Below are 114,533 nucleotides of genomic sequence, written 5' to 3' on the forward strand. Positions count from 1 at the left end.
TCCTTGGTGCTCACGATGGCGTCGCGCAGTGCCGTGCGGTATTGCGGTGTGCCCGGCTCGCCCTTGGTGCGCGAGGCGGCGTCGGCCAGCAGCAGGTAGGCGTCGTAGGTGTACGAGGAGAAGGCATCGGTGGGCACCGCGCCGTTCACCTTCTGGTACGCATTGCGAAAGCCCATCGACACCTTCTTGATGGGGTTGCTGTCAGGCAACTGGTCGGCCACGAGCACCGGGCCGCTCGGCACCTGCAGGCCCTCGATGGAGGCGCCGCCCACGCGCACGAAATCGGCGTTGATGAGCCCGTGCGTGCCGTAGATCTTGCCCTTGTAGCCGCGCTCGGCGAGCGCGATGTAGGGCAGCGCGCCGGGCGTTCCGGAGTTGCCCGCGAACACCGCATCGGGCCGGGCCGCGACGATCTTCAGGATCTGCCCCGCCACCGACGAATCGCTGCGCGCATAGCGCTCGTTCGCCACCACCTTGATGCCGGCCGTGGCCGCGCTCTTGACCAGCGAGTCGTAGGCCAGGTCGCCCAGCGCGTCGGAAAAACCGATGAAGGCCACCGTCTTCACGCCGGACTTCTGCATGCGGTCCACCACGCCCGCGACCATGAGCGGAAAGGGCTGCGACACCGTCACCGTCCACGCGCCCTCGGGGCCGGCGATGGTCACCGGCGTGGGCGAGATCAGCGGCGTGTTCAGCTCGCGCGCCACCGAGGCGATGGCCATCGCGCCCGGCACGCCCGAGGTGCCGATGAGCACATCGACCTTGTCTTCGGTCACCAGCTTGCGGGCGTTGCGGCCGGCGGTGGTCGGGTCGGAGGCGTCATCGAGCACGATCAGCTGGACCTTGCGCCCGCCGATTTCCGGATGCTCCGCGATGGCTGCGCGAATGCCCTTTTCGTAGGGCACACCCAGTGCGGCGACCGGGCCCGACAGCGAGCTGATGAAGCCGATCTTCAGGTCGGCCGCCATGGCCTGTGCAGTTGCCAGTGCGACGGCGGTGAGACCGAGGATGCGGGCCAGTTTCTTTTTCATTGAGGGTGCTCCAGCGTGTGGCTTGCGTTGTGGGCTCTGCATCAGGGGACCAGCTTCCACTGCCCCTTTTCCAGCTTCACGACCACGCGCGAGCGTTCGTCCGACCCGTAGCGGTCGGTCGGCTTGAAGTTGTAGACGCTGTGCGTGCCCACCAGCTCCTTGGTGCTCACGATGGCGTCGCGCAGCGCAAGCCGGAACTGCGGCGTGCCGGGTTCGGCCTTGGTGGCGAGCGCGCGCTGGGCGGCATCGAGGTACAGCAGCCAGGCATCGAAGGTGTAGGCCGAGAAGGCATCGGTCGGCGGCGCGCCGTTGGCCTTCTGGTAGGCCGCGCGGAAGTCCATCGACACCTTGCGGATCGGGTTGTCGTTGGGCAGCTGCTCGGCCACGATCACCGGGCCGGTGGGTGCGAGCAGGCCTTCGACGGCGGCACCGCCCACGCGCACGAAGTCGGGGTTGATGAGCGCGTGCATGCCGTAGATCTGGCCCTTGTAGCCGCGCTCCGCGAGCGCCAGGTACGGCAGCGCGCCGGGCGTGCCCGAGGTGCCGGTGATCACCGCGTCGGGGCGCAGCGCCACGATCTTGAGCACCTGCCCGGTCACCGACGAATCGGCGCGCGCATAGCGCTCGTTCGACACGATCTTGATGCCCGCGGGCTCCGCGCTCTTTTGCAGCGCGTCGTACACCAGGTCGCCCCAGGCGTCGGAGAAGCCGATGTAGCCCACCGTCTTCACGCCCGACTTCTTCATGCGCTCGACCACCGCGCTCACCATGAGCGGCGCGGGCTGCGGCAGCGTGACCATCCACGCGCCCTCTTCGCCCGGCAGGTTGGCGTTGGCAATCGAGATGAGCGGCGTCTTCGTCTCGCGCGCCACGCCGGCGATGGCCAGCGCGCCAGGCGATCCTGCCGTGCCGATGATGACGTCGACCTTGTCCTCGTCGATCATCTTGCGGGCGTTGCGCGCGGCCGTGGTCGGGTCCGAGGCGTCGTCCAGCTGCACCAGCTGGATCTTGCGGCCGCCCAGGTCCGCCTTGTAGGCCAGCGCGGCCTTCATGCCCTTCTCGTAGGGAATGCCCAGCGACGACACCGGCCCCGAGAGCGACGTGATGAAGCCGACCTTGAGGTCGGCGGCCCAGGCGCCAGCGACGGCGCTCAGGGCGCCCAGGCCCACGGCGATGCCCGCGAGGGCACGGAATCGGTTCAGGACTTTCATGGCGATGCTCCAGAGGTGATGTTTTTTGAACGTAACGGAACGGGACTGAAAACTAGAGGGCCAGGCTGCCGACGCTGGTGCCGCCGCACACGTAGAGCACCTGGCCGGTGACAAAGCTGTTGTCGGCGTCGGCGAAGAAACGCACGGCGCGTGCCACGTCGGCCGATTCGCCCAGGCGCTTGACGGGCACGGAGGCCGCGAGCGCGCGTTCCTTCTCGCTGCCGGCTTCGACGACGTCGTAGAACATGTCGGTGCGGATCGGCCCGGGCGCCACCACGTTCACCGTGATGCCGTCGGCGGCCAGTTCCAGCGCCCAGGTGCGCGCCATGCCCAGCATGCCGGCCTTGGTCGCGGAATAGCTGGTGCGGGTCGCCAGGCCGAGCGCCGCGCGCGACGACAGCAGCACCACGCGGCCGAAGCGCTGCGCGCGCATGGCGGGCAACGCGCCCTGCACGAGCTGGATCGCGCAACCCAGGTGCAGGTCGACCAGCGCATCGAGGTCGTCGAGCTTCACATCGGGCAACAAGGCGGCGCGGATCACGCCGGCGTTGTGGACGATGGTGGTCGGCGCAAAGCGCTCGACCAGCTCGCGCACCGCCTCGCCCGTGGCCGCGCGGTCGCTCAGGTCGACCTCCAGGCTGTGCAACTTCGGGTGATCGATCTCTGCTTTGCGGCGCGCGAGCGACACCACCTCGTAGCCCTGCGCGAGCAGGTCTTCGCAGATCGCCTTGCCGATGCCGGCGCTGCCGCCGGTGACGGCCGCGACCTTCGGCGTCATGCCTGCGCTCCCACGAGCGCGAGCACGCGCAGCGGGCTGCCGCTGCCCTTCTCGATCTTGAGCGGTGGGCAGATCAGCACCGCGCCCGCGGGCGGCAGCAGGTCGAGGTTGCTCAGGCACTGCAGCCCATAGCGCCCGGCGCCATGCATGTAGTAGTGGCACGGATACGGCGGGCGCAAGTGATAGCCCTGCCCCGCATCGGTACCGATCGCCTCCGAGCCGAAGCCCAGCACGTCGCGCTGCTCCACCAGGAAGCGCACGGCCTCGGTGCTCGGGCCGGGCGTGTGCTGGCCGGTCTCATCGAAGTTCTGGTAGGCCTCGGGGTCGCTGCGCTTGGACCAGTCGGTGCGCATCAGCACCCACGCGCCCTTGGGGATGTGGCCGTGCGCGGCTTCGTAGCGCTCGATGTCGGCCACGCTCAGCAGGTAGTCGTCGTTGCCCTGCACATCGGCCGAGCAGTCGATCACGCAGGCCGGTGCCACGAAGTTCTGCACGGGGATGGTGTCCACCGAGTTGTTCGGCAGGTCGCGTCCGGAGATCCAGTGGATCGGCGCGTCGAAGTGCGTGCCGGTGTGCTCGCCGCAGGAGAAGTTGTTCCAGTACCAGCCCGGACCGCGCTCGTCGTACTTGGACACTTCCTCGATGCGGAAGGGCCAGCACTGGCCCATCTCGGGCGGCAGCGCGATCTGCGGGAACTCGGGCGTGAGCGTCTGCGTGAGGTCGATCACGCGGATGCGGCCGCTCGCCATGGCGGTCACGAGGCCGCCGAGGATGTCGGCGGCGGACATGAGGTCTGTGGTTGTCGTCATCGTGTGGCTCCTGTTCTCAGCCGCCTGCGGCCAGCTCGCGTTCGAGCACCTTGGGGTTGTCGCGCCAGCGCTCCAGCCACTCCTGCGCGACGTCGCCCGGGTAGACGTCTTCGACGCCATCGCGCAGCGCCTTCACGATGGCGTTGGCCAGCGCAGTGGGCGCGAGCTTGGGCGGCGGCGTGTGCTGGTTCCATTCGTCGTCGATGGGTCCGGGGAACACATTGATCACGCGGATGCCGGCCGGCCGCATCTCCGCGCGCAAGCACTGCGCGAGCGAATGCGCCGCCGCCTTCGAGGCGCTGAAGGTGCCGTGCGGCGGGAAGTTGCTCAGCGCATAGATCGACAGCAGGTTGACCCACGCCGTCGCGCCCGTCGCGCCATCGGCCGAGCGGCCCTTGAGCGCGGGGCCGAACTCTTGCGCGAGACGCAGCAGGCCGAAGTAGTTGATGTCCATCTCGGCCTTGGCGACATCGGTGCCGCGCCGCGCGCCGATGCCGAAGGTGCGGTGCACCTCGGCGTTGTTGATCACGATGTCGACCTTGCCGCCGATGGAGCCCGCGAGCTCGGTCACCTGGCGGCCGTTGGTGAGGTCCAGTGGCACCAGCGTCACCTGCGGCAGCGCCGAGATGTCGTCCAGCCCGTCGCCCATCTTCTTCCAGGGCTCGGCATGGCCGACCCAGACGATGTCGGCGCCGGCCTTCACCAACGCGCGCACGATGGCCTGGCCCGTCTCGGTCTTGCCGTCGGTCACCAGCGCCTTGCGGAACTTGGGGTCGCTGGTCATTTCACGAAGCATCTTGTCGTCGGCCATGTGGGCACTCCCTTCATTCGGAAAACCAATGAGAACGGCCTGGCCCGCGCGGTCGAGCCGGGCGCCCACGCGCACACGCGCGGGCGCATCGCCCACTTCGCCGTGCAGGTGGACCATGAGCGTCGGGCCGGCATCCAGGTGCACCAGGCCCAGCCGCCACGGCAGCCGTTCGCGAAAGAACAGATCGTTGCTGTGGTGCAGCGTGGTGCTGCCGAGCAGCTCGCCCTCGCCGCTCTGCGTGCGCCAGCGCAGCGCGGCCGAGAGGCACTTGTGGCAGACCTCGCGCGGCGGGTACTGCACCGTGCCGCAGTCTTCGCAGGTCTGCAGCTCGAAGCGGCCCTCTGCGGCGGCGGCCGTGAGGCCGAGCGCCACGCGGCCGCGCGCGCCGGGCGGCAGGTTCATCTGCCGGGTACGCAGCACCGGGTTCTTGCGCGGGGGGCGCATCAGGGGCATGGTCATGCGGCTCTCCCGAGGATGACGGCGCCTGTGCAGAGACACCGGTCGTAGGTCACCATGCCGAAGCCGGCGACGAGACCGAGTTGCGCGCCGGGCACCGCGCGCGCGCCGGCTTCGTCTGTCAACTGGCGGATCGCCTCGACCATGCCGAGGAAGCCGCCCGCCGCGCCGGCCTGCCCGGCCGAGAGCTGGCCGCCGCTCGTGTTGTTCGGAAAGCTGCCGTCGAAGGTCATGGTGTGCGATTGCACGAAGGCCGAGCCCTCGCCCTTCTCGCAGAAGCCCAGGTCCTCGAACTGCATCATCACGATGACGGGGTAGTCGTCGTAGGTCTGCACGAAGTCGAGCGCGGCGGGCTGCACGCCGGCCTGCGCATAGAGGTCGTCGCGGTCCTTGCGCCAGCCGCCCTGCACCATCACCGGGTCTTCGGCGTAGGCGTTGTGGCGCTCGATGGCGCCGCGGATCACGGCGTGCGGCAAGCCCAGGTCGCGGGCGCGCGCCTCGCTCATCACGAGGAAGGCGTCGGCGCCCGCGCAGGGCATCACGCAGTCGAAGAGATGGATCGGGTCGGAGATGGGCCGCGCGGCCATGTACTCCTCGAGCGTCAAGCCCTTCTTGAACATTGCGTTCGGGTTGCCGAGCGCGTTGGTGCGCTGGTCCACGCAGATGCGGCCGAAGTCCTCGCGCTTCGCGCCGTAGGTGCGCATGTAGTTGGCGGTGATGAACGCGAAGATCGAGTTCGGCCCGCCCGAGCCGTAGGGGTAGCTCGCATCGCGCGCGAAGTTGCTGAAGCTGCCGAGCGTCTGGCGGAAGGAGTCGACGTGGTTGGTGTCGGCGCCCACGCAGGCGACGATGTCGGCATCGCCCGCCTGCACGGCGCGCGCGGCGCGGCGCAGGCACATCACGCCCGAGGCGCCGCCGGTGGGCACGTGGTCGAGCCAGCGCGGCGACATGCCCAGATGCTGGGTCACGCCCACGGCCGTGTCGGGCGCGAGCGAGAAGCTGCTCAGGCACAGGCCGTCGATCTCTTCCTTCGGCACGCCGCTGGCTTCGACCAGTGCCTGCACGGCCTGGCCGATGAACCAGTGCGCGGTGTGCGTGGAGTAGCGCACGTAGGGCACCGTGATGGGCACGGCGACCGCGACGCCTTCGTAGGAAAGCCGGTTGCGGCTCATGCTTGCCTCTTCTTCATCGACCGGGTGTCGATGCAATGGTCCTGCCCCGGCAGCGACTGCGCCATCTCGCGCAGCTGACCGCGCTGGATCTTCTGCGAGGGCGTGAGCGGCAGCGCATCGACGAAGGCGACGTAGCCCGGCGCCTTGTAGTAAGCGAGTTGATCGAGCGCGTGCTGCACGATGCTGGCCGCGACCTGCTCGCGCTGCGATGCATCGGCGTCCTCGCGCATCACGATGCAGGCCAGCACCTCGTCGCCGCGCACCGCATCGGGCGTCGCGGCCACAGCCGATGTCTTCACGGCCGGGTGCTGGTTGAGCACGCTCTCGACCTCGACGGCCGAGATGTTCTCGCCGCTGCGGCGGATCACGTTCTTCTTGCGATCGACGAAGAAGAAGTTGCCCTCGGCGTCGCGGCGCACGAGGTCGCCGGTGTGGAACCAGCCGTCGGCCCAGGCTTCGCGCGTGGCTTCCTCGTCCTTCAGGTAGCCGGAGAAGAAGTAGCGCTTCGGGTCGTTGCCGGCCGAACGCACGAGCAGTTCGCCCGGTGCATCGACCCCCACATCACCGCCGTCTTCGCCCACGAGGCGGATCTGCACGAAGTCTTCCTGCCGGCCGAAGCAGCTCGTGCCCACGAGGCGCGGCTCGCGGTTGGCCATGATGCAGGCGGCCGCGCCGGTCTCGGTCATGGCCCAGGCCTCGACCAGCGGGAAGCCGAAGCGTTCTTCGAAAGGTGTGTGGTTCTTGCGGTCCACGCCGGCGCCGAAGCCCCAGCGGATCGCGTGGTCGCGGTCGGCGGCCGACGCAGGTGCGGACAGCAGCATCGCGGGCATCACGCCGAGGTAGTGAACGATGGTCGCGCCGCTCTCGCGCGCGCTCGCCAGCCAGGTCTTCGGATGGAAGCGGTCGAGCTGCACGAGGCACCCGCCCGCCACCAGCACCACCATGGTGGAGAACGCCATCGCGTTCATGTGGTTGAGCGGCAGCGGCGTGATGACGCGCTCGGTGTCGGGGCGAATGCTGCACACGCCGTCGAGCGCGGCGTACCACTCGCCTGCGCGCAGGAAGTAGGCGTTGCTCAGGATGCAGCCCTTGGGCCGCCCGGTGGTGCCCGAGGTGTAGAGCAGGCCGCATTCGGTGTCGATGCCGACGGGCTCGTGGGCGCGCGGCGCTGCTGCCTTCGCGCTGGGCACCGCGTCGTCGGGCCCCATCGTCTCGAAGACCACGCCAGCCTGCGCAGCGGCTGCGCGCAGGTCGTTCGCGCGCTCTGGCAGCGTGACGGCGAGGCCGATCTCGCTGTGGCCGATCAGGTAGACCAGTTCGGCTGAGCGCATCTCGGCATTGATCGGCACCACGCTCACGCCCAGTGCGTTGAGCGCGAACCAGTGGAAGAGGAAGGCCGGCCGGTTCTCCAGCAGCAGCCCGACGCGGTGGCCGTGCCCGTAGCCGGCCTTTGCGTAGGCCGCGCGCAGCCGCTCGACCTCTGTAGCGGCCTCGCCCCAGCGAATGGCACCGGCCGCTATGCCGTAGGCCGCAGCGGTCACCGATTCGGTGAACAGAAACTCGGCCTCCGGCGTGCGCGCTGCAGTCGCCGAGAAAACCTGATGGACGGTGGCGTGTTGCATCGCGTCTTTTAGATGAAAAGCTGCACGGCCGGGAGCGCCGCGTCGCAGTTGAGCAGGTTCACGCGCTTGAGCGTCATGCGCAGCGCGCCGTCCTGCAGCGTGAGGTGATGGAAGAAGGTGCCGACGTAGAACTGCAACTCGTCGCCCTGCGATTCGGTGTAGTGGAAGCCGGTGCGCACCACGAAGCGGTTGCCCTCGGCATCGAAAGTCTCGACGACCGGCACCTGCAGCAGGTGATGGCAGCGGCTCGGCGGCTGCTGCGAAAACGCGCGCGGGCTCTTCATGCGCTCGATGCGCAGGTCGCGCAGCAGCTTGTCTTCGTAGAGGTGCGAGGTGTGGTTCAGGCCGTCTTCCTGGTCGGGCACGAGCGGTACCCAGTAGAAGGCGTCGTCGGTGAAGAGCGCGTTCCATTCTTCATAGCGGCGCGTGTCGAGCAGGTGCGCTTCGTTCACGACGAAGTCGATCAGGTCCTGGCGCGTGACTTGGGTGTCGGTGTCGGTGCCGGCCATCACATCGTCTCCGTCATGCGCTCGACCCAGCTGCGGTACTGGTTTCGCATCGGCAGCTCGTTGGTGCCGCCGGTGGTGATCTCGCCGCCCTTCAATTCCGACGCGTCGTAGTCGCGGTGCAGGCTCACCCACTCGTTGCCGCTCGCGTGCAGGCCCGCCTGCATGCCGCGGTACGCCTGCAGGTCGTCGTGCCCCACCACCGAGAACGGCGAGTTGATGAGCCGGTTGTACATGGTCGTGCGCTGCAGCAGCTCGGGCGGCGCGCCCTTCAGGCGAAAGGTCCAGCTCTCGATCAGCGTCTTGTCAGCCGAGATGGGCTTGACCACGCGGATCGCCTGGATCGCGCCCTTGATCGTGAGGTTCGGGTAGTACACGGTGTTGTGCCGCGCCATGCCCAGGATCTGCGCGGTCTTCTCTTCGCCGTAGCGCGCCTTCATGGCGTCGTCGTATTCGGGGATCGCCTTGTACTTGCTGTGGATGCTGAAGTGCACGCCCGTGAAGCTGTGGCCGTGGTCGTAGGTGCGGATGCCCATGTCCTCGAAGAACTTGTAGTCGGACATGAAAGGCACGAACTGCTCGACCGCCATCGGTTTGGGCGCGTCGGCCGGCTTGTCGGCCCACATGCGCTTGGCGGTGCCGGCCGAGGACTCGTGCGCCACCATCGGGTGCATGGTGTCGTTCAGGTTCTCCACGAACATCTTCCAGTTGCACTGGTGCACGAAGCGGAGGCACCCGCCGGCGATTTCGAGTTCGCCCTCGGGCGAGCGGTCGGCCATGTTGTCGATGGAGCTGAGCGAATCGCCGAAGTACGCCTCGAAGTCGGGGCCCGCGTCGTTGATCTTCACGAAGATGAAGCCGCGGTGGCTGCGCACGTGCTTGAGCGTCGTCAGGCCCTTGGCCGATTCGCACTCGTGCAGCGCGGTGTTCTCGTAGCCGGTCTTCAGCGGAATCGCCAGCAGCGAGCCATCGGTCTTGAAGGTCCACGCGTGGTAGGGGCAGCGGAAGAACTTGCCGGTGTTGCCGCAGGGCGCGCTCACCAGGCGCGAGCCCTTGTGGGCGCAGCGGTTCATCATCGCGCGCACGCTGCCGTCGGTGTGGCGCACCACGATCAGCGGGCGGCCGGCGATCTCGTTGCTGATCCAGTCGCCGGGCTTGGGCAGCTGGCTCTCGTGGCCGACGTAGTTCCAGGTGTTGGCGAAGAAGTGTTCCTGCTCCAGCTCGAACAGTTCCTGGCTGGTGTAGAGGTCGCGATGCACGCGGTCGTTCTGAACGAGCGCGCGGACGGCATCCGGGTTGTCTCTGTAGGAAGGCATGTTCTCGTGGCTCCTTGCTTCAGATGTCGAGCACCAGGCGCGCACCCTTGGCGCGCGAGATGCAGATCTGCATGACGTTGCCCTCGGCCTTCTCGCGGGCGGTGAGCACGTAGTCGCGGTGATCGATCTCGCCTTCGAGCACGGGCACGGCGCACACGCCGCATTCGCCGCGCTTGCAGTCGAACATCGGGTCGCAGCCGTTGTCGATTAGGCAGTCCAGGATGCTCTGGTCGGCTGCGACGGTGAAGCGCTGGCCCGATTGCGCGAGCTCCACCTCGAAAGGCTGGTCGCCCGCTTCGGCGACCGGTTCGGTGAAAAGCTCGAAGTGCACGCGGTCGTGCTCCCAGCCGCGGGCCTGGGTGCGGGCGAGCACCGCGTCGAGCATGACCTTGGGGCCGCAGACGTAGAGGCGGTCGCCGGAGGGCACATCGTCGAGCAGCGCGTCGATGTCGAGCGGCGCGCCGGCTTCGGCATCCGTGTGCACGCGCAGGTCGTCGCCCAGCAGCGCCTGCAGCTCGGGCAGGAAGGCCATCAGCTCGCGGCTGCGGCCGGCGTAGTGCATGCGCACGGGCGCCTCTTCGGCGCGGCGGCGCGCGGCCATGGAGGCGAGCGGCGTGACGCCGATGCCGCCCGCGACCAGCACAGAGCCGCCGGGGCCGGTGTGCAGCGGAAAGTCGTTCTTCGGCGCTTCGATGGCCAGCGTGTCGCCCTCCTTCAGTCCGTCGTGCATGAAGCGCGAGCCGCCGCGGCCTTCGGCCTCCTTGCGCACGGCGATCACGTACTCGGTCGGTGCGTTCGTCGCGTTGCGCGCGGTCGCGAAGTTGATCAGCGAGTAGTGGCGCCAGTCGGTCTTGCCGTCGGGCAGCGACACCTGCACGCGGATGTGCGCGCCGGCCGCGAAGCCCGGCAGCGGACGGCCGTCTTCGGCGCGCAGGCGCAGCATGCGGATCAGCGGATTGAGGTCGCGCGCCTCGGTGACGCGAAGTTGAAGCGTGGCGGTGGGAGCGGTCATCGTGCGTCCGTTGTCTCTTCAGGCCAGCGCGTGCTGCGCCAGCGCAGCCTGCAGCTTGTGGCCGTGTTCGTCGGCGAGCGCCGCATCGCGCAGCTCTCGCAAGGTGGCGGGCGCGAGTTGCGCGCCGGCGCGCTCGACCGCGCGCATCACCGTGTCGTAATTGCGGATGCCGCGCTCGTGCGTGTCGCTGTAGCCCTTGACCAGGCGCTGGCACTGCGCGAGCTCGACGGCCAACTCGGGGTTGCGCTGCGCGGTGGCGGCGATGCGCTGCAGCCATTCCTCGATGCGGCGGTTTTCTTCGGCGTAGCGCATGGTCGAGCGGCGCCAGCGCTTCATCGCGGCCACGGTGCGCAGCATGAGGTAGCCGCGCAGCGAGCTGGTCCGGATCACGCGGCCTTTCTGCGTGAAGCGCTCGACGATCTTCTTGGGCGCCGAGGAGTTCATGAGCCAGCGGCCGATGCCGCCCGGCAGCGTCTCGCAGATTTCCTGCAGGCGCGGGTGCATGTATTCGTTGATCGCGAGCACCTGGCCCGGCTGCACGCGGGTCTCGCCGCGCACGCGCTCGAAGCGGGTCGCGCGGGTCTTGAGGGCCGCCACGCGGGCGGTGTCTTCGTAGGACATCCAGAGGGCGAGATGGCGTGCGGTCTCGCGCAGCAGGCGGTGGTCGCCGGTGCCCGGCAGGGCGGCGATGGCGGCCATCCGGTCCAGGTACAGGCCGGCGTAGGCCAGGTCCTGGTAATCGATGAGGCGGCGCACGCCTTCGAGCAGGAAGTCTTGCGCGGCGAGGGGAAAGTCGTGCTGCACGCGTTCGACCAGCGCGCGCACGGCCGGGTGACGGGGCTGTGGCGTTGGCGTGGCCAGCGCGGCTTCCGGCGGTGTCTCGCCATCGTCGCCGGCTTGCGCGCGAGCGAACGCACCGCCGAAGGCCTTGAGGCTGGGCTTCACGCCCACGCCGCCGCGCTCGATGGTCGCTTCGAACTGCGCGCGGCTGAACGGCAGCACGCCCGAGCCCGCCAGCGCGCCGAAGAGCACGGCACTGATCACGCTGCCCGAAGCTTCGGCGGCCTGTGCCATGTCGAAGCGGATGAAGCGCTTGGCGGCCTTGGCCGTGTGCGCGAGAAGCTGCGCGCTGTCGACCCGGCCGTCACCGAGCGCGCTCTTCTCCGCGATGGAGAACACGCGGTGCGTGGAGGCGATGAGCGTGGTGCGGTCGTTGGTGACGAGGCCGCGCTGCACGGCACGGCCGGCTTCCATGAGTTCGGAGGCGAGCACCACATCGACGTCGCCGGGCAATGGCATCAGCGCCAGCACGGGCCGGCCGCCGTCCACGTCGGCTTGTGCCGTCGGATAGAGCTCGACGTAGTAGATCGTCGCGCCCGTGCGCTGCGCCACGCCAGGTACCGAGGTGGTCTGGGCCACATAGCCGTTGGCCTCGCCCATGTCCACGATCCAGTCGGCCAGCACGCCGCCGCCCTCCCCGCCCATGGCGAGGATCGCGATCTTGATCGGTTGGGCCTTGGTGTTCGTCATCGCTTCAGAAGGCATAGGTTTCGCGGCGGCGGGCTTCGCCGCGCTGCAGCCAGCCGATGACGGCGCTGCGCACGCGCTCGCGCAGCTTGTCCCAGCCTGTCGGGTTGCTCACGATCTGCGCCTTGTAGAACGAGGGGCACAGCACCGCGGCATGCGAGACCTCGCCGCACACGCCGCAGCCCACGCAGCTGTCGAGCACGGCCGCGACCGGGTCGGTGCGCAGCGGATCGGGGTTGGGCTTGATGGAGAGCGAGGGGCAGCCCGACAGGCGGATGCACGAGTGGTCGCCGGTGCAGGTGTCCGAATCGACGCCGAACTTCTCGCGCACCATGCGCTTGCCATCGGCGATGGCCTTGCGCACCAGCGGCTTCTCGCGGCGCTGCTTGTTGAGCATGCACTCCGACTGCGCGATCAGGACCTTGGGGCCCTTCTTCGTGGTGGTGAGCGCTTCTTTCAGCGCATCGCGCATGCCGGCCACGTCGTAGGTGCGGCGCAGCGTCTTCACCCATTCCACGCCGACGCCGCGCACGGCACGCTCGATTTCGTGTCCGGTGCTGCGCGTCTTGTTGACGGCGTTCGACGAGAGGATGTCCTGCCCGCCGGTGGCAGAGGTGTAGTTGTTGTCGACGACGATGGTGAGGTTGTCGCTCTTGTTGAAGACCGAGTTCGCCACGCCGCTGGTGAGGCCGTTGTGCCAGAAGCCGCCGTCGCCCATCATCGAGATCGCGCGCTTGCCGGCCGGCGCGTTGAGCGCCGAGGCGCCGGCGCCGCCGAGGCCGTAGCCCATGGTGGTGTTGCCGATGTTGAAGGGCGGCAGGATCGAGAACAGGTGGCAGCCGATGTCGGCGCTCACGTGGTGCGCGCCGAGTTCGCGCTCGACCAGCTTCATCGCGCTGAAGATCGGGCGTTCGGGGCAGCCGGTGCAAAAACCCGGCGGCCGCGCGTGCACGACATCGCCGAGTGCCGAGGATGGCATCGCCGGTTCGGGCGCGGCATCGACGCCGATGGCGGCCACTTCCTTCAGCGGAATCACCTTGCGCACCGGTACGGGCACTGGCAGCGGCGCGAGGCGTTCGTATCGCTCGCAGAAAGTGCGCGCACCTTTCAACAGTTCGGAAGATGTGTACTCGCCCGCGACCGGCAGCATGTCCTTGCCGTGCAGCGCGGTGGTGGAGCCGGCCTGGCGCAGGATGGTCGCGAGGTTCTGCTCGACGAAGTTGGGCTGGCCCTCTTCCACGATCAGCACCGCGCGCTTGCCTTCGCAGAAGCGGATGACTTCGCTCTCGATGACCGGATAGGCCACGTTCATCACATAGAGCGGCACCTTGGTGTTGCCGTACACGTCGGCGAGGTCCAGCCGCTCCAGTGCGCGCAGCAGCGTGTTGTAGCTGCCGCCCTGCACGATGATGCCGATGTCGTCGGCGTCTTCGGAGAAGAACTCGTTGAGCTGGCGCTCCTCGATGAAGCGCACCGCGGCGGGCCAGCGGTCCTTCACCTTTTCCTGTTCGTGCACGAAGCTCGCGGGCGGCAGCACGATGCGGCTGACGTCGCGCTGCGGGTTCTCCAGCGCCTCCTGCAGCGTGAACTTTGCGCGCTTGTTGTCGCCGGCGATGAAGTGCCCGTGCACGTGGCAGGCGCGGATGCGCAACTGCAGCATCACGGGCGTGTTGCTGGCCTCGGAGAGATCGAAGCCGGTCTTCACCGCATCGACGATGCTCGGGAGGTTCGGGCGCGGATCGAGCAGCCAGATCTGCGACTTCATCGCGAACGCGTGGCTGCGCTCCTGCATGATCGACGAGCCTTCGCCGTAGTCCTCGCCCACGATGATGAGCGCGCCGCCGGTCACGCCGCCCGAGGCGAGGTTGGCCAGCGCGTCGGAGGCGACGTTGGTGCCTACGGTGGCCTTGAAGGTGACGGCGCCGCGCAGCGGGTAGTTGACCGAGGCGGCGAGCGTGGCGGCGGCGGTGGCTTCGCTCGCGCTGTTCTCGAAGCGGATGCCCTGCTCGGCGAGGATGTCCTGCGCATCGGCCAGCACGTCCATCAGGTGCGAGATGGGCGCTCCCTGGTAGCCCGCGACGTAGGAAACGCCTGACTCCAGCAAGGCCTTGGTGACCGCCAGAATGCCTTCTCCGCGAAATACATCGCCACCCGAAAGCCGCAGCTTCTTGACTTCCTCGACGAACGAACGCTCAGCCATGTGGGTCCTTTTTCTTTCTCGTGGGAGGATGCGCTTCAGGTGCCACATCACGCTTTCTATAATGTTGACAAATGAATGTATCCACAATCATGAATTACCCTAGACATGCAAGCAGCGTGCCCGAAGCTGGTTTGGCGTGCCGGGCTGTGAGGTGCCTTCATGGCTGAGCAGGACCCGTCCGCCGAATCGCATCGCTTCGTCGACGACTACCTGCCGGCGCTGCTCGCGCAGGCGAGCCAGCTGATCTCTTCGGAGTTCCACGAGGTGGCGCGGCAGCAAGGCTTCTCGGTGTCGGAGTGGCGCGTGATGGCGTCGCTCGCGGGCAGCGAGCCGATCAGCATCGGCCAGCTCGCGCAGGTGACCGTGACCAAGCAGCCGACGGTGACGCGCCTGCTGGACCGCATGGAGTCGCGTGGACAGGTGGAGCGCCTGCCCCACGAGAGTGACCGCCGCATCACGCTGGTGCGCATCACGCGCAAGGGCCTGAAGGCCGTCGAGCACCTGATGGAACTGGCGCGCGAGCACGAGCGCCGCGTGCTCGAACCCTTCGGCCTGCGGCGGGCCGAAGAACTCAAGGAGACGCTGCGAAGAATGATCGAACTGCACGTGCATGTGCCGCTCGAGGAGCCGGAACCGGAAGAAGACTGAAGTCGGTCTACGGCACGAGCACCGCGCGGCCGCGATGGCCGCGTTGCGCAATCCAGTCGAGCGCCTTGGCGGCGTCGGCCAGCGCGAAGGCCTGCACGTCGAGATGCAGGCGGCCATCGGCCAATCGCGCGAGCAACTCGGGCGCGGCGGCGCGGCCCGCGGCCTCCCGCCTGAACATGTTGAGCGGCAGCAGCGCGACGTCGCGCTGCAGGAAGTGCGCGATGTCCAGTTGCAGCGTGGGACCGGCGGTGTAGCCGATCAGCACGGCGCGACCGCCAGGGCGCACGGCGGGCAGAGACGCTGCGAGGACGTTGCCGCCGACCGTGTCGATGAGCAGGTCGGCGCTGGCAGCGGCAGGTGCGACGCCCGGATCGACCGGCGTCACCGTGCACCCTGCATCGCGCGCGAGTTGCATCACGAGAGAACCCACCGCGCCGCTCGCCCCCGTCACCAGCACTTGCTCTCCGGCCTGCAGCTTCGCGACGTCATGCAGCGCCACCCATGCCGACGTGGTGGGCGAGAAGAACGCGGCGCCCAGCACCATCGGCAACGCATCGGGCAAGAGGCCGAGCGCTTCGTCGGGCGCATCGATCAGCTCGCACCAGGTGCCGTCGAACAGGGTACCCAGGCCGCTGCCGCGCAACCACACGCGTTGCCCGGCCTCGTAGCGTTCGCTCGCGACGACGATGCCGGCGGCTTCCACGCCCGGCGTGTAGGGCAACGGCGGATGCCGCAGAAAGCTGCCGCGCCACACGGTGCGGTCGATGTGGCCGACCGTGGCGGCCTGCATGCGGACGATGGTGCGGCCTGGGCGCGCGACGGGATCGGCCACCTCTTCCAGCGCGGGCACTGCATCGAAACCGTGGATGCGGACAGCTTTCATGGCAGCGTCGAAAGCAAGTCGAGCACCGTTCGCGCGAAGGCTTCGGGCATCTGGTCCGGCAGGGGCACCATGCCGCCTTCGATGTCGACGATGCGCGCGTGCGGCAGGTGGTGCTGCAGCTCGGCCGCATGCGGTGCGGCGAACGGATCGTCGGTGGCGCGGATGATGAGCGTCGGTTGCGTCACGCGGCCGATGCGGTCTTCCATGCGGTAGGACGCGACGGCGCGATGGCCCTCTTCCACGCGATGGCCGACCTTCAATGCATCGAGCACGAAGGCTTCGAGCAACTCCGGTCGTCCCACCGGATAGAAGCCCTGGCGCTTCTGCCACAGCGCGGCGAGATGGCTGCCGTCTTCGCTCGGCGCCACCTCATCGATGGGCGGCCGCTGGGCGCGCGCGATGCGGAAGGGTTCGTCGGTGTACGGCGTGGACGACAGCACGAGGCCGCGCACGCGGTCCGCAAATGCAGCCGCCAGCTCGATCGCGACAACGCCGCCCGTGTGATGGCCCACGACATCGGCCTGCCGGACGCCCAGCGCATCGAGCAGCTCGCACGCCACGCGCGCCCATTGCTCGATGCTCGCGGGCACACCGCCATCCGCGGAATCGCCGAAGCCTGCGGTGTCCATCGCGATGGCGCGATAGCGCACGCCGAGCAGCGGAAGCACCGCGCGGTATTCGGCCCAGCTGCGCGGCGACTGATGCAACAGCAGCACCGCGGGCGCACTCGCATCGCCGCACGTCGCGTAGTGCACCTGCCCTACCGACAGGTCGGCAAAAGCGCGGCGGATCGTCATGACAGCGTCTCGCCGGCGGGCGCGCGCCAGAGGCCGGCGTGCTTCAGCTCGCCGAGCGTGCGCGAGAGCACGTCGCGCCGGTACGCGGCGATGTCGCGGCCTTCGTAGTCGTAGAAGCCGCTGCCGCTCTTGAGGCCGAGGCGCCCCTCGGAGACCATGCGATCGACGATGGCGGGCGCGGTGTAGCGGCCCTTGTCGATCGAGGCGGACATCTCGCGGCTCGCGTGATGCAGGATGTCGCAGCCGCCGAAGTCGATGAACTCGACGACGCCGAGCGCGGCGAAGCGCAGGCCGAGGCCGTAGCGCGTGGCCTTGTCGATTTCCTCGGCGGTGGCGGCGCCCTCCTCGATCATGCGGGCCGCCTCGTTCATCACCAGCGCCTGCAGGCGCGGCACGATGTAGCCGGGCGATGCGCCGCAGACCACGGGGAGCTTGCCGATCGCCTCCATCAGCGCCTTGGTGCGTGCGAGCACGCCAGCGTCGGTGCCCGGGTGGCAGCTGAGTTCCACCACGGGAATCACATACGCCGGGTTGAGCCAGTGCATGTTGAGAAAGCGTTCGGGCAGCCGCACCAGCGCCGCGAGCTGCGTCACGAGGATGCTGCTGGTGGTCGAGGTGAGGATCGCGTCGTCGCGGCAATGGCGGTTCAGGTGCTCGAAGGCTTCGCGCTTGGCCTCCATGGTTTCGGGGACGCCTTCGAACACGAGCTCGGCCGCGGCGAGCGCCTGCGGAGCGGCCGCGGCATTCACGAAGTCCACGCGCGCGGCGATGGGCTGGATCTGCGCCGCATCGATCACGCCGAGTTGCGCGAGGCCTGCGAGGCTGGCCTCGATCTCCGCCTTCGCTTCGCCCTGCAGGCGCTGCCAGGCCTCGTCGTTGCGCGGACGCAGGTCGATCAGCGAGATGCGGTGGCCGGCGTATGCGAACGCGATCGCGATGCCGCGCCCCATGCGGCCGGCGCCGACGGCGGCGAAGCGGGGCAGCGCGCGCTCATTGGCCATCGTGCAGCCTCTCCTTGAGTTGTGCCGCGCTCAGGTCGGCGAGGCCCAGGCTCTCGAAAGTGCGCGGGCCGTGGCGCAGGTCGCGGCCGAGAAAACCGCCGACGATGGCCAGCAGGCCGTGCGCGATGGGCGCGTCCACGCCCGCATGGCGCGCGGCCGAGGCCAGGAAGGCCAGGCCCAGCTCGGTGTCTTCGGTGATGTAGCGGTGCGTGTGCAGGTCGATGTTCTCGCGCCAGTCGCCCGACTTGACGAGTTGCTTGTGCGCGTCGCCGTACATCCACTGGTCGTTGTTGTAGTGGTCGGCCAGCGGGTAGTGCGGCGCGCCCTGGCCGAAGGCTTCGCGCACGGCCATGCGTTCGCGGTCGAGCCGGTCGGTCACGTCGCGCACCGCGCGTTGCGTGCCTTCGTTGTGGATGTCCCAGCGCTCGAAGTGCTGCAGCGGCGCGGCGTTCATCACCATCAGCGGCGGGTGGATGACGGGGCCTGCGTTCATCAGCGCACCCGAGAGCGCGTCGCCGCAACCGTGCACGGCCGGGTAGGCCTTGCGGATCACCGCGATCGCCTCGGCCTCCTTGCGCGCGGGGTAGACGCCGGTCGGCAGGCGGATGGCGCGGATGGTGACGTTCACTTCGCGCTCGCCGTGCTTGCGCGCGAGGTACGGCAGGGTGCCGGTCTCGGCCCAGGCCACGTCGGCGCGGTTGCCGGCCTCTTTCACCGTGCGCGCCATCACGTAGCTGCCGAAGGTGCCGGGCGGCAGGAAAACGACCTGGCCGTCGACCAGGTGCGGGGCCATGGCGAGCGCGATGTCGTGCTGGGCGATGGCGGGGGTGGGGATGACGATCAGCTCCGCATCTTTCAGCGCCGCGGCGATGTCGGCGGTGGCGAGCGCGAGCGGCACCTCGCGCGCACCATCGGCATCCTTCAGCGTGATCGCGCCGGCTTGCACGACCGCCTCGAGCGCAGCGGCATCGCGACGCCACAGGCGCACCTCGTGGCCGGCTTCGGACAGGTCCGCGGCGGCTGCGTAGGCGCCGTGACCACCGCCAAGAATCGCAATTTTCATGTTCGGAATTTGAAAAGCAGATGTCGATGAACCGGCAGCCGCGGCGCGGACCGGGGAGCAATGCGCTATTACATTACTTTTCATCGATTCATAAGTCAATCAAATATCGCTTCCAAAGCCCCCTCGGAAACCCGCAATGAAAAAGCCCGCGCTTCTTGCGAAGCGCGGGCTTTCTTTTTGGGCAAAGCGGTGGGTCGGCCGCTCTGGAATGGATCAGCGCGAGGGCTTGAACGCACGCTTTTGTGCGTCGCGGGGCACGAACACCTTGCCCGGGCCGCCATGGCCTGCGCCATTGCCGCGCGGTGCGAAACCTTCGCGGGGAGCGAAGCCTTCACGGGGCGCGAAGCCGCCGTCGCCGCGGCCACCGCCGTGGTGACCTTGGCCGTGGCCGCCGCGGGGGGCGCTGTCGCCCCAGCCGGGCTTGCGGCCGTAGCCTGCGCCACCGCCGTTGTTGCCGCCGTCGTCACGACCGCCGCCGAAGCCGGCGTTGTTGCCGCCCTGGAAGCCGCGCGGCCCCTGGTGACCCTGGCTCGGCGCCGGGCCGCGTGCATTGCGGTCGTTGAAGCCGCTGGCGCCGGCATAGCCGCCGCCGTTGTTGCCGCGGTAGCCACCGCCGCCGCCTGCACCGCCATTGCCGAACTTGCGGTCGCGCGACTGGTTGTCGCCGCGGCCACCGCGGTACTCGCCCATCGGGGGGCGCGACTGCGGCATGCGCTGTTGCGGCTCGAGGCCGGCAACCACTTCAGCCTTGAACTGCTGGCGGCTGTATTGCTCGATGTCCATGATCTTGCGGCGATCGCGGAACTCGGCAAACGTGATGGCCAGGCCATCGCGGCCGGCACGGCCGGTGCGGCCGATGCGGTGGGTGTAGTCCTCGGCCTTCATCGGCAGGCCGAAGTTGAAGACGTGGGTGATGGTCGGCACGTCGATGCCGCGGGCGGCAACGTCGGTGGCCACCAGGATCTGCACCTGGCCCTGGCGCAGCGCCATCAGGCGGCGGTTGCGCAGGCCCTGGCTCAGGGCGCCGTGCAGCGCCACGGCGCTGAAGCCTTCTTGCTGCAGGTCGTTGGCGAGGCCGTCGCACTCGACTTGCGTGCTGGCGAACACGATCGCCTGGTTGATGCTGGTGTCGCGCAGCCAGTGGTCCAGGAGCTTGCGCTTGTGCTGGCTGTTGTCGGCCCAGTACAGCGATTGCTTGATGTTGGCGTGCTTTTCCTGCGGGCTGTCGATGGTCACGCGCTGCGGCTCGCGCATCACGCGCTGGGCCAGCTGCTGGATGCGCGGCGCGAAGGTGGCGCTGAACATCATCGTTTGCTGGCGCTCGATGGTGAGCTGGTTGACTTCGGCCAGGTCGTCGGAGAAGCCCAGGTCGAGCATGCGGTCGGCTTCGTCGACCACCAGGAACTTGACCTGGTCGAGCTTGAGTTGCTGCGAGCGTTGCAGGTCGAGCAGACGGCCGGGCGTGGCAACCACGAGGTCGGCGTTCTGCAGCTTGGCGATCTGCAGCTGGTAAGGCATGCCGCCCACCACGTTGGCGATGCGAAGACCGCGGCAATGGCGAACCAGTTCGATGGCGTCGTGCGCGACTTGCTGCGCGAGTTCGCGCGTCGGGCACAGGATCAGGGCGCCGGGGGTGGCGGCCTTGAAGTGGCGGGCGTTGGTCGGGTCCTTGCGCTTGGGCTTCTTCGGCGCGACTTCACCGCGGGCAACGGCTTCGGCGGCCAGGCGCTGGAACTCGGCCTTGGCTTCGGCTTCGGCTTCGGCCTGGCGCTTGAGCAGCGTGTGCAGCACGGGCAGCAGGAAGGCTGCGGTCTTGCCCGAACCGGTCTGGCTGGAGACCATCAGGTCGACGAAACGGGCCTTGCCGTCCTGGCCGACTTCGCCGCCCATGGCGAGCGGGATCACCTTGTCTTGCACGGTGGTCGGCTGGGTGAAGCCCAGGTCGGCCACGGCGGCGATCAGTTCGGGTGCGAGGCCCAGGCGGATGAAGCCGTTGGGCAGGCTCGGTTCCTGTTCGACCGCGGCGGCCTCGGGGGCGGCTGCATCGAGCGCCTCGAGGATCGGCGCTTCGGACACAGTGTCCACAGCGGCGGTGAATTCGTTGTTGGTAGAGGATTGCACAGGCGCGAACTCGCCCTGCGCTTCAAAAGCGTCGGTCATGTAGATATCAATCTCAAACGCGAGCGCTGCCGTAGGCGGCGCCCCGTTGGTGGTTAAAAACATCAACCATCCAACGACATTCAGCTTCCGGCTAACGCCTGAGGCTGTGGCCCTTTTTGATCAGCGAATGCGATCGGGCGCGGTGTGCAAGATAGGGAGATGCAAGAGACGCTGATCTGTGTCCTTTGACAATTGCAAATCAGCGAAGCCTGCGATTATGGCACGGCTTCGGGTTTTTACCTAATCTCTTGTCGATGAACCTCAATCGGTCAGACGCAGGAAGGTTTCCCGGTAATGGGCCAACTCCTCGATGGACTCGTGCACGTCGGCCAGGGCAGTGTGCGCCTGCTGTTTCTTGAAAGCGCTGTAGGCCGAGGGCTTCCAGCGCTTGGCCAGCTCCTTCAAGGTGCTGACGTCCAGGTTGCGGTAGTGGAAGTACGCCTCCAGCTTGGGCATGAACTTGACCAGGAACCGCCGGTCCTGCCCGATGGTGTTGCCGCACATCGGCGAGCCGCTGCGGGGGATGTACCTGGCGATGAATTCCAGCAGTTGCTGCTCGGCCGCGGCCTCGTCGAGCGTGGAGGCCTTCACCTTGTCGATCAGGCCGCTGCGGCCATGGGTGCCCTTGTTCCAGGCGTCCATGGCGTCGAGCACGGCGTCGCTCTGATGGATGACGAGCACGGGGCCGTCGATGCGGGGCGTGAGGTCGGGGCCGGTGACGACCACGGCGATCTCGAGAAGGAACTCTTTCTCGGGGTCCAGGCCGCTCATCTCGCAGTCCAGCCAGACCAGGTTCTGGTCGCTTCTCTTCAAAGTGGGCACGGCTGCGGGGGGCGTCGGGTCAAGGGATTCGGGCATCGAAGGATTGTCGCCCAAGGCCTGCGCCCCGAATTACCGGGGACTAAACTCGCCGCTCCATGTCCTATTCGCTCATCTTCACCATCGCCTTCGCGGCCGCGCTCGTTGCAGGCCTCGTCGTGAAGTTCTGGCTCGCTTCGCGGCAGGTGCGCCATGTGGCGCAGCACCGCGGCACCGTGCCGGAAGCTTTCGCGCAGACCATCACGCTCGCAGCCCACCAGAAGGCGGCCGACTACACGATCGCCAAGGCACGCTTCGGCCTGGTCGAGATGGCCTGGAGCGCGGCACTGCTGCTGGGCTGGACGCTGCTCGGCGGGCTCGACGTGCTGAACAAGCTGCTGCTCGTGGCGCTGGGCGGCGGCATGGTGCAGCAACTGGTGCTGCTGGCCGCCTTCGCGGCCATCGGCGGGCTGCTCGAGCTGCCATTCACGCTGTGGCAGACCTTCCGGCTCGAAGAGCGCTTCGGCTTCAACAAGATGACCTGGAAGCTCTGGCTGGTCGACACCGTCAAGTCGACGCTGCTCGGCGCGCTGATCGGCCTACCGATCGCGGCGCTGATCCTCTGGCTCATGGGCGCGGCCGGCACGCTCTGGTGGCTCTGGGCCTGGGCCGCGTGGATGGGGTTCAACCTGCTCCTGATGCTGATCTACCCGACCTTCATCGCGCCGCTTTTCAACAAGTTCAAGCCGCTGGACGACCCCACGCTGAAAGCGCGCGTCACCGCATTGATGAAGCGCTGCGGCTTCGCGGCCAAGGGCCTGTTCGTGATGGATGGCAGCACCCGCAGCGCGCACGCGAATGCGTACTTCACCGGCTTCGGCGCGAGCAAGCGCGTGGTGTTCTACGACACGCTGCTGCGCCAGTTGAATGCCGGCGAAGTGGAGGCCGTGCTCGCGCACGAGCTCGGCCACTTCAAGCACCGCCACATCGTGAAGCGGCTGGTCGCGATGTTCGCGCTGAGCCTTGCCGGTTTTGCGCTCCTGGGTTGGGTCTCGACGCAGGTCTGGTTCTATAGCGGCCTGGGCGTGCAGCCGAACATGTCGCCGACCGCGCCCAACAGCGCGCTGGCCCTGCTGCTGTTCATGCTCGCGGTGCCGGTGTTCGGCTTCTTCGTGGCACCGCTGCCGGCACGTCTTTCGCGCAAGCACGAGTTCGAGGCCGATGCCTACGCCATCGCGCAGACCAGCGGCGCCGACCTCTCCGCCGCCCTGCTCAAGCTCTACCAGGACAACGCATCGACGCTCACGCCCGATCCGGTGTTCGTCAAGTTCTACTACTCCCATCCGCCCGCGTCCGAGCGCCTCGCGCGCATGACCGCGGCGTGATCCACCACCCCACCTTTCAGCAGAGCCCCACATGAGCAGCATGTTCAAACCCAAGGATTGGAAGAACCTTCCTGCCCGCCACGCACTGAGCGCCACCGAGATCGTGTCCGGCCTCGCCAAGCTCGACGGCTGGAAGCTCACCGGCGACGGCGCCGATGTCGCGATCGAGAAGACCTTCACCTTCGCCAACTACTTCGAGACCATCGCCTTCGTAAACGCGCTGGCGATGGTGGCGCACACGCAGGACCACCACCCCGACCTGTCGGTGCACTACAACCGCTGCGTGGTGCGCTTCAACACGCACGACGTGAAGGGCCTGTCGGTCACCGATTTCGATTGCGCGCGGCAGGCCGACGCGCTGGTTGCGAGTCCCGCCGCGTGAGGACACACGCCTGTGGCTAAGCCGGGCCGCGCCGCCTTCACCCCCGCTGCGCACAACACGGGGAAGGCGCACCACGACGGCCTCGTCGTCGCCAGCCATGGGCGTCACTGCCTCGTCGAAACACCCACGGGGGAGCGGCTGATCTGCCACCCGCGCGGCAAGAAGAGCCAGGCCGTGGTCGGCGACCGCGTGCGCTGGCAGGCCACCGAGGACGAAGGCACCATCGAAGAGGTGCTGCCGCGGCGCAACCTCTTCTACCGGCAGGACGAGATTCGCACGAAGTCGTTCGCGGCGAACCTGGACCACGTGCTGATCCTGATCGCGGCCGAGCCGGAATTTTCGGAGCACCAGTTGGCGCGCGCGCTGATCGCGGCGGAGGCGCAGCGCATCACGCCGATCATCGCGCTCAACAAGAGCGATCTGGTCGAGCCGTTCGAGCGCGCCTGGACCAAACTGGCGCCCTATCGCCGCATGCACCACGGCGTGCTGCCGCTCTCGCTCAAGGCGTCGGGCGAGGCGGACTACGCGTCGCTGATGAAGCTGCTGTCCGGCAAGTCCACGCTCGTGCTCGGCCCTTCCGGCTCGGGCAAGAGCACGCTGACCAACCTGCTGGTGCCGGGCGCGACCGTGCTGACCCAGGAGATTTCGCAGGCGCTGAATTCGGGCAAGCACACGACCACCAGCACCACCTGGTACTGGATCGACGAAGCCCGCACCACCGGCCTGATCGACTCGCCGGGCTTCCAGGAATTCGGCCTGAACCACATCGAGCCGATGCAGCTCGCCGGGCTGATGCCCGACATCGCCGAGCACACGGGGGACTGCAAGTTCTACAACTGCACCCACCTGCACGAACCGGGCTGCGGCGTGATCTCGAACGTCGAGACGTCGACGCATGCGGGCCCGATCAGCGTATCGCGCTACCGGATCTACGGCGAGCTGTTCGCCGAGTTGAGCCAGACGCGCTACTGAGCGTCCAGGATGACCTGCAGCGCCTGCACCAGCGCGCTGCACTGCTCGCGGGTGCCGATGCTGATGCGCAGGTACTGCGCGATGCGCGGCTGCTTGAAATGCCGCACCAGCACCGCACGCTCGCGCAGCAACGCGGCCAGCTCGGCCGCATCGCGCTGCGGATGGCGCGCGAACACGAAGTTGGTCTGCGAGGGCAGCACCTCGAAGCCCAGGTCTTCGAGCTGCAGGTGCAGCCCTTCGCGGGTGTCGACGATCTTGTCGCGCGTGGTGGCGAACCACGCCTCGTCCTCCAGCGCCGCGACGGCACCCGCCGTGGCGAGCCGGTCGAGCGGATAGGAGTTGAAGCTGTCCTTCACGCGCACCAAGGCGTCGATCAGGTGTTGCTGGCCGCAGGCAAAGCCGACGCGCAGGCCGGCAAGCGAGCGCGATTTGGAAAGGGTCTGCACCACGAGCAGGTTCGGATACTTCCCGATGAGCGGCAACGCGCTCTCGCCGCCGAAATCGACATACGCCTCGTCCACCAGCACCACGCGATCGGGGCATGCTGCGAGCAGTCGTTCGATCTGCGACAGCGGCAGCCCGACGCCCGTGGGCGCGTTCGGATTGGCGATCACGATGCCTGCACATCCGCTGCGTGCACGGGCCGCAATAGCCTCGATGTCGATGCGGAGGCCTTCATCGACCGGCTGCAGCTCGCAGGCGATGCCGTAGAGCTGGGCATAGACCTTGTAGAAGCTGTAGCTCACGTCGGGCATCAGCAAGGGCTCGGCCTGCTGGAAGAAGGCGAAGAAGGCGTGCGCGAGCACCTCGTCCGAACCGTTGCCCGCGAACACCTGGTCGACGGCGAGGCCGTGCCGCCGCGCCACCGCTTCGCGCAATGCAAGCGAAGTGGGATCGGGGTAGCGCTCCAACCCGCTCGCCGCGGCTTGCTGAATGGCGTCGACGGCCAGCGGCGATGGCGGATACGGGTTCTCGTTGGTGTTGAGCTTGACGAGGTTCGCGATGCGAGGCTGCTCGCCGGGCACGTAGGGCTCGAGCGCGCCGATGCGCGGACTCCAGAAGGCCGGCGTTGCGGTGGCCATGTCGCGCCCCTCAGCCAAGAAGACGGGCGAGCGTCAACAGCGCCAGCAGCACCATCCACATCACGACCGAGCGCCAGACGAGTCCGACCACGCTGCGCAGATGGCCGGGCTCGGGCTCGCGCCCCGGCGTGCTGCCGCTGTCGGGCCTGCGGCCATCGATCACGGATTCGCCGGCCTGCGCGCGCGGCAGCGGATCGGTGACCGGAATGGGGCTCAGCGAGCCGCCGCCCAGGCGCACATTGACCGCGCCGGAAGTGGCCGCGAGGATCACGCCGTCGTTCTCGTTCGGAAAGCGCCGGGCGTCGTTGCGCCAACAATCGATGGCCTCCTCGAAGCTGCCGACCACCGCGAAGCCCAGCGCCGTGATGCGCGCCGGCAGCCAGTCGATGCCGTGCCAGGCGCTCTCGGCGGCCTGCTGCACGGAGACGCTCGACGGTTGCACCGCGGCGCCGTTCTTGTGGGCCCAGTAGCGTGCGACGAATTCGCTCATCCGGTAGAACACCGCGCCGGCCGGTCCGAGGCCGATGGCGGCGAGCACCGAGAACCAGGCCAGCACGCCGAACACGTGGCGGTGCGCGGCGATGACCGAATGCTCGATCACGTGGCGCACGATCTCGCTGCGCTTCAATTCGGCGGCATCGACGCCCTGCCAGTGCGCGAGCAGCGAACGCGCGAGCGGCTCGTCGCCCTCGTCGAGCGCGTCGCGGATGTCGGTGAAGTGGTGGCTGAACTGCCGGAAGCCCAGCGTGACATAGAGCACCGCGATGCTCCAGAGCACCGCGAACGGCAGGCCCAGCGTGAGCACCAGCAGCCAATGCACGCCGAGCGCGACGAACGTGGGCACGAAGACGGCGAGCCCCCAGGCGATCCATCCGTGATGGGGCTTGCCCGCATCGAAGTTGCGGCTGGTCCAGCGGGTCCACGCGAGAACGGTGCCGTACACGGGGTTGTGAGGGCCCAGCGGCCTCACTTGCTCGATCAGCAACGCGCACAGGATGGCAAAGAAGCTCATCCTTCGATGATAGCGAGAGAGCCCGCGGGTTCAGCCGGGATTCAGGCGCTGAGGAAACGGTAAAGATTGCGCAGCATGCCGGCGGTGGCGCCCCAGACGAAGCGCTCGTCGGCGCCGTCCTGGTAAGGCATCGAGTACCACTGGCGCTTCGTGCCGTCGGGGGCGGGCACGGTGTGGTGGCGGTGGTTGGCCGGGTCCATCAGCCACGCGAGCGGCACTTCGAAGGCATCGGCGACTTCGTAGGGATTGAGGGTGAGTTCGAAGCCGGGCTGCACCAGCGCGACCACCGGCGTCACGATGAAGGAGGTGACCGTCGTGTAGGTCGGCAGGTTGCCGAGCACCTCGGTGTATTGCGCCGAGAGGCCGACCTCTTCCCACGCCTCGCGCAAGGCGGCGGCCGCGACGTTCGCGTCCTCGGGGTCGACACGGCCGCCGGGAAACGCGACCTGCCCCGAATGGGTCGACAGGTGCGCGGTGCGCTCGGTCAGCAGCACGGTCGCGCCTTGCGGACGTTGCACGATCGGCACGAGCACCGCGGCCTGGGCGGGGGTGCGCTCGGTCATTCGCGGCTCGCGGCGCAGCTCGGGGGTCCAGACCGGCGGTGTCTCGAAACGCGTCCGCAGGGCCTGCGCCGTCAACTCGTCGTGCGGCACGGCCGACAGTCCATCGCTCCTTATCGCGAAAGGCGCCTTGCGCGGATCGAACGGCGGCAGCGTGGACGGCGCCACGGCGTTGACGGGTTCGAGCGAGGGGTCCTGCGAGGAAGTGGATGAGGAGGTCAAGAGATGAAGTGCCGGAGCCGGAATGAAGAAGTAGAGCGGAAAAACGAAAAGTTGTCTTTGGGCGGAAGCAACAACGCAAAAAGCCGCCAGAGCGGCGGCTTTTTGCACTGCAGGAAAACGGCTTACTTGGCGGCCGCTGCTGCTTGCGACTTGCCCGGCAGCTTTTCCTTGATACGTGCCGAACGGCCGCTGCGATCGCGCAGGTAGTACAGCTTGGCGCGGCGCACATCGCCACGACGCTTGACTTCGATGCCGGCGATCAGCGGGCTGTAGGTCTGGAACGTACGTTCCACGCCTTCGCCGCTGGAGATCTTGCGCACGGTGAAGCCGCTGTTGAGGCCGCGATTGCGCTTGGCGATCACGACGCCTTCGTAGGCCTGCACGCGCTTGCGGGTGCCTTCGACGACGCTCACGCTGACGATGACCGTGTCACCGGGCATGAAATCGGGGATCTTCTTGCCGAGGCGGGCGATTTCTTCCTGCTCGAGGGTTTCGATGAGGTTCATGATTTCCTGATATTCGATCGTGTCGGGCTACACAAAAGGCGCCGTTGGTATCTGTCACCCTGGGATGAGCAGAAGGCCAGGCGCGGCCGGGCAGAGGATCGGGGAGCCCGAGATTATAGCTTTTTTTCAGCACCGTCTCATCGGCCTTGTCCAGGCGGCCGGCGGCGCGGGCGGTATCGATGAGGTCGGGGCGCCGGGCGGCCGTCATGGCCAGACGCTGGTCGCGGCGCCAGCGCTCGATCTGCGCGTGGTGACCCGAGAGCAACGGCGCCGGAACGCCCTGCCCGTTCCACTGCTCGGGCCGGGTGTAATGCGGGCAGTCGAGCAGGCCGTCGAGCGCGGGATTGAAGCTGTCTTGAACGTGGCTCGCCTCGTCGCCGAGCACGCCGGGTTGCAGCCGCGCCACGGCGTCGAGCAGCGCCATGGCCGCGATCTCGCCGCCCGAGAGAACGAAGTCGCCCAGGCTGATCTGGTGGGTGACGCGCGCATCGATGAACCGCTGGTCGATGCCTTCGTAGCGGCCACAGACCAGCACCGCGCCCTCGCTGGCCGACCACTTCTCGACCGCCTCATGGCGCAGCGCCTCGCCGATGGGGGAAAACAGGACGACCGGCGCCTCCGCCCCGCGCGCGGCCAGCGCCGCATCGAGGCAGGCCGAGAGCGGCTCGGCCATCATCACCATGCCGGGGCCGCCGCCGAAGGGCCGGTCGTCCACGCGCTTGTAGTTGCCCTGCGCGAAATCGCGCGGATTCCAGAGCACGACCTCGACCTGCTTCGATTCGTAGGCGCGGCGCGTCACGCCGCTGGCCATGAAGGGCGCGAACAGTTCGGGAAAGAGCGTGAGGACGTCGAAGCGCATGCGCGCAATGCCGGTATCGGCGGGATCAGAAATCGGGTTGCCAGTCGACCGTGATGAGACGGCCAGGCAGGTCGACCTTGTCGACGAAGACAGCGACGAAAGGCACCATCCGTTCGACGGCCTTGCCGTCTTCTTGAGCGGCAAGCACCAGCGTGGTCTGCGGGCCGGTGGCGAGCAGTTCGCGCACCGTGCCGAGCACGACGCCTTCGCGGTTGACGACCGAAAGGCCGATCAGGTCGACCCAGTAGTACTCGTCGTCGCCGGCCGTGGGAAAGCTGGAGCGCGGCACGAACACGCGCGCGCCGCGCAGGGCCTCGGCCGCATTGCGGTCAGGCACCTCTTCGGACGAGGCGACGATGCAGTCGGAATGTTCTTTGGCTTCGCGGATCGCGAGCCGGAAAGCGGCGTTCGCCGAGGCTCCGGGAGCCTGCAGGAACCAGCGCTTGGAAGAAAAAAGCGCCTCGGGCTGGGCGCTGTGGGGCAGGACCTTGAACCAGCCCTTGATGCCCCATGCATCGGCGATGCGTCCTACCTCGATCGCATCCGCCGGCAATTCGGCGGTTTCGAGTGCGGGCAACATCGCCGTGCGTGACGGCTTAGGCTGCCGCCTTGGGGGCTGCGGCTGCAGCTTGCTTGATCAGGCGCAGGACCGTGGGCGAGGCTTGGGCGCCAACGCTCTTCCAGTAGGTCAGGCGGTCCTGGGCAATGCGGATGCTTTCTTCGTTTTCCTTGGCGGTCGGGTTGTAGAAACCCAGGCGCTCGATGAAACGGCCATCGCGGCGAACGCGCTTGTCCGACACGACGATGTTGAAGAAGGGACGGCCTTTGGAGCCGCCGCGGGAGAGTCGAATGACGACCATGATTTATCCTTGGGTGGTCAGCGAGCCAGTTGGATGAGAAAGAGGCCCGCTCACAATGTTCTTCCAGCGTCGAGACACGCGACATGGCCACCCGGCCAGCGACACGCTGAAAAGCCTGCGATTATAGCCCGCTACGCGTTTTCTCCGAATTTTCGGCCCCGCGCCGTCTCTTTTTCACCCATGACCCTCTCCATTCGCCCCAGCCGCGACGACGACGTCGCGGCCATCACGGCCATCTATGCCCACCATGTGCTGCACGGCACGGGCACCTTCGAGACCGAGGCGCCCTCGGCCACCGACATGGCCGCGCGCCGCGCCGACGTGCTGGGCAAGAACCTGCCCTACCTGGTCGCCGAGGAAGACGGCCAGGTGCTGGGCTTTGCCTACTGCAACTGGTTCAAGCCGCGCCCGGCCTACCGCTTCTCCGCGGAAGACTCGATCTACATGGCGGAGTCAGCACGCGGCAAGGGTCTGGGCGCCAAGCTGCTGTCCGCGCTCTCGCAGGCCGCCGAAGCCGTCGGCGTGCGCAAGCTGATCGCGGTGATCGGCGACTCAGCCAACGCCGGCTCCGTCGGCGTGCACCGCACCCAGGGCTTCACGCACGTGGGCGTGCTGAAGGACTGCGGCTGGAAATTCGGCGAATGGCGCGACGTGGTCCTGATGGAAAAGGTGCTCGGCGAAGGCAGCACGACAAAACCCGAATGAAAAACAAAACTACCGCAGCGTGGCTCTCCTTCCTCGGTGGCCCCCTGGGCCTGCACCGCTTCTACCTGCGCGGCATGGGCGATTTGCTGGGCTGGCTGCTGCCGATTCCGACGGCGCTTGGCATTTATGGCATCGAGCGCGTGCGCATGTACGGCGTGGACGACGGCCTGAGCTGGGCGCTGATTCCGCTGCTGGGTTTCACCATCGCAGGCTGCGCGCTGACAGCCATCGTCTATGGGCTGATGGCGCCCGAGAAGTGGAATGCCCGCTTCAACACCAGCGCCCCTGAAGACGCCGCGCCGGGCCAGACGAACTGGTTCACGATCGGCGCCGTGGTGCTCTCGCTCTTCTTCGGCAGCACGATCCTGATGGCCAGCATCGTGTTCAGCTTCCAGCGCTACTTCGAGCACCAGATCGAAGAAGGCCGAAAGATTTCGCAGTAGCCGCCGGTCAGAACAGCTGGATGCTGAGCCAATAGGCCATCGCGGCCACGAAGGCCGAGGCTGGGATCGTGAAGATCCACGCCCACACGATGTTCCCCGCCACGCCCCAGCGCACCGCGCTCGCGCGCTGCGTGGAGCCCACGCCGACGATGGCGCCGGTGATGGTGTGGGTGGTCGACACCGGAATGCCCAGCGCCGTTGCCAGGAACAGCGTCAGCGCGCCGCCGGTCTCGGCGCAGAAGCCGCCCACGGGCTTCAACTTGGTGATTTTCTGGCCCATCGTCTTCACGATGCGCCAGCCGCCGAACATGGTGCCCAGCGCGATGGCGGTGTAGCAGCTCACGATGACCCAGGTGGGCGGTGCCGCGTCGCCGGACGAGGCGTAGCCGGTCGCGATCAGCAGCATCCAGATGATGCCGATGGTTTTTTGCGCGTCGTTGCCGCCGTGGCCCAGGCTGTAGGCGCCGGCGGATACGAGCTGCAGCCGCCTGAACCATCTGTCCACCCGCGAGGGCGTGGCGCGCCGGAAGCCCCAGGCCACCGCGATCATCATCATCGAGCCCAGGAGAAAGCCCAGGAGCGGCGACACGAAGATGAACGCCACCGTCTTCCAGATGCCCGAGGCCACCAGGCCCGTGGTGCCTGTCTTGGCGATCACCGCGCCCACGATGCCGCCGATCAGCGCGTGCGACGAACTGCTCGGAATGCCGTAGTACCAGGTCACCAGGTTCCAGCTGATGGCGCCGATGAGCGCGCCGAACACCACGTGCACGTCGACCACACCGGGCTGGGCGATGCCCTTGCCCACCGTGGCCGCCACGCTCAGGTGGAAGATGAAGATCGCGACCAGGTTGAAGAAGGCCGCGAACACCACGGCCTGCCCCGGCTTGAGAACCCCGGTGGAGACCACCGTCGCGATCGAATTGGCGGCGTCGTGGAACCCGTTCATGAAGTCGAACAGGATCGCGAGCACGACCAGCACTATCACCACCCAGAGGGCGACCTGAACCGTTGCCATCGGTTGCTACCCGCTCAGGAATTCTCGAGGACGATGCCCTCGATCACGTTGGCCACGTCCTCGCACTTGTCGGTGATCGTCTCCAGGAGCTCGTAGATCGCCTTGAGCTTGATCACCTCGCGCACATCGGGCTCCTCGCGGAACAGCTTGCTCATGGCGCTGCGCATCACGCGGTCGGCGTCCGACTCGAGGCGGTCGATTTCCTCGCAGGTCTTGAGCACGGCCTCGGCCACGGCCGGGTCGGCGATCTTGCCGAGGAACTTGACGGCGTCCTTCAGGCGGTCGCAGCACTTCACGCTCAGGGCCGTCAGGCGCACGATCTCGTCGGTCATGTGGCGCACGTCGTACAGCGCCATCGTCTCGGCCGAGTCCTGGATCAGGTCGGCCACGTCGTCCATCGTGTTGATGAGCTTGTGGATCTGCTCGCGGTCGATGGGCGTGATGAAGGTCTTGTGGATCAGCCGGTTGACGTCGTGCGTCACGCGGTCGGCCGCGCGCTCGGCGTTGTCGACGTCGCGGTTGTACTGCTCCCGCAGGTGCACGTCGCTGTAGTTGGCAACGAGTTGCTCGAAAGCCCTCGCCGCCTCCACGATGCGCTCGGCGTGCTGGTTGAACATCTCGAAGAAATTGCCCTCGCGGGGCAGCAGCTTGCCGAACATGGAAACTCCTGGGGTGTGCCAACCACAACGGGATGACACCTTCATGAAAAACCGGCGAAGTTTAACGGGCGCGGCGATTGTGTCCCGGCGGCCGGCTTTTCTCGGCCGCTGGATCGGCTGAAATCAGTCGGCCGTCCGCCGAGACGGCGCAAGGCAACGCATGTCGCTTGCCGTGCGCTTTTTCAGACGATGCGCTTGACCACCTGGCCCGTGACGCGTGCCAGCGCCGCGCGCGGCACCTTGTCGGGGGCGATCTCGGCGAGCGGCTTCAGTACGAAGGCGCGCTCGCGCATGCGGGGATGCGGCAGGGTCAGCGTGGGCGTGTCGATCACCGAGTTGCCATGCATCAGCAAATCCAGGTCGAGCGTGCGCGGCGCATTCGGGAACGGCCTTTCGCGGCCGGCCTGCGTCTCCAGGCGCTGCAATGCCACGAGAAACTGCTCGGCATCCAGCCCGGTGCGCACGGCCACCACGGCGTTGACGAAATCGGGGCCTTCGGCATCCACCGGCTCGCTGCGGTAGAGCGACGAACGGGCGGTCACCGTGGTGCGCTGCAGCGCGCCGATGGCAGCCATGGCGGCCTTCACCGAGGCCTCGGCATCGCCCAGGTTGGCGCCGATGGCGACGAAGGCCTGCACGGTCGGGTAGTCCTCGCGCGGGCCGCGGGGGCGGCTCGTGGGGGCACGGGCGGGCGCACGGCGTGCGGGCGGACCGCTGGGCGGCCCTTTTCTGGCGCCGGCCGGCGCGGGCCTGGCACCGCCCGCGCGCGGCGGTGCGGCCTTGGCCTTGTCACTGGACTTGGAGGCCTTCTTGCCGTCCTTCGGCTGGTCGGACGCGCTCATGCGCCCTCGGCGCTCCCGCCGCCCTCACCACCACCGCCGCCACCTCCGGTGCGGGGCTTGCGGCGGCGCCGGCGCTTGCGCGCCGCGGGCGCCTCGCCATCGGGCGGCACGGCGCCGGCCTCGACTTCGACTTCCTCGTCCTGCTCCGAATCCTCGGCCTGCTGGGCCGGGGCCTCGCCCTGACGCTGCCGGCCGCTCGGCTCGCTGCGGGGCTTGGGCGGCGGGGGCGTCTCGCGCACCCGCACGCGCTGGCGGGTCTTCTGCTCGTCGCGCACCTGCTCGAGGAGGTCTTGCCGGCGCACGTCGTCGGCGGTGCTGAATTCCTGCCACCACTCGGCAATCGCCTCGCTGACCTCGCCCACGTCGGCGCGCAGCCGCATGAAGTCGAAGGCGGCGCGAAAGCGCGCCTGCTCGACCAGGCTGTAGGGCGTGGAGCCGGTGCGCTTGTCGAAGCGCGGCTGCATCATCCAGATCTCGCGCATGTCGGCCGCCAGCTTGCCGCGGCCCGAGACGTCGCCGATGCGCGAATTGAACACGTCGTCGATCGCGTCCTGAAGCGCCGGGAACGGCGGCTGCGGACGCTGGCCGTGGCGGCCTTCCTGGCGCTGGGCCCAGCCGTCGCGCACGTCGGCCCACAGCACGCAGGCCAGGAGGAAACTGGGCGCCACGGGCTTGCCTTCGCCCACGCGGCGGTCGGTGTCCTGCAGGGCCGCCTTCACGAACGGCTGGTCGGCACGCTCGACCACCACGTCCAGCAGCGGATAGATGCCGGTCGCCAGCCCGAGCTTGCGCAGCTGCTCGACCGTGGCGATGGCATGGCCGGTCTGCAGGAGCTTGAGCATCTCGTCGAACATGCGGCTCTGCGGCACGTCGGCCAGGAGCTTGCTCGATTCGATCAGCGGCGCGGCCGTCTTGGCTTCCATCTTGAAGCCCAGCGCCGCGAGCTTGGCAGAGAAACGGATCGCGCGAATGATGCGCACCGGGTCTTCGCGGTAGCGCGTGACCGGGTCGCCGATCATGCGCAGCGTGAGCTTCTGGGCATCCTTGATGCCGTTGTGATAGTCCACCACCACCTGGTTGGCCGGGTCGTAGTACATGGCGTTGACGGTGAAGTCGCGGCGCGCCGCGTCTTCCTCCTGCGGGCCCCAGACGTTGTCGCGCAGCACGCGGCCGCTGGCGTCCACGGCGTGCTTCATGCTCGCGAGTTCGCCCTTGCTGGTGCGCTCGTTGCCGGCCACCTGCTCGGCGGCGGCGCTGTCCATGTAGGCGCGGAAGGTCGAGACCTCGATCACTTCATGTTCGCGGCCCCGGCCGTACACCACGTGCACGATGCGAAAGCGCCGCCCGATGATGAAGGCGCGGCGAAACAGCGACTTGACCTGCTCGGGCGTGGCGTTGGTGGCCACGTCGAAGTCCTTGGGGCGCAGGCCCAGCAGCAGGTCGCGCACCGCGCCGCCCACCACGTACGCCTCGTAGCCCGCCTGCTGGAGCGTGGTGACCACGTTCTTGGCGCGTTCGTCGACCAGGGCCGGATCGATCTTGTGAACCTCTGCCGGCACCTCCTGGCGCTTGCCGAAGCGGCTCTTGCCCTGTGTGCCGCCGGCGGATTTGCCCAGCAGCTTGTCGATGAATGTCTTGATCATTGGTTGTGAAAGCTCTTCTTATTCGTTTTCGAGCATGGATCGGATGAGCGGGATGGTGATCGCGCGTTGTGTCTGGAGCGCGTAGCCGTCGAGCTGCGTGAGCAGCTCCATCAGGCTTCCGAGGTCGCGGCTGAAGCGGTGCAGCATGAAATCGAGCACGTCGTCCGACAGCATCACGCCGCGCGCATCGGCCGCCTGGCGCAGCACCGCGCGGCGTTCGGTTTCGCTCAGCACGTGCAGGTGGAACACGTGGCCCCAGCCCAGGCGGGTGCGAAGGTCTTCCCGCAGCGGCAGGTCGGCCGGCGGCAGCGCGCCGGCGGCGACCACGCCGCGCTGCAGGGTCTGGGCGTTGACGAACCAGTTGAAGGCCGCGTGCTGCTGCACGGCGGTGTAGAGGTGCACGTCATCGAGCAGCACGGCGCCCCAGCGCTCGTCGAACTCGGGCGGCTCCAGGAGGCCCGCGTGCAGCCAGCCCACGCTGGCGCCCTGCTCGCGCAGTGCGACGCGCACCGATTCGAGCAGATGGGTCTTGCCACTGCCGCCTTCGCCCCACAGATAGGTTGGCACCGGCGAATGCAGCGCAGGGCTGCCGGCGCTGCCCACCCACACTTGCAGGTGGCGCAGCGCCGCCTCGTTGGGGCCGGCAAAAAAGGCGTCGAAGCTGGGGCCCGTCGCAATGCCGATATCGAGCGCGAGCTGTTTCATCCCGGGAAGGTTCATGGAGGGGGCCGCTGGGGCCCTTAAAATCAACAGGAATTCTATCGGCCCGGCCGCTGCGGTTGCCGGCGCCTCTACCACCCCGCCTCTTGTGGGCTCTCTTGTTGGCTTTCGCACACCCATGACTTCCCCTACGCCCACCCCGCTCAGCTACAAGGATGCCGGTGTCGATATCGATGCCGGCGACGCGCTGGTCGACCGCATCAAGCCCCTGGCCAAGAAGACCATGCGCGAGGGCGTGCTGGCCGGCATCGGCGGTTTCGGCGCCCTGTTCGAGGTGCCCAAGCGCTACAAGGAGCCGGTGCTGGTGAGCGGCACCGACGGCGTGGGCACCAAGCTCAAGCTGGCGTTCGAGTGGAACATGCACGACACCGTCGGCATCGACCTGGTGGCCATGAGCGTCAACGACGTGCTGGTGCAGGGCGCCGAGCCCCTCTTCTTCCTGGATTACTTCGCCTGCGGCAAGCTGGACGTGGACACGGCCGCCGCGGTGGTCGGCGGCATCGCCCGCGGCTGCGAGCTCTCGGGCTGCGCGCTCATCGGCGGCGAAACCGCCGAAATGCCCGGCATGTACCCGGCCGGCGAATACGACCTGGCGGGCTTCGCGGTCGGCGCGGTCGAAAAATCGAAGATCCTCACCGGCCAGGACGTCAAACCCGGCGACGTGGTGCTGGGCCTCGCCTCGGCCGGCGTGCATTCCAACGGTTTCAGCCTGGTGCGCAAGGTGATCGAGCGCGCAGGCGCCGACCTCCCCGCCACGCTCGACGGCAAGCCCTTCCGCGAAGCCGTGATGGAGCCCACCCACCTCTACGTGAAGCCCGTGCTCGAGGCGCTGGCCAAGCACCCGATCAAGGCGCTCGCCCACATCACCGGCGGCGGCCTGCTGGAGAACATTCCGCGCGTGCTGCCCGAAGGCACCGCAGCGCACCTGAAGAAGGGCAGCTGGCCGCAGACCGAGCTCTTCGCCTGGCTGCAGAAGGTCGCCGGCATCGACGACATCGAGATGAACCGCACCTTCAACAACGGCATCGGCATGGTCGTGGTCATTGATGCGGCCGAAGCCGCCGCCTGCGCCGCGACGCTGCGCGCCTCGGGCGAGCAGGTGCACGAGATCGGCGTCATCGCCGAGCGCGGCGAAGGCGCCGCGGTGGTCGTGGGCTGATCGCCCCAGGCTCCGCACTCCCTCCCGAGCAGCCGCACCCGCATCCCGGATGGCCAAGAAGCCGCAACCCTCCTTCACCGCCGCCGCACCCGCGGCGCCCATCGTCCGGCCGACGGCCTCGCGCGGCGTCATGCTCGCCAGCTACCTGCTGATGCTGGGCGCGCTGATGCTGGTGATGTGGGAGCACCTGCTGCCCGGCCTCATCTGCGTGTGCATCGGCTTCCTGGTCACGCGCTGGCTCGCCCGCCTGCTCGAAAAGGGCCTGCTGCGCATCCCCGCCATGCGCTCCGGCGCCGCCGGCTGGGCCGGTGTGCTGGCAGTGATCGTGGTGCTGCTGGCGCCGATCGCGCTGGTCACGCTGGGGCTGTCGCAGGCGCGCGAGTACATCGTCGATGCGCCCGACCAGTACCGCGAACTGCTCGACTACACCGCCCGCACCGTGCTCGAGCTGCGCTCCAAGCTGCCGCCCGACATCGCGACCTACCTGCCCGAAGGCGCCGCCGAAATCCAGCGCGTGATCGCCAATTACCTGCGCGCGCAGGCCGGCGCGCTCGCGATGGCCGGGCGCGCCTGGCTGCACGGGCTGCTCTTTTCCTATGTGGGGCTGATCGTCGGGAGCCTCGCCGCCGTCGCGGCCGCGCCGCTGCGGCGCAAGCCCCTGGCCGAGCAGCTGCACCAGCGCGTGGAGACCTTCGGCGAGGCCTTCGCCCAGATCGTCGCGGCCCAGTTCTGGATCGCCGCCTTCAACACGCTCCTGACCGCCATCTTCCTGCTGTTCCTGATGCCGCTCTGGGGCGCGCACCTGCCCTACACGCCGGCGCTGATCACCCTCACCTTCCTGGCCGGGCTGGTGCCGATCGTGGGCAACCTGGTCTGCAATTCGGTGATCACGCTAGTGGGGCTGTCGGTCTCGCCCGTCACGGCGGCGGCCTGCCTGATCTTCCTGATCGTGATCCACAAGGCCGAGTACGTGATCAACGCCAAGGTGGTCGGCGCGCGCACGCAGATGAGCGTGTGGGAGCTGCTGGCGGTGATGTTCGTGGCCGAGGCGGTGTTCGGGCCGGCCGGGCTGGTGGCGGCGCCGCTGTACTACGCGTACCTGAAAAAAGAGCTGCAGGCCGCGTCGCTGGTCTGACGGCTTGGCAGCGCCACAGGACAACGATGTCCTGATCTGATCGGTTCTGGTCCGCATCGGCGCGGACCAGGGGCCGGGGTCGCAGAAGAATAGGCGGCATCATTCACTATGCCTTCCACCGCCATGAAAACCTGTCTGATTGTGATCGACGCCCAGGAATCGTTCCGCCAGCGCGCCTACTGGAACGATGGCGTCGCGGCGCCTTATTTCGCCGCCCAGAACGCGCTCGTCGAAGGCGCTGGCGCGGCGGGCCTGCCGATCGTGCGCATCTTCCACGTCGACGAACCCAGCGATGCGAGCAACCCGTTCGCCGTCGAATCGGGCCATGTCCACCCCATCGAGGGGCTCGCGCCTTTCAAGGCGGCGGCCACGTTCACCAAGCACCGCCACAGCGCGCTGGTCAACAGCGGCCTGGATATCTGGCTCACCGAGAACGGCGTGCGCCGGCTGATCGTGAGCGGCATCCGCACCGAGCAGTGCTGCGAAACCACCACCCGCCACGCCTCGGACCTGGGCTGGGAGGTCGACTACGTGACCGACGCCACGCTGACCTTCGACATGGTGCAGCCCGACGGCCGGCCGCTGCTGGCGGCCGACATCAAGTCGCGCACCGCCGCCGTGCTGGCCGGGCGCTTCGCGACGATCTGCAGCGTGGCGCAGGCGCTGGAACGCGCGGGCGCGGCGGCATGACCACCCTGCGCGTGCTGATCCTGGCCTACGACGGCGTCGAGGCGCTGGATTTCGCCGGCCCCTTCGAGGTGTTCACCACCGCGAGCCGGGTCAGCCAGCGCATGCAGCCGGGCACGCCGGCGCCGTTCGACGTCGCTTCGGTCGCGCTTGCGCCGCACGGCCAGCCGGTGCAGGCGCGCGCCGGCCTGCAACTGCTCGCCGACCACACCATCGCAAGCGACCCGGCCGCCGACGTGCTGATCGTCCCCGGCGGCGTGGTCGATGCGCCGATGGCAAGCCCCGAAACCCTGCGCTGGATCGCCGATTGCGCGGCCGGCGCGCAGCTCGTCGCCTCGGTCTGCACCGGCGTCTTCCTGCTCGCCAGGAGCGGCGTGGTGACGCAGGAGGCCGTCACGACGCACTGGGAAGACATCGCCGACCTGCGCGCGCAGTTCCCGAAACTGGACGTGCGCGACGACGTGCGCTGGGTCGACACCGGCCGCATCGTGAGTTCCGCCGGCATCAGCGCGGGCATCGACATGAGCCTGCACCTCGTGGAGCGCCTGGCCGGACGCACGCTGGCCGAGCGCACCGCACGCCAGATGGACTACGCATGGACCCACAACACCAGCCACCCATCCGCGTAGTCTTCGTGCTGCTGCCCGGCAGCCTCGTGCTCGACTGGGCGGGGCCGGCCGAGGCGCTGCGCATCGCGAACCAGCGGCTGGTGGCGTCGGGGCGACCCGAGCGATTCTCGATCGAATTCGCGAGCCCGCGGCCGACGTCCATCGCTTCGGTCGGCATCGCGCTCGCCGGGCTCTCGCCCCTGCCCACGCAGTGGCACGGGCCGGCCTGGGTGGTGCTGGTCGGCCTGCCCGGCGACACCATCGCCATCGACAACCCCGAGACGCAGGACCTGCTGCATTGGCTGCGCGGCCAGCGCTTCGAGCGCGGCCGCGTCGAGTTGGTCACGGTCTGTGCGGGCGCCGTGCTGGCGGCGCACGCCGGCGCGCTCGCGGGACGGCGCGCCACCACGCACCACCACCACCTGGACGAACTGCGCGCGGTGGAGCCGCGCTGCGACGTGGTGAACAACCGCGTGTTCGTGATCGATCCGCCGCTCTACAGCAGCGCCGGCGTCACGACCGGCGTGGACCTCGTGCTGCACCGCATCGCCGAGACCTGCGGCGAAGCGCTCGCCGCGCAGGTGGCGCAGACGATGGTGGTGGCGCTGCGGCGCGGCCCGCACGACCCGGAGCTCTCGCCCTTTCTCGCCTACCGCAACCACCTGCACGCCGCGCTGCACCGCGTGCAGGACGCGGTCAGCGAACAGCCGCAGGCCGACTGGAGCGTGCCGCGCATGGCCCAGGTCGCCCACACCTCGGCGCGGCACCTCACGCGGCTCTTCGTGGAGCATGCGGGCGTGGCGCCGTTGGCCTATCTGCGGCGGCTGCGGCTCGCGGCGGCGCAGTTGGCGCTGTCGTCGGGCGCGAGCGTCACGCGGGCGGCGGAGCTCTCGGGCTTCGGCTCCGACACGCAGCTGCGCCGGGCGTGGCATCAGTTCGGGCTGCCCGGCTCACCCTCGGAAGCGAACACCGCACTGAAGACTTAGGCCGTGCAGGCCCGTGCGCGCGCCCGCAGCAACGCCTGCTCGCGCGTGTTGCGCGTGAGCGAGGCAGCGCGGTCGAACTCCCTGCGGGCCTCGTCGCGGCGGCCGAGCTTGACCAGCAGGTCGCCGCGCACCGTCGGCAGCAGGTGATAGCCCTTGAGCGCCGGCTCGTCCATGAGCGCATCGACCACCTCCAGCCCCGCCGCCGGCCCGAAGGCCATCGACAGCGCGACCGCTCGGTTGAGCTCGACGATGGGCGACGGCGCGAGTTCGGCCAGCGCGTCGTAGAGCGCGGCGATGCGCGGCCAGTCGGTTTCCTCGGCGGTGCGCGCGCGGCCGTGGCAGGCGGCGATGGCGGCCTGCAGCGCGTAGGGGCCGAGCGCGCCGAGCGCCTCGGCGCGCGCCAGGCCCGCAAGGCCACGGCGGATCAGCAGCTGGTCCCAGCGCGCGCGGTTCTGCTCGAGCAGCAGCACCGGCTCGCCCGAAGCGCCGACGCGCGCGGCGGTGCGGGAGGCCTGGATTTCCATCAGCGCCACGAGGCCGTGCACCTCCGACGCGTCGGGCACGAGCCCGGCCACGATGCGGCCCAGGCGCATCGCCTCGTCGCAGAGCGCGGGGCGCATCCAGTCGTCGCCGGCGGTGGCCGAGTAGCCCTCGTTGAAGATCAGGTAGAGCACCTCCAGCACCGAGGCCAGGCGCACCTGGAGTTCGTGCCGACGCGGCACTTCGAACGGCACGCGCGCTTCGAGCAGCGTGCGCTTGGCGCGCACGATGCGCTGCGCCACGGTGGCTTCGGGCACGAGGAAGGCGCGGGCGATCTCGTCGGTCGTGAGGCCGCCCATGAGGCGCAGCGTGAGCGCCACGCGCGCCTCGGTCGAGAGCACCGGGTGGCAGGCGGTGAAGACCAGGCGCAAGAGGTCGTCGCCGATGTCGTCGTCCAGCGCCGCATCGACCGCTTCGGCGAAATCGGCCTGCGCCATCTCGTGCTGCGCGTCGAGCTCGCGGCCGATCTCGGGCGCCTTGCGCTCGGCCAGCTGGCCGTGGCGCAGGCGGTCGAGCGCGCGGTGCTTGGCCACTTGCGTGAGCCAGGCGGCGGGGTTGTCGGGCACGCCGGCGCCGGGCCATTGCTCCAGGGCGGCGACCAGCGCGTCCTGCGCCAGTTCTTCGGCCAGCCCCACGTCGCGCACCATGCGCGCGACGGTGGCGATGATCTTGGCCGACTCCATGCGCCAGACGGCGTCGATGGCGCGGTGGATGGCGGCTTCGTCGCCGGCGCTCACTCGACCGCTCCTTTCCCGCTCGCTAGCATGCGGCCATGACACGATGCCTCCTGATCCTGTGCCTCATCGCGGGCTGCGCCCAGGCTGCCGCCGAGATCGAGGTCGAACGCAACAGCCTGGGCATGGCCTTCGTCAAGGTGCCGGCCGGCGAATTCACGATGGGGAGCGACGAGGCGCCCGAGACGCTGGCCGCTGCTTATCCCGAATTGCCGAAGGAGCGTTTCACCCAGCTGAGTGACGAAGGGCCGGCGCACCGCGTGCGCATCACGCACTCGTTCTGGATGGGCCAGCACGAGGTGACGGTCGGCCAGTTCCGCCGCTTCGTCGAAGCCTCGGGCTACGTGCCCGAATCGGTCGCCGACGGCACCGGAGGCTACGGCTGGCGCGCCGACTACGACCCAGCCAAAACCCGCCGCGGCGATGCCTTCGAGGGACGCGACGTGCGCTACTCCTGGCGCAACCCGGGCTTTGCGCAGGGCGACGACCACCCGGTCGTCAACGTGACCTGGAACGACGCACAGGCGCTGGCCGCGTGGCTGAGCAAGTCCGAGGGCCGGCGCTACCGGTTGCCGACCGAGGCCGAGTGGGAATACGCCTGCCGCGCCGGCACCCGCACGCGCTACAGCGCGGGGGACGGTCCGCAATCGCTGCTGCGCTCGGCCAACGTGTTCGACGCGCGCACCGCAGGCTATTGGCCGCGCTGGGCGCCAATGGCGCTCAAGGGCGACGACGGCTTTGCGTTCACCGCGCCGGTCGGCAGCTTCGCGCCGAACGCCTGGGGCCTCTACGACATGCATGGCAATGCCTGGGAATGGGTGGCCGATTGGCATGGCGAGGAATACTACGCGCGCTCCCCGGTGGACGACCCGCAGGGCCCGGCCGAAGGCACGGTGCGGGTGCGCCGCGGGGGCTCCTGGCACACCTGGCCGTTCTATGCGCGCGCCGCCTACCGCAACTGGAATGCGCCGGACACGCGCTACACGCTGGTGGGCATCCGGCTCGTGCGCGAACAATGAATCAGGCTGTTATTTCTTCACCGTCTGCATCGACGGGAAGCCCTCGGCCACGGCCTGCAGGTCGGGCGAGAAATCCTCCAGCTCCTGGATCTGGCGCACCTCGATGACCTCGTTCTCGCCGCCCGGGCAACGCGTGGCCCATTCGATGGCCTCGGCGCGCGAGGCGACCTCGATGACCCAGTAGCCGCCGAGCACTTCCTTGACCTCGGCGAAGGGGCCGTCGACCACCTTTGCCTTCTTTCCCGGAAAGCTCACGCGCGCGCCCATCGAGGGCGGGTGCAGGCCGTCGCAGCTGATCAGCACGCCGGCTTTCTGCAGGGATTCGTTGTAGGCCATCATCGCGGCCATCGCCTCGCGGTCCTCGGGCATCGTGCCGGGCGCGGCCGTCTCGTAGCCGTGGGGAATCATCAGCATCATGAATCGCATGGTGTTTTCTCCTTGGGATGCGGTGGGCTCAGCCGGCGGCGCCGGTGCGCTTGGCGGATTCGGCGCGCAGGCGGTCTTCCTGGGCGAGCAGTTCGGGCGTCATCGAATCGCCGAAATCGGTGGCTTCGAACACCTGGCGAATCTCGATCTCGCCTTCCTGGAAGGGGCTGCGCTTGATCCACTCGATGGCCTCTTCCTTGGACTTGACCTGCAGCAGCCAGAAGCCGGCCAGCAGCTCCTTGGTTTCGGCGAAGGGACCGTCGATGACGGTGCGCTTCAAGCCTTCGCAGCGCACGCGCGCGCCCTTGGCGCTGGGGTGCAGGCCCTCGCCCGCCAGCATCACGCCGGCCTTGACCAGCTCTTCGTTGAACTTGCCCATTTCCGTGAGGATCTCGGTGCTGGGCATCACGCCCGCTTCGGAATCCTTGTTCGCCTTGACCAGAATCATGAATCGCATGTCGTTTCTCCTGAAGGTTGATGAAATCGGGAGCCGCTGAATTGGCGTGCTCCTGTACTCACGTCGGACGAACGGAAGCGGGATCGACACGTTCGCATCGGTCCAGATGTAATTTTGTGTTTCAAAAATTCAGGGCAGGTAGCCGCAGAAGCGCAGCACGTGGCCATCGGGCTCGCGGATCGCGAATTCGCGCAGGCCCCAGGGCTGGGAGACGGGCGGCTCGACGACCGTCACGCCGCGCTTCACATAGGCGGCGTGCAGGCCGTCGATGTCCTTGCCCACGTGGATGACGATTTCGCCGCGCCAGGGCGGCGTGCCGCGCGTGTTGCATTGCCACAGGCGCAGGTAGACCGGATCGCCATGGCTGCCGTCGCCTTTTTTTACTCGCGCGTAGCTGGGCGGCTCGCCGGCGATGAAATCGAGCTCGAAGCCCAGCACGTCGCGAAACCAGCGCGCGGCCCGCGAAACGTCCGAGACCGGCAGCACCGGCTGCACGCCGTGGAACTGGTGCAGGGTGCCCAGGTCGGGCGCCGCGCCGCCAACGCCACTCACGCCGGCCTCGGCGGTCATCCGTTGGCCGTTCGGCGCAGGGCGGCCACGCGCTCGGCGATGGCGTCGATGTCCAGCGCGTCCTCGGCGTTGGTCAGGTAGACCTCCAGGTCGCGCACCGCCAGCGCCGTGTTGCCCTGCTCCGCGTGCGCGATGCCGCGGTCGCGGTACTCGCCCCAGGCGCTGGGCAGGAGCGCGATGAGGCGGTCCTGCACGGCGATGGCGCGTTGCCAGTCTTCCTGCGCGCGGTGCACTTCCTTCAGGTTGCGCAGCATGCGGCTGATGATCTCGCGCGAACTGGCCGGCTGCAGGTACAGGCCCAGCGGCACGTCGAAGTCGCCGACCAGGCCGTTGCTGCGCTTGTACGGCTCCAGCCGCTCGCCGAGCTCTTCGCGCGAGAGCGACTTGCCGGTGAACGGATCGATCACCACCTGCCCCTTGGGCAGCGTGACCTTGAGCATGAAGTGCCCCGGAAAACCGATGCCGCGCGCCTGCAGCCCGAGGCCTTGCGCGAGCTCCATCCACAGCACCGCGAGCGAAATCGGGATGCCGCGGCGGGTGCGCAGCACGGCATTCAGGTAGCTGTTGTCGGGGTCGTAGTAGTCGTTGACGTTGCCGCCGAAGTTCAGGTCGTTGAAGAAGAACTGGTTCAGCGCGCGCAGCCGGGCGAGCGGTGCGGCATCGGCCGGCAGGCGGCGCTTGAGGCGGGCCAGGAGCTGGTCGACGTCGCCCAGGACCTGCTGGACGTCCAGCTCGGGGTACTCGTCCTGCGCCAGGCTGGCAGCGGCCTCGAGCAGCGGGAATTGGTCATCGCTGCGGACGAGCGACTCGAAATATTCCAGAGCGGTCGGGACCTGAAATGTGAACGTCATGTGTCTTTGTAGAGGAGCATCCGGGGAGCGTCAAGGCGGGACACACGCGTATTGCCAAGCGGCCGAACGGCCAACACGGCTCACCGGCGCATGAAACTGCGCAGCCGCACCCCGACCGCCGCCAGGATGGCGAAATAGATCAGCGCGGCGCCCGCAACAAGAGCGGCCAGCAGGCCGATACGGTGCAGCGGCTGCGCGCGCAGGCCGATCCAGTCGAAATAGCGCGCGCCCCACGCGAGGAACGCCGCCAGCACCAGCGTGCCGGCCAGCACCTGCAGCGTGAACTTGCCCCAGCCGGGCTCGGGCGCGTAGCTGCCGCGGCGGATGAGGCCCACCAGCAGCCAGGTCGCATTGACCAGTGCGCCGATCGCGATGGTGAGCGTGAGCGCCGCATGCTGCAGCACCGGCACCAGGAAGAAATTGAGCACCTGGGTGAGGATGAGTACGCCCACGGCGATCAGCATCGGCGTGCGCGTGTCCTGCTTGGCGTAGTAACCGGGCGCGAGGATCTTGATGGCCACGATGCCGACGAGGCCCACGCCGTAGCCCATGAGTGCCAGCGTGGTGCGCTTGACGTCCTCGTCGCCGAAGGCGCCGTTGTGGAAGAGCACGGCGACCAGCGGCTGCGCGAAGAGCAGCAGCGCGATGGCGCACGGCGCCGAGAGCAGCACCACGAGGCGCAAACCCCAGTCGAGCAGTGCAGAGTAACGGGCGTCGTCCTTGGCGGCGCGGGCGCTGGACAGCTGCGGCATCAGCACCACGCCGAGCGCGACGCCGAGCATCGCGGTGGGAAATTCCATCAGCCGGTCGGCGTTGACGACCCAGGTCACGCTGCCGGTCGCTAGGTGAGAGGCGATCTGCGTGTTGATGAGCAGCGAGATCTGCGCAACGCTCACGCCCAGCAAGGCGGGCAGCATGAGCTTCATCACCTTGCGGGTGGTCGGGTCGGCCCAGGCGGTGCGCAACGCCTTGAAGCTCGTGCCGAGGCGCGGCATCAGGTTGAGGGCGCGCAACGCCGGAATCTGCAGCGCCAGCTGCAGCACGCCGCCGACCAGCACGCCCACGCATTGCGCATAGATCGGCTCGATGCCATAGCGCCGGAACAGCGGCGCGCCGACCACGATGGAAAAGATCAGCGCCAGGTTCAGCAGCACCGGCGACGCCGCCGGCACCGCGAACTTGCGCCAGGTGTTGAGGATGCCGCCGGCCAGCGCCACCAGCGACATGAAGCCGATGTAGGGGAACATCCAGCGCGTCATGACGATGGCCGCGTCGAAGCCTTTCAGGCCGCTGGCCATGGCCCAGACCAGCAGCGGCGCGCCGACCACGCCGGCCACGCAGACCACCAGAAGCGTCCAGGTCAGCAGCGTGGCGACGTGGTCGATCAGCTCCTTGGCGCCCGCTTCGCCGCCCTCGGTCTTGCGCGCGGCCAGCACGGGGACGAAGGCCTGGCTGAAGGCGCCTTCGCCGAAAACGCGCCGAAAGAGGTTGGGGATGCGGAAGGCGACGTTGAAGGCGTCGGTGAGCGCGCTGACGCCGAACACCGAGGCGAAGAGCACGTCGCGCACGAGGCCCGTGATGCGCGAGGCGAGGGTCAGGAGAGAGACGGTGGAGGCGGATTTGAGCAGGGACACGGGGGCGAGTGTAGGGCCCCGAAAGTGCCCGAAAAGGCCCGATTCGGAGGAAAAGCCGACCCGGCCTATAATGGAGGGCTTTGCTGCATCATCCTCAGACACCTAAGGAACTAAATCATGGCATCCGCCAAGCCCAAGAAAAAGAACCCGCGCCTCGCCTCCGGCCGTAAGCGCGTCCGCCAGGACACCAAGCTCAACGCTGCGAATACCTCGCTGCGCTCCAAATACCGTACCGCGGTCAAGAACGTCGAAAAGGCTGTTCTGGCTGGCGACAAGACCAAGGCAAGCGAACTGTTCGCGAAGGCCCAGAGCATCGTCGACACCGTCGCCGACAAGGGCATCTTCCACAAGAACAAGGCCGCCCGCGACAAGAGCCGCCTGTCGGCCAAGGTCAAGGCCCTCGCCCTCGCGCCTGAAAAGGCCGCCGCCTGACACCTGTCAGGCAAGCCCGGACCGGAATTCTCCAGTCCGCCGTTTGATCGGGGTGCGCTGCAGCAAAGTGTAAAAAACCGCCTTCGGGCGGTTTTTTCATGGGCGCTCGGTTTGTCGGGCCCGGTTTGTCGATTCAGTCGGCCTTGGGCGGCTCGACGGGAATCACCGGTGCGGCGGGGTCCGAACGCACCACGGCCGCCACCGGCGTCTGCGCGGCCTTCGGCACGGCCGGCGCGGGCGCCGCCGGGCACACCTCGGAGACCTGCAGGTCGTTGTCCTTGGCGAAGTTCACGCAGAAGTCCCAGGCCATGGGCTCGGCATCGCGCAGGTCGCGGTTCACGATCACGCACTTGACCCCGTTGATGGTGGTCGGCTCGCACCACGGCGAATAGCTCAGGTAGCTGCCCGGAAAGGCGCCGCCGGGCCGGAAGGAGCTCATGACGCCCGCCAGCCGCTCGGCCCAGTCGCTGGGGCGGAAGGTCCGGCCATCTCGGGTGATGCCCTGGATGAAGATTTCTTTGGCAGTGGGGGAAATCATCGTTGAGTGAGGCGACCGACGCGCGACCAAGACAGGGTGCTGCGGTGCAGCAACAGATTCTATCCGGGGCACTTTTTGCATCCTGAACGGGGGCATTGCTGTAATGCGAAATCCTCAACGAAGCCGTCAAATCGCACGCCTAGAATCCGCGTTCCCTATCTGGAGAACCCAATGAGCGCTACCGCCCAACCCACCTCGCCCCACGTCATGAACACCTACGGTCGCCTGCCGATCGCACTGTCGCATGGCCAGGGCTGCCGAGTCTGGGACACCGCGGGCAAGGCCTACATCGACGGTCTGGGCGGCATCGCCGTCAACACGCTGGGCCACAACCACCCAGAACTCGTGCCCGCGTTGCAGGACCAGCTGACCAAGCTGATCCACAGCTCCAACTACTACCACGTGCCCGGCCAAGAGCAACTGGCCGCCAAGCTGACCGAGCTTTCGGGCCTGACCAACGCATTCTTCTGCTGCACCGGCCTCGAAGCCAACGAAGCAGCCTTGAAGCTCGCGCGCAAGTTCGGCCACGACAAGGGCATCGAGCGCCCCGAGATCGTCGTCTACGAAGCGGCCTTCCACGGCCGCAGCATCGCCACCCTGTCGGCTACCGGCAATCCCAAGGTGCAGGCCGGCTTCGGCCCGCTGGTGGAGGGCTTCATCCGTGTGCCGCTGAACGACATCGAGGCGCTCAAGAAAGCCACCGAGGGCAACCCCAACGTGGTCGCCGTGTTCTTCGAGACCATCCAGGGCGAAGGCGGCATCAACCCGATGCGGGTGGATTACCTGAAGCAAGTGCGCCAGCTCTGCGACGAGCGCGACTGGCTCATGATGATCGACGAAGTGCAGTGCGGCATGGGCCGCACCGGCAAGTGGTTCGCCCACCAGTGGGCGGGCATCAAGCCCGACGTGATGCCTCTGGCCAAGGGCCTGGGCTCGGGCGTGCCGATCGGCGCCGTCGTGGCCGGCCCCAAGGCCGCCAACATCTTCGGCCCGGGCAACCACGGCACCACCTTCGGCGGCAACCCGCTCGCGATGCGTGCCGGCGTGGAAACCATCCGCATCATGGAAGAGCACAAGCTGCTGGAGAACGCCGCCACCGTGGGCGCGCACCTCAAAGCCGCGCTGGAGCGGGAAATCGGCGGCCTGCCGGGCGTGAAGGACATCCGCGGCCAGGGCCTGATGCTGGGCATCGAACTCGACCGTCCCTGCGGCGTGATCCTGAACCGCGCGTGCGACGCCGGCCTGCTGCTGAGCGTGACCGCCGACAAGGTGATCCGCCTGGTGCCCCCGCTCATCCTGAGCATTGCCGAGGCCGACGAGATCGTCGCGATCCTCGCGCCGATCGTCAAAAACTTCCTGTCGGAGCCTGCCGCGCAATGACGACCGTCACGACACCGCCCACCATCCGCCACTACCTGCAGTTCGCCGACCTCACGGCCGACGAGTACGTCTACCTCTTCGATCGCATGGCGATCATCAAGAAGAAGTTCAAGACCTACGAAAAGCACCAGCCGCTGACCGACCGCACGCTGGCCATGATCTTCGAGAAGGCCAGCACCCGCACCCGCGTGAGCTTCGAGGCCGGCATGTACCAGCTGGGCGGCAGCGTGGTGCACCTGACCACCGGCGACAGCCAGCTGGGTCGCGCCGAGCCCATCGAGGACAGCGCCAAGGTCATCAGCCGCATGGTCGACCTCGTGATGATCCGCACGTTCGAGCAGACCAAGATCGACACCTTCGCCGCGCACTCGCGCGTGCCCGTCATCAACGGCCTGACCAACGAGTTCCATCCCTGCCAGATCCTGGCGGACATCTTCACGTACATCGAGCACCGCGGCTCGATCCAGGGCAAGACCGTGGCCTGGGTGGGCGACGGCAACAACATGGCCAACACCTGGCTGCAGGCCGCCGAGATCCTGGGCTTCACCGTGCACGTGAGCACGCCCAGCGGCTACGAGGTCGACCAGTCGATCGCGGGCATCCGCTCGGGCGACAGCTACAAGGTCTTCAAGGACCCGATGGAAGCCTGCCGCGGTGCCGACCTCGTTACCACCGACGTCTGGACCAGCATGGGCTACGAAGCCGAGAACGAGGCGCGCCGCAAGGCCTTCGCCGACTGGTGCGTCGATGAAGACATGATGCGCATCGCCCAGCCCGGCGCCCTCTTCATGCACTGCCTGCCCGCGCACCGCGGCGAGGAAGTGCAGGCCGAGGTCATCGACGGCCCGCAGTCGGTGGTGTGGGACGAGGCCGAGAACCGCCTGCACGCCCAGAAGGCGCTGATGGAGTTCCTGCTGCTCGGCAAGCTCTGAGCACCTGAAGAAGAAAAGAAGAAGGCGCGGCGCGTGTCCCCTTGCCAGCAATGCGGCGCCTGCTGCGCCGCCTACCGCGTCGACTTCAGCGTGCATGAGCTCGACGACAACGGCGGCCGCGTGCCGTCGGGCCTGGCGGTCGAGGTGAACGACGCCCTCTGCCGCATGCGCGGCACCGACCACACGCCGATGCGCTGCGCGGCGCTCACCGGAAAGATCGGCCAGTCGGTGGCCTGCGCCATCTACGAATGGCGCCCCAATCCGTGCCACGAGCTGCAGTCCGGCAGCGACGCCTGCGAGCGGGCGCGCGCCCGGCACGGGCTCCTGGCGCTCTCATCGCTGGGTCCCTGAAGCCACATCATCTGGTCACGTGGTGTGTTGGAAATAACCGACACCACGACCCCTCGCCCGGCGCTAACTTCGCGCCATGCGTTCTCTGCAACCCCAACCCCGCGTCTGGGACATCTCGCCTCCGGTGCATGAAGGCGCGCCCGTATTCCCCGGCGACACGCCCTACCAGCAGCGCTGGGCGGCGACCATTTCGCCGGACTGCCCGGTCAACGTCAGCGAGATCAAGCTCTCGCCCCACATCGGCGCGCATGCCGATGCGCCCCTGCACTACGACCCCGAAGGCCAGACCATCGGCCATGTCGATCTCGCGCCCTTCCTCGGCCCCTGCCGGGTGATCCATGCGATCGCCAAGGGCCCACTGATCGAGTGGGAGCACATCGCGCATGCGGTCACGAGCGACCTGCCGCCCCGCGTGCTGGTGCGCACCTACGCCGCGATGCCCGTCGGCCATTGGGACCCGCAACTCGCGGCCTACGCGCCCGCCACCGTCGAGCGCCTCGCGGCCATGGGCGTGAAGCTCATCGGCATCGACACCGCCAGCATCGACCCGGCCGACAGCAAGACGCTGGAGAGCCACCAACGCATCCGCCGCCTGGACCTGCGCGTGCTCGAGAACCTCGTGCTCGACGACGTGCCCGAGGGCGACTACGAACTCATCGCGCTGCCGCTCAAGCTGGTGAGCGCCGATGCCTCCCCCGTTCGCGCCGTGCTGCGCAGTCTATGAATCTCCCCCAGTCTTCGCGCACTTCGTGTCGCTACGCCAACCCCCTCGCCGGGGGCAACACCAGCGGCCCGGCAAAGCCGGTTCCGCGGTGTTCCACGACCGAAGCATCGCCAACCCCGACCCCACAAAACCCATCATGACCCTTGACGATTGCCGCGCGCTCGACGCGCAAGACCCGCTGCGCGCCCTGCGCGACCAATTCATCCTGCCCGAGGGCGTGCTCTACCTGGACGGCAACTCGCTCGGCGTGCTGCCCAAAGCCGCGCCCGCGCGCATCGCCGAAGTGGTGACAAGGGAATGGGGCGAAGGCCTCATCCGCTCGTGGAACACCGCGAGCTGGTTCGACCTGCCGCAGCGCCTGGGCGACAAGGTGGCCCGGCTCATCGGCGCGGCGCCCGGCGAGGTGGTGTGCACCGACAGCACCTCGGTCAATCTCTACAAGGTGCTGTTCGCCGCGCTCTCGCAGCAAAAGGACAGCGGCCGCAAGCTGGTGGTGAGCGAGCGCAGCAACTTCCCGACCGACCTCTACATCGCCGAGTCGCTCTGCCGCGAGCGTGGCTTCACGCTCAAGCTGATCGATGCGAGCGAACTTCCCGCGGTGCTGAACGAAGAAGTGGCCGTGCTGATGCTCACGCACGTCAACTACCGCACCGGCGCCATGCACGACATGAAGGCCATCACCGCCGCCGCGCACGCTGCGGGCGCGCTCACGGTGTGGGACCTCGCGCACAGCGCGGGCGCCGTGCCGGTTGCGCTCAACGACAGCAACGCCGACTACGCGATCGGCTGCGGCTACAAGTACCTGAACGGCGGCCCCGGCGCGCCGGCCTTCGCATGGGTCAACACCCGGCACGCGGGCCAATTCGAGCAACCGCTGTCGGGCTGGTGGGGCCACGCGGCGCCCTTCGAATTCACGCCGCACTACCGGCCCGCGCCGGGCGTGGGCCGCTACCTCTGCGGCACGCAGCCGATCATCGCGCTGGCAGGCCTCGAGTGCGGCCTGGACACCGTGCTCGCCGCCGAAGCCTTCAACAAGGACCAGGGCGCGATGGCCGCGCTGCGCACCAAGTCGCTCGCGCTCACGGACCTCTTCATCGCGCTGGTCGAAGAACGCTGCAAGGGACAAGGCCTCTCGCTCGTCACGCCGCGCGACCATGCGCAACGCGGCTCGCAGGTGTGCCTCAGCCGCGAAGAAGGCGCCTACGCCATCGTGCAGGCGCTGATCGCGCGCGGCGTGATCGGCGACTACCGCGCCGGCGATTCGCAGATGCCCGACATCCTGCGCTTCGGCTTCACGCCGCTGTACATCGGCTTCGAGGACGTGTGGAACTCGGTCGAACACCTCGTGCAGGTGCTCGAATCGGGCGAGTGGAAGCGCGAAGAGTTCAACCGCAAGAACGCAGTGACCTGAGCAGCGCCCGCCCCATGAAACACCGATTGATCGCATTCATCGCTTCGCTCGTTCTCCTGCTCGTGGTCGCACCGGCCTTCGCGCAGCAGCCGGCCTTCACCCTGCCGCAACTCAAGGCCCTCGCCGCAATGGCGCCCGATGCCTTCCGCCAGGAGATCAAGCGCCAGGGCTTCTCCTACAGGGACAAGACCGTGACCGAGGAGGTCAGCATGATCGAGTACGAAAAGTTCGTGGACGGCGAGACCACGAACCTCATGAAGTCCACCTACGTGGAAAGCCGTGCCGGCGAGAACAGCATCCAGCTCTCGACGACCGACAAGGCCGCGTTCGAAACGCTGGTGAAGGAAGCGCGCGGCGCGGGCTACGCACCGGCCGACAAGGGCCGCATCCCGGGCGGAGAGACCTATCAGGAGTTCAAGCGCAAAAGCGTGGGCACCGGCGAAGTCGTGCGCTTCGTCTATCCGAAGAAAGAGTCCGGCATGGGCCGCGTTTCCTATACCGCCGTCGTCTGGCGATGACCGGCCTGCGCACACCATGAGCACCGACAAATCCCCCGAGCACATCGTCCACGACGAGAAGGCGCAGCTGGACTTCAGCAAGTCCATGAGCTACGGCGACTACCTGCACCTGGACGAAATCCTCAACGCGCAGCATCCGCTCTCGCCCGCGCACGACGAGATGCTGTTCATCGTGCAGCACCAGACCAGCGAGCTCTGGATGAAGCTCATGCTGCACGAGTTGCGCGCCGCCACCAGCTGCATCGCCGGCGAGAAACTGGCCGACGCCTTCAAGATGCTCGCGCGCGTGAGCCGCATCATGGAACAGCTGGTGAGCGCGTGGACCGTGCTCTCGACCATGACGCCGCCCGAGTACACGGCGATGCGCCCGTACCTGGCCAACTCCAGCGGCTTTCAGAGCGCGCAGTACCGCTGCATCGAGTTCGCGCTCGGCAACAAGAACGCCGCGATGCTCAAGCCGCATGCGCACCGTGCCGACCTGCTCGCGCAGGTCGAGGAGGCCTACCGCTCGCCATCGCTCTACGACGAGTCGCTGCGGCTCCTCGCGCGCCACGGGCTGCCGGTGCCGGCCAACCGGCTGGAGCGCGACTGGACGCAGCCCTATGAATCGAGCGACGGCGTCGAGGCGGCATGGCTCACGGTCTACCGCAACCCGCACGACCACTGGGACCTGTACCAGCTCGGCGAAAAGCTCACCGACCTGGAAGACGCCTTCCGCCTCTGGCGCTTTCGCCATGTGACCACGGTCGAGCGCGTGATCGGCTTCAAGCGCGGTACCGGCGGCACGGGCGGCGTGAGCTATCTGCGCAAGATGCTGGACGTGGTGCTGTTCCCCGAGATCTGGAAGCTGCGCACCGACCTCTGAGCGTCACGGACCGCGTGCAACAATCGCCGCGGCACCGGACCTTCAAGACTCGACAAGGCAGGCGATTCATCGCTTTCCTTGTGCTGCGGGGCACCCCCGCGGTGGATGGATGGGTACGCATTTCGGCGCGTGAGCGGGACTGCGCTGTCGCGCAGCGCAGCTGGCGCATCACCGGCTGGTTGAAGGGCCGGTTGCCACCTCGTTCCACTTCATCGCCTTCATGACGCGCGAACCGAGCTACAGGGAATGGATTGCACGCGGTCTCGCGCACGCCCTGCTGGCCGATGCGAGGCAGCCGGGCGGCACCGCGCCCGATGCGCTGCGTGCGCGGGCCGAGGCCGCGCTGGGCGCCAATCCACCGTGGCTGAAACTGCTGGCCGAAGAACTCGGCACACGTTCGCTCGCGACATGGCAGCGCACCGATCTGCAAGGCCTGACCCAGACGATCCTCGACACGCCGGCGCTGGAACTGGCTTTCGAACAGGACGAATTGCCGCGCATTCGCCGGCTCATCCTGCGGCCTGCCGAAATGCTGCCGCGCCCGATGGGCCTGGACGATTTCGCGCTGCCCCGCCTGCCCACGCTGGCCGATCTCGCGCAGTGGCTCGAGCTCGAACCCGACCGCCTTGCATGGCTCACGGCCGCGTCGCAGGCCTTCCGCGCGCCCGACGCATCGCGCCCGCACCCCGCATCGCACTACCGCTACCAACTGCAGCCCAAGCGCCTCGGCGGCCTGCGGCTGCTCGAGATCCCGAAGGCGGACTTGAAACGCGTGCAACGCCGCATCCTCGAAGACCTGCTCCAGCGGGTGCCCGTGCACGAGGCGGCCCATGGTTTCGTGCAGGAGCGCTCGGTCGCGAGCCACGCGGCTGCGCATGTCGGCAAGGAAGTGGTGATCGGCTTCGACCTGCGCGAATTCTTCCCCAGCGTTCGCGCATCGCGCGTGCATGCGCTGTGGCGCACGCTGGGCTATCCCGACGGCGTGGCGCGCGCGCTCACCGCGCTGTGCACGCACCGCACGTCGCCAGCGGTGATCGATCGTCTTCGCGACGACGGCGGGCTCGACTGGATGGGCGCCAAGCGCCTGGCCGACGCGCATCTGCCGCAGGGCTCGCCCTCTTCGCCCGCGCTGGCGAACCTCTGCGCCTTTCGCCTCGACCTGCGGCTCGAAGGGCTGGCGTGGGTCTTCGGCGCCACCTACACGCGCTATGCGGACGATCTCGTGTTCTCGGGGCCCGCATCGCTGCGGTCGCAGTTCAGCGCCCTGCGCGCATGGGTCGACGGCATCGCCGCCGACGAAGGCTTCGCGCTTCATCCGCGCAAGGTGCGCTGCATGCCGCAGCACCGCCAGCAGCGCGTGACCGGCGTGGTCGTGAACGAAAAGGCGAACACGCCGCGCGCCGACTTCGATCGCCTCAAAGCCGTGCTGCATCAGTGCGTGCTGCACGGCCCCGCCAGCCAGAACCGCGCGAAGGCGACCGACTTTCGCGGCCACCTGCTGGGCCACATCGCGTGGATCGGTCAGTTCAATCCGGCGCGCAAGGCGAGGCTCATGCGCCTCTTCGAACGCATCGAATGGCCGGCGACCGCGCCGCCGCCGGCCTGAACCTTCGAATGTAGTGCTTGCTACGCCTGCGCAAAGCGCTACATTTTTGGCAACAACGACGGAGGCGACTGCCATGCACAACATCCGGTTCTCACCCGACGAGATCTCCACCTTGCGGGCCCACGGCGTCGTGCTGTTCGCGGACCGCGTGATCTTCGATGCGCAGCCGCCGATGCCCGCGCAACAGATCGCGGCCGTGCAGGCGCTCTGCGCAGGGCCGATTCCCGAAGCGCTGGTCGCGCTGTGGCAAGAGTCGGCGGGCGGGCGCCTGGACTACGACCTCGCGCTGCCGATGAACGGCAACATCGAGAGCGTGAGCTGGTCGGAAATCTTCTGGGACGGCAGCGACGGCTACCGCGACCTGCAGGGCTGGATCGAGCATGAACAGGAACTGGCGCAAGACGCCGCAGCGGACGGCGGCGCACCCTGGAGCGGCAAGCTCACCCACCTGCCCTTCGGCGGCTTCGAGTACCTGGACCGCGTCTACGCCGTGGTCGAGCCCGGCGAGGCCTACGGCCGGGTCATCGCATGGAAGCAGGGCCTGCCGCCGGCCTGGACGCACGCGCTGCACGAAGACACGCTGAGCGCCGTCGCGCCCGACCTGCACGGCGCGTTCGCCGCATTGCACCTGGACGAAGACCCGCTGGCGCCCACGAGCGACTACTTCTCGGGGCAGACGCTGCTGCAGTACCTGGACGACCGCCACCAGGACCACGGGCTGGACCTCGACCTGATGGACAAGCTGGTCACCTTCTACTGCCGCGCCGTGGTCGACTGGCGCACGCCGCTCGCGGACGGCACGCTGCGCCATCACCCGGCGCTCGCGCGCGCGGCGCTGCACCACGCGATCGCGACCGACGATGCGCCGCTGGTGGTCGAGTTGGCCGCCTCGGGCGTGCGCTTCGACGGGCCGCAGCAAGGCAGCGCCCTCGCGACCGACGTGGCGCTGGGTCAGAGCGCCTTCGCAGCGACCGCGGCCCTGGTGCGCGCGGGCGCGCCGGTGGCGGCCGACGCCTTGCGCAACGTCGACGGACAGATCGCGCCCGAGCTCACGAGCGCGCTGCTGGCCAACGGCGCGGAGCCGAGCGTCGCGGCGATCGTCAAGTGCGTGGCGTGCGGTGCGCCTGCGAGCGCGCACCTGATCGCGGATGCCTGTGCGGAAACCGGCATCGACGTGCCGCCGGCCTTTGTGGCGGACCGCGATGCGATGCTGGCGGAGCTGGAAACGACGCTGGTGAAAGTGCGCGATGGCTCGCTCGGGCACTACCTCGGGCCGGAAGGCCTGGCCGAACGCATCGAGCACCTGCAAACCTTCAGGCTCTGAAGGTCGGAGGGCTCAACCGCCGCTCACCCCCCGTACAGCCAGGGCTGGTCGAGCAACCGCGCGCCGAGCGAGCGCATCGCGAGGTCGCGCCCCACGCGCATCACGCCGGTGGCATGGAAGACCTCGCCATTGCGCCGCGCACGCGCCTGCACTTGCGCATTGCGCTGCCAGCGCGCCTCGGCGTAGCGCGCGAAGGCTGCGGGCACGTCGGCCGCGCTGCCATCGCCGAGCGCATCGGCCAGCGCGACCGCATCCTCGATCGCCATGCCGGCGCCTTGCGCGAGGTACGGAACCATCGGGTGCGCCGCGTCGCCCACCAGCGCGACGCGCTCGTGGGCCATGTCGGCGGCGGAGGTCAACGGCGCGCGGTCGCTCAGTGACCAGGCACGCCAGCCGGGCATCGCTTCGAGCAGCGCCTGCAGGCCGCCGCCGCTGCGGCCCGTGGCTTGTTGAAGGGCCGCGATGCTGCTGGACTGGTCCCAGTCGCGCGCATCGCCGGCCGGTGCGGATTCGGCGATCACCACCACGTTGAGCCACTCGCCGCCGCGCACCGGGTACGCCACGGCATGCAGGTGCGGGCCCAGCCAGACATCGACCTGCTGGCGCCGCAATGCAGCGGGCAGATCGCTTTGCAGCGCCAGCGCGCGCCACGCCGTGTGGCCGGTGACGCGCGGCGGCTCCGCGGCCGAGGGGGTGTCGAGCTGGCGCCGCACCAGGCTCCACAGGCCATCGGCACCCACGAGCGCCTCGCCCTCCCAGGCGCGCGCGTCGGTGCTCGAGACGCAGACGAGATCGTCGCTGGTCTCGATCTGCGTGATCTGCGCGGCGGTCACCAGCGCGCCGGTGCCACGCGCGCGCACCGCTTCGAGCAGCAGCGCATGCAGGTCGGCACGGTGGGCGCAGAAATAAGGGGCGCCGTAGCGCTGCTGCATCGCGTCGCCCAGCGGCAAGCGGGCCAGCACGGCGTCGCTGCCGGCGCTGCGGACCACCAGCGCATCGGGACGCGCCGCGATCTTCGCGAGGCCCGAGCCCAAGTCCAGTTGTTGAAGACGCCGCGTGACGTTGGGCCCGAGCTGCACGCCGGCCCCGATCTCACCGAAGGCCGCCGCCTGCTCGAAGACGTCGGCGCGATGCCGGCCCCGCGAAAGCGCCAGCGCCGTGGCCAGCCCCCCGATGCCGCCCCCGGCGACGAGGATGTGCGTGGGCATCGGCTCAGAGACTGTTCGAGACGGCCTTGTCGGCTTGCGTGGCGTTGGTGTTGCCGGGTTTCTTGGGAGCGCAGCTGCCGCAGGTGTCGCACGAGCCGCAGCCCGAACTCTTGGCGAGCGATGCGGCCAGCTGGTTGGCGCGCTCCTGGTCGACCAGGCCCGCGCGCTGCGAGCCGGCCGCGAGCTTGTAGGCGGCGCTGCGGCGCCAGCCTGCGGGCATCCAGCGCCACACCGCGTAGAGCGCGGCCGCTGCGACGATCAATCCGACGATCAGTTGCTGTGCCATTTCTTCTTCAAACCTTTCAGCGTCAGGAGCGGTTTTAACCCGCGCCCAGTGCCACTGCAACGTGGTAGGTGATGAAACACGCTGCATAAGCCAGCGCGAACAGGTAGCCCGCCATGATCCACACGTACTTCCACGAGGCCGTCTCGCGCTTCACGGCGGCCAGCGTCGAGATGCATTGCGGCGCGAACACGTACCAGACCAGCAGCGACAGCGCCGTGGCCAGCGACCAGCTGCCGGCGATCAGCGGCTCGAGCGCGCCCGCCACGTCGTCGCCGGTGGCCGAGAGCGCGTACACCGTGCCCAGTGCTCCCACGGCCACTTCGCGCGCCGCCATGCCCGGCACCAGCGCGATCGAGATCTGCCAGTTGAAGCCGATGGGCGCGAAGATGTATTCGAGCCCGCGGCCGATCATGCCGGCCAGGCTGTACTGGATGGCCGGACCCGTGGCGCCTTCGGGCGGCGACGGGAAGGTCGAGAGGAACCACAGCAGGATCGTGAGCGTGAGGATGATCGTGCCCACGCGCTGGAGGAAGATCCATGCTCGTTCATAAAGTCCCACAACCAGGTTTCGAGGGTTCGGCCAGCGGTAGGCGGGCAGCTCCATCAGCAGCGGCGAATGCTGCGTGTTGTCGCGAAAGCGCTTCATCACCCAGGCCACGGCCATCGCCGAGACGATGCCGAACACGTACAGCGCGAACAGCACCACGCCCTGCAGGTTGAAGACGCCACCCACCGTGCGCGCCGGAATGAAGGCCGCGATCAGCAGCGCATACACCGGCAGCCGCGCCGAACAGGTCATGAGCGGCGCGATCATGATGGTGGTGATGCGGTCGCGCCAGTTGCTGATGGTGCGCGTGGCCATCACGCCCGGAATGGCGCAGGCGAAGCTGGAGAGCAGCGGAATGAACGAGCGGCCCGACAGGCCCACGGTGCCCATCACGCGGTCGAGCAGGAACGCGGCGCGCGGCAGGTAGCCGGAGTCTTCCAGCGCGAGGATGAAGAGGAACAGGATCAGGATCTGCGGCAGGAACACGATCACGCCGCCCACGCCGGCGATCACGCCGTCCACCAGCAGGCTCTGCAGCATGCCCTCGGGGATGGCTGTCTTGAGCAGGCCGCCGAGCGCCTCGGTACCGGCCTTGATGGCGTCCATGGGCACGTTGGCCCAGCTGAACACGGCCTGGAACATCAGGAACATCGTGACGGCCAGCACCACCATGCCCCAGATGGGATGCATCACCACGCTGTCGATGCGGTCGCTGGTGGCCAGGCTGCCGACCGGCTCCTTCACCGCAAGGCCCAGGATGCGGCGCACCTCGCGCTGCGTGGCCAGAACGTCGTCCAGGCCCGGCGCCTGCCAGGGCTGCGGCGCGGCGGCGGCGACCGGTGCGTCCAGCGCCTCGAGCAGGTTCTTCGCGCCGCCGGTGTGGACGCCGACGGTCTCGATCACCGGCACGCCCAGTTCGCGCGAGAGCACGGCGGTGTCGACCGCGATGCCCTGCTTCTTGGCCATGTCGGTCATGTTGAGCGCCACCACCATCGGCAGGCCCAGCTTGCGGGCCTCCAGCACGAGGCGCAGGTTCAGCCGCAGGTTGGTCGCGTCGGTCACGCACACCAGGAGGTCGGGCAGCGCTTCGTTGCTCTGGCCGGTGACGATGTCGCGGGTGACGGCCTCGTCGGCGCTCAACGCATTCAGGCTGTAGGCGCCCGGCAGGTCGAGCACGAAGACGCGGCGGCCCGTGGGCGTGCGCAGCGTGCCTTCCTTGCGCTCGACGGTCACGCCGGCGTAGTTGGCCACCTTCTGGCGGCTGCCGGTCAGGAGGTTGAAGAGCGCGGTCTTGCCGCAGTTCGGGTTGCCCAGCAGCGCGATGCGCCCCGGCTGGGCGGTGGGGGCGAAACCGCCCGGCCCCTGGATGACGGCTTCAGCCATGGTCGGCGGCTCCGGGTGTGACGTGGATCAGCGCGGCCTCGTGGCGGCGCAATGCAAAGGTGGTGTGGCCCAGCCGCACCGCCAGCGGCTCCCGGCCCGGGATGCCGCTCGCGACGATGCGCACCGCTTCGCCCGGAACGAAGCCGATTTCGGTCAGGCGCAGCACGAGTTCGCGGTCGTCCGCGCCCTCGGGACGGGCCACGTCGATCACGGTGGCCCATTGGTTGTTGGGAAGCTGGTCGAGGCGCAGGGCGACGGCGGTGGAGGCCGGCGCGGTGCCGAAATCTTTGGTTCGCACGGTGGGGCGGCGCCCTGGAGACCGGGACGCACCTGTAAGCAAAACCTAGATGCTATCAATTCTCAATTGGCGTCACCTGACTAAAGCCCTATGACCACGCGGATCGCGTCTTTTGCGCGCATTCAGGTCAAGGCCAGTTCGACGATGCGTGCGTTGACCGAATCGCCATCGACGATGAGTTCGGCGACGGCGATTGGCAATTTGAATCTGCGCGGACCGGCACTGCCCGGGTTCACGTAGAGCACGCCGCCGCGCTCCTCGATCTTCGGTTTGTGGGAGTGGCCGGAAATGACGACGCGCACGCCGGCCGCGGCGGGATCGATGTCGATCTGCGAGAGGTCGTGGATGGCGTAGATGACCACGCCGCCGACCTTCAGAAATTCCGTCTCCGCGATGCCATCGGCCCACGGCTCGCGATCGTTGTTGCCCCGCACGACCGTCAGCGGCGCGATGGCCGCGAGCGCTTCGAGGATGCCAGCATCGCCGATGTCCCCGCCATGCACGATGAAGTCGCTCCCCTGCAAGGCCGCCACGGCCTGCGGACGCAGCAGGCCGTGGGTGTCGGAGATGAGCCCGACGCGGATCAAGCCTTGATCCGGAGCTCAGGCGGCCAGCAGCTGCCGCAGCACGAACGGCAGGATGCCGCCGTGCTTGTAGTAGTCGACCTCGATCGGCGTGTCGATGCGCAGGCGCACCGTTACCTCCTGGTGCGTGCCGTCGGGGCGGTGCACGACCAGCTTCACATCCATCTGGGGCTTGAGTTCGCCGCCGATCACCACGTCGATCTGCTCGTCGCCCGTCAGGCCCAGCGTCTGCCACGAATCGGCGCCGCGGAACTGCAGCGGCAGCACGCCCATGCCCACCAGGTTGGCGCGGTGGATGCGCTCGAAACTGCGCGCCACCACGGCCTTGATGCCCAGGAGCTGCGTGCCCTTGGCCGCCCAGTCGCGCGAGGAGCCCGTGCCGTATTCCTCGCCGCCGAACACCACCGTCGGCACGCCTTGCGCCATGTACTTCATGGCGGCGTCGTAGATGAACATCTTCTCGTTGCCCGGCTGGAAGCGCGTGACGCCGCCCTCTTCCTGCGTGCCGTTGGCGTCCGGCGGAATCATCAGATTCTTGATGCGCACGTTGGCGAAGGTGCCGCGCATCATCACGTCGTGGTTGCCGCGGCGGGAGCCGTAGCTGTTGAAGTCGGCCTTGGGCACGCCGTGCGCCTTGAGCCAGATGCCCGCGGGCGAGCTTTCCTTGATCGAGCCGGCCGGCGAGATGTGGTCGGTGGTGATCGAGTCGCCGAAGAGCGCCATGATCCGCGCGCCCTTGAAGCCCGCGTCGGTGGCGTGCGGCTTCATCTTGAAGCCCTCGAAGAACGGCGGCTCGGCGATGTAGGTCGATTGGGGCCAGTCGTACACCTGGCCGTCGGTGCCCTTGATGCTGCTCCAGAACTTGCCCGGATCGGTCTTGACCTTGTCGTAGTTCGCGCGGAACGACTTGGCGTTCATCGCGAAGCGCAGGTTCTCGTCGATTTCCTTGGGGCTCGGCCAGATGTCGCCCAGGTACACGTCCTTGCCGTTCTTGCCCTTGCCCACCGGCTCGGTCATGAGGTCGGTCATCACGTTGCCCGCGATCGCGAAGGCCACCACCAGCGGCGGCGAGGCCAGGAAGTTGGCCTTCAGGTTCGGATGGATGCGCGCCTCGAAATTGCGGTTGCCCGAAAGCACGGCCGCGCCGATGAGGTCGTTCTTGGTGATGGCCTCGTTGATCTCGGGCGTGAGGTCGCCCGCGTTGCCGATGCAGGTGGTGCAGCCGTAGCCCGCGAGATAGAAGCCCAGCTTCTCCAGGTACGGCAGGAGGCCCGCTTTCTCCAGGTATTCGGTCACGATGCGCGAGCCCGGCGCCAGCGAGGTCTTCACGTGCGGCTTGACCGTGAGGCCCGCCTCCACAGCCTTCTTGGCGAGCAGGCCCGCCGCGAGCATCACGCTCGGGTTGGAGGTGTTGGTGCACGAGGTGATGGCCGCGATCAGCACGTCGCCGTTGCCGATGGTGACCTGGCCCTTGGGCGCCGGCGGCGCCGTGGCGCTGGTGTGCGCCGCGGCCTTGGTCGAGCGGTTGGCCACCATCTCGACCAAGTCGCGCGGCGAGCCGGGGGCGGGAGCGGCCGCCTCGTCGTCGGTGCTTGCGCCGGCGATGGCGAGCGGGTAGCGCAGCTTGAGCTTGTCGGCCGGCTGGTTGAAGCCGTTGGCGTCGTTGGGCTTGCTGTAGAGCTCGGAGAACTTGGTGGACAGGTGGCCCAGGTCGATGCGGTCCTGCGGGCGCTTGGGGCCGGCCAGGCTCGGCGACACGGTGCCCAGGTCGAGCCGGACGATCTTGGTGTAGTCGATGTCGCCCGGCGCGGGCATGCCGAACAGGCCCTGCGCCTTGTAGTAGGCCTCGAAGCGCTCGACCTCTTCCTTGGTGCGGCCGGTGCCCTCGAAGTACGCCACGGTCATCTCGTCGACCGGGAAGAAGCCCATCGTCGCGCCGTATTCGGGCGCCATGTTGCCGATGGTCGCGCGGTCGGGCACGGCGATCGATGCGGCGCCGGGGCCGAAGAATTCGACGAACTTGCCCACCACTTTCTCGGTGCGCAGGATCGCGGTGACGTACAGCACCAGGTCGGTCGCCGTCACGCCTTCGCGCAGCTTGCCGGTGAGTTCGAACCCCACCACGTCGGGCGTGAGCATGTAGACCGGCTGGCCCAGCATGGCCGCCTCGGCCTCGATGCCGCCCACGCCCCAGCCGACCACGCCGATGCCGTTGATCATGGTGGTGTGGCTGTCGGTGCCGACCAGCGAGTCGGGGTAGTAGGTGGGCGTGTCTGCCTTGTCGTGCGGGCTCTTGTAGACGCCGCGCGCGAAGTATTCGAGATTGACCTGGTGCACGATGCCGAAGCCCGGCGGCACGACACGGAAGGTGTCGAAGGCCTGCATGCCCCACTTCATGAACTGGTAGCGCTCGTTGTTGCGCTGGAACTCCAGCTTCATGTTCAAGTCCAGCGCCTTGGGGGTGCCGTAGTAGTCGACCATCACCGAGTGATCGACCACCAGGTCCACGGGCACCAGCGGCTCGATGGTCTTGGGCGACTTGTTCAGCTTGGCGGCCACGCTGCGCATGGCGGCCAGGTCGGCCAGGAGCGGCACGCCGGTGAAGTCCTGCAGCACCACGCGGGTGACGACGAAGGGAATCTCGTCGGTGCGCTCTGCGTTGGGTGCCCAGTGGGCCAGCTCTTCGACGTGCTTGGGCGAGACTTTCTGGCCATCGCAATTGCGCAGCACCGACTCGAGCACGATGCGGATCGACACGGGCAGCCGCTCGATCGTGGGGTATTGCTTGGCCAGCTCCTTCAGGGACCAGTACTTGCCGGACTTGCCCGATGCGGTCTTGAAGGTCTTGAGGGTGGACGCAAAGGCGTGAGCCGGTGCTTTGGCCATAGAGGAACTCCTGTTGTTTCGTGGAAGCTCCTCAAGGATAGCGGGGATCAATGTCAATCGTTGTAGTCGGTCTTCCCTGCCGCGCTCTCTCCGCGCTATGTTCCTCATAGCGAGAAATGCCGGGTAAACGGGCGTTGCCGGCACCTCTCGTGTCGCCTGCGGTCAGGCCCGCGCCATGCCGGCGCGACTGCTCGCGCGGCGCGTGCGGCGCAGGCCCGTCCATTGCAGCTCGGCCAGCACCACCACGCACAGGGCCTGCGCAAGCACCCAGGCCATGCCCAGCGCGGTGACCGCGAACACGCCGCTCACCAGGAGCGCAGCGCAGGCCACGGCCCAGCCGAAATTGCCCGCGACGACGAGCCCGATCAGGGTGCGCGGCGACGTGGCGCGGGTGGCCATGAAGGCCGCTAGCGCCGCATAGGCCAGCAGGAACACGCCGGTGCCCATCAGCAGCGCCGCAGGCAGCCCGGTCAGCTGCGCCAGCGCGTCGGTGAAAACCACCTGCAGCGCGCCGGTCGCGGCGCAGGAGGCGGCGTCGGCCCACATCACGTTGGGCAGGAAGCGGGGGGAAGCGAAGACGGACATGTGGATCTCCTTTGGCTGTTCACTGGGTGAATACGCTGCGAGCCATTCCCGCCGCGTTGGAGCCAATGATTCCGGCCCGCATGCATCGCGTCGATGACCTGGGAGGTCATGGCGCCGGGCCGCCGCCACGCCAGAATGCGGGCCATGAACACCACCCGCAGCAGCACCCATTCGTCCAAGGCCAGCCAGCCCGGCGCGCGCGATCCGTTCGGCGCGCACCTTCGGCACTGGCGCACCCACCGGCGCCTGAGCCAGCTCGACCTGGCGCAGGAGGCCGAGGTCTCGACCCGGCACCTGAGCTACGTGGAAACCGGCCGCGCCGCGCCCAGCCGAGAGATGGTGCTGCGCCTGGCCGAGCGGCTCGAAGTGCCGCTGCGCGAGCGCAATGCGCTACTGGTGGCCGCGGGATTCGCGCCCATGTACCGCCAGCGCTCGCTCGACGACCCGGCCATGGCCGCGGCGCGGCGTGCGGTCGACCTGGTGTTGAAGGGGCACGAGCCCTTTCCCGCGCTGGCCGTGGACCGACACTGGAACCTGGTGGCGCACAACGCGCTGGTCCCGTTGCTGATGGAAGGCGCGGCCCCCGAGTTGCTGAAGCCGCCCATCAATGTGCTGCGCCTGAGCCTGCATCCCGAGGGCGTGGCGCCGCGCATCGCCAACCTTGCGCAATGGCGCACCCACCTGCTCGAGCGGCTGCTGCAGCAGATCGCGGCCACCGGCGACGCGACGCTCCAGGCGCTGCACGATGAACTGGCGGCCTACCCCGCGCCCGCCGTGAGCCACGACGCACCCGCCATCGACACCGCGCTGTCGGCCGTGGCCGTGCCCTTTCAGGTGGTCATGCCGAGCGGCGTGCTGAGCTTCATCAGCACCATCACGATCTTCGGCACGCCGGTCGATGTCACGTTGCAGGAACTCGCGGTGGAGTCGTTCTTTCCGGCGGACGAGCAGACGGCGGCGGCGTTGACGGCACTGATGGCGGCGCAGCAGGCGGGTTGACGGACGAGCCGGCAGGCCGGTCGAGATCGGCACGGCCGTCCGCGTTGCGTGCCGGGCCTTCGAAGTCGTCCACCTGGATGACCTTGTCGGCGGCGCGCAGGTAGGCCAGCGCCAGTTCCGGGTCGGGCGCCGAGCGGGCAGCTTCTTCCAGCGAATTCGTGCGGCGCAATACCTTGTTGAGCGCGGCCGTCGTATCGCCCGCATCACCCAGTTGCGCGCCCAGCTCCATCGCATGCATCAGGTCGCGCAGGCCCCCGGCCGCGGGTTCGCTGAGGTCGGGCGCCAGGCGCTCGACGATGCGCGGGTTCGTGCGCAACAGGTCCGCCAGCTCGATGAGCTGCACGTCGCGCAGCGGCGCCAGGTGCGCGGTGCGGCGCAGCACCAGCGCGCCGATCACGCGGCGGCCGGCCGTCGGCAGGTTGGCATAGAGGTCGCGCAGGATATTGCCCGCCTCGTCCAGCTGCAGCCGGATCGCGGCCTGCGCGAACGGCAGCAGCTCGGGCGCCGCATCGACGCGATACCGCCAGACGCACGCGCTTGCCAGGTACAGGTGCGCGAGCACGTCGCCCAGCCGCGCCGAGAGCAATTCCATGCGCTTGAGCTTGCCGCCGAGCATGCCCATCGCGAGGTCGGCGGTGAGCGCGTACTTGGCGCTCATGCGCGCGATGAGGCGCGCCTCGCGCTCCAGTTCATCGGGCGGCGTGCCGAGCACCGGCGCGCCGAAGAGGCTGTGCCACAGGTTGACCATCACGTGCTTGCCGTGCGCGATGAGCGCCTTGCCGAGCGCGGTTTCGTCGTTCGCCTGCACGGCCGCCATTTCGTCGAGCACGTGCGGATGGCAGCGCACCGCGCCCTGTCCGAACACGATCAGCGCGCGCGTGAGGATGTTCGCGCCCTCCACCGTGATGGCGATCGGCGCCTGCCGGTACGCCACGCCCAGCAGGTTCGACGGGCCCGAGATGATGCCCTTGCCGCCGAGGATGTCCATGCCGTGGTTCACCGCGCGGCGCCCCGCCTCGGTCAGCTGCACCTTGAGGATCGCGCTCGCCACGCTGGGCCGCTCGCCCTTGTCGAGCGCGGCGGCCGTGAAGCGCCGCGCCGCATCGCTCGCGTAGAGCTCGGCCGACATCTGCGCGACGAGCCCCGCGATTGCATGGAACTTGCCCACCGGCAGGCCGAACTGCTCGCGGATCTGGCCGTAGCCGTTGCTCACGTACAGCGCCGTCTGCTGCATCGAGGAGCCGAGCGCGGGCAGCGAAATCGCGCGGCCCGCGGCCAGGCACTCCATCAGCATGCGCCAGCCCTGGCCCACTTGTTTTTCGCCGCCGATGATCCAGTCCATCGGCACGAAGACCTGGCGCCCGTGGATCGGGCCGTTCATGAAGGCGCTGTCCATCGGGCGATGGCGCCGGCCGATCTCCATGCCCTCGTGCGGCACGGGAATCAGCGCGCAGGTGATGCCGAGGTCTCGCTGGCCTTCGGGCCGGCTCTCATCCACCGCATGGAAGGCCAGGCCCACCACGGTGGCGACAGGCGCGAGCGTGATGTAGCGCTTGTCGAAATCGACCAGGAAGCCGCGCGTCGGCTTGCCGTTGAACTCGCGCTCCACGATCACGCCGCGGTCGGGAATCGATGCCGCGTCGGAGCCCGCGTAGGGCGACGTCAGCCCGAAGCACGGCAGCTCGCGGCCATCGGCCAGGCGCGGCAGGTAGTGCTCCTTCTGCGCGTCGGTGCCGTAGCGCAGCAGCAGTTCGGCCGGGCCGAGCGAGTTGGGCACCATCACCGTGACGGCCGTGGCCACGTTGACGGTGGCGATGCGCGCGACCACCGTGGCGTGTGCGTAGTGGCCGAAGCCCAGGCCGCCGAACTCCTCGGGAATGATCATTCCGAAGAAGCGCTTCTCCCGCAGGAACCGCCACACCTCGGGCGGCAGGTCGTGTGCCTGGTCGATGGCGTGGTCGTCCAGCATGCGGCAGAGCGCGCGCACCTCGTTGTGCAAAAACGCCTGCTCGCGTTCGGTGAGCTGGTTGGGCCCCATGGCCGTGAGCGCGTCGAAGTCCGGGTGGCCCGCGAAGAGCTGGCCTTCGAAGCCGACGGTGCCGGCCTCCAGCGCCGCACGTTCGGTGTCGCCCAGCGGCGGCAGCGCCTTCGAGAAGGGCTGCATGGCCCATCGGCCGATCAATGAAGCCAGAGGCATGGGGTCTCCTTCGCCGCGACGGTTGCGCGGCTCGGGTTCCATGCTGGGCTTTGCCGCCCCTCTGCGAGGCCGGTCAAGGGCGTTCCTGCGTGTCGGATGCGGGCGCGCCCCTGGCGCCTGCAAGAGCCCGGGTCAGCGGCGCTTGGGGGCTTGTCCGGTGGGCGCGGCGGGCGCGGCGGGTGCGGCAGCGGCCGGCGCCGACGGATCGCGCCAGCCGTATTCGACATAGCGGCGGATCACCAGGCAGCCCGGCGGCGAATCGATCAGCGAGACCGACGAGGTCGGCTCCTTGTCGTCGGTGTAGACCGCGTAGATGGGCAGGAGGCGCGTCATCTTGTAGTTCTTCAGCTCCTGCTCGGCCACGCTCGCGCAGGTGAAGGGCGCCACCGAGATGCGCTCGGCCGACACGGTGCAGGTGCCGCCGTCGCCCGGAATCGCGGTGATCGAGGCGGCCACGCCGGCGTTCGGGTACTGGATGCCGACCAGCGAGAACATCGGGCCGTCGTCGGGGCGCTTGCGGTCCCAGTCGAGCAGCACGTCGTGCCCGCGGCTGCCCTGCACGGTGAGCGTCGCGAGCCGCGTGATGGCGGGCAGGCAGCGCTTGATGCCCACGCTGGTGGCGGCGCGCGTGAGCGTGTCCTGCGGCGGCGCGGCCGGCGCCTGGGGCACCAGCACGCCCTGCGCGAGCGCCGTGCCGGCCAGGGCCCAGGCGGCCATGGCGGGGAGCAGGCGCGCGAATCGTTGTGTCGATGTCTTCATGCGGTGTCTCTTCTCACGCGTAGAGGTTCTCGATGGCGGCGGTGTAGATGCGCACGTTCTCCTCGCCTTCGGGGTCGAGCTTGGCGAGGAGCCGTCGCGCGCGCTCGCGGTAGGCCGGCAGGTTAGCGTCGTGCTCTGCGAAAGCTTGCTGCAGCACGGCGCCGCCCTCTTCGCAATCGAAGCCGTGGTAGCGGTAGCCGCAATCGCCGATGAGGTGCGAGTTGTGGATGAGCGGGTAGCCGCCGTAGAGCGCCTCGTAGTAGAGGTAGTTCTGCGCGTTCTCCCAGTGGTGCGCGAAGACCGCATCGACATTCCCCGGCAGCACCTGGTACAGCGGAAAGCGCCCCTCGAAGGTCGCGAGGCCGTGCTGCACGATGTCCAGGCTCTGCGCGAAGCCGACGAAGAGCGGCTTCTCCTTCAGGTGGAAGCTGTTGTAGACCCACACCCGCTCCAGGAGCCTGGGCTGCGCGCGGTGCGCCGCCTCGCAGCCGAGCATGGGGATGAAGCTGGTCTTCACCATGCAGATGTTGGGCTCGAAGATGGCGACGCGCCAGCGCTTGCGGCCGGCTTCGTAATCGAAGCGCTTGCCGCTGCCATCGTCGTTGGTTCCGGCGCGTGCCATGGCCTTCTCCAGCACCATCGGGCTCCAGAGGTGCGGCATCAGCCGCACCGGCGCGCGAAAGGTGCTCGCGAAGTACGGCTTGCAGGACGTCTCGTACTCCGGCAGCGTCCAGACCTCGTCGTAAGGCGCGCCCGAGACGAGCATGCCGTGCGGCTTGTCGAAGATCATCCGTTCGATGTCGATCACGTAGTCGTTGCCCACGCGCATCGAAACGATCTTGCCGCCGCGCGCCTTGAAGGCCTCCGACCACTCGCGCGCCAGCTGCGCGCTCATCTCGATCATGAGATCGAGCTCCTGCGCGGCGGTGGCCATGTCGATGATCGGCACGGGCGAATCGGCCAGGAAGTTGGTGGCGTCCGCCGGACCGCCATCGCCGCCGCCCGCCACCAGCACGGTGCTGGCCACGCGCGGCGAACGCATCAGCAGCATCACTAGAAACAGGCAGTTCTGGTAGACGCCGTTTTCCCAGAGGCTCTGCTCGCCCTTGCGGATGAAGATGGAAACGCCGACCTTGAGTTTCGCGGGCATGACGGACGAAGGGGTGTTCTGCACTGCGCTCATGCGGTCCTCACGCCATCGGCACGGAATGCGGGGTCGCCGCCCACCAGGTGCAGCAGGCGCTGCGCGTAGGCATCGACGTTCGCCTGGTGGAGCGGATCGATCGCATCGAACATGCGCTGGCTTCGCGCGCGGTAGTCGTCCAGCTGCGTGTCGTGCCCGCGCACCGCCTGCAGCAGCTGCTCGGCGCCGGCGGCGATGTCGAAGTCGGGGTAGTAGTAGCCGGCGTCGCGCAGCCACGGCGAGTTGTGCACCAGCGGGTAGTTGCCGTACAGCGCATCCAGGTAGCTATAGTTCTGGTCGTTCTGCCACTGGTGGGACACCACCGCGTCGGCGAACTGCACCATGAAGCCCGCGAAATCGTGTCGCCCGTGGAACACCGCCTTGTGCCCGCGCACGAGGTCCAGCGAGTTGGCCATGTAGAGCATCGTCGGATGGTCCTTCAGGTGCAGCGTGTTGAGCACCTGCATCGAGGTCACGGCGTTCGGGTCGGCGCGGTAGGCGCCGTCGCAGATCAGCATCGGCACGCTGCTGGACTTCACGACCGAGATGTTGGGCTCGAAGATCGCCACGCGGAACCCGGGCTGCTCTGCGGTGCGCGGCGCGTAGCCGAAGCGGTAGCCCGACGCCTCGACCTCGGCGACGCGCTGGGCCAGGAACTGCGGCGACCAGAGGTAGGGCACCTCATGCACCGGGCGGCGGTGCAGGGTTCGCATCATCGGGGCGAAGACGGCGTCCTTGGGCAGGAGCCACACCTCGTCGCAACGGTCGGGCTTGCTGAAGTGGCCCTTGTCGCTGAAGACGATCGGCTCGGCCAGCGCCACGAAGGGCTGCCCCACGCAGTGGAAGACCGAGCGCCCGCCGCAGGCACGGAAGTAGGAGAGCCATTGCACGTCGAGCGCGCCGGCCATCTCGATGACCACATCGAGCGCATCGGTCAGCTCGCGGGCGCGCCCGAAGGCCAGGCCCATGGCCGAGAGATCGACCTGCGGCGGCATGGCCTGCTGGTCGCCCGCATCGACGAGCGTGACGGATTCGACGAAATCGATGCGCTGCAGCAGCCGGGCGAGAAACAGGACGTTCTGCCCCATCCCGTTTTCCCAGATGTTCTGCCCCGCGTGGGTGAGGACTGAAATACCAATGCGCATGGGGGTGAGTGTGTACCAAAAAAAATGGCTCCCGCACCATCGGCACGGGAGCCACGCCGCGGCTGCGGCGCCGATTCAGTGGCTTATTTCCACTTCCAGCCGATGCCTGCGTTCACGCCCCACTCCTTGCCGGTGGTGGACAGACCCGCACCCCAGGACATCTTGCCGTCGTCCGACAGCGCCTTGAAGGTCAGCGCCACGGCGCTGTAGCCCTTGTAGCTGCCGAAGCCCACGCCCACGGTCTTCTCGCCGGGGTAGAGCGTCGGCAGGTAGGTGCCCGACATCGCAAAGGCCATCGCGGAACCCGAGTAGGCGATGCGCGCCACGTCGCCGACCTGGCTCTGCACCTGGTTCAGCTGCGTCATGTTGACCGCGTCGGTGGGCAGGATGCCCGGCGCCACGTTCGAGATGCGCGTGCCGCCCGGTGCCTGGCCCGCGCCCAGCGTGACCTGGTTGTAGTTGACCGAGCCGTCCGGGTTGGTCGCGTACTGCACGCTGCTGGCCTTGGCCGACGCGGAGGCCGCCTTCAGCTGGGCCACGTTGGTGGCGTCGCTGTCGGCCGAGCCCGCGGCCACGCCGGTGATCTGGCGGAACTGGTTGTTGGCTGCATCGCCCACGGACACCGCGGCCTGCGTGCTGGTCGTGGCGCGGATGGCCGCTTCCTGCTGCGCATTCGCGCTGCCCGGGATGTAGCCGACCGCGCCTGCCGCGGTCGATGCCACCGAGTTCGCGCCCAGCGCCACGCCACCGCTCTGCGTGACCACCGCGCCGAAGCCGATCGCCGTGCCCTGCGAGATGTTCTGCGCCTTGCTCAGCACCGTGCCGCCGGCGTCGGCCTTGTCGCCCAACGCCACGCCGCCGCCGCCTGCACGGGAATCCACACCGATGGCCTGCGAGCCCGTGGCCAGTGCGCCGGTGCCGATGGCGATGGCGTTGGCACCCGTGGCCTGTGCGCCGAAGCCGATGGCCACGGCGCCTTCGGCCGTCGCCTTCGCGCCGTTGCCGGCGGCGAAGGAGTTGGCGGCGCTGGAGACCGAGCGCGGGCCGATCGCCACGGAGTCCACGCCGCTCGCGTCGGAGTCGGCGGCGGTGGAGCCCGTGTGGAAGTACTTGGTGCCCTTGTTGTTGATGGTGTTGACCGTCGTGCTCAGGCTGCCGATGCTGCTGGTCGCCGTGCTCAGGCCGGTCGAGGTCGAGGTCGACAGGCTCGCGATGCCGCTGGTCGCGCCGCCCACGCTGGTGGACAGGCTGTCCAGGTTGCTGTTGGTCGTGCTCAGGCCGGTCGAGAGGCTGGAGATACCGCTGGTGGCGGTGCTCAGGCCGGTCGAGGTCGACGTGGACAGGCTGTTGACATTGCTGTTCGTCGTGCTCAGGCCGGTCGACAGGCTGTCGACGCTGCTGGTCACGGTGCTCAGGCCGGTCGACAGGCTGCCGATGCTGCTGGTCGCAGTGCTCAGGCCGGTCGAGGTCGAGGTCGAGAGGCTGTCGACGCTGCTGGTCACGGTGCTCAGCGCCGACGACGTGGAGGTCGACAGGCTGCTCACGCTGCTGTTGGTGGAGCTCAGGCCGGTCGAAAGGCTCGAGATGCCGCTGGTGGCGGTGCTCAGGCCCGACGAGGTCGACGTCGACAGGCTGCTCACGCCGCTGTTCGTGGAGCTCAGGCCGGTCGAGAGGCTGGAGATGCCGCTGGTGGCGGTGCTCAGGCCGATCGAGAGGCTCGAGATGCCGACGGTGACGGTACTCAGCCCGACCGACAGGCTGCCGATGCCGCTGTTCGCAGAGCTCAGGCCCGTGGAGAGGCTGCCGATGCTGCTGGTGGCGGTGCTCAGGCCGGACGACGTGGAGGTCGAGAGGCTGCTGACCGTGCTGTCTGTCGTGCTCAGCCCGGTCGAGAGGCTGGAGATGCCGCTGGTGGCGGTGCTCAGGCCAGACGAGGTCGAGGTGGACAGGCTGTTGACGTTGCTGTTGGTCGAGCTCAGGCCGGTGGAGAGACTCGAGATGCCGCTGGTCGCGGTGCTCAGGCCGGACGACGTGGAGGTCGACAGGCTGCTGACGCTGCTGTTGGTCGAGCTCAAGCCGGTCGAGAGGCTCGTAATACCGCTGGTGGCGGTGCTCAGGCCCGTGGACAAGCTGCCGATGCTGCTCGTTGCAGTGCTCAAGCCAGACGACGTGGAGGTCGAGAGGCTGCTGACGCTGCTGTTGGTCGAGCTCAAGCCGGTAGACAAGCTGGAGATGCCGCTGGTAGCAGTGCTCAGGCCCGTGGACAGGCTGCCGATGCTGCTGGTCGCAGTACTCAGGCCAGAAGACGTAGACGTCGACAGGCTGCTCACGCGGCTGTTGGTCGAACTCAAACCGGTCGACAGGCTGGAGATGCCGCTGGTTGCAGTGCTCAGGCCCGTGGACAAGCTGCCGATGCTGCTGGTCGCAGTGCTCAGGCCGGACGACGTTGACGTCGACAGGCTGCTCACACGGCTGTTGGTCGAACTCAAACCGGTCGACAGGCTGGAGATGCCGCTGGTTGCGGTGCTCAGGCCGGTGGACAGGCTGCCGATGCCGCTGGTCGCAGTGCTCAGGCCCGTGGACAAGCTGCCGATGCTGCTGGTCGCAGTGCTCAGGCCAGACGACGTAGACGTCGACAGGCTGCTCACGCGGCTGTTGGTCGAACTCAAACCGGTCGACAGGCTGGAGATGCCGCTGGTTGCAGTGCTCAGGCCCGTGGAGAGGCTGCCGATGCCGCTGGTTGCAGTGCTCAGGCCCGTGGACAAGCTGCCGATGCTGCTGGTCGCGGTGCTCAGGCCGGACGACGTTGACGTCGACAGGCTGCTCACGCGGCTGTTGGTCGAACTCAAGCCGGTCGACAGGCTGGAGATGCCGCTGGTGGCGGTGCTCAGGCCAGACGAAGTCGAAGTCGACAGGCTGCTGACGTTGCTGTTGGTCGAGCTCAGACCGGTGGACAGACTCGAGATGCCGCTGGTTGCCGTGCTCAGCCCGGTGGACAAGCTACCGATGCTGCTCGTTGCGGTGCTCAGGCCAGACGAGGTAGAGGTCGACAAGCTGCTTACGCTGCTGTTCGTCGAACTCAGGCCCGTGGACAGGCTGGAGATACCGCTGGTCGCGGTGCTCAGGCCAGTCGACGTGGAGGTCGACAGACTGCTCACGCTGCTGTTGGTCGAGCTCAGACCGGTCGAGAGGCTCGAGATACCGCTGGTGGCAGTACTCAGGCCCGACGACGTGGAGGTCGAGAGGCTGCTCACGCTGCTGTTCGTCGAACTCAGGCCAGTCGACAGGCTGGAGATGCCGCTCGTCGCAGTGCTCAAACCGCTGGACGTCGACGTAGACAGGCTATCGATGCTGCTGGTTGCAGTGCTCAGGCCAGACGAAGTGGAGGTCGACAGGCTGCTCACGCTGCTGTTGGTCGAGCTCAGGCCAGTGGACAGGCTGGAGATACCGCTCGTCGCAGTGCTCAGCCCGCTGGACGTCGACGTGGACAGGCTATCGATGCTGCTGGTCGCCGTGCTCAGACCGGACGAGGTGGAAGTCGACAAGCTATTGACGCTGCTGTTGGTCGAACTCAGACCTGTCGAGAGGCTGGAGATACCGCTGGTCGCGGTACTCAGACCAGAGGACGTCGAAGTCGACAGGCTGCTGACGCTGCTGTTGGTGGAGCTCAGGCCGGTCGAGAGGCTGGAGATGCCGCTGGTCGCCGTGCTCAAACCCGACGACGTCGAGGTCGACAAGCTGCTCACGCTGCTGTTGGTCGAGCTCAAGCCCGTAGACAGGCTGGAGATACCGCTGGTGGCAGTGCTCAGGCCGGACGAAGTGGAGGTCGACAGGCTGCTCACGCTGCTGTTCGTCGAACTCAGGCCAGTCGAGAGGCTGGAGATGCCGCTCGTTGCCGTGCTCAGGCCAGACGATGTGGAGGTCGACAGGCTGCTCACGCTGCTGTTGGTCGAGCTCAGGCCAGTCGAGAGGCTCGAGATACCGCTGGTGGCGGTGCTCAGACCGGACGACGTGGAAGTCGACAGGCTGCTCACGCTGCTGTTCGTCGAACTCAGACCAGTCGAGAGGCTGGAGATGCCGCTCGTTGCCGTGCTCAGGCCAGACGACGTGGAGGTCGACAGGCTGCTCACGCTGCTGTTCGTGGAGCTCAGGCCAGTGGACAGGCTGGAGATGCCGCTGGTCGCCGTGCTCAGACCCGACGACGTCGAGGTCGACAAGCTGCTCACGCTGCTGTTGGTCGAGCTCAAGCCGGTGGACAAGCTGGAGATGCCGCTGGTCGCTGTACTCAGACCCGACGACGTCGAAGTCGACAGGCTGTTCACCGTGCTGTCCGTCGTGCTCAAGCCGGTGGACAAGCTGGAGATGCCGCTGGTCGCTGTACTCAGACCGCTGGACGTCGACGTGGACAGGCTATCGATGCTGCTGGTTGCGGTGCTCAGGCCAGACGATGTGGAGGTCGACAGGCTGCTCACGCTGCTGTTGGTCGAGCTCAAGCCAGTCGACAGGCTCGAGATGCCGCTGGTGGCAGTACTCAGACCCGACGACGTGGAGGTCGACAGGCTGCTGAGGCTGCTGTTTGTGGAGCTCAGACCGGAGGACAGGCTGGAGATGCCGCTGGTCGCCGTGCTCAGGCCGCTGGACGTCGACGTAGACAGGCTGTCGATGCTGCTGGTTGCGGTGCTCAGGCCAGAAGACGTGGAGGTCGACAGGCTGCTCACGCTGCTGTTCGTGGAGCTCAGGCCGGTGGACAGGCTGGAGATACCGCTGGTCGCGGTGCTCAGACCGGACGAGGTCGACGTCGACAGGCTGCTGACGCTGCTGTTGGTGGAGCTCAGGCCGGTCGAGAGGCTGGAGATGCCACTGGTCGCCGTGCTCAGGCCCGACGACGTCGAGGTCGACAAGCTGCTGACGCTGCTGTTAGTGGAGCTCAGGCCCGTAGACAGGCTGGAGATGCCGCTCGTCGCCGTGCTCAGACCGCTGGACGTGGAGGTCGACAAGCTGCTCACACTGCTGTTGGTCGAGCTCAGGCCGGTGGACAAGCTCGAGATACCGCTGGTCGCTGTGCTCAGGCCCGACGACGTCGAAGTGGACAGACTGCTGACGCTGCTGTTGGTCGAGCTCAGACCAGTCGAGAGGCTCGAGATGCCACTGGTCGCCGTGCTCAGACCGCTGGATGTCGAGGTCGACAAGCTGCTCACACTGCTGTTGGTCGAGCTCAGGCCGGTGGACAGGCTGGAAATGCCGCTGGTTGCCGTGCTCAAGCCGGACGATGTCGAAGACGACAGGCTGCTCACACTGCTGTTGGTCGAGCTCAGGCCAGTGGACAAGCTGGAGATGCCGCTGGTGGCGGTGCTCAAGCCGGACGATGTCGAAGACGACAGGCTGCTGACACTGCTGTTCGTCGAGCTCAGGCCAGTGGACAAGCTCGAGATACCGCTGGTCGCCGTGCTCAGGCCCGACGAGGTCGAAGTGGACAGACTGCTGACGCTGCTGTTGGTCGAGCTCAAGCCGGTCGAGAGACTCGAAATGCCGCTCGTCGCCGTGCTCAGACCGCTGGATGTCGAGGTCGACAAGCTAGTCACACTGCTGTTGGTCGAGCTCAGACCCGTGGACAGGCTGGAGATGCCGCTGGTGGCGGTGCTCAAGCCGGACGATGTCGAAGACGACAGGCTGCTCACGCTGCTGTTGGTTGAGCTCAGGCCGGTCGAAAGACTCGAGATACCGCTGGCGCTGCTGCTCAAGCCTGTCGAGAGGCTGCTGACACTGCTGTTGGTCGAGCTCAGCCCCGTAGACAAGCTCGAGATGCCGCTGGTCGCCGTGCTCAGGCCCGACGAAGTCGAAGTAGACAGGCTGCTGACGCTGCTGTTCGTCGAGCTTAGACCGGTGGACAGGCTGCCGATGCTGCTGGTCGCCGTGCTCAAGCCCGAAGAGGTCGAGGTGGACAAGCTGTTGACGCTGCTGTTGGTCGAGCTCAAGCCCGTAGACAGGCTGGAGATGCCGCTGGTGGCGGTGCTCAGGCCGGACGAGGTGGAGGTCGACAGGCTGCTGACGCTGCTGTTTGTGGAGCTCAGGCCCGTAGACAGGCTGGAGATACCGCTCGTCGCCGTGCTCAGACCACTGGATGTCGAGGTCGACAAGCTGCTCACACTGCTGTTGGTCGAGCTCAGGCCGGTCGAGAGGCTGGAGATGCCACTGGTCGCCGTGCTCAGGCCCGACGACGTCGAAGACGACAGGCTGCTCACGCTGCTGTTTGTGGAGCTCAGGCCAGTCGAAAGGCTGGAGATGCCGCTGGTGGCGGTGCTCAGGCCGGACGAGGTGGAAGCCGACAGGCTGTTGACGCTGCTGTTGGTCGAGCTCAGGCCGGTCGAGAGGCTGGAGATGCCACTGGTCGCAGTGCTCAGGCCCGACGACGTCGAAGACGACAGGCTGCTCACGCTGCTGTTGGTCGAGCTCAGGCCCGTAGACAAGCTCGATATGCCACTGGTCGCAGTGCTCAGACCGGACGAGGTCGACGTCGACAGGCTACTGACGCTGCTATTCGTTGAGCTCAAGCCAGTCGAGAGGCTGGAGATGCCACTGGTCGCAGTGCTCAGGCCCGACGATGTCGAAGTCGACAGGCTGCTCACGCTGCTGTTAGTGGAGCTCAGGCCCGTAGACAGACTGGAGATGCCACTGGTCGCCGTGCTCAGGCCCGACGACGTTGAGGTCGACAGGCTGCTCACGCTGCTGTTCGTCGAGCTCAGGCCTGTAGACAGGCTGGAGATGCCGCTCGTCGCCGTGCTCAGGCCCGACGATGTCGAAGTCGACAGACTGCTCACGTTGCTGTTCGTGGAGCTCAGGCCGGTCGAGAGGCTGGAGATGCCGCTCGTGGTCGTGCTCAGGCCGCTGGACGTCGACGTAGACAGGCTATCAATTCTGCTGTTCGCCGTGCTCAACCCGGACGACGTGGACGTCGACAAGCTGCTCACACCGCTGTTGGTCGAGCTCAGACCCGTGGACAGGCTCGAGATGCCGCTGGTGGCGGTGCTCAAGCCGGACGATGTCGAAGACGACAGGCTGCTGACACTGCTGTTCGTCGAGCTCAGGCCCGTCGAGAGGCTCGCGATGCCGCTGGTGGCAGTGCTCAGCCCCGACGACGTGGAGGTCGACAAGCTGCTCACGCTGCTGTTCGTGGAACTCAGGCCAGTCGACAAACTGGAGATGCCGCTGGTCGCCGTGCTCAGGCCCGACGACGTCGAAGTCGACAAGCTGCCGACACTGCTGTTCGTGGAACTCAGGCCCGTGGACAAGCTCGAGATGCCGCTGGTCGCCGTGCTCAGGCCCGACGAGGTCGAGGTCGAGAGGCTTGTGATGCTGCTGGTCGCAGTGCTCAGACCCGACGACGTGGAAGACGACAGACTACTCACGCCGCTATTGGTCGAACTCAGGCCGGTGGACAGGCTCGAGATGCCGCTGGTGGCGGTGCTCAGGCCGGACGAGGTCGAGGTCGAGAGGCTGCTGACGCTGCTGTTGGTCGAGCTCAGGCCCGTGGAGAGGCTGGAGATACTGCTGGTAGCCGTGCTCAGACCCGACGAGGTCGAAGTCGACAGGCTGCTCACGCTGCTGTTCGTGGAGCTCAGGCCGGTGGACAGGCTGGAAATACCACTGGTTGCCGTGCTCAAGCCGGACGAGGTCGAAGACGACAGGCTGCTCACGCTGCTATTCGTCGAGCTCAAGCCGGTGGACAGGCTGGAAATACCGCTGGTCGCCGTGCTCAAGCCCGACGACGTGGAAGACGACAGGCTGCTCACGCTGCTGTTGGTCGAGCTCAAGCCGGTGGACAAGCTGGAGATGCCGCTGGTCGCTGTGCTCAAGCCCGACGAGGTCGAGGTCGAAAGGCTCGAAATGCTGCTGGTCGCAGTGCTCAGGCCCGACGACGTGGACGTCGACAGGCTGCTCACGCTGCTGTTCGTTGAGCTCAGGCCTGTAGACAGGCTGGAGATGCCGCTGGTCGCTGTGCTCAAGCCCGACGAGGTCGAGGTCGAGAGGCTCGAGATGCTGCTGGTCGCAGTGCTCAAGCCCGACGACGTGGAAGATGACAGGCTGCTCACGCTGCTGTTGGCCGAGCTCAAGCCGGTGGACAAGCTGGAGATGCCGCTGGTCGCTGTGCTCAAGCCCGACGAGGTCGAGGTCGAGAGGCTCGAAATGCTGCTGGTCGCAGTGCTCAGACCCGACGACGTGGACGTCGACAGGCTGCTCACGCTGCTGTTCGTCGAGCTCAGGCCTGTAGACAGGCTGGAGATGCCGCTGGTAGCCGTGCTCAAGCCGGACGATGTCGAAGTCGAGAGGCTGCCGACACTGCTGTTGGTCGAGCTCAAGCCAGTGGACAGGCTGGAGATGCCACTGGTCGCCGTGCTCAGGCCCGACGACGTGGACGTCGACAAGCTGCTCACGCTGCTGTTAGTGGAGCTCAGGCCAGTGGACAGGCTGGAGATGCCACTGGTCGCCGTGCTCAGGCCCGACGACGTGGACGTCGACAAGCTGCTCACGCTGCTGTTAGTGGAGCTCAGGCCAGTGGACAGGCTGGAGATGCCACTGGTCGCCGTGCTCAGGCCCGACGACGTGGATGTCGACAAGCTGCTCACGCTGCTGTTAGTGGAGCTCAGGCCAGTGGACAGGCTGGAGATCGCGCTGGTGGCGGTGCTCAGGCCCGAGGAGGTCGAGGTCGAGAGGCTCGAGATGCTGCTGGTCGCAGTGCTCAGGCCCGAAGACGTGGAAGTCGACAGGCTGCTCACGTTGCTGTTCGTCGAGCTCAAGCCAGTCGACAGGCTGCTGATACCACTGGTCGCCGTGCTCAGGCCGGACGACGTGGACGTCGACAAGCTGCTCACGCTGCTGTTGGTGGAGCTCAGGCCTGTGGACAGGCTGGAGATGCTGCTGGTCGCAGTGCTCAGGCCCGTCGAGGTCGAGCTCGAAAGGCTCGAGATCCTGCTCGTGGCCGTGCTCAAACCACTCGAAGTCGAGGTCGACAGGCTGCTCACGCTGCTGTTGGTCGAACTCAGGCCCGTCGAGAGGCTGGAGATACCGCTGGTCGCAGTGCTCAGGCCGGACGACGTGGAGGTCGAAAGGCTGCTCACGCTGCTGTTCGTGGAGCTCAGGCTCGTGGACAGGCTCGAGACGCCGCTGGCCGCGGTGCTCAGGCCCGACGACGTCGAGGTCGACAGGCTGCTCACACCGCTGTTCGTCGTGCTCAAGCCCGTGGACAGGCTGGAAATGCCGCTGGACACCGAGGTCGACAGCGAGCTCAACTGCCCGAAATTCACCGCGTCGGTGGGATTGGCACCCGCTGCAACGTTGGTGAGGACCACCGGCGCCGCGGCGCCCACGCCGCCCAGGGTGACCTTGGTGTGGCTCGCGTCGTCGTACTGAACCGAGTTGGCCAGGCCGGTCGACAGGCTGCCGATGCCGCTCGTGGCCGTGCTCAGGCCGCTGGACAGGCTGGAGATGCCGCTGTTCGCGGAAATCAGGCCGGTGGAGAGGCTCGAGATGCCGCTGGTGGCGGTGCTCAGGCCCGACGACGTCGAGGTCGACAGGCTGCTCACGCTGCTGTTCGTCGTGCTCAAGCCGGTCGAAGTCGAGGTCGAAAGGCTCGAGATGCCGCTGGTGACCGTGCTCAGACCGCTGGAAGTCGACGCAGAAAGGCTGCTGACGCTGCTGTTGGTCGAGCTCAGGCCAGTCGACAGGCTGGAGATACCACTGGTCGCGGTGCTCAGACCGGTCGACGTCGAGGTCGACAGGCTGCTGATACGGCTGGTCGCGGTGCTCAGGCCGCTCGAAGTGGAAGTCGACAGGCTGCTCACGCTGCTGTTCGTGGAGCTCAAACCGGTCGAGAGGCTGGAGATACCGCTGGTGGCGGTGCTAAGGCCGGACGACGTCGAGGTCGACAAGCTGCTCACGCTGCTGTTGGTCGAGCTCAAGCCCGTGGACAGGCTAGAGATACCGCTGGTGGCGGTGCTCAGGCCGCTCGAAGTGGAAGTCGACAGGCTGCTCACGCTGCTGTTCGTCGAACTCAGGCCGGTGGACAGGCTGGAGACGCCACTCGTCACCGTGCTCAGGCCGGACGAGGTCGAAGTCGACAAGCTGCTGATACCACTGGTCGCCGTGCTCAACCCGCTCGACGTCGAGGCGGACAAGCTGCTCACGCTGCTGTTCGTCGAACTCAGGCCGGTGGACAGGCTGGAGATGCCACTCGTGGCCGTGCTCAAGCCGGTCGACGTGGAAGCAGAGAGGCTGCTCACGGCGCTGTTGGTCGAGCTCAGGCCTGTAGACAAGCTGGAGATGCCGCTGGTCGCTGTGCTCAAGCCCGACGACGTCGAGGAAGACAGGCTGCTGACGCTGCTGTTGGCCGAGCTCAGACCGGTCGACAGACTGGAGATGCCACTGGTCGCCGTACTCAGGCCGGAAGAGGTCGACGTGGACAAGCTGCTTACGCCGCTGTTCGTGGAACTCAGGCCCGTTGACAGGCTGGAGATGCCGCTGGTCGCGGTGCTGAGGCCGGACGACGTGGAGGTCGACAAGCTGCTCACGGTGCTGTTCGTCGAACTCAGCCCTGTGGACAGACTCGAAACGCCGCTGGCGCTGCTGCTCAAGCCAGTCGAGAGGCTGCCGACGCTGCTGTTGGTCGAGCTCAAGCCAGTCGAGAGGCTGCCGACGCTGCTGTTGGTCGAGCTCAAGCCAGTCGAGAGGCTGCCGACGCTGCTGTTGGTCGAGCTCAAGCCGGTGGACAGGCTGGAGATGCCGCTGGTGGCGGTGCTCAAACCTGACGAAGTGGAGGTCGACAGGCTGCTGATACTGCTGGTCGCCGTGCTCAGGCCGGACGAAGTCGAGGTCGACAGGCTGCTCACGCTGCTGTTCGTAGAGCTCAAACCAGTAGACAGGCTCGAAATACCGCTGGTTGCTGTACTCAGGCCCGACGAGGTCGAGGTCGACAAGCTGTTGATGCGACTTGTCGCGGTGCTCAGGCCGCTCGAAGTCGAAGTCGACAGGCTGCTGATGCTGCTGCCAGTCGTACTCAATCCGGAAAACAGTTGGCTTCCGTTGATCGCATCCGTGGATGTGGATGTGACGCGACCTGCCGCCACGTTGGTGACCTGGCGTTCGTTACCCGCCGAACCGACACTGACCACGCCAACTGGCGCAGAACCGGCGAAACCGCCGTATGTCACCCCGCCGACCGTTGCGCTGGCAACGCCGTTTGCTGCGGCCGTCGAAGCACCGTCACCCAACGCTACGCTGCGTGCATTGCTCGAAACCGCACCGCGACCGATGGCAATGCCCGACGTGGCCGCAGCCACGACCGACGATTCGCCGCCAATAGCGATGGCGTCTGTTGCAGCGGCATTTGCGCCAGCCACGGCGTTACCGCCAAGGGCGATGGCTCCGGTGGCCGAAGAACTTGCGCTGTCGCCGATTGCAACGCCGGACGTGCTGGTGGCCTTGGCCGAGTTGCCCAAGGCGACCGCCTCGGTGGCCGCTACCGTGTTGGCGCCGAGAGCGACTGCATTGGCCGCGGTGGTGTTGGCGTTTTCGCCGATCGCGACGGATGCGCCGCCGTTCGCAACTGCCAGCACACCAACCGCCACCGCGTTGGCTCCCAGAGCCTTGGCTCCGGTGTCCTCGGTCAGAGCGCCGCCGATGGCGACGCTGTTCAAGCCCGCCGCATTGCTGCTGCGGCCGATGGCGATCGCCTGCTCACCTGAAGCGACGGACCCGCCCTTGCCTGAGCCGTTGCCTCCACCGATGGCAACCGAAGACGTCCCACTGGCGTTGGCGTCGTTGCCGAGCGCAAATGCGCCGGCATTGCCGTTAGCCTTCGCCCCGGAACCAATGGCGGTTGCGCTACCGCCAGCGGCGGTGGCGCTGGCGTTGTTGCCGATGGCGATGTTGTAGCCGCCGCCGCCGTTGGTCGTGGCGCCGTTGCCCAAGGCGACGTCGGCCGTGTTGGAGGCGATAGCACTGTTACCCACGGCCGTCGCACCAGTGCCGCCAGCGCTTGCCAATGTGCCGATAGCAACCGCATTTGCGCCGTTCGCAGTGGCTCGTTCCTTTGAACCGGTGCCTGAACCGATGGCGATACCGCTGCCGCTCGTGGACGAACCGACTATCGCGCTGCTACCCACATATGAGGCCTGCGCCACTGAGGCCAAACCTGTTGCAGCGACCACAAGCGCCGCAGCAATTGCCACCGTCGACTTGCTGCTCCGCTTGCCCCTTGCCGAGGTGAGTTCGGAAGCCGCCACCCACGCGCCGAGCGCTTCATTCCAAATACTACGATATGACTTGTTCATTGAATTCGAGCTCGGTTCACAGAGGGACTGACACAGATCGGCACCCAAACGACAGCTGCCACGGCTCGTCGCTGGGCATCAGGCGCAAAGACGCGCGTGTGCTTACAGGAATGCTGGAATGTACGCATTCGTTTACATTCTTGATGCACTGCAGCAGCGAAAACCCAAAAATTGAGGATTTAGTTCACAAAATCTCAGACTCGCCGGGCAATTCATGAACGAGCGTTGCAACCAGACAACGGGTCCGCAGGGCGCCACCTAGAATTGCGAGCGCCCTGCCACCACTGGCTTCGCCATTCAAGGACGCTCCGATGAAGCAGCTTTTTCTCCGCCTCTTGGCCGCATTTGCATTTACCGCGAGCGCTTCGTGTGCACTGGCCCAAGAAGGCACGTCGGCAGACGAACTGGTCCAGGCGGCCCTCACCGGCTTGCGCCAGATCGACGAAAACCGTTCCGCAGAGCTGTGGGATGCCACCTCCGCCTTCGTGAAAACAAGGCTTCCAAAGGCGGAATTCGTGAGCAACATGCAACGCACCCGCCAGACGGTCGGCACCGTGGTCCGCCGCGACTGGGCCAGCGTGGTCCGCATTCGCTACCTGGACGACAGCAGCGGCGTTCCCGCCGGCCAGTACGCCAACGTCGACTTCGCCACCCGCCTGAACAACGACAAGACCGTCTTCGAAAAGGTCAGCTTTCGCCTCGAGCCCGGCGGCTGGAAACTGACCGGCTACGTCCCCCGCGAAACACAATGACCCCCGGCGCCGGCCTGCGCATCGGCATCACCATCGGCCTGCACCACGAGGCCGAGACCCTTTGGAACAACGGCATCAAGCAAAACGCCGTGTTCCTGGCCGAAGCGCTCAAGCACTGCCCGAACGTCGCCTCGGTCGTGCTGGTCAACACCACGGCCACCCCCATCACCTCCGCCCTGCCCTGGGACCAGTCGCGCTGGCCCACGGTGACCTTCGAGGCGGCCAAGGACAGCGTCGACGTGCTGATCGAGCTCGGCGGCCAGATCGACGGCGCCCAAACCGACTACCTGAAGCAGCGCGGCGCGCGCCTCGTGTCGTACTGCTGCGGCTTCGAGTACGTGCACGCGATGGAGTCGATGCTGTTCAACATACCCCTCTGGGGCCAGAACCTGTACGTCAACCAGCGCTACGACGACATCTGGATGGTTCCGCAGGTCGCCAACATCAGCCAGCCGTACTTCGAAGTGCTACGCCGCACCAAGGCGCGCGCCGTGCCTTTCGTCTGGAGCCCGGTGTTCCTGGACGAGCGCACCCGCGCCCTGCCCGACGCCGGCGTGTACCAGCCCCACGCCGGACCGCGCCGCCTCAGCGTGATGGAGCCGAACATCAACGTGGTGAAGTTCTGCCTCTATCCGATCCTGGTGGCCGAGCTGTCCTACCGCGCGCGGCCCGACGCCATCGCGCTGCTGCAGGTCACCAATGCCGAGCGGATGGCCAGGGAGAACATGGAGTTCATCACGCTGATGAACCAGCTCGACCTGGTCCGCGAGCACAAGGCGGTGTTCCTCGGCCGGCACGAGACGCCCGTGTTCCTCGCGCAGAACACCGACATCGTGGTCTCCCACCAATGGGAGAACCCGCTCAACTACTTCTATCTGGAGACCTGCTGGCAGGGCTACCCGCTGGTGCACAACGCGCACCTGTGCGCGGACCTGGGCTACTACTACCAGGGCAACGACGTGGCGGCGGGCAGCGCCCGGGTGCTCGAGGCCATCGACACCCACGATGCACAGTCCGCTGCGTACCGCGATCGCCAGCGCAAGCTGATCGACCGCTACCTGCCCGGCAACGCCGCAGCCACCCAGGTCTACAACCACCTGCTGCTCGGCCTGATGCAGCGCCCTGCCCGCTGAACGAAACGGACGAAACGGAAAACCCGCCATGCTCGACCCCTCCGAACTCCGGCAGTTTTTCCCCGTGGTCGTGTCGCCCAGCCACGACGGCAAGTTCTTCCAGAACTACGTGACCTCGCTGCTGAACTTCGCCATCGAATCGGAGCGCGCCGGCATGCGCATGCAGGTGCTGTTCCACCAGGGCGAGAGCCTGGTGACGCGCGCGCGGAACAATTGCGTGGCGCAGTTCCTGGCCAACCCGCACTGGACGCACCTCTTCTGGATCGACGCCGACATCGGCTTCTCGGCGCAGGCCGCGTTCCGGCTGCTGCTGTCGGGCTACGACATCGCGGCCGGCGTCTACCCGCTCAAGCGCGACAACTGGCCCGACGAGGGCGTGACCGCAGGCACAACGCAGCAGCAGTTCGAGGCCACGTTCACCCGGTACACGGTCAACGCCAAGGCCTCCGAGCTCACCTCGCAGGTCGAACTCGAAGTGCAGCCCGACGGCTTCATGAAGATGACCGAGGCGCCGACCGGCTTCATGGTGATCAAGCGCGCGGTGTTCGAGCGCCTCATGGCCAGCTACCCCGACCTGAGCTACGTGCCCGACAGCATCGGCGAAGCCGACCTGGGCCTGCACTACCGCTTCTTCGACGTGATGGTCGATCCCGAGACGCGCCGCTACCTCTCGGAAGACTACGGTTTCTGCCGCCTGTGGTCGGGGCTGGGCGAATCGATCTACATCGATGCCAACTCCAACCTGACCCACCAGGGCGCCAAGATGTACCGCGGCGATTTCGCCAGTTCCCTGCTGACCTCGCTGCCGCACGCGGTGGGCGGGCCGGCCGGCGCGGCGATGGTGCTCAAGGGCCAGGAATACCTGAAGCCGAACCTGCCGGGATAGTCAGGACAGGACAGGACAGGACAGGCGCACCGCGCAGCGCCCAAGAAAAAGCCCCGTCGAGACGGGGCTTTTTCCATCGACTTGCCGGACGAGGATCAGGCGGCCGCCGTCTCCGCCACCTTGTAGTCGTCGATCTTGTCGAAGTTCAGGTATTGGTAGATCTGGCTGCTCGACGCATCGAGCACGCCCGTCGCGGCCATGTATTCCTCGCGCGTCGGGATGCGGCCCAGGCGCGAGCAGATCGCCGCGAGTTCGGCCGAACCCAGGTACACGTTGGTGTTCTTGCCCAGGCGGTTGGGGAAGTTGCGGGTGCTGGTCGACATCACCGTCGCGCCCTCGCGCACCTGCGCCTGGTTGCCCATGCACAGCGAGCAGCCCGGCATTTCGGTGCGGGCGCCTGCATTGCCGAACACGCCGTAGTGGCCTTCCTCGGTGAGTTGCTGCGCGTCCATCTTGGTCGGCGGTGCGATCCACAGCTTGACCGGGATGTCGCGCTTGCCTTCGAGCAGCTTCGATGCGGCGCGGAAGTGGCCGATGTTGGTCATGCACGAGCCGATGAACACTTCGTCGATCACGGCGCCGGCCACGTCGCTCAGCGTCTTCACGTCGTCCGGATCGTTTGGGCAGGCCACGATGGGTTCGTGGATCTCGGCCAGGTCGATCTCGATGACGGCGGCGTAGTCCGCGTCGGCATCGCCCTTGAGAAGTTGCGGGTCCGCAAGCCAGGCTTCCTGGGCGGCGATGCGGCGCGCGAGCGTGCGGGCATCGGCATAACCCTCGGCAATCATCCACTTCATCAGCGTGATGTTGCTGTTGATGTACTCCTGGATCGGTTCCTTGTTCAGGTGCACCGTGCAGCCGGCGGCCGAGCGTTCGGCCGAAGCGTCGCTCAGCTCGAAGGCTTGTTCCACCTTCAGGTCGGGCAGGCCCTCGATCTCCAGGATGCGGCCCGAGAAGATGTTCTTCTTGCCTTGCTTGGCCACGGTCAGCAGACCCGACTTGATGGCGTACAGCGGAATCGCGTTGACCAGGTCACGCAGCGTGACGCCCGGCTGCATCTTGCCCTTGAAGCGCACGAGCACGGATTCGGGCATGTCCAGCGGCATCACGCCGGTGGCGGCCGCGAAGGCCACGAGGCCGGAGCCCGCGGGGAAGCTGATGCCGATCGGGAAGCGGGTGTGGCTGTCGCCGCCCGTGCCCACGGTGTCGGGCGTCAGCAGGCGGTTGAGCCAGCTGTGGATCACGCCGTCGCCCGGGCGCAGCGAGACGCCGCCGCGGTTGGCCATGAAGTCGGGCAACTCGTGGTGCATCTTGACGTCGACCTTCTTCGGGTACGCCGCCGTGTGGCAGAACGACTGCATCACCAGGTCGGCCGAGAAGCCCAGGCAGGCCAGGTCCTTCAGCTCGTCGCGCGTCATCGGGCCGGTGGTGTCCTGCGAGCCGACCGAGGTCATCTTGGGTTCGCAGTAGGTGCCCGGGCGCACGCCCGTGCCTTCGGGCAGGCCGCAGGCGCGGCCGACCATCTTCTGCGCGAGCGAGTAGCCCTTCTTGGTGTCGACGGGGCTGGTCGGCAGGCGGAACAGCGTGGAGACCGGCAGGCCCAGCGCTTCGCGCGCCTTGGCCGTGAGGCCGCGGCCGATGATCAGCGGAATGCGGCCACCGGCGCGCACTTCGTCGAACAGCACTTCGCTCTTGACCTGGAATTCGGCGATGACCTTGCCGTCCTTGAGCGCCTTGCCTTCGTAGGGACGCAGTTCGACCACGTCGCCCATGTTCATCTGCGCCACGTCGAGCTCGATCGGCAGTGCGCCCGAGTCTTCCATCGTGTTGTAGAAAATCGGCGCGATCTTGCCGCCGAGGCAGACGCCGCCGAAGCGCTTGTTGGGCACGAACGGAATGTCTTCGCCCGTGAACCACAGCACCGAGTTGGTGGCGCTCTTGCGCGACGAACCCGTGCCGACCACGTCGCCGGCGTAGGCCACGAGGTGGCCGCGCGCGCGCAGGTCTTCGATGAACTTCACCGGGCCGCGCTTGCCGTCTTCTTCGGGAACGATGCCGGGGCGGGCGTTCTTGTGCATCGCGAGCGCGTGCATCGGGATGTCGGGACGCGTCGTCGCATCGGGTGCGGGCGACAGGTCGTCGGTGTTGATTTCGCCAGCCACCTTGAAGATGCTGACGGTGATGCTCTGGGGCACTTCGGGGCGGCTGGTGAACCACTCGGCATCGGCCCAGCTTTGCAGCACGCCCTTGGCGTTGGCGTTGCCCTTGTCGGCCTTTTCCTTGACGTCGTGGAACTGGTCGAACATCAACAGGGTTTTCTTCAGGCCCTCGGCCGCGACGGCGCCGACTTCGGCATCGTCCAGCAGGTCGATCATCGGGCTGATGTTGTAGCCGCCGAGCATGGTGCCGAGCAGTTCGGTGGCACGGGCGCGCGAGAGAAACGCGCTCTTCTCGGTGCCATGCGCCACGGCTGCGAGGTAGCTCGCCTTGACCTTGGCCGCGTCGTCCACGCCGGCGGGGACGCGATAGGTGAGCAGGTCCAGCAGGAAGGCGCCGTCTTTTTCGTTCGCGCTCTTCAGGAGCTCGATCGCTTCAGAGGTCTGCTTGGCGCTCAGGGGCAGCGGCGGGATACCGAGCGCGGCGCGTTCGGCAACATGGTCAACGTAGGCTTGCAACATCTTCTTTTCTCCGGAAACGGGACTGGCGGGCATGCAGCGCGGCAAGCAAGAGCCGCGCCGCATCCCTGGTGGGGGCTCTTACTTCTTGGCCGGGTCGGCGCCTTCGAAAAGGCTCTTCGGCGGGTTCTTCTTCATTTCTTCGGCAAAGGCGACCTGGGCGGCCGTCTGGCATTCGTCGGCGATGCGCAGGCCCGCCTTCTGGTTCATCAGCATGGACTTGTTGCCCAACTGGAGCCACATGGCGCCGGCACGCGGGTCTTCCAGGCGGATGGCACCGGTGCGGCTCTCGACCGGGTGCATGCGGTACTTCAGGCCCTTGGTGGTCACGTTGAAGAAGCCGGGCTTCTTCTCGTCTTCGGTCACGGTCACGTCGGCGCCGAGTTCGCACTGGGCCTTGCCGGTGGAGACGCGCTTGGCGACTTCCAGGTCGGCGTCGGTCAGCACGACGTTGGTGTCATCGGCGATCGGCGTGACTTCCTCGACAGCCTTGGCGGCCTTGCGGGTGACCTGGCGCTTGGGCGGCGCTTTCTTGGTGGCGGCGGGCTTCGCAGCGGCCGGCTTGGCGGGCGCCGCGGTCTGTGCCATGGCACCGAACGGCAGAGCCAGTGCCAGTGCGGCGATCAGGGCAATTTTCTTCATGTGTGGGTTTCCTTGAGGCTGGGTTCGAAGGTTTCGTTTCAGGAGGCCGCGAGTGCAAACCAGGCTTTCGCCTCGGGAGGCAACGCGCGCCCTGTTGCGTGGGCGCGCGTCAGAACCTGCCAAAAGTGGCGGTAGCTCGCGCGGTCGTGCAATGTGCCATCAATTTGTGTCGGCGCCCAATCCGCGTCCGCGGCTTTTGCAATGATTTGTGTAGCAATCTGGATTTGTGCCTCATCGGGCGCAAACGCTTCCAGGATGGGGCGGATCTGGTTCGGGTGGATGCTCCACATCCGCGAGTAGCCGAATTCGGTGGCGGCCTTGCGGGCCGCGACGCGCATCGCGTCGGTGTCGTTGAATTCGGTCACCACGCAGTGCGAGGGCACCTTGCCGTAGGCGTGCGCCGCCGAGGCGATCGCCAGCTTGGCGCGCACCACCAGCGGATGCGTGAACTGCCCGGCCGCGCCCATGCCGTCGGCGGGAATGGCGCCGGCATGCGCCGAGACGAAATCCATCAGACCGAAGCTGAGCGACTGCACGCGCGGATGCGCGGCGATTTCAAACGCGTTGTGCACCGCGAGCGGCGATTCGATCAGCACGTGCAGCGGCAGCGCATCGGCATCGGCCGCTTCGAGCGCGGCCACGGCCTGCAGCACATCGGCCACCGATTCGACCTTGGGCACCATGAGGTGGCTCAGGCGATCGCCCGCACGACCGGCGATGGTGATCACGTCGCCCGCGAACGCGGGGTGGTCGACCGGATGCACGCGCACGCCGACGCGCATGCCGGGCCTGGCGGCCAGCGCCAGCTCGGTGACCAGCGCGGCATGCTCGGCCTCGCCGCCCACGGGGGCGCCGTCTTCGCAATCGAGGGTGACGTCGAACACGCAGGCGCCAAACTCCTCGGCCATCTCGGCCTGCAGCGCGAGGCTCTTCTTCATGCGCGCTTCGACGCCGCTGTAGTGGTCGCAGACGGGCAGCGTCACCGCGCCGGCCTGCGCGCCGAGCAGCACTTGCGCCGGGTGGACTGCGTGGGTCATGCTTTCACGCCTTCTTCTGCGCCACGATGAACATGCGCGGGAACGCGAGCAGCCGCTTGCCGTCGGTGCGCGCCGGATAGGCCTCGTCCACGCGGCGTTCGTATTCGGCGAGATAGCTCGCCTGCAGGTCGGGCGGCAGGCGGTCGACGAAGGGCTTCAGCCCCGTGCCGCGCACCCATTCGACGATGGAAGCCGCGTCGGCCATGCGGTGCTGGTAGATCGTGTGCCAGACATCGACGTTGGCGGCATGCGGCGCCAGGAGGTCGTAATAGCCGTCCAGCGGCAGCAGCTGGGTGCGCAGCCGGTCGGCATCGCCGATGGGCTCGGCCCAGGGCGCTTCGGCAGCGAGCGCGCGCATCAGGCGGTGCGTGGGCTCCTGGCGGTTGTCGGGCATCTGGACGGCGAGCACGCCGCCCGGGGCCAGCGCGTCGAACAGGCGCGGGATCAGCGTTTCGTGATCGGGCACCCATTGCAAGGACGCGTTGGCGTAGATGAGATCGGGCGCTTTGTCTTGCGGCGCCCAGGTCGCGATGTCGCTCAGCTCGAAGCGCGCGCCGGGCAGGCGCTCGCGCGCGCTGACCAGCATGGCTTCGGAGTTGTCGGTTCCGAGGGCCTGCGCCTTCGGGAACCGGTTGACCAGCAGCTCGGTGGAGTTGCCCGGCCCGCAACCGAGGTCGACCACGCGGTCGGCTTCGGCCAATGGCACCCGCGCCAGGAGCTCCTGTGCGGGTCGTGTGCGCTCGTCCTCGTAGCGACGATAGAGCGCGGGGTTCCAGTCGAGCATGCTTCGGGTGCGCTTACAGCAGGTGAGCGACGCCGGCGCGTTCGCCTTCGAGCTCTTCGAGGGTCTTGTTGATGCGTTCCTGGCTGAATGCATCGATCTCCAGGCCTTCGACCAGCTTGTACTCGCCGTTTTCGCAGGTGACCGGGAAGCCGAACATCACGTCCTTCGGAATGCCGTACTGGCCGTCCGAGGGGATGCCCATCGTGACCCACTTGCCGTTGGTGCCCAGGGCCCAGTCGCGCATGTGGTCGATGGCGGCGTTGGCGGCCGAGGCGGCCGACGACAGGCCGCGCGCTTCGATGATCGCCGCGCCGCGCTTGCCCACGGTCGGAAGGAACGTGTTGGCGTTCCATTCCTGGTCGTTGATCATCTTGGCGACGCTTTCGCCGTTGATGGTGGCGAAGCGGTAGTCGGCGTACATCGTGGGCGAGTGGTTGCCCCAGACGGTGAGCTTCTCGATGTCGGCCACGGCCTTGCCGGTCTTGGCGGCGATCTGGCTGGCGGCGCGGTTGTGGTCCAGGCGCAGCATGGCGGTGAAGTTCTTGCGCGGCAGGTCGGGGGCGCTCTTCATGGCGATGTACGCGTTGGTGTTGGCGGGGTTGCCGACCACCAGCACCTTGACGTTGCGGCTGGCGACGGCATTGAGGGCCTTGCCTTGCGCGGTGAAGATGGCGCCGTTGACGGCCAGCAGCTCGGCGCGTTCCATGCCGGGGCCGCGGGGGCGCGAGCCGACCAGCAGGGCGTAGTCGGCGTCCTTGAAGGCGGTCATCGGGTCGCCATGGGCTTCCATGCCGGCCAGGAGCGGGAAGGCGCAGTCGTCCAGCTCCATCATCACGCCCTTGAGCGCCTTCTGGGCTTTCTCGTCGGGGATTTCGAGCAGTTGCAGGATGACCGGCTGGTCCTTGCCGAGCATTTCGCCGGATGCGATACGGAACAACAGGGCGTAACCGATTTGACCGGCGGCACCGGTGACGGCAACGCGGACGGGCTTTTTGCTCATGGGAAGACTCCAGAAGGTGATGAAACGGTGTCGGCGCTCTCGTGGGGCGCCAAGGTCCGACGGGGGAAACAGCGTCCCGCGGCGCGAGACCGGCCCGCATTTTAAGCCGATTCAATGAGCCTCGTCTTATGTCTTATATAAGATATCCTCGGGGGCACCGCCACGGCGCACCCCACCGCTGCCATGAACACCCCCACCGCCCTCGACGAGCTCCCTACGCCGTCCACGCCGTCCTTCAGTCCGCTCTACCAGCAGATCAAGACCTTGATCCTGCAGAGCCTGCAGGCGGGCGAGTGGAAGCCGGGCGAACCGATTCCGAGCGAGATGGACCTGGCCGTGCGTTACCGCGTGAGCCAGGGCACGGTGCGCAAGGCCATCGACGAGCTCTCGGCCGAGAACCTCGTGGTGCGGCGCCAGGGCAAGGGCACTTTCGTCGCCACGCATGCCGAGCAGCATGTGCAGTACCGCTTCCTCAAGCTCGTGCCCGATGCGGGCGACCCGAACACCGAAGGCCCGGCCGAACGCACCATCGTCGACTGCAAGCGCCTGCGCGCATCGGCCGACGTGGCACGCGCGCTCGGCCTTCGCACCGGCGACGCCGTGCTGCAGGTGCGCCGCGTGCTCGCCTATGCGGGCGTGCCGACCATCCTGGAAGACCTGTGGCTCCCCGGCACGCCCTTCAAGGGACTCACGGCCGAACGGCTGCGCGCATGGCCCGGCCCGATGTATTCGCTCTTCGAAACCGAGTTCGGCGTGCGCATGGTGCGCGCCGAAGAACGCATTCGCGCCGTGCTGCCCGATGCGGAGCAGGCCCTGCTGCTGGACGTGACGGCGCAGATGCCGCTCCTGAGCGTCGAGCGCGTGGCGCACACGTACCACGACATGCCGATGGAGCTGCGCCGCGGCCTCTATCGCACCGACACGCACCACTATCGCAACCAGCTGGGCTGACAGCGCATCGACATGGAACATCGATTCAATCGCCTTGCATCGCCCGCGCAGCGCGCGCAACATGCTCCGAAGTCAATAGCAACCCACTGCCGCAGTGCGCCGACTCGGGCGCAGCCGATGCGCGATGGTGCATTGCAATAGAATTTTGCGTTGTTTGCATTTCCGCAGAAGAAACAAAAGCGTTCGCTCTCAGAACAAGCCAACAAGTCACAAAGCCACGAAAGCATCCCCTCAATGACAGAGCTTGCAACTCCCCCCCGGCCACCGCGTCGCGAATTCCGAAACATCAATGCCTTCACTGATCTCACGACGTACCGGCTCCCGCCGGCCGGCATCGTGTCGATCCTGCACCGCGTGAGCGGCGTGCTGATGTTCCTGCTGCTGCCGTTCATCATCTGGATGTTCGACACCTCGCTCTCGTCGGACTATTCGTTCGCCCGATTCAAGGCCGCATTCAACAGCGGCCTTGGTTTCGTTCCGGGATGGTTTTTCAAGCTCGTCGCGCTCGCGCTGATCTGGGCCTACCTGCACCACTTCATCGCCGGTCTGCGCCACCTCTGGATGGACGTGAGCCATGCGGCGGTGACCAAGGAATTCGGCCACACCTCGGCCATCGTCACGCTGGCACTGAGCGTTTTGCTCACCGTGGTGCTCGGCGCCAAGCTGTTCGGCCTGTACTGAGAAGGAGCCACCCATGTCTGTGAATTACGGCTCCAAGCGCATCGTCGTCGGCGCTCATTACGGTTTGCGCGACTGGCTCAGCCAGCGCATCACGGGCGGCCTGATGGCGCTCTTCACGATCATCCTGCTCGCGCAAGTGATCTTCTCGCGCGGCCCCATCGGCTACGACCTGTGGGCCGGCATCTTCGCCGCGCAGTGGATGAAGGTGCTGACCTTCTCCGTGATCGTCGCCCTGCTCTATCACGTGTGGGTCGGCATGCGCGACGTGTGGATGGACTACGTCCAGCCCGTCGGCATCCGTCTCGTGCTGCAAATTTTCACCATCGTCTGGCTTGTCGGTTGTGCGGGTTGGGCCATTCAAGTGCTTTGGAAGATCTGACCTGACATCCCCACCATGACCTACACAAAAGAACAAATCACCAAGCGCAAGTTCGACGTCGTGATCGTCGGCGCCGGCGGCTCCGGCATGCGCGCCTCGCTGCAACTGGCGCGCGCGGGCCTCAACGTGGCCGTGCTCTCCAAGGTGTTCCCCACGCGTTCGCACACCGTCGCCGCGCAAGGCGGCGTGGGCGCATCGCTCGGCAACATGAGCGAGGACAACTGGCACTACCACTTCTACGACACGATCAAGGGCTCCGACTGGCTCGGCGACCAGGACGCGATCGAGTTCATGTGCCGTGAAGCCCCGAAGGTCGTGTACGAGCTCGAGCACTTCGGCATGCCCTTCGACCGCAACCCCGACGGCACGATCTACCAGCGTCCGTTCGGCGGCCACACGGCCAACTACGGCGAGAAGCCCGTGCAGCGCGCCTGCGCCGCGGCCGACCGCACCGGCCACGCGATGCTGCACACGCTCTACCAGAAGAACGTCGAAGCGCGCACGCAATTCTTCGTCGAATGGATGGCGCTGGACCTCATTCGCGACGACGAAGGCGACGTGGTCGGCGTGACCGCGCTCGAAATGGAAACCGGCGACCTGCACATCCTGCAGGCCAAGACCGTGCTGCTGGCCACCGGCGGCGCGGGCCGCATCTTCCAGGCCTCGACCAATGCCTTCATCAACACCGGCGACGGCCTGGGCATGGCCGCGCGTTCGGGCATTCCGCTGCAGGACATGGAGTTCTGGCAGTTCCACCCGACCGGCGTGGCCGGCGCGGGCGTGCTGCTGACCGAAGGCTGCCGCGGCGAAGGCGCGATCTTGCTCAACAGCAACGGCGAACGCTTCATGGAGCGCTATGCGCCCACGCTGAAGGACCTGGCGCCGCGCGACTTCGTCTCGCGCTCGATGGACCAGGAAATCAAGGAAGGCCGAGGCTGCGGTCCCAACAAGGACTACGTGCTGCTCAAACTCGACCACCTGGGCGCCGACACCATCCACAAGCGCCTGCCTTCGGTGTACGAGATCGGCGTCAACTTCGCCAACGTCGACATCACCAAGGAACCGATTCCCGTGGTGCCGACCATCCACTACCAGATGGGCGGCATCCCGACCAACATCAACGGCCAGGTCGTCATCCAGAAGGGTGAAGAGAACAGCGCCGTGGTGAACGGCCTCTACGCCGTGGGCGAATGCTCCTGCGTGAGCGTGCACGGCGCGAACCGCCTGGGCACCAACTCGCTGCTCGACCTCTTGGTGTTCGGCCGCGCGGCCGGCAACCACATCGTCGAGTTCAACGACAAGCTGAAGGAACACAAGGACCTCCCCAAGGATGCGGCCGACCGCACGCTGGAGCGCCTGAACCGGCTCGAATCGACCACCACCGGCGAATACGCGCAGGACGTGGCCGGCGAGATCCGCGCGGTCATGCAACAGCACGCCGCGGTGTTCAGGAAGCAGGCCTCGATGGACGAAGGCGTGGTCAAGATCGCCGCCGTGCGCGAGCGCGTCAATGCGATCGGCCTGAAGGACAAGTCCAAGGTGTTCAACACCGCCCGCATCGAAGCGCTGGAAGTGGACAACCTGATCGAAGTGGCGCAGGCCACGATGGTCTCGGCCGCCGCCCGCCGCGAATGCCGCGGCGCCCACACGGTGGAAGACTACGAGCGTCCCGCGGACGATCCGGTCGCACCGCTGGGCCGCGACGACGCCAACTGGATGAAGCACACGCTCTGGTACAGCCAGGACAACCGCCTCTCGTACAAGCCGGTCAAGCTGCAGCCGCTCACCGTAGCCTCGGTTCCGCCGAAGGTCCGCACGTTCTAAGCAACGGCTAACGTCAGCCAAGTAAAAGCATTCACAAGGTCACCACGATGAAGCGCACATTCCAGATCTACCGCTACGACCCGGACAAGGACGCCAAGCCCTACATGCAGACGATCGAGATCGAGCTCGACGGCCACGAACGCATGCTGCTGGACGCCCTGATGAAGCTCAAGGCACAGGACCCGACGCTGTCGTTCCGCCGCTCCTGCCGCGAAGGCGTCTGCGGCTCGGACGCGATGAACATCAACGGCAAGAACGGCCTGGCGTGTCTCACCAACATGCTCACGCTCAAGGGCACGATCGTGCTCAAGCCCCTGCCGGGCCTGCCCGTCATCCGCGACCTGATCGTGGACATGACGCAGTTCTTCAAGCAGTACAACTCGATCAAGCCGTACCTGCAGAACGACAACGTGCCGCCCGAGAAGGAGCGCCTGCAGTCGCCCGAAGAGCGCGAAGAGCTCAACGGGCTGTACGAGTGCATCCTGTGCGCGAGCTGCTCCACGAGCTGCCCGAGCTTCTGGTGGAACCCCGACAAGTTCGTGGGCCCGGCAGGCCTCCTGCAGGCCTACCGCTTCATCGCCGACAGCCGCGACGAAGCCACCGCCGAGCGCCTGGACAACCTGGAAGATCCGTACCGCCTCTTCCGTTGCCACACGATCATGAACTGCGTCGATGTGTGCCCCAAGAACCTGAACCCCACCAAGGCCATCGGCAAGATCAAGGAATTGATGGTGCGTCGCGCCATCTGATCCTTCTTCCGGAAATCACCATGCAAACCGCCGACGAACTCCAGCAGCCGCTCAGCGAACGTGCGCTGAGCAAGCTGAAATGGCGTTGCCGGCGCGGCCTGCTCGAAAACGACCTGTTCATCGCCCGCTTCTTCGAGCGGCACGAATCCCACATGACCAATGGTCAGGCGGGAGCGATGGAGACATTGATGGACCTGTCGGACAACGACCTCCTCGACCTTTTGCTGCGCAGGAAGGAGCCCGAGCCCGAATGGGCCGGTGCCGAGGTGGTCGCATTGCTGCATCTGATGCGCACCGACGGCGCCCAGCGCCCCGCAATCTCTCCTTCGTCCTGAATCCTCCTTTTGAAAGTAAATCGAAATGAAAGCATCCGATACCAAGGCCACGCTGTCGTTCAGCAACGGCGGCGACAGCGTTGAACTGCCGATCTACAAGGGCACCGTCGGTCCCGACGTGATCGACATCCGCAAGCTGTACGCACAGACCGGCATGTTCACCTATGACCCGGGCTTCATGTCGACCGCCGCCTGCCAGTCGGCCATCACGTACATCGATGGCGACAAGGGCGAGCTGCTGTACCGCGGCTACCCCATCGAGCAGCTCGCGACCAACTGCGACTTCCTGGAAACCTGCCACCTGCTGCTGTACGGCGAACTGCCCGACGCGCCCAAGAAGGCCAACTTCACCAAGCTCGTGACGAACCACACGATGGTGAACGAGCAGATGCAGTTCTTCCTGCGCGGTTTCCGCCGTGATGCCCATCCGATGGCCATCATGACCGGCCTGGTGGGCGCGCTCTCGGCCTTCTATCACGACAGCACGGACATCAACAATCCCGAGCACCGCGAGATCGCCGCGATCCGCCTGATCGCCAAGATGCCCACGCTCGTGGCCATGGCGTACAAGTACACGATCGGCCAGCCGTACATGTACCCGAAGAACGACCTGAGCTACGCGGGCAACTTCCTGCACATGATGTTCGCCACGCCCTGCGAGGAATACAAGGTGAACCCGGTGCTCGAGCGCGCGCTGGACCGCATCTTCATCCTGCACGCGGACCACGAGCAGAACGCCTCGACCTCGACCGTGCGCCTGTGCGGCTCGTCGGGCACCAACCCGTTCGCGGCGATTGCGGCCGGCGTGGCCTGCCTCTGGGGCCCGGCCCACGGCGGCGCCAACGAAGCGGCGCTCAACATGCTCTACGACATCCAGAAGGAAGGCGGCGTGGAGAAGATCGGCGAGTTCATCAAGAAGGTCAAGGACAAGAACTCGAACGTCAAGCTCATGGGCTTCGGCCACCGCGTGTACAAGAACTACGACCCGCGCGCCAAGCTGATGCAGGAAACCTGCAACGAAGTGCTGACCGAGCTGGGCCTGGAACAGGACCCGCTCTTCAAGCTGGCCAAGGAACTGGAAAAGATCGCCCTGGAAGACGAGTACTTCGTCTCGCGCAAGCTCTACCCGAACGTGGACTTCTACTCGGGCATCGTGCAGCGCGCCATCGGCATTCCGGTGCCGCTGTTCACCGCGATCTTCGCGCTGGCCCGCACGGTCGGCTGGATCGCCCAGCTGAACGAAATGATCGGCGACCCCGAGTACAAGATCGGCCGCCCGCGCCAGCTGTTCGAAGGCTCGCCCAAGCGCGATGTGAAGCCGATCTCGGCACGCTGATCGCTCGCTGGCGAATCGGCATGGGGCTTCGGCCCTTGCCGAGGGCTCCAATAAAAAAAGCTGCCCGAGGGCAGCTTTTTTTCGTTCTGGCCGCCCCTCGGCGGTCCCTCCCTCTCCCTACTTCTTCACCATTTGACGCGCACGCCCAGCGAGCCGTTGATCGAGCTCTTGACCTTGGCATCACCGCCCGACGACCAGAGCTTGCCGACTTCGCCATAGAGGCTGGTCGACTCGCTCAGGGACAGCGTGAAGCCGCCCGCCAGTTCGGTGCTCGTGCCGCCGGTGGGCGCCGCGATGTCGGTCGTGGTTGCGCCGTTCACGAAGCGCGCGATGTCCGTGCCGCTGGAGGTCTTGTAGACGTTGAAGCGGCCGTAGGGTTGCAGCGCGCCCACGCTGGTGTCGATCTGGCCCTTCACGCGCACGCCGGCGCGCGCGATCCAGCCGCTGTCGGCTTGCGGCTGAACCACGGCGCCCAGGATGGCGGAGTTGCTCAGGTCCATGTGCTGGTGGATCAGCTGCAGCTGCGGCTCGATGCTCCAGCCGCTGCCGCCGAGCGGGAACGACTGCCCCACTTCGATCGACCCCAGCAGGCTGTTGCCCTTGCCTTCCACGCCGCCCGAGAGGTTCGGCTGCACGGTGTAGCGATGGCGGCCCGACTGCACCACGGCATCGGCGTAGAAGCCGCTGTCGCCGGTGTAGGTGCCGTAGATGCCGACGTACTGGCTGCGCAGGTCGTTGCGGCCGGTGCGAAGGTTGTTCACGCCGCTCGCAAAACCATTGACCGTCGCATCGCCGTCGAGCTGGCCGACGTAGAGGCCGGCGCGCACGTTCGACGTGGCCAGCAGGTCGGTGCCGGCCTGGAAGCCGGTCAGACGGCCCTTGCTCGTCGGCGACACGGTGCCGCCTTGCTGGATGTCGATGTCGGTCGAGAGCACGCGCGCCCAGGCGCGGCGGTCCGAACCGGTCGGCGTGGTGGCCGTGCCCTTCACGTCGTCATCGCCCACGCGCTTGCGCAGGTCGCCCAGCATCGCGAGGTTGCCCTGGCGCAGTTGACCCGGCAGCGCCGCATAGAGCGAGGCTTCCGCGCGGTACGCGGGCAGCGATCCCGATCCCGATGCGGAGCCCGGTGCCGGGTCGGTGCGCAGGAACCAGCTTTCGCCGGCGCCGTTGGCATCGGCCGCATAGAGGCGGTACTCGTACGCGCCGGCATCCATGTGACCGCCCGCGAGCGCGAAGGCGTCCTTGGTGGTCTGCGCCGTGGTGGTCGCGCCGTTCTGCGCGCTGACGATCTCCACGCCGTTGCCGGTGGTGCGCGCACCCAGGCCGCCGAGGTTGGTGACCTGCACGGTGGTCTTGCCGGTGGCGGCGCCGCCGTTGATCACCAGCCGGTCCGACGGGCCGCTGCCGCTGTTGAGTGCCGTGGCCAGCTTCAGCACGCCGCTGTTGCCGACGTAGTTGCCGTTCACGGTCAGCGTGGTGCCCGGCGCGGTGCCCACGAGGGAAACCGTGCCGCTGTTGGCGAGCGATTTCACCGTCTGGCTGAAGCCCGCGAGATCGAGCGTCGCGCCCGCGCCCACGCTGTGCGCCGAAGCGGCGCTCAGGGTGTTGGCGGCACCGGCCTTCAACGTGCCTTGCGCCACGTTGGTCGCGCCGGTGTACGTGTTGGCGCCCGAGAGCGTCAGCGTGCCCGTGCCTTCCTTGGTGATGAAGCCGCCGCCGCTGATCGCGCCGCTCAATGCGCCGTTGAACGCGCCGGTGTCGATGACCGGATCGTTCTGCCCCGTCAGCTGGATCGCGTTGGCGATCGTGAGGCCCTCGGCGCTGAAGCCCAGCGTGGTGTCGTCGTCCATCGACAGCGCGCCGGTGCCCAGCGCCTCGCTGTGGCCGACGTTCAGGCGGCCTTGGTGCAGCACCGTGCCGCCCGTGTAGGTGTTGGCGCCCGACAGCGTGAGCGCGCCGGTGCCGACCTTCACGACCGAGCCGCCCACGCCGGAGATGACGCCCGAGACTTCGGTGTTGGTGTTCAGCCCGCCGGTGGTCAGCGCCTTGGCGCCGAGCAGCACCCGGCCCGCGCCTTCGAGCGAGCCGATGGTGATGCCGTCGGTGGCCATCTTGCTGATGCGCACCGTGCCGCCCGCCTTGTTCACCACCGTTGCCTGGTCGGCCTTGGCGTTGTCGAAGAAGTCGACGACGCCGCCGGTCTCGTTCACCAGCGTCGCCTGCCCGGCCGAGCCGTTGTCCATGAAGTCGGTATGGCCGCCCGCGTAGTTGGTGATGAGCGCCTTGCCGGCGGTGGCGTCGTTCCACACCGTCGTGCCGCCGCCGCGGTTCTCGATCGTCGCGTTGCCGGCCGTTGCGGTGCCCGAGAAGGTCACGTTGGCGTCGGTGGCGGTGACCAGCGTCGCGCTGCCGGCCGAACTGCTGTCCTTGAACTCGACGAAGCCGCCGTTGACGATGCCGTCGCGCGCGGCCGTGGAAATGTGCAGGCTGCCAGCCTCCGCGCTGCCGCTGAACACGAGCCCCGCGCTGCCCCCCACGAAGACCGCGCCCGTGCCCAGCGCGCCGGTGATGCTGGCATTCACCGTGCCGGCCTCGACCTGCGTGCCGCCGCTGTAGCTGTTGACCGCCGCGAGTTCGAGCTCGCCCGCGCCGATCTTGCGCACGCTGCCGCTGCCGCTCATCGTGCCGGCATAGGTGCCGTTCGCCGCCTGGTCGAAGGTGACCTTCGCGTCGTTGACGATGTCGCCCTGCAGGCTGGTGGTGTTGCCCTGCAGCACGCCGGCCTTGACCGTGGTGCCGCCCGCGTAGGTGTTGGCGCCGCCGAGCACCAGCGTGCCGACGTCTTCCTTCGACAGCCCGCCCGTGCCGGTGATGGCCGAATTGATGGTCGCGGTCATGTTCGCGCCGCCTGCCGTGCCGTCGCCCACGCGCACCACGGTGTTCGCGCCGCTGATGTTGAGTTCGTCGCCCTGCACCACGTAGCCATCGACCGCGAACTGCGCGCCGCCGATGCTGACCACGCCGCCGGTCTTGTCGACCGTCACCGTGCCGCCCGTGCCGCCGAAGATGGCGAACTGGTCCTGCTTCCAGGACGCGTTGACGGTGCCGTCCATGTCGGTCCAGCCGTCGCCCGGGGCGCCCACGCGCCAGGTGCCCGAACCGCCGTTGGCCTTGCCGTTGTTGTAGTCGCCGCCGTTGCCGCCGTCCCAGAAATTGAGGCTGAAGCCGGCGCGGTTCACCAGGTTGACCTGCTGGGCCACCGAGGTCTGCACCGACAGGTCGCTCGCCTTGGCGCTGGCCGGGATCGTGCCGATGTCCAGCCCGTTGTCGGTCAGTGCGCCGGTGTACGCGATGAGGCGGTACAGGCCCGGGCCGAAGGTGCCGCCCGAAGATTCGGCGACGTTGAGCGTGCCGTCCAGCGTGAGGTTGCCCGTCACGTTGACCAGGTCGTTGAGCGGTCCGCCCGCGGTGCCCGCCTGGCCCAGCTCGTAGTTCAGGATCGAGCCGCCGCTCAGCGACAGCGCGCCTGTGTTCAGCGTGCCCGGGCTGTTGCCCGCGGCCAGCGTGCCGCCGTCGGCGATGTTGACCGCGCCGGCGATGGTGCCCGCGCCGCCCAGCGTGCCGCCGTTGCCGACGAACACCGTGCCGGTGCCGGTCGCGCTGCCGGTCGTGTTGTTCACGCGCAGCGTGCCGGCATCGACGAAGGTCGAGCCCGTGTACGTGTTGGCCGCCGTGAGTTCGAGCGTGCCGGTGCCGCGCTGGGTCAGCGTGCCCGAGCCGTCGATGACGCCGCCGAAGCTCACCGCGTCGGAGCGGTTGAAGGCCAGCTCGCTGTTGTTGGTGATGTTGCCCGCGATGCTGCCGCTCGTGGTGCCGTTGCCGATCTGCAGCGCGCCCGCGCTGACGGTGGTGCCGCCGGTGTGGGTGGCGGCGCCGGTGAGCGTCAGCGTGCCGGGGCCGGCTTGCGTGAGCGTGCCCGCGCCGCTGATGTTGCCGGCGAAGTCGACGGCATCGTTCCGGTTGAATGCGAGTGCGCCGTTGTCGATGACGTTGCCCACGAGGGCGCCCGTGCCGCCGCCGTTGCCGATCTGCAGCGAGGTGCCGCCCGCGACGGTCGTGCCGCCCGCGGCATCGTTCGCCTGCAGGATGCCGGTGACGACTGCGCCCTGCGACGCGTCGAGCGCGATGTTGCCCGCCACGACGTTGCCGGTGACGGTCAGCGCCTTGCCGGTGGTCAGGGCCAGGTTCGCGGCGGTGAAGTTGCCGAGCGCATCGATCTGGTTCTTGCCGTTGAGCGTGGCGTCGCCCACCGCGCTGCCCGAGAGCGAAGCCGCGGTAATGACGCTGCCCGCGTCCTGCGTGATCGTGCCGGCCGAGGTGAGCGCCGCGGCCGTGCCCGTGACCGCGCCGTTGATCGCCAGGTTGCCGGCGGTCGTGGTGAGCGCAACGCTCGCGCCGCCATCCACCAGGCCGGTGACGGTCAGCGACTTCGCGTTGTTCAGGCTGAAACCGGCGGCCGTGAAGGCGCCGAGCGTGTCGATCTGGTTCTCGCCGGTAAGCGCCGTGCTGCCGGTCGAGCTGCCCGTCAGGGTGCCGGCCGTGACGACGCTGCCCGCGCCCTGCGTGATGTCGCCGAGCGAGTTGATCGCCGCGCTCGTGCCGGCGTTCACGTTGCCGTTGATCGCCAGCGAGGCGGCGTTGTTCAGGCTCAGGCCGTTGGCGGTGAAGTTGCCGAGGGCAGCGATCTGGTTCTGGCCGTTCAGCGTCACCGCGCCGGTGGCGCCGCCTGTCAGCGTGGCGGCGGTGACGACGCCAGCGGTCTGCGTGATGCTCGCGCCGCCGTTCAGGCTCAAGGCGCCCGAGGCGGTCACGTTGCTGGCCAGCGCGATGCCGTCGCGCGCGGCGAGCGACACGGCGCCGCCCGTGAGGGCGTTGTTCACCGCGAGCGCGCCGCCGTTGGCGGCCAGCGTCAGGGCGGCGGTGCCGGTGTTGATGGCTGCGGCGGGCAAGGTCAGCGTGCCGCCGGCGACAAGGCTCACGGCGCCGTTGGTGCCATTCGTGAGGGAGGCGACGTTGAGGTTGTTGACGTCGGCCAGTGCGATGCTGCTGCCCGAGACGGTCACCGCACCGACGAAGTCGTTGGCCGGGTTCGCGAGCGTGACGGCGTTGGCACCTGCGTTCAACGTCGCGGTGCCGCCGACGGCCACCGTGCCGGTCTGGGTGATGGCGCCATTGGCGGTGGCCGCGAAGTTGCCTGCCGTGGAGGTGTCGGCCAGCGTCAGGGCCGCGTTGTTTGCGATCTGCACGGTGCCGCCGGTGATGCCAACCGGACCCGTGAAGTTGTTGGCCGCCTGGGTCAGCGTGATGTTGCCGGCGCCGGCATTCAGCGTGCCAGCGCCCGCCACGGAGAGAGCGCCGCTCTGGGTGATGGCACCACCGTTGCTGCTGGCGTCCAGCGAGGCTGCGCTGCCGCTGCCCAGGTTCAATGCGCCATGGCTCGTGGCAGTCAATGCGCCGGTGTTGAGCGTGCCGAGCGTCAGCAGGTTCGCGTCGTTGATCGACGTTGCGCCGCCCGTGAGGCTCACGGCGCCGCCGAAGTCGTTGCCCGCGTTCGCGAGCGTGATGGCGCCAGCGGCATTGAAGGTGCTCGTGCCGGTGACGGTTGCCGCGCCCGTCTGCGTGATCGCACCGTTGGCCGATGCTGCCAGATTACCCGTCACGGCACTGGTGCCCAGCGCGAGCGCGGAGGCGTTCGCCAGTTGCACGTTGGCACCGATGAGGCTGACCGCGCCGACGAAATTGTTGGGCTGGATCAGCGAGATGTTGCCGGTACCGGCGTTCAGGGTGCTTGTGCCGGCGACGTTCAGCGCGCCCGTCTGGGTGATGGCGTTGTTGTTGCTCGTGGCGTTCAGCGATGCGGCCGTGCCGCTACCCAGGTTCAACAGGCCATGACTGGTGACCGTCAGCGCGCCGGTGTTGAGCGCACCGAGCGTCAGCGCGTCCACGTCGTTGATCGCGGTCGCGCCGCCGGTGAGGGATACCGCACCGGTGAAGTTGTTGTTCGCGTTCGTCAACGTGATGGCATTGGTGCCGGCGTTGATCGCGCTCGTGCCCGTGACGCTCACGGTGCCGGTCTGCGTGATCGCACCGGTGGCGGTGGCCGCAAGGGTGCCCGTTACCGTGCTGGAGCCCAGCACCAGGGCGGCGCCGTTGGTGATCTGCACGTTGCGGCCGTTGGCGCTCACGGCGCCTGTGAAGTTGTTGGCCGCCTGGGTCAGCGTGATGTCGGCGGTTCCGGCGTTCAGCGTGGTCGTGCCCGCGACGCTCAGTGCGCCGGCCTGCGTGATGGCTGCGTTGTTGCTGGTGGCGTTCAGCGAAGCCGCGGTGCCGCTGCCCAGGTTCAGGACGCCGTGGCTCGTGACGGTCAGCGCGCCCGTGGCGAGCGTGCCGAGCGTCAGCGCGTTCACGTCGTTGATCTGCGTGGTGCCGCCCGTGAGGGACACGGCGCCGACGAAATCGTTGTTGGTGTTCAGCAGCGTGATGGCACCGGCGCCGGCATTGACCGTGGTCGTTCCCGCCACGTTCAGCGCACCGGCGGCCTGGGTGATAGCGCCGCCGTTGCTGCTGGCGTTCAACGACGCCGCAGTGCCGCTTCCCAGGTTCAAGGCGCCATGGCTCGTGACGGTCAGGGCGGCGGTGTTGAACGCACCCAGCGTCAGCGCGTTCACGTCGTTGATCTGCGTGACGGCGCCCGTGAGGGACACGGCGCCGACGAAGTCGTTGTTCGCATTGGCCAGCGTGATGGCGCCGGTGCCTGCGTTGATCGCGCTCGCGCCCGCCACGCTCAGTGCGCTGGTCTGCGTGATGACGCCATTGTTGCTCGTGGCATTCAGCGTGGCCGCGGTGCCGCTGCCCAGGTCGAGCGCGCCGTGGCTCGTGACGGTCAGCGCGCCGGTGGCGAGTGTGCCGAGCGTGAGCGCGTTCACGTCGTTGATCTGGGTCGTGCCGCCCGCGAGGGACACTGCGCCGCCGAAGTTGTTGTTCGCGTTCGACAGGTTGATGGTGCCGGTGCCCGCGTTGATCGCGCTCGTGCCCGCGACGACCAGTGCGCCGATCTGGCTGACGTTGCCGTTGTTGCTGGCGGCGTTCAGTGAGGCCGCCGTGCCGCTGCCCAGGTTCAGGTTGCCGTGGCTCGTGACGGTCAGCGCGCCGGTGGCGAGCGTGCCCAGCGTCAGCGCGCTCACATCATTGATCGCCGTCGTGCCGCCCGTGAGGTTCACCGTGCCAACGAAATTGTTGTTGGCATTGGTCATCGTGATGGCGTTGGCGCCTGCGTTCACCGACAGGTTGCCGTTGCCGCTGAACATGCCGCTCATCGTGAGCGCGCCGTTCGAGGTGATGGTGCCGGTGCCCGCGAGCGCCACGTTGCGCGCGCTGGTGAGGGCGCCGGTCGCAACCAGCTTGCCGTTGTTGAGCGTGAGCAAGCCGGCCGCGCCGCCCAGGTTTGCATCGCTGGAGACCTGGACGGTGCCGTTGTTGTTGATGAACGTGCCGCCGGTGTAGCCGTTGGTGCCCGAGAGCACGAGCGTGCTGCCGCCGTTCTGCGTGACAGTGCCCGTGCCGTTGATCGTGCCGGCGAAGGCGGTGCTGTCCGAGCGATTGAAGGTCAGCGCCGCGTTGTTGGTGACGTTGCCTGTCAGGCTGCCCGTGGTGCCGCCATTGCCGATCTGCAGCGTGCCCGCCGAGATCGTGGTGCCGCCGGTGTACGTATTGGTGCCGGTCATCGTCGTGGTGCCGCCGCCCAACTGCCGGACCGAGCCGGCGCCCGAAATGTTGTAGTTCGCGGCAAGGTTGCCGCTGCCAGGCGCGTTGTAGTTCACCTGGCCGTTGCCGTTGATGGTGACGCCGCCCGCCGTGGTCAGCGTGCCGCCGGTGATCGTCAGCGTTCCGGTGCCGCCCGCGCCGCCGGCGCCGCCGCGCCCGCTGCCGGTGCCGCCGTTGTAGCCGCCGACCACGATGCTGCCGGCCGACAGGTTGCCGCCCGAGAGCGTGACGTTTCCGGTACCGCCCGCACCGCCCGCGCCGCCGGGGCCGTTGCCCGTGCCGCCGCCGCCGCCGCCGCCCGCGCCGCCGATCAGCAGCACACCGTTGATGGTCGTCGCGCCCCCGCTGACGTTGAGCACGCCCGCGCCGCCGGCCGTGCCGTTGCCGCCGCCGTTGAAGCCGCCCCCGCCGCCGCCACCACCGCCGCCGCCGCCCACCGCGACAGAGCCGGTGATCGTGCTGTTGCCGTTCGTGATGTTGCGCGTGGTCGTCCCACCCGCCAGGTTGCCGGTGGGGGTGCCCACCAGCGCCGCGCCGCCCGCGCCCGAATTGCCGCCACCGCCGTTGCCGCCGGCGCTGCCGCCGTTGTTGCCCGCGCCTCCGAGGCTGTTGAAGTCGTTAACCCCAGCCGCGCCAGCGCCGTTGCCGACGCCGCCCGCTCCGCCGCTGTCCGAACCCGTCGTCAGGCCTGCGCCGCCACCGCCGGCACCGAACCCGGCGCCACCGCCGCCTGCACCACCACCGCCGCTGCCGCCACCGCCGCCGCCGCCGAAGCCGCCTGCCCCGCCAGCCTTGCCGCCGTTGGCGCCGCCCCCACCAGCACCGGCGGTGCCGATGACCTGGTTCTGCGCCGAAGCGGGCGCCACCAGCCCCGCGCCGGCCACCGCGACCACGACCGCGGCCATCAAGCCGCTCAGCCGGAACGGCGTGCCGCCATCGCGCTCACCGTCCGGCGCGGTGCCGGCACGCGACGAGCGCTGCGGTTTCCCCCGTGCCGTGGCGATTTCCGAGACGGCGACCCAGGCGCCGAGCGAGTTATTCCAAAGGCTGCGAAAAGAAGTGTTCATGACGACTTGTTTGTTACTTAGTAAACGTTCGATCTACATCAGATTACGAGAAGTAACAAAAATAGAACATCACCTGAATTAGCGATAAAGACCTAACCGTTGCGTGATTTACACGCCACCTCATCGCCGATCACCAGCCTGGTCATCGCCGATTGAGATGCATGACCCGACAAAACAGAGAGAAAATACGTTTTCCCATCGCCAGCCGCGATGCCCACGACCAATGACCACCTCGGAACGCAACTTCGCCCGCCGCATCGACCTCACGTCGCTGCAGTTGTTCGTCGCTGTGTGCGAGCTGGGCAGCATCGGGCGCGCGGCGGAGCGCGAATTCATCGCGGCGTCGGCCATCAGCAAGCGGCTGTCCGACCTGGAGGCCACGCTCGGCACCACCCTCCTCTACCGCCACGCGCGCGGCGTGGACCTCACGCCGGCCGGCGAGAGCCTCCTGCACCACGCGCGCTCGGTGCTCTACAGCCTCGAGAAGATGCAGGGCGAGCTCAGCGAATACGCCGACGGCGTGCGCGGCCACGTGCGGGTGCACGCCAACATCTCGGCGATCGTGCAGTTCCTGCCCGAGGACCTGGGCGTGTTCACCCGGGCGCACGAGGCCATCAAGATCGACCTGGAGGAGCACCTGAGCAGCGAGGTGATCCGCGCGGTGCAGGAAGGCGCGGCGGACCTCGGCGTATGCCACGTGGCCGGCGGCGCGGGCGAGCTGCAGAGCCTGTCGTACCGGCACGACCACCTCGCGCTGATCGTTCCCACGGGGCACGCGCTGGCGTCGCACGGGGCGGTCGATTTCATCGATTCGCTCGACTTCGACCACGTCGGCCTGCACACCAACAGCTCGATCTACGTCGCGATGCACGAGGCGGCGCTGGGCGCCGGGCGCAGCGTCAAGCTGCGCATCCACGTCACCGGCCTGGATGCCATGTGCCGGATGATCGAGAACGGCCTGGGCATCGGCGTGATGCCGCATCGCGCGTTCGAGCTCATGCAGAACGGCATCGGCCGCGGCCTCGTGAGCGTCACGCTCAACGACGCCTGGGCGGCGCGCGAGATCCGCCTGGTGGCGCGCGACTTCTCCACCCTGCCAGTGGCGGCGCGCACGCTGGTGAACCACCTGCATGCGGCGGCGGATTCGGCCGGATCGGGCGATACCACCGAACCCCTCGCGGCCCGGGCCGCATAGACAGACAATCCATTCCCCACGAAAGACAAGAGACCGACATGGCACGCACGCTCTACGACAAGATCTGGGACGAACACGTCGTCCACACCGAGGAAGACGGCACCGCGATCCTCTACATCGACCGCCACCTGGTGCACGAAGTGACCAGCCCGCAGGCCTTCGAGGGCCTGCGCGAAGCCGGCCGCAAGCTCTGGCGCATCAGCTCGGTGGTGGCCACGGCCGACCACAACACGCCGACGACCGGCTGGGAGCGCGGCTACGAAGGCATTGCCGACCCGACCAGCAAGGAGCAGGTCACCACGCTGGACAAGAACATCGCCGAATTCGGCGCCGCCGCGTTCTTTCCGTTCCTGAGCAAGCGCCAGGGCATCGTGCACGTGATCGGCCCCGAGTCGGGCGCGACGCTGCCGGGCATGACGGTGGTCTGCGGCGACTCGCACACCTCCACGCACGGCGCGTTCGGTGCGCTCGCGCACGGCATCGGCACCAGCGAGGTCGAGCACGTCATGGCCACGCAGACGCTGCTGGGCAAGAAGGCAAAGAACATGCTGGTGAAGGTCGAGGGCAAGCTGCCTTTGGGCTGCACTGCCAAGGACATCGTGCTGGCCATCATCGGCAAGATCGGCACGGCCGGCGGCACGGGCTACACGATCGAATTCGCGGGCTCGGCGATTCGCGACCTGAGCATGGAAGGCCGCATGACGGTCTGCAACATGGCCATCGAGGCCGGCGCGCGCGCCGGGCTGGTGGCGGTCGACGAGAAGACCATCGCCTACATCAAGGGCCGCCCGCTCGCGCCCACCGGCGTGGAGTGGGAGCAGGCCGCCACCTACTGGCGCACGCTGCAGTCGGACCCCGGCGCGAGCTTCGACGCCGTGGTCGAACTGGACGCCGCGCAGATCCCGCCGCAGGTCACCTGGGGCACCTCGCCGGAGATGGTGGTCGACATCAACGGCCGCGTGCCCGATCCCGACAAGGAAAAAGACGCCAGCAAGCGCGGCGCCATCGAGCGCGCGCTGGTCTACATGGGCCTGGAGCCGAACAAGGCGATGAACGACATCTTCATCGACAAGGTGTTCATCGGCTCATGCACCAACAGCCGCATCGAGGACATGCGCGAAGCCGCCGCCGTGGTAAAAAAGCTGGGCCAGAAAGTCGCCAAGAACGTGAAGCTCGCGATGGTCGTGCCCGGCTCGGGCGTGGTGAAGGAACAGGCCGAGCGCGAAGGCCTGGACGTGATCTTCAAGGCCGCGGGCTTCGAATGGCGCGAGCCCGGCTGCTCGATGTGCCTGGCCATGAACGCCGACCGGCTGGAGCCCGGCGAGCGCTGCGCATCGACCAGCAACCGCAACTTCGAAGGCCGCCAGGGCGCCGGTGGCCGCACCCACCTCGTGAGCCCCGCGATGGCAGCAGCCGCCGCGGTGCACGGCCACTTCGTCGACGTTCGTACGTTCGCCTGAACCCAGAGAGATTCACATGCAGAAATTCACCGTGCACAAGGGCCTCGTGGCCCCCATGGATCGCGAGAACGTCGACACCGACGCGATCATTCCGAAGCAATTCCTCAAGTCGATCAAGAAGACCGGCTTCGGCGTGAACCTGTTCGACGAATGGCGCTACCTGGACGCGGGCTTTCCGGGCCAGGACCCGGCCAGCCGCAAGCCGAACCCCGACTTCGTGCTGAACCAGCCGCGCTACGCAGGCGCCTCGGTGCTGCTGGCGCGCAAGAACTTCGGCTGCGGCTCGTCGCGCGAGCACGCGCCGTGGGCGCTCGACCAATACGGCTTTCGCGCGATCATCGCGCCGAGCTATGCGGACATCTTCTTCAACAACAGCTTCAAGAACGGCCTGCTGCCGATCGTGCTGAGCGAGGCGCAAGTGGCGCAGCTGTTCGACGAGGCGCTCGCCTTCCCGGGCTATTCGCTGACCATCGACCTGGAGCGCCAGGTGGTCGTGAAGCCGGACGGCGGCGAGCTCGCGTTCGACGTGCAGGCCTTCCGCAAGTACTGCCTCATCAACGGACTGGACGACATCGGCCTCACGCTGCGCCACAAGGACAAGATCAAGGCCTTCGAGACCGAGCGCCTGGCGCAGAAGCCCTGGCTCGCGCACACGATGATCTCGTGATCGTTCGCCGCACCTCCTTCTGCATTCCTTCAGCATTCAAACCTCAGACCAACTTATGAAAATCGCAGTTCTCCCGGGTGACGGCATCGGCACCGAAATCGTGGCGGAAGCCGTCAAGGTGCTCGACGTGCTCGAGCTGAAGTTCGAGATGGAGTCGGCGCTGGTCGGCGGCGCGGCCTACGAGGCGCACGGCCATCCGCTGCCCGAGTCGACGCTCAAGCTCGCCAAGGAATCGGACGCGGTGCTGTTCGGCGCGGTCGGCGACTGGAAGTACGACAAGCTCGACCGGCCGCTGCGCCCCGAGCAGGCCATCCTGGGGCTGCGCAAGAACCTGGGGCTCTTTGCGAACTTCCGCCCGGCGATCTGCTACGAGCAGCTGGTGGACGCCTCGAGCCTGAAGCCCGAGCTGATCGCGGGCCTGGACATCCTCATCATTCGCGAACTGACCGGCGACATCTACTTCGGCCAGCCGCGCGGCCGCCGCACCGCGGTGGACGGGCACTTCCCGGGCGCCGAGGAAGCCTTCGACACGATGCGCTACTCGCGCCCCGAGGTCGAGCGCATCGCCCGCGTCGCCTTCGAGGCGGCGCGCAAGCGCAGCAAGCGCGTGACCAGCGTGGACAAGGCCAACGTGCTGGAGACCTTCCAGTTCTGGAAGGACATCGTCACGGAAATCGGCAAGGAGTACCCGGACGTCGAACTCGACCACATGTACGTCGACAACGCGGCCATGCAGCTCGTGAAGGCGCCCAAGAAGTTCGACGTGGTGGTCACCGGCAACATGTTCGGCGACATCCTCTCGGACGAGGCCGCGATGCTCACCGGCTCGATCGGCATGCTGCCCTCGGCATCGCTCAATTCGAGCAACCAGGGCCTGTACGAGCCCAGCCACGGCAGCGCGCCCGACATTGCCGGCAAAGGGGTTGCCAATCCTTTGGCTACAATCCTGTCCGCTGCCATGATGCTCCGCTTTTCACTCAACCAACCCGAAGCTGCCGACCGTATCGAGTCGGCGGTCAAGGACGTGCTGGCCTCCGGGCTGCGCACGGGTGACATCTGGTCAGAAGGTACGAAGCGTGTCGGCACCCGCGAAATGGGCGACGCGGTCGTTGCAGCAATCACCAAAAAGACGATTACCGGCTAACCGCAGCCCGCTTCGTCACGCCCCTCCCCGGCTCGACGAGTCGGGGGCAAAAAAGACAACTTTTTCTTTTTTCATAAGGGCAAACAGAAATGGCGAACGCATCTCAACCTCTGGTCGGCCTCGTAGGCTGGCGCGGCATGGTCGGCTCGGTCCTGATGGACCGCATGCAGGCCGAAGGCGACTTCGGGCTCATCGAGCCGGTCTTCTTCTCGACTTCCAACGCCGGCGGCAAGGCCCCGGCGATGGCCAGGAACGAGACCGCGCTGAAGGATGCGAACGACATCGACGCCCTGAAGAAGTGCGACATCGTCATCACCTGCCAGGGCGGCGACTACACCAGCGAAGTCTTCCCCAAGCTGCGCGCCGCCGGCTGGACCGGCCACTGGATCGACGCCGCATCCACCCTGCGCATGCAGGACGACGCGGTCATCGTGCTGGACCCGGTCAATCTCCCCGTGATCCAGAACGCCCTCACCAATGGCGGCAAGAACTGGATCGGCGGCAACTGCACCGTGAGCTGCATGCTCATGGGTGTGGGCGCTCTCTACAAGGCCGGCCTGGTCGAGTGGATGACCAGCATGACCTACCAGGCGGCCTCGGGCGGCGGCGCGCAGCACATGCGCGAACTGCTGACCCAGTTCGGCACCCTGAACACCGAAGTGCGCGCCCTGCTGGACGACCCCAAGTCGGCCATTCTCGAGATCGACCGCAAGGTGCTGCACAAGCAGCAGAACCTGAGCGCGGCTGAAACCGCCAACTTCGGCGCCCCGCTCGGCGGCTCGCTGATCCCCTGGATCGACAAGGACCTGGGCGACGGCATGTCCAAGGAAGAATGGAAGGCCGGCGCCGAGACCAACAAGATCCTCGGCCAGGGCGCGGGCTTCGGCACCGCCGCCGTGCCGGTCGACGGTTTCTGCGTGCGCATCGGCGCCATGCGCTGCCACAGCCAGGCGCTGACCTTCAAGCTCAAGAAGGACGTGCCCGTGGCCGACATCGAAGCGATGATCGCCGCGGACAACCCCTGGGCCAGCGTGGTGCCGAACACCCGCGAAGCCACGCTGAAGGACCTGACGCCGGTGGCCGTGACAGGCACCATGAACATCCCGGTCGGCCGCATCCGCAAGCTGGCGATGGGCCCCGAATACGTCGGCGCCTTCACCATCGGCGACCAGCTGTTGTGGGGTGCTGCGGAGCCGCTGCGCCGCATGTTGCGCATCCTGCTCGAGGCCTGATGCGGGCTGCTCAGGCCCTTGAATCCCGGATTGTTGCAGTTTGGCAACGAAAAGTGTGTTCGTAAGTATGCGCGCACTGGGTAGAACAGGCGCATTGCCTTGTCAGTCCGGGGTGATGATGCTAACGTCCTCTTACAAATTCTGGGCCTGAGCCGCCCCTATCAGCATGACAAGACATCTGTTGCCCGCGGCCCGCCCATCGGCCGATCGCCCCTCCCCGTCCTCCAGCGGTTGGCGCCTCTCCATCCTGGGTGCGGCAGCCGCCGTCGCCCTGGGGATGGCCAGCACCGACGCCAGCGCCTTCACGCTGGGACAGTTGAAGGTGCAATCGGCGCTGGGCGAACCGCTGCGCGCCGAGATCGATGTGACCGAGATCGCCGCTGCCGAAGCGGACGGCCTGAAGATCAACATCGCCACCGCCGAAGCCTTCAAGAACGCGGGCATTCCGTACAACTCGGCGCTGAGCGACGTCAAGGCGACGCTGCAACGCCGAGCGGGCGGCCAGTACGTGGTGCGCCTGAACGGCAGCCGCCCGCTGAGCGATCCGTTCATCGACCTGTTGCTCGAAGCCAACGGCTCCTCGGGCCGCATCGTGCGCGACTACACCGTGCTGCTCGATCCGCCGGTCACGCGCCAGGCCCAGGCGGCCCCCAGCACGCCGATCGCCCCCGTGGCGCCCCAGATCAGCACCCCGGTCGAGCGCCCTGCCGTCGCGGCAGCCCGCGCACGCCGTGAACGGGCTGCAGCCGCAGCGTCCGCAGCGCCGCCGGTCGCCGCCGCGCCGGCCCCGGCAGCACCCGCCGCCGCGCCCGCAGCAGCAGCCGCCGCACCGACCGCCCCCCGCGCCAGCGGTGGCGGCGAGCAGGTCACCGTGCAGCGCGGCGATACCGCCAGCAAGATCGCCGGGGCCTACAAGCCGGCCGACGTGTCGCTCGACCAGATGCTGGTCGCCCTGCTGCTGGCGAACCCCGATGCGTTCATCGGCGGCAACATCAACCGCATGAAGGCCGGCGCGGTGCTCGATCTGCCGGGCTCCACCGAGGCGAATGCCGTTCCCGCCGCGGAAGCACGCCGCACGGTCACAGCGCAAAGCCGCGATTTCGGCAGCTACCGCCAGCGCCTGGCCGAGAACGCGCCGACGTCGAACGTCGCTGCCGCCAGCCGCAAGGCCTCGGGCAAGCTGCAGGCCAACGTCGAAGACCGCAACGCAGCCGCCAGCGCACCCGACAAGCTCACGATCTCGCAAGGCAGCGCCTCCACCCGCGCCGCCGACGAAAAGCTCGCGCAGGCCCGCCAGGCGCAGGAGAACAGCAGCCGCGTGGCGGAGCTGTCCAAGAACATCAACGATCTGAACAAGATCAAGTCCGGCGCCGGATCGTCGGCACCTGCAGCAGCCGCAGCGCCGGCGCCCGCAGCACCGGGCATCCCCGTTCCGACGCCTTCGACCAGCGCCACGACGACGCCGCCAGCGGCCGCCGCTCCGGCGCCAGTGGCAGCAGCGCCTGTTCCGGCACCTGCTCCCGCTGCGGCAGCCGCCGCACCGGCCGCACCGACGCCGGAAGCGACAGCTGCCCCCGCCGCCGCGGAACCCACCGTCACGCCTTCGGCAACGGAGACGGCTGCCGTCCCCGCGGCAGCAGCCAGCGCCGCGGTCGCAGCGCCAACACCGGCTCCCGCGCCGAAACCCGTGGTGAAGGCCGCTCCGCCTCCGCCCCCGGAACGCAGCTTCTTCGAAGAACTGCTCGACAACCCGCTGATGCTTGCCGGCGCCGCGCTGATCGCGCTGCTGGTCGGCTTCCTTCTGTACCGCGTGCTGGGTCGCCGGCGCGAGGAAAT

General features: G+C 67.5%; 93 protein-coding genes and 3 pseudogenes (2 of these 96 cut by a window edge). 39 read left to right on the forward strand and 57 right to left on the reverse strand.

Annotated features, from left to right (window positions below):
- The 12 genes in view from ACZYRS_RS24825 to ACZYRS_RS24880 are tightly spaced (at most 52 nt apart) and all read right to left on the reverse strand, a layout consistent with a single transcriptional unit that may run on beyond the window.
- On the reverse strand, positions 1-1,031 hold the 5' portion of the coding sequence (locus ACZYRS_RS24825; RefSeq protein ID WP_463421376.1) for an ABC transporter substrate-binding protein. 115 nt of this gene lie to the left of the window's left edge; the window shows 1,031 of its 1,146 coding nt (coding positions 1-1,031); the start codon lies at positions 1,029-1,031; its stop codon lies beyond the left edge, outside the window.
- 41 nt (positions 1,032-1,072) lie between these two features.
- The gene (locus ACZYRS_RS24830; RefSeq protein WP_198788153.1) at positions 1,073-2,242 is read right to left on the reverse strand and encodes an ABC transporter substrate-binding protein; all 1,170 of its coding nucleotides are present in this window, start codon (positions 2,240-2,242) and stop codon (positions 1,073-1,075) included.
- A gap of 52 nt (positions 2,243-2,294) precedes the next feature.
- Positions 2,295-3,020 carry an SDR family oxidoreductase gene (locus ACZYRS_RS24835; RefSeq protein WP_354355661.1) on the reverse strand — a complete coding sequence of 242 codons (726 nt, stop codon included), beginning with the start codon at positions 3,018-3,020 and terminating at the stop codon, positions 2,295-2,297.
- Positions 3,017-3,829, reverse strand: a complete 813-nt coding sequence (locus tag ACZYRS_RS24840; RefSeq protein WP_463421377.1) for a cyclase family protein — start codon at positions 3,827-3,829, stop codon at positions 3,017-3,019. Before ACZYRS_RS24840 ends, ACZYRS_RS24835 begins: the two co-directional genes overlap by 4 nt.
- Before the next feature lie 16 nt (positions 3,830-3,845).
- Positions 3,846-5,099, reverse strand: a complete 1,254-nt coding sequence (locus ACZYRS_RS24845) for an SDR family NAD(P)-dependent oxidoreductase (protein ID WP_463421378.1) — start codon at positions 5,097-5,099, stop codon at positions 3,846-3,848.
- On the reverse strand, positions 5,096-6,268 hold the full coding sequence (locus ACZYRS_RS24850; protein ID WP_463421379.1) for a thiolase family protein: 1,173 nt from the start codon (positions 6,266-6,268) through the stop codon (positions 5,096-5,098). The genes ACZYRS_RS24845 and ACZYRS_RS24850 overlap by 4 nt, the downstream gene beginning before the upstream one ends.
- Positions 6,265-7,890, reverse strand: coding sequence for an AMP-binding protein (locus tag ACZYRS_RS24855; protein WP_463421380.1), 1,626 nt, complete (start codon positions 7,888-7,890; stop codon positions 6,265-6,267). Before ACZYRS_RS24855 ends, ACZYRS_RS24850 begins: the two co-directional genes overlap by 4 nt.
- Before the next feature lie 8 nt (positions 7,891-7,898).
- The gene (locus ACZYRS_RS24860; protein ID WP_463421381.1) at positions 7,899-8,399 is read right to left on the reverse strand and encodes an aromatic-ring-hydroxylating dioxygenase subunit beta; all 501 of its coding nucleotides are present in this window, start codon (positions 8,397-8,399) and stop codon (positions 7,899-7,901) included.
- Positions 8,399-9,712: an aromatic ring-hydroxylating dioxygenase subunit alpha gene (locus ACZYRS_RS24865; RefSeq protein ID WP_463421382.1), complete on the reverse strand. Its 1,314-nt coding sequence runs from the start codon at positions 9,710-9,712 to the stop codon at positions 8,399-8,401. The genes ACZYRS_RS24860 and ACZYRS_RS24865 overlap by 1 nt, the downstream gene beginning before the upstream one ends.
- A 19-nt stretch (positions 9,713-9,731) precedes the next feature.
- Positions 9,732-10,724: a PDR/VanB family oxidoreductase gene (locus tag ACZYRS_RS24870; RefSeq protein ID WP_463421383.1), complete on the reverse strand. Its 993-nt coding sequence runs from the start codon at positions 10,722-10,724 to the stop codon at positions 9,732-9,734.
- Between the two features lie 18 nt (positions 10,725-10,742).
- A complete protein-coding gene (locus ACZYRS_RS24875) occupies positions 10,743-12,254 on the reverse strand; it encodes an indolepyruvate oxidoreductase subunit beta family protein (RefSeq protein WP_463421384.1) in 1,512 nt (503 codons plus the stop codon).
- 4 nt (positions 12,255-12,258) lie between these two features.
- Complete coding sequence (locus ACZYRS_RS24880) at positions 12,259-14,451, reverse strand: thiamine pyrophosphate-dependent enzyme (protein WP_463421385.1); 2,193 nt, start codon at positions 14,449-14,451, stop codon at positions 12,259-12,261.
- A 159-nt stretch (positions 14,452-14,610) separates the two neighbouring features.
- Between ACZYRS_RS24880 and ACZYRS_RS24885 the strand changes: the two genes are divergently transcribed.
- On the forward strand, positions 14,611-15,099 hold the full coding sequence (locus ACZYRS_RS24885) for a MarR family winged helix-turn-helix transcriptional regulator (RefSeq protein WP_463421386.1): 489 nt from the start codon (positions 14,611-14,613) through the stop codon (positions 15,097-15,099).
- A 7-nt stretch (positions 15,100-15,106) separates the two neighbouring features.
- On the opposite strand, the gene ACZYRS_RS24890 is transcribed toward ACZYRS_RS24885, so the two are convergent.
- From ACZYRS_RS24890 to orn, 6 genes are all read right to left on the reverse strand, one after another.
- Positions 15,107-15,982 carry a quinone oxidoreductase family protein gene (locus ACZYRS_RS24890; protein ID WP_463421387.1) on the reverse strand — a complete coding sequence of 292 codons (876 nt, stop codon included), beginning with the start codon at positions 15,980-15,982 and terminating at the stop codon, positions 15,107-15,109.
- Entirely contained in the window at positions 15,979-16,779 is an 801-nt protein-coding gene (locus ACZYRS_RS24895) for an alpha/beta fold hydrolase (RefSeq protein WP_463421388.1), read from the reverse strand. The genes ACZYRS_RS24890 and ACZYRS_RS24895 overlap by 4 nt, the downstream gene beginning before the upstream one ends.
- Complete coding sequence (locus tag ACZYRS_RS24900; protein ID WP_463421389.1) at positions 16,776-17,780, reverse strand: 3-hydroxybutyryl-CoA dehydrogenase; 1,005 nt, start codon at positions 17,778-17,780, stop codon at positions 16,776-16,778. Before ACZYRS_RS24900 ends, ACZYRS_RS24895 begins: the two co-directional genes overlap by 4 nt.
- A complete protein-coding gene (locus ACZYRS_RS24905; RefSeq protein WP_463421390.1) occupies positions 17,770-18,843 on the reverse strand; it encodes an NAD/NADP octopine/nopaline dehydrogenase family protein in 1,074 nt (357 codons plus the stop codon). Before ACZYRS_RS24905 ends, ACZYRS_RS24900 begins: the two co-directional genes overlap by 11 nt.
- Positions 18,844-19,056: 213 nt before the next feature.
- Positions 19,057-21,003, reverse strand: coding sequence for a DEAD/DEAH box helicase (locus ACZYRS_RS24910; RefSeq protein WP_463421391.1), 1,947 nt, complete (start codon positions 21,001-21,003; stop codon positions 19,057-19,059).
- A gap of 261 nt (positions 21,004-21,264) precedes the next feature.
- Complete coding sequence (orn, locus tag ACZYRS_RS24915; RefSeq protein WP_463421392.1) at positions 21,265-21,861, reverse strand: oligoribonuclease; 597 nt, start codon at positions 21,859-21,861, stop codon at positions 21,265-21,267.
- 59 nt (positions 21,862-21,920) lie between these two features.
- On the opposite strand from orn, the gene ACZYRS_RS24920 reads away from it, so the two are divergent.
- From ACZYRS_RS24920 to rsgA, 3 genes are read left to right on the forward strand one after another with little or no spacing between them, the layout of a single operon-like run.
- On the forward strand, positions 21,921-23,186 hold the full coding sequence (locus tag ACZYRS_RS24920) for a M48 family metallopeptidase (protein WP_463421393.1): 1,266 nt from the start codon (positions 21,921-21,923) through the stop codon (positions 23,184-23,186).
- A gap of 31 nt (positions 23,187-23,217) precedes the next feature.
- A complete protein-coding gene (locus tag ACZYRS_RS24925) occupies positions 23,218-23,568 on the forward strand; it encodes a 4a-hydroxytetrahydrobiopterin dehydratase (RefSeq protein WP_463421394.1) in 351 nt (116 codons plus the stop codon).
- A 12-nt stretch (positions 23,569-23,580) separates the two neighbouring features.
- Entirely contained in the window at positions 23,581-24,540 is a 960-nt protein-coding gene (gene rsgA, locus ACZYRS_RS24930; protein ID WP_463421395.1) for a ribosome small subunit-dependent GTPase A, read from the forward strand.
- Here rsgA and hisC read toward each other — a convergent pair.
- The 7 genes and pseudogenes from hisC to rpsP all read right to left on the reverse strand — a co-directional run bounded on the left by hisC (position 24,534) and on the right by rpsP (position 29,641).
- Positions 24,534-25,622 (reverse strand): histidinol-phosphate transaminase, encoded by a 1,089-nt coding sequence (hisC, locus tag ACZYRS_RS24935; protein ID WP_463421396.1) that lies wholly within the window; start codon positions 25,620-25,622, stop codon positions 24,534-24,536. The two genes, rsgA and hisC, sit on opposite strands and share 7 nt — an antisense overlap.
- A 10-nt stretch (positions 25,623-25,632) precedes the next feature.
- The gene (locus tag ACZYRS_RS24940) at positions 25,633-26,634 is read right to left on the reverse strand and encodes a CobD/CbiB family protein (protein ID WP_198788175.1); all 1,002 of its coding nucleotides are present in this window, start codon (positions 26,632-26,634) and stop codon (positions 25,633-25,635) included.
- A 41-nt stretch (positions 26,635-26,675) separates the two neighbouring features.
- Positions 26,676-27,416: a CoA pyrophosphatase gene (locus tag ACZYRS_RS24945; protein ID WP_463421397.1), complete on the reverse strand. Its 741-nt coding sequence runs from the start codon at positions 27,414-27,416 to the stop codon at positions 26,676-26,678.
- Positions 27,417-27,538: 122 nt separating this feature from the next.
- On the reverse strand, positions 27,539-27,922 hold the full coding sequence (rplS, locus tag ACZYRS_RS24950; RefSeq protein ID WP_042582524.1) for a 50S ribosomal protein L19: 384 nt from the start codon (positions 27,920-27,922) through the stop codon (positions 27,539-27,541).
- Positions 27,923-28,043: 121 nt separating this feature from the next.
- A pseudogene (gene trmD, locus ACZYRS_RS24955) lies at positions 28,044-28,781 on the reverse strand (tRNA (guanosine(37)-N1)-methyltransferase TrmD); the annotation flags it as partial.
- A gap of 25 nt (positions 28,782-28,806) precedes the next feature.
- Positions 28,807-29,361 (reverse strand): ribosome maturation factor RimM, encoded by a 555-nt coding sequence (rimM, locus tag ACZYRS_RS24960; protein WP_463421398.1) that lies wholly within the window; start codon positions 29,359-29,361, stop codon positions 28,807-28,809.
- A 16-nt stretch (positions 29,362-29,377) separates the two neighbouring features.
- Positions 29,378-29,641, reverse strand: a complete 264-nt coding sequence (gene rpsP, locus ACZYRS_RS24965; RefSeq protein WP_013540078.1) for a 30S ribosomal protein S16 — start codon at positions 29,639-29,641, stop codon at positions 29,378-29,380.
- A 180-nt stretch (positions 29,642-29,821) separates the two neighbouring features.
- Here rpsP and ACZYRS_RS24970 point away from each other — a divergent pair, with 180 nt between their 5' ends.
- Both ACZYRS_RS24970 and ACZYRS_RS24975 read left to right on the forward strand, forming a co-directional pair.
- Positions 29,822-30,346, forward strand: a complete 525-nt coding sequence (locus tag ACZYRS_RS24970) for an N-acetyltransferase family protein (protein WP_463421399.1) — start codon at positions 29,822-29,824, stop codon at positions 30,344-30,346.
- The gene (locus ACZYRS_RS24975; protein ID WP_013540076.1) at positions 30,343-30,789 is read left to right on the forward strand and encodes a TM2 domain-containing protein; all 447 of its coding nucleotides are present in this window, start codon (positions 30,343-30,345) and stop codon (positions 30,787-30,789) included. The genes ACZYRS_RS24970 and ACZYRS_RS24975 overlap by 4 nt, the downstream gene beginning before the upstream one ends.
- 7 nt (positions 30,790-30,796) lie before the next feature.
- Here the strand turns inward: ACZYRS_RS24975 and ACZYRS_RS24980 are convergent, their stop codons facing one another.
- The 5 genes from ACZYRS_RS24980 to hda all read right to left on the reverse strand — a co-directional run bounded on the left by ACZYRS_RS24980 (position 30,797) and on the right by hda (position 35,656).
- On the reverse strand, positions 30,797-31,807 hold the full coding sequence (locus tag ACZYRS_RS24980) for an anion permease (RefSeq protein ID WP_463421400.1): 1,011 nt from the start codon (positions 31,805-31,807) through the stop codon (positions 30,797-30,799).
- Between the two features lie 14 nt (positions 31,808-31,821).
- The gene (locus tag ACZYRS_RS24985; RefSeq protein ID WP_124463399.1) at positions 31,822-32,466 is read right to left on the reverse strand and encodes a DUF47 domain-containing protein; all 645 of its coding nucleotides are present in this window, start codon (positions 32,464-32,466) and stop codon (positions 31,822-31,824) included.
- Between the two features lie 182 nt (positions 32,467-32,648).
- Positions 32,649-33,308, reverse strand: a complete 660-nt coding sequence (gene folK / locus ACZYRS_RS24990) for a 2-amino-4-hydroxy-6-hydroxymethyldihydropteridine diphosphokinase (protein ID WP_463421401.1) — start codon at positions 33,306-33,308, stop codon at positions 32,649-32,651.
- A complete protein-coding gene (gene pcnB, locus ACZYRS_RS24995) occupies positions 33,305-34,951 on the reverse strand; it encodes a polynucleotide adenylyltransferase PcnB (protein WP_463421402.1) in 1,647 nt (548 codons plus the stop codon). Before pcnB ends, folK begins: the two co-directional genes overlap by 4 nt.
- 18 nt (positions 34,952-34,969) lie before the next feature.
- Positions 34,970-35,656, reverse strand: a complete 687-nt coding sequence (hda, locus tag ACZYRS_RS25000) for a DnaA regulatory inactivator Hda (RefSeq protein WP_332875280.1) — start codon at positions 35,654-35,656, stop codon at positions 34,970-34,972.
- Positions 35,657-35,789: 133 nt separating this feature from the next.
- Between hda and purM the strand changes: the two genes are divergently transcribed.
- The 5 genes from purM to ACZYRS_RS25025 all read left to right on the forward strand — a co-directional run bounded on the left by purM (position 35,790) and on the right by ACZYRS_RS25025 (position 40,246).
- Entirely contained in the window at positions 35,790-36,830 is a 1,041-nt protein-coding gene (gene purM / locus ACZYRS_RS25005; RefSeq protein WP_463421403.1) for a phosphoribosylformylglycinamidine cyclo-ligase, read from the forward strand.
- Positions 36,831-36,879: 49 nt separating this feature from the next.
- The gene (locus ACZYRS_RS25010; RefSeq protein WP_463421404.1) at positions 36,880-37,965 is read left to right on the forward strand and encodes an AI-2E family transporter; all 1,086 of its coding nucleotides are present in this window, start codon (positions 36,880-36,882) and stop codon (positions 37,963-37,965) included.
- Positions 37,966-38,088: 123 nt separating this feature from the next.
- Positions 38,089-38,655 (forward strand): cysteine hydrolase family protein, encoded by a 567-nt coding sequence (locus tag ACZYRS_RS25015; protein ID WP_463421405.1) that lies wholly within the window; start codon positions 38,089-38,091, stop codon positions 38,653-38,655.
- Positions 38,652-39,281, forward strand: coding sequence for a DJ-1/PfpI family protein (locus ACZYRS_RS25020; protein ID WP_463421406.1), 630 nt, complete (start codon positions 38,652-38,654; stop codon positions 39,279-39,281). Before ACZYRS_RS25015 ends, ACZYRS_RS25020 begins: the two co-directional genes overlap by 4 nt.
- Complete coding sequence (locus ACZYRS_RS25025; RefSeq protein ID WP_463421407.1) at positions 39,248-40,246, forward strand: GlxA family transcriptional regulator; 999 nt, start codon at positions 39,248-39,250, stop codon at positions 40,244-40,246. The genes ACZYRS_RS25020 and ACZYRS_RS25025 overlap by 34 nt, the downstream gene beginning before the upstream one ends.
- On the opposite strand, the gene ACZYRS_RS25030 is transcribed toward ACZYRS_RS25025, so the two are convergent.
- Positions 40,243-41,469, reverse strand: a complete 1,227-nt coding sequence (locus ACZYRS_RS25030) for an RNA polymerase sigma factor (RefSeq protein ID WP_463422532.1) — start codon at positions 41,467-41,469, stop codon at positions 40,243-40,245. The genes ACZYRS_RS25025 and ACZYRS_RS25030 overlap by 4 nt on opposite strands.
- 89 nt (positions 41,470-41,558) lie before the next feature.
- Here ACZYRS_RS25030 and ACZYRS_RS25035 point away from each other — a divergent pair, with 89 nt between their 5' ends.
- Positions 41,559-42,539, forward strand: coding sequence for a formylglycine-generating enzyme family protein (locus ACZYRS_RS25035; protein ID WP_463421408.1), 981 nt, complete (start codon positions 41,559-41,561; stop codon positions 42,537-42,539).
- 9 nt (positions 42,540-42,548) lie between these two features.
- Here ACZYRS_RS25035 and ACZYRS_RS25040 read toward each other — a convergent pair whose 3' ends face one another.
- The 5 genes from ACZYRS_RS25040 to murJ form a co-directional block, all read right to left on the reverse strand.
- Positions 42,549-42,965, reverse strand: a complete 417-nt coding sequence (locus tag ACZYRS_RS25040; protein ID WP_198788190.1) for a YciI family protein — start codon at positions 42,963-42,965, stop codon at positions 42,549-42,551.
- Positions 42,966-42,993: 28 nt separating this feature from the next.
- Positions 42,994-43,422, reverse strand: coding sequence for a YciI family protein (locus tag ACZYRS_RS25045; protein WP_198788191.1), 429 nt, complete (start codon positions 43,420-43,422; stop codon positions 42,994-42,996).
- Between the two features lie 129 nt (positions 43,423-43,551).
- On the reverse strand, positions 43,552-43,992 hold the full coding sequence (locus ACZYRS_RS25050; protein WP_463421409.1) for a bleomycin resistance protein: 441 nt from the start codon (positions 43,990-43,992) through the stop codon (positions 43,552-43,554).
- The gene (locus ACZYRS_RS25055; RefSeq protein ID WP_463421410.1) at positions 43,989-44,843 is read right to left on the reverse strand and encodes a SirB1 family protein; all 855 of its coding nucleotides are present in this window, start codon (positions 44,841-44,843) and stop codon (positions 43,989-43,991) included. Before ACZYRS_RS25055 ends, ACZYRS_RS25050 begins: the two co-directional genes overlap by 4 nt.
- Positions 44,844-44,923: 80 nt before the next feature.
- On the reverse strand, positions 44,924-46,477 hold the full coding sequence (gene murJ / locus ACZYRS_RS25060; protein WP_463421411.1) for a murein biosynthesis integral membrane protein MurJ: 1,554 nt from the start codon (positions 46,475-46,477) through the stop codon (positions 44,924-44,926).
- Between the two features lie 117 nt (positions 46,478-46,594).
- Between murJ and rpsT the strand changes: the two genes are divergently transcribed.
- Complete coding sequence (gene rpsT / locus ACZYRS_RS25065; RefSeq protein ID WP_007831346.1) at positions 46,595-46,909, forward strand: 30S ribosomal protein S20; 315 nt, start codon at positions 46,595-46,597, stop codon at positions 46,907-46,909.
- Between the two features lie 133 nt (positions 46,910-47,042).
- On the opposite strand, the gene ACZYRS_RS25070 is transcribed toward rpsT, so the two are convergent.
- Complete coding sequence (locus ACZYRS_RS25070; protein WP_198788195.1) at positions 47,043-47,447, reverse strand: DUF3579 domain-containing protein; 405 nt, start codon at positions 47,445-47,447, stop codon at positions 47,043-47,045.
- 171 nt (positions 47,448-47,618) lie between these two features.
- Here ACZYRS_RS25070 and ACZYRS_RS25075 point away from each other — a divergent pair, with 171 nt between their 5' ends.
- The 9 genes from ACZYRS_RS25075 to ACZYRS_RS25115 all read left to right on the forward strand — a co-directional run bounded on the left by ACZYRS_RS25075 (position 47,619) and on the right by ACZYRS_RS25115 (position 56,558).
- Positions 47,619-48,827, forward strand: coding sequence for an aspartate aminotransferase family protein (locus ACZYRS_RS25075; protein WP_198788196.1), 1,209 nt, complete (start codon positions 47,619-47,621; stop codon positions 48,825-48,827).
- The gene (argF, locus tag ACZYRS_RS25080) at positions 48,824-49,759 is read left to right on the forward strand and encodes an ornithine carbamoyltransferase (RefSeq protein ID WP_198788197.1); all 936 of its coding nucleotides are present in this window, start codon (positions 48,824-48,826) and stop codon (positions 49,757-49,759) included. The genes ACZYRS_RS25075 and argF overlap by 4 nt, the downstream gene beginning before the upstream one ends.
- Before the next feature lie 33 nt (positions 49,760-49,792).
- Positions 49,793-50,110 carry a YkgJ family cysteine cluster protein gene (locus ACZYRS_RS25085; RefSeq protein WP_463421412.1) on the forward strand — a complete coding sequence of 106 codons (318 nt, stop codon included), beginning with the start codon at positions 49,793-49,795 and terminating at the stop codon, positions 50,108-50,110.
- A 76-nt stretch (positions 50,111-50,186) separates the two neighbouring features.
- Positions 50,187-50,834 (forward strand): arylformamidase, encoded by a 648-nt coding sequence (gene kynB, locus ACZYRS_RS25090; protein WP_463421413.1) that lies wholly within the window; start codon positions 50,187-50,189, stop codon positions 50,832-50,834.
- A gap of 133 nt (positions 50,835-50,967) precedes the next feature.
- Positions 50,968-52,245, forward strand: coding sequence for a kynureninase (gene kynU, locus ACZYRS_RS25095; protein WP_463422533.1), 1,278 nt, complete (start codon positions 50,968-50,970; stop codon positions 52,243-52,245).
- A gap of 14 nt (positions 52,246-52,259) precedes the next feature.
- Complete coding sequence (locus tag ACZYRS_RS25100) at positions 52,260-52,763, forward strand: hypothetical protein (protein ID WP_463421414.1); 504 nt, start codon at positions 52,260-52,262, stop codon at positions 52,761-52,763.
- A 16-nt stretch (positions 52,764-52,779) separates the two neighbouring features.
- On the forward strand, positions 52,780-53,628 hold the full coding sequence (gene kynA / locus ACZYRS_RS25105; protein ID WP_463421415.1) for a tryptophan 2,3-dioxygenase: 849 nt from the start codon (positions 52,780-52,782) through the stop codon (positions 53,626-53,628).
- 220 nt (positions 53,629-53,848) lie between these two features.
- Positions 53,849-55,234 (forward strand): reverse transcriptase family protein, encoded by a 1,386-nt coding sequence (locus ACZYRS_RS25110; RefSeq protein WP_463421416.1) that lies wholly within the window; start codon positions 53,849-53,851, stop codon positions 55,232-55,234.
- 73 nt (positions 55,235-55,307) lie between these two features.
- Positions 55,308-56,558, forward strand: coding sequence for an SMI1/KNR4 family protein (locus ACZYRS_RS25115; RefSeq protein ID WP_463421417.1), 1,251 nt, complete (start codon positions 55,308-55,310; stop codon positions 56,556-56,558).
- 23 nt (positions 56,559-56,581) lie between these two features.
- Here the strand turns inward: ACZYRS_RS25115 and ACZYRS_RS25120 are convergent, their stop codons facing one another.
- From ACZYRS_RS25120 to ACZYRS_RS25150, 7 genes are all read right to left on the reverse strand, one after another.
- Positions 56,582-57,766 (reverse strand): FAD-dependent monooxygenase, encoded by a 1,185-nt coding sequence (locus ACZYRS_RS25120; RefSeq protein ID WP_463421418.1) that lies wholly within the window; start codon positions 57,764-57,766, stop codon positions 56,582-56,584.
- Positions 57,767-57,770: 4 nt separating this feature from the next.
- The gene (locus ACZYRS_RS25125; protein WP_463421419.1) at positions 57,771-58,052 is read right to left on the reverse strand and encodes a DUF6587 family protein; all 282 of its coding nucleotides are present in this window, start codon (positions 58,050-58,052) and stop codon (positions 57,771-57,773) included.
- A 34-nt stretch (positions 58,053-58,086) separates the two neighbouring features.
- Positions 58,087-59,982: a ferrous iron transporter B gene (gene feoB, locus ACZYRS_RS25130; RefSeq protein ID WP_463421420.1), complete on the reverse strand. Its 1,896-nt coding sequence runs from the start codon at positions 59,980-59,982 to the stop codon at positions 58,087-58,089.
- A complete protein-coding gene (locus ACZYRS_RS25135; RefSeq protein WP_463421421.1) occupies positions 59,975-60,280 on the reverse strand; it encodes a FeoA family protein in 306 nt (101 codons plus the stop codon). Before ACZYRS_RS25135 ends, feoB begins: the two co-directional genes overlap by 8 nt.
- 122 nt (positions 60,281-60,402) lie before the next feature.
- Positions 60,403-60,867 (reverse strand): metallophosphoesterase family protein, encoded by a 465-nt coding sequence (locus ACZYRS_RS25140; RefSeq protein WP_463421422.1) that lies wholly within the window; start codon positions 60,865-60,867, stop codon positions 60,403-60,405.
- Between the two features lie 15 nt (positions 60,868-60,882).
- A complete protein-coding gene (locus tag ACZYRS_RS25145) occupies positions 60,883-63,750 on the reverse strand; it encodes an aconitate hydratase (protein WP_463421423.1) in 2,868 nt (955 codons plus the stop codon).
- 162 nt (positions 63,751-63,912) lie between these two features.
- Positions 63,913-64,335, reverse strand: a complete 423-nt coding sequence (locus ACZYRS_RS25150) for a hypothetical protein (protein ID WP_463421424.1) — start codon at positions 64,333-64,335, stop codon at positions 63,913-63,915.
- A gap of 144 nt (positions 64,336-64,479) precedes the next feature.
- Between ACZYRS_RS25150 and ACZYRS_RS25155 the strand changes: the two genes are divergently transcribed.
- The gene (locus ACZYRS_RS25155) at positions 64,480-65,334 is read left to right on the forward strand and encodes a helix-turn-helix domain-containing protein (RefSeq protein ID WP_463421425.1); all 855 of its coding nucleotides are present in this window, start codon (positions 64,480-64,482) and stop codon (positions 65,332-65,334) included.
- On the opposite strand, the gene ACZYRS_RS25160 is transcribed toward ACZYRS_RS25155, so the two are convergent.
- The 7 genes and pseudogenes from ACZYRS_RS25160 to ACZYRS_RS25190 form a co-directional block, all read right to left on the reverse strand.
- Positions 65,237-67,531 (reverse strand): acyl-CoA dehydrogenase, encoded by a 2,295-nt coding sequence (locus ACZYRS_RS25160; protein WP_463421426.1) that lies wholly within the window; start codon positions 67,529-67,531, stop codon positions 65,237-65,239. The two genes, ACZYRS_RS25155 and ACZYRS_RS25160, sit on opposite strands and share 98 nt — an antisense overlap.
- A gap of 132 nt (positions 67,532-67,663) precedes the next feature.
- On the reverse strand, positions 67,664-68,290 hold the full coding sequence (locus tag ACZYRS_RS25165) for a hypothetical protein (protein WP_463421427.1): 627 nt from the start codon (positions 68,288-68,290) through the stop codon (positions 67,664-67,666).
- A gap of 13 nt (positions 68,291-68,303) precedes the next feature.
- Positions 68,304-69,473: a DUF2827 domain-containing protein gene (locus ACZYRS_RS25170; protein WP_463421428.1), complete on the reverse strand. Its 1,170-nt coding sequence runs from the start codon at positions 69,471-69,473 to the stop codon at positions 68,304-68,306.
- Positions 69,470-70,618, reverse strand: a complete 1,149-nt coding sequence (locus tag ACZYRS_RS25175; protein ID WP_463421429.1) for a DUF2827 domain-containing protein — start codon at positions 70,616-70,618, stop codon at positions 69,470-69,472. The genes ACZYRS_RS25170 and ACZYRS_RS25175 overlap by 4 nt, the downstream gene beginning before the upstream one ends.
- An 83-nt stretch (positions 70,619-70,701) precedes the next feature.
- Positions 70,702-71,853, reverse strand: coding sequence for a YadA-like family protein (locus ACZYRS_RS25180; protein ID WP_463422534.1), 1,152 nt, complete (start codon positions 71,851-71,853; stop codon positions 70,702-70,704).
- 3,084 nt (positions 71,854-74,937) lie between these two features.
- Positions 74,938-82,794, reverse strand: a pseudogene (locus tag ACZYRS_RS25185) (ESPR-type extended signal peptide-containing protein); the annotation flags it as partial.
- A gap of 63 nt (positions 82,795-82,857) precedes the next feature.
- Positions 82,858-82,944 (reverse strand): annotated as a pseudogene (locus ACZYRS_RS25190) (ESPR domain-containing protein); the annotation flags it as partial.
- Positions 82,945-83,255: 311 nt separating this feature from the next.
- On the opposite strand from ACZYRS_RS25190, the gene ACZYRS_RS25195 reads away from it, so the two are divergent.
- Genes ACZYRS_RS25195 through ACZYRS_RS25205 form a run of 3 tightly spaced genes read left to right on the forward strand, consistent with a single transcriptional unit; the run spans position 83,256 to position 85,715 of the window.
- Positions 83,256-83,696 (forward strand): DUF4019 domain-containing protein, encoded by a 441-nt coding sequence (locus ACZYRS_RS25195; protein ID WP_198785640.1) that lies wholly within the window; start codon positions 83,256-83,258, stop codon positions 83,694-83,696.
- On the forward strand, positions 83,693-84,829 hold the full coding sequence (locus tag ACZYRS_RS25200; protein ID WP_463421430.1) for a DUF2827 domain-containing protein: 1,137 nt from the start codon (positions 83,693-83,695) through the stop codon (positions 84,827-84,829). The genes ACZYRS_RS25195 and ACZYRS_RS25200 overlap by 4 nt, the downstream gene beginning before the upstream one ends.
- Before the next feature lie 28 nt (positions 84,830-84,857).
- Positions 84,858-85,715, forward strand: coding sequence for a hypothetical protein (locus tag ACZYRS_RS25205; protein WP_463421431.1), 858 nt, complete (start codon positions 84,858-84,860; stop codon positions 85,713-85,715).
- A gap of 95 nt (positions 85,716-85,810) precedes the next feature.
- Here ACZYRS_RS25205 and ACZYRS_RS25210 read toward each other — a convergent pair whose 3' ends face one another.
- The 5 genes from ACZYRS_RS25210 to ACZYRS_RS25230 form a co-directional block, all read right to left on the reverse strand.
- Complete coding sequence (locus ACZYRS_RS25210; RefSeq protein ID WP_463421432.1) at positions 85,811-88,393, reverse strand: bifunctional aconitate hydratase 2/2-methylisocitrate dehydratase; 2,583 nt, start codon at positions 88,391-88,393, stop codon at positions 85,811-85,813.
- 78 nt (positions 88,394-88,471) lie between these two features.
- The gene (locus tag ACZYRS_RS25215) at positions 88,472-89,032 is read right to left on the reverse strand and encodes a hypothetical protein (protein WP_198785644.1); all 561 of its coding nucleotides are present in this window, start codon (positions 89,030-89,032) and stop codon (positions 88,472-88,474) included.
- 38 nt (positions 89,033-89,070) lie between these two features.
- Complete coding sequence (locus ACZYRS_RS25220) at positions 89,071-90,069, reverse strand: HpcH/HpaI aldolase/citrate lyase family protein (protein ID WP_463421433.1); 999 nt, start codon at positions 90,067-90,069, stop codon at positions 89,071-89,073.
- A gap of 4 nt (positions 90,070-90,073) precedes the next feature.
- Positions 90,074-90,853: a trans-aconitate 2-methyltransferase gene (tam, locus tag ACZYRS_RS25225; RefSeq protein ID WP_198785646.1), complete on the reverse strand. Its 780-nt coding sequence runs from the start codon at positions 90,851-90,853 to the stop codon at positions 90,074-90,076.
- 13 nt (positions 90,854-90,866) lie between these two features.
- Positions 90,867-91,853 carry a malate dehydrogenase gene (locus tag ACZYRS_RS25230; RefSeq protein ID WP_042578072.1) on the reverse strand — a complete coding sequence of 329 codons (987 nt, stop codon included), beginning with the start codon at positions 91,851-91,853 and terminating at the stop codon, positions 90,867-90,869.
- A 183-nt stretch (positions 91,854-92,036) separates the two neighbouring features.
- Here ACZYRS_RS25230 and ACZYRS_RS25235 point away from each other — a divergent pair, with 183 nt between their 5' ends.
- From ACZYRS_RS25235 to gltA, 7 genes are all read left to right on the forward strand, one after another.
- Positions 92,037-92,804: a GntR family transcriptional regulator gene (locus tag ACZYRS_RS25235; protein WP_198785647.1), complete on the forward strand. Its 768-nt coding sequence runs from the start codon at positions 92,037-92,039 to the stop codon at positions 92,802-92,804.
- Positions 92,805-93,038: 234 nt separating this feature from the next.
- On the forward strand, positions 93,039-93,485 hold the full coding sequence (sdhC, locus tag ACZYRS_RS25240; protein ID WP_198785648.1) for a succinate dehydrogenase, cytochrome b556 subunit: 447 nt from the start codon (positions 93,039-93,041) through the stop codon (positions 93,483-93,485).
- A gap of 13 nt (positions 93,486-93,498) precedes the next feature.
- Positions 93,499-93,864, forward strand: a complete 366-nt coding sequence (gene sdhD / locus ACZYRS_RS25245) for a succinate dehydrogenase, hydrophobic membrane anchor protein (RefSeq protein WP_198785649.1) — start codon at positions 93,499-93,501, stop codon at positions 93,862-93,864.
- Between the two features lie 15 nt (positions 93,865-93,879).
- Positions 93,880-95,688: a succinate dehydrogenase flavoprotein subunit gene (sdhA, locus tag ACZYRS_RS25250; protein WP_198785650.1), complete on the forward strand. Its 1,809-nt coding sequence runs from the start codon at positions 93,880-93,882 to the stop codon at positions 95,686-95,688.
- 47 nt (positions 95,689-95,735) lie between these two features.
- Complete coding sequence (locus tag ACZYRS_RS25255; RefSeq protein ID WP_013540023.1) at positions 95,736-96,437, forward strand: succinate dehydrogenase iron-sulfur subunit; 702 nt, start codon at positions 95,736-95,738, stop codon at positions 96,435-96,437.
- A gap of 20 nt (positions 96,438-96,457) precedes the next feature.
- Entirely contained in the window at positions 96,458-96,772 is a 315-nt protein-coding gene (locus tag ACZYRS_RS25260; RefSeq protein WP_099795593.1) for an FAD assembly factor SdhE, read from the forward strand.
- Positions 96,773-96,797: 25 nt separating this feature from the next.
- Positions 96,798-98,108, forward strand: coding sequence for a citrate synthase (gltA, locus tag ACZYRS_RS25265; protein WP_198785651.1), 1,311 nt, complete (start codon positions 96,798-96,800; stop codon positions 98,106-98,108).
- A 125-nt stretch (positions 98,109-98,233) separates the two neighbouring features.
- Here the strand turns inward: gltA and ACZYRS_RS25270 are convergent, their stop codons facing one another.
- A complete protein-coding gene (locus tag ACZYRS_RS25270; RefSeq protein ID WP_463421434.1) occupies positions 98,234-106,999 on the reverse strand; it encodes an autotransporter-associated beta strand repeat-containing protein in 8,766 nt (2,921 codons plus the stop codon).
- 223 nt (positions 107,000-107,222) lie between these two features.
- Here ACZYRS_RS25270 and ACZYRS_RS25275 point away from each other — a divergent pair, with 223 nt between their 5' ends.
- The 6 genes from ACZYRS_RS25275 to ACZYRS_RS25300 form a co-directional block, all read left to right on the forward strand.
- Complete coding sequence (locus tag ACZYRS_RS25275; RefSeq protein ID WP_463421435.1) at positions 107,223-108,194, forward strand: LysR substrate-binding domain-containing protein; 972 nt, start codon at positions 107,223-107,225, stop codon at positions 108,192-108,194.
- Between the two features lie 38 nt (positions 108,195-108,232).
- Positions 108,233-109,654, forward strand: coding sequence for a 3-isopropylmalate dehydratase large subunit (gene leuC, locus ACZYRS_RS25280; RefSeq protein WP_198785654.1), 1,422 nt, complete (start codon positions 108,233-108,235; stop codon positions 109,652-109,654).
- Positions 109,655-109,670: 16 nt separating this feature from the next.
- A complete protein-coding gene (gene leuD / locus ACZYRS_RS25285; protein ID WP_198785655.1) occupies positions 109,671-110,321 on the forward strand; it encodes a 3-isopropylmalate dehydratase small subunit in 651 nt (216 codons plus the stop codon).
- A 55-nt stretch (positions 110,322-110,376) separates the two neighbouring features.
- Entirely contained in the window at positions 110,377-111,465 is a 1,089-nt protein-coding gene (gene leuB / locus ACZYRS_RS25290) for a 3-isopropylmalate dehydrogenase (RefSeq protein ID WP_198785656.1), read from the forward strand.
- An 89-nt stretch (positions 111,466-111,554) separates the two neighbouring features.
- Positions 111,555-112,697: an aspartate-semialdehyde dehydrogenase gene (asd, locus tag ACZYRS_RS25295; protein ID WP_198785657.1), complete on the forward strand. Its 1,143-nt coding sequence runs from the start codon at positions 111,555-111,557 to the stop codon at positions 112,695-112,697.
- A 166-nt stretch (positions 112,698-112,863) separates the two neighbouring features.
- Positions 112,864-114,533, forward strand: the 5' portion of a protein-coding gene (locus ACZYRS_RS25300; protein WP_463421436.1) for a FimV/HubP family polar landmark protein. 1,117 nt of this gene lie beyond the right edge of the window; only the first 1,670 of its 2,787 coding nucleotides appear in the window; its start codon is at positions 112,864-112,866; its stop codon lies off the right edge, out of view.

It is taken from the genome of Variovorax sp. AC194, from assembly GCF_979257995.1.

What these genes read in the sequence shown, in the direction of transcription:
- ACZYRS_RS25170 (WP_463421428.1), bottom strand. Translation starts at nt 69,473, where the DNA reads ATGAGCGCAGTGCAGAACACCCCTTCGTCCGTCATGCCCGCGAAACTC.
- ACZYRS_RS24925 (WP_463421394.1), top strand. Translation starts at nt 23,218, where the DNA reads ATGAGCAGCATGTTCAAACCCAAGGATTGGAAGAACCTTCCTGCCCGC.
- ACZYRS_RS24900 (WP_463421389.1), bottom strand. Translation starts at nt 17,780, where the DNA reads ATGGCCAATGAGCGCGCGCTGCCCCGCTTCGCCGCCGTCGGCGCCGGC.
- ACZYRS_RS24835 (WP_354355661.1), bottom strand. Translation starts at nt 3,020, where the DNA reads ATGACGCCGAAGGTCGCGGCCGTCACCGGCGGCAGCGCCGGCATCGGC.
- rimM (WP_463421398.1), bottom strand. Translation starts at nt 29,361, where the DNA reads ATGTTGCCCGCACTCGAAACCGCCGAATTGCCGGCGGATGCGATCGAG.
- ACZYRS_RS24880 (WP_463421385.1), bottom strand. Translation starts at nt 14,451, where the DNA reads ATGGCTGAGCGTTCGTTCGTCGAGGAAGTCAAGAAGCTGCGGCTTTCG.
- ACZYRS_RS25050 (WP_463421409.1), bottom strand. Translation starts at nt 43,992, where the DNA reads ATGACCGCCGAGGCCGGCGTGAGTGGCGTTGGCGGCGCGGCGCCCGAC.
- ACZYRS_RS25145 (WP_463421423.1), bottom strand. Translation starts at nt 63,750, where the DNA reads ATGGCCAAAGCACCGGCTCACGCCTTTGCGTCCACCCTCAAGACCTTC.
- ACZYRS_RS24850 (WP_463421379.1), bottom strand. Translation starts at nt 6,268, where the DNA reads ATGAGCCGCAACCGGCTTTCCTACGAAGGCGTCGCGGTCGCCGTGCCC.
- ACZYRS_RS25165 (WP_463421427.1), bottom strand. Translation starts at nt 68,290, where the DNA reads ATGAAGACATCGACACAACGATTCGCGCGCCTGCTCCCCGCCATGGCC.
- ACZYRS_RS25255 (WP_013540023.1), top strand. Translation starts at nt 95,736, where the DNA reads ATGAAGCGCACATTCCAGATCTACCGCTACGACCCGGACAAGGACGCC.
- ACZYRS_RS25205 (WP_463421431.1), top strand. Translation starts at nt 84,858, where the DNA reads ATGCTCGACCCCTCCGAACTCCGGCAGTTTTTCCCCGTGGTCGTGTCG.
- folK (WP_463421401.1), bottom strand. Translation starts at nt 33,308, where the DNA reads ATGAGCGCGTCCGACCAGCCGAAGGACGGCAAGAAGGCCTCCAAGTCC.
- kynB (WP_463421413.1), top strand. Translation starts at nt 50,187, where the DNA reads ATGCGTTCTCTGCAACCCCAACCCCGCGTCTGGGACATCTCGCCTCCG.
- ACZYRS_RS25220 (WP_463421433.1), bottom strand. Translation starts at nt 90,069, where the DNA reads ATGACCCACGCAGTCCACCCGGCGCAAGTGCTGCTCGGCGCGCAGGCC.
- ACZYRS_RS25150 (WP_463421424.1), bottom strand. Translation starts at nt 64,335, where the DNA reads ATGTCCGTCTTCGCTTCCCCCCGCTTCCTGCCCAACGTGATGTGGGCC.
- ACZYRS_RS24905 (WP_463421390.1), bottom strand. Translation starts at nt 18,843, where the DNA reads ATGAAAATTGCGATTCTTGGCGGTGGTCACGGCGCCTACGCAGCCGCC.
- ACZYRS_RS25070 (WP_198788195.1), bottom strand. Translation starts at nt 47,447, where the DNA reads ATGATTTCCCCCACTGCCAAAGAAATCTTCATCCAGGGCATCACCCGA.
- ACZYRS_RS25015 (WP_463421405.1), top strand. Translation starts at nt 38,089, where the DNA reads ATGAAAACCTGTCTGATTGTGATCGACGCCCAGGAATCGTTCCGCCAG.
- ACZYRS_RS25040 (WP_198788190.1), bottom strand. Translation starts at nt 42,965, where the DNA reads ATGCGATTCATGATGCTGATGATTCCCCACGGCTACGAGACGGCCGCG.
- leuD (WP_198785655.1), top strand. Translation starts at nt 109,671, where the DNA reads ATGCAGAAATTCACCGTGCACAAGGGCCTCGTGGCCCCCATGGATCGC.
- ACZYRS_RS25125 (WP_463421419.1), bottom strand. Translation starts at nt 58,052, where the DNA reads ATGGCACAGCAACTGATCGTCGGATTGATCGTCGCAGCGGCCGCGCTC.
- ACZYRS_RS25030 (WP_463422532.1), bottom strand. Translation starts at nt 41,469, where the DNA reads ATGGAGTCGGCCAAGATCATCGCCACCGTCGCGCGCATGGTGCGCGAC.
- ACZYRS_RS25235 (WP_198785647.1), top strand. Translation starts at nt 92,037, where the DNA reads ATGAACACCCCCACCGCCCTCGACGAGCTCCCTACGCCGTCCACGCCG.
- pcnB (WP_463421402.1), bottom strand. Translation starts at nt 34,951, where the DNA reads ATGATCAAGACATTCATCGACAAGCTGCTGGGCAAATCCGCCGGCGGC.
- ACZYRS_RS24985 (WP_124463399.1), bottom strand. Translation starts at nt 32,466, where the DNA reads ATGTTCGGCAAGCTGCTGCCCCGCGAGGGCAATTTCTTCGAGATGTTC.
- ACZYRS_RS25155 (WP_463421425.1), top strand. Translation starts at nt 64,480, where the DNA reads ATGAACACCACCCGCAGCAGCACCCATTCGTCCAAGGCCAGCCAGCCC.
- ACZYRS_RS24890 (WP_463421387.1), bottom strand. Translation starts at nt 15,982, where the DNA reads ATGAAAGCTGTCCGCATCCACGGTTTCGATGCAGTGCCCGCGCTGGAA.
- ACZYRS_RS25020 (WP_463421406.1), top strand. Translation starts at nt 38,652, where the DNA reads ATGACCACCCTGCGCGTGCTGATCCTGGCCTACGACGGCGTCGAGGCG.
- purM (WP_463421403.1), top strand. Translation starts at nt 35,790, where the DNA reads ATGACTTCCCCTACGCCCACCCCGCTCAGCTACAAGGATGCCGGTGTC.
- hda (WP_332875280.1), bottom strand. Translation starts at nt 35,656, where the DNA reads ATGAAACAGCTCGCGCTCGATATCGGCATTGCGACGGGCCCCAGCTTC.
- feoB (WP_463421420.1), bottom strand. Translation starts at nt 59,982, where the DNA reads ATGGCTGAAGCCGTCATCCAGGGGCCGGGCGGTTTCGCCCCCACCGCC.
- argF (WP_198788197.1), top strand. Translation starts at nt 48,824, where the DNA reads ATGACGACCGTCACGACACCGCCCACCATCCGCCACTACCTGCAGTTC.
- ACZYRS_RS25200 (WP_463421430.1), top strand. Translation starts at nt 83,693, where the DNA reads ATGACCCCCGGCGCCGGCCTGCGCATCGGCATCACCATCGGCCTGCAC.
- ACZYRS_RS24895 (WP_463421388.1), bottom strand. Translation starts at nt 16,779, where the DNA reads ATGACGATCCGCCGCGCTTTTGCCGACCTGTCGGTAGGGCAGGTGCAC.
- ACZYRS_RS25035 (WP_463421408.1), top strand. Translation starts at nt 41,559, where the DNA reads ATGACACGATGCCTCCTGATCCTGTGCCTCATCGCGGGCTGCGCCCAG.
- ACZYRS_RS24975 (WP_013540076.1), top strand. Translation starts at nt 30,343, where the DNA reads ATGAAAAACAAAACTACCGCAGCGTGGCTCTCCTTCCTCGGTGGCCCC.
- ACZYRS_RS24845 (WP_463421378.1), bottom strand. Translation starts at nt 5,099, where the DNA reads ATGACCATGCCCCTGATGCGCCCCCCGCGCAAGAACCCGGTGCTGCGT.
- ACZYRS_RS24910 (WP_463421391.1), bottom strand. Translation starts at nt 21,003, where the DNA reads ATGACCGACGCTTTTGAAGCGCAGGGCGAGTTCGCGCCTGTGCAATCC.
- leuB (WP_198785656.1), top strand. Translation starts at nt 110,377, where the DNA reads ATGAAAATCGCAGTTCTCCCGGGTGACGGCATCGGCACCGAAATCGTG.
- ACZYRS_RS24830 (WP_198788153.1), bottom strand. Translation starts at nt 2,242, where the DNA reads ATGAAAGTCCTGAACCGATTCCGTGCCCTCGCGGGCATCGCCGTGGGC.
- ACZYRS_RS25160 (WP_463421426.1), bottom strand. Translation starts at nt 67,531, where the DNA reads ATGCCTCTGGCTTCATTGATCGGCCGATGGGCCATGCAGCCCTTCTCG.
- tam (WP_198785646.1), bottom strand. Translation starts at nt 90,853, where the DNA reads ATGCTCGACTGGAACCCCGCGCTCTATCGTCGCTACGAGGACGAGCGC.
- ACZYRS_RS24885 (WP_463421386.1), top strand. Translation starts at nt 14,611, where the DNA reads ATGGCTGAGCAGGACCCGTCCGCCGAATCGCATCGCTTCGTCGACGAC.
- ACZYRS_RS24870 (WP_463421383.1), bottom strand. Translation starts at nt 10,724, where the DNA reads ATGACCGCTCCCACCGCCACGCTTCAACTTCGCGTCACCGAGGCGCGC.
- orn (WP_463421392.1), bottom strand. Translation starts at nt 21,861, where the DNA reads ATGCCCGAATCCCTTGACCCGACGCCCCCCGCAGCCGTGCCCACTTTG.
- ACZYRS_RS24970 (WP_463421399.1), top strand. Translation starts at nt 29,822, where the DNA reads ATGACCCTCTCCATTCGCCCCAGCCGCGACGACGACGTCGCGGCCATC.
- ACZYRS_RS25275 (WP_463421435.1), top strand. Translation starts at nt 107,223, where the DNA reads ATGACCACCTCGGAACGCAACTTCGCCCGCCGCATCGACCTCACGTCG.
- ACZYRS_RS25100 (WP_463421414.1), top strand. Translation starts at nt 52,260, where the DNA reads ATGAAACACCGATTGATCGCATTCATCGCTTCGCTCGTTCTCCTGCTC.
- hisC (WP_463421396.1), bottom strand. Translation starts at nt 25,622, where the DNA reads ATGGCCACCGCAACGCCGGCCTTCTGGAGTCCGCGCATCGGCGCGCTC.
- ACZYRS_RS24855 (WP_463421380.1), bottom strand. Translation starts at nt 7,890, where the DNA reads ATGCAACACGCCACCGTCCATCAGGTTTTCTCGGCGACTGCAGCGCGC.
- ACZYRS_RS25195 (WP_198785640.1), top strand. Translation starts at nt 83,256, where the DNA reads ATGAAGCAGCTTTTTCTCCGCCTCTTGGCCGCATTTGCATTTACCGCG.
- ACZYRS_RS25210 (WP_463421432.1), bottom strand. Translation starts at nt 88,393, where the DNA reads ATGTTGCAAGCCTACGTTGACCATGTTGCCGAACGCGCCGCGCTCGGT.
- ACZYRS_RS25215 (WP_198785644.1), bottom strand. Translation starts at nt 89,032, where the DNA reads ATGAAGAAAATTGCCCTGATCGCCGCACTGGCACTGGCTCTGCCGTTC.
- rplS (WP_042582524.1), bottom strand. Translation starts at nt 27,922, where the DNA reads ATGAACCTCATCGAAACCCTCGAGCAGGAAGAAATCGCCCGCCTCGGC.
- sdhA (WP_198785650.1), top strand. Translation starts at nt 93,880, where the DNA reads ATGACCTACACAAAAGAACAAATCACCAAGCGCAAGTTCGACGTCGTG.
- ACZYRS_RS25270 (WP_463421434.1), bottom strand. Translation starts at nt 106,999, where the DNA reads ATGAACACTTCTTTTCGCAGCCTTTGGAATAACTCGCTCGGCGCCTGG.
- leuC (WP_198785654.1), top strand. Translation starts at nt 108,233, where the DNA reads ATGGCACGCACGCTCTACGACAAGATCTGGGACGAACACGTCGTCCAC.
- asd (WP_198785657.1), top strand. Translation starts at nt 111,555, where the DNA reads ATGGCGAACGCATCTCAACCTCTGGTCGGCCTCGTAGGCTGGCGCGGC.
- ACZYRS_RS25175 (WP_463421429.1), bottom strand. Translation starts at nt 70,618, where the DNA reads ATGCGCATTGGTATTTCAGTCCTCACCCACGCGGGGCAGAACATCTGG.
- ACZYRS_RS24920 (WP_463421393.1), top strand. Translation starts at nt 21,921, where the DNA reads ATGTCCTATTCGCTCATCTTCACCATCGCCTTCGCGGCCGCGCTCGTT.
- ACZYRS_RS25055 (WP_463421410.1), bottom strand. Translation starts at nt 44,843, where the DNA reads ATGACGTTCACATTTCAGGTCCCGACCGCTCTGGAATATTTCGAGTCG.
- rpsP (WP_013540078.1), bottom strand. Translation starts at nt 29,641, where the DNA reads ATGGTCGTCATTCGACTCTCCCGCGGCGGCTCCAAAGGCCGTCCCTTC.
- gltA (WP_198785651.1), top strand. Translation starts at nt 96,798, where the DNA reads ATGAAAGCATCCGATACCAAGGCCACGCTGTCGTTCAGCAACGGCGGC.
- ACZYRS_RS24980 (WP_463421400.1), bottom strand. Translation starts at nt 31,807, where the DNA reads ATGGCAACGGTTCAGGTCGCCCTCTGGGTGGTGATAGTGCTGGTCGTG.
- ACZYRS_RS25120 (WP_463421418.1), bottom strand. Translation starts at nt 57,766, where the DNA reads ATGCCCACGCACATCCTCGTCGCCGGGGGCGGCATCGGGGGGCTGGCC.
- ACZYRS_RS24840 (WP_463421377.1), bottom strand. Translation starts at nt 3,829, where the DNA reads ATGACGACAACCACAGACCTCATGTCCGCCGCCGACATCCTCGGCGGC.
- ACZYRS_RS25010 (WP_463421404.1), top strand. Translation starts at nt 36,880, where the DNA reads ATGGCCAAGAAGCCGCAACCCTCCTTCACCGCCGCCGCACCCGCGGCG.
- kynA (WP_463421415.1), top strand. Translation starts at nt 52,780, where the DNA reads ATGAGCACCGACAAATCCCCCGAGCACATCGTCCACGACGAGAAGGCG.
- ACZYRS_RS25045 (WP_198788191.1), bottom strand. Translation starts at nt 43,422, where the DNA reads ATGCGATTCATGATTCTGGTCAAGGCGAACAAGGATTCCGAAGCGGGC.
- ACZYRS_RS25110 (WP_463421416.1), top strand. Translation starts at nt 53,849, where the DNA reads ATGACGCGCGAACCGAGCTACAGGGAATGGATTGCACGCGGTCTCGCG.
- ACZYRS_RS24860 (WP_463421381.1), bottom strand. Translation starts at nt 8,399, where the DNA reads ATGGCCGGCACCGACACCGACACCCAAGTCACGCGCCAGGACCTGATC.
- sdhC (WP_198785648.1), top strand. Translation starts at nt 93,039, where the DNA reads ATGACAGAGCTTGCAACTCCCCCCCGGCCACCGCGTCGCGAATTCCGA.
- ACZYRS_RS24875 (WP_463421384.1), bottom strand. Translation starts at nt 12,254, where the DNA reads ATGACGAACACCAAGGCCCAACCGATCAAGATCGCGATCCTCGCCATG.
- ACZYRS_RS25230 (WP_042578072.1), bottom strand. Translation starts at nt 91,853, where the DNA reads ATGAGCAAAAAGCCCGTCCGCGTTGCCGTCACCGGTGCCGCCGGTCAA.
- ACZYRS_RS24940 (WP_198788175.1), bottom strand. Translation starts at nt 26,634, where the DNA reads ATGAGCTTCTTTGCCATCCTGTGCGCGTTGCTGATCGAGCAAGTGAGG.
- ACZYRS_RS25025 (WP_463421407.1), top strand. Translation starts at nt 39,248, where the DNA reads ATGGACCCACAACACCAGCCACCCATCCGCGTAGTCTTCGTGCTGCTG.
- ACZYRS_RS25115 (WP_463421417.1), top strand. Translation starts at nt 55,308, where the DNA reads ATGCACAACATCCGGTTCTCACCCGACGAGATCTCCACCTTGCGGGCC.
- sdhD (WP_198785649.1), top strand. Translation starts at nt 93,499, where the DNA reads ATGTCTGTGAATTACGGCTCCAAGCGCATCGTCGTCGGCGCTCATTAC.
- ACZYRS_RS25260 (WP_099795593.1), top strand. Translation starts at nt 96,458, where the DNA reads ATGCAAACCGCCGACGAACTCCAGCAGCCGCTCAGCGAACGTGCGCTG.
- ACZYRS_RS24865 (WP_463421382.1), bottom strand. Translation starts at nt 9,712, where the DNA reads ATGCCTTCCTACAGAGACAACCCGGATGCCGTCCGCGCGCTCGTTCAG.
- ACZYRS_RS25075 (WP_198788196.1), top strand. Translation starts at nt 47,619, where the DNA reads ATGAGCGCTACCGCCCAACCCACCTCGCCCCACGTCATGAACACCTAC.
- rpsT (WP_007831346.1), top strand. Translation starts at nt 46,595, where the DNA reads ATGGCATCCGCCAAGCCCAAGAAAAAGAACCCGCGCCTCGCCTCCGGC.